At 54.8% G+C, this 115343-nt stretch carries 106 protein-coding genes, 3 pseudogenes and 1 riboswitch (2 of these 110 running past the window's edge); of the genes and pseudogenes, 46 read left to right on the forward strand and 63 right to left on the reverse strand.

The window, feature by feature from the left end; translation table 11 throughout:
- The 8 genes from PGR79_RS03290 to PGR79_RS03325 all read right to left on the reverse strand — a co-directional run.
- Positions 1 to 838, reverse strand: the beginning of a protein-coding gene (locus tag PGR79_RS03290; protein WP_113373608.1) for a type VI secretion system Vgr family protein. 1541 nt of this gene lie to the left of the window's left edge; only the first 838 of its 2379 coding nucleotides appear in the window; it begins with the start codon at positions 836 to 838; the stop codon falls past the left edge of the window.
- Between the two features lie 200 nt (positions 839 to 1038).
- The gene (locus PGR79_RS03295) at positions 1039 to 2718 is read right to left on the reverse strand and encodes an OmpA family protein (RefSeq protein WP_113373607.1); all 1680 of its coding nucleotides are present in this window, start codon (positions 2716 to 2718) and stop codon (positions 1039 to 1041) included.
- Positions 2715 to 3380, reverse strand: a complete 666-nt coding sequence (tssL, locus tag PGR79_RS03300) for a type VI secretion system protein TssL, short form (protein ID WP_113373606.1) — start codon at positions 3378 to 3380, stop codon at positions 2715 to 2717. The genes PGR79_RS03295 and tssL overlap by 4 nt, the downstream gene beginning before the upstream one ends.
- On the reverse strand, positions 3377 to 4720 hold the full coding sequence (gene tssK / locus PGR79_RS03305; protein WP_087860646.1) for a type VI secretion system baseplate subunit TssK: 1344 nt from the start codon (positions 4718 to 4720) through the stop codon (positions 3377 to 3379). Before tssK ends, tssL begins: the two co-directional genes overlap by 4 nt.
- Before the next feature lie 772 nt (positions 4721 to 5492).
- Positions 5493 to 6488: a FecCD family ABC transporter permease gene (locus PGR79_RS03310; protein WP_087860671.1), complete on the reverse strand. Its 996-nt coding sequence runs from the start codon at positions 6486 to 6488 to the stop codon at positions 5493 to 5495.
- 8 nt (positions 6489 to 6496) lie between these two features.
- Complete coding sequence (locus PGR79_RS03315) at positions 6497 to 7453, reverse strand: ABC transporter substrate-binding protein (RefSeq protein WP_113373605.1); 957 nt, start codon at positions 7451 to 7453, stop codon at positions 6497 to 6499.
- 15 nt (positions 7454 to 7468) lie between these two features.
- Entirely contained in the window at positions 7469 to 8251 is a 783-nt protein-coding gene (locus PGR79_RS03320; protein ID WP_213794557.1) for an ABC transporter ATP-binding protein, read from the reverse strand.
- 305 nt (positions 8252 to 8556) lie between these two features.
- Positions 8557 to 9126 (reverse strand): tyrosine-protein phosphatase, encoded by a 570-nt coding sequence (locus PGR79_RS03325; RefSeq protein WP_113373604.1) that lies wholly within the window; start codon positions 9124 to 9126, stop codon positions 8557 to 8559.
- Between the two features lie 178 nt (positions 9127 to 9304).
- Between PGR79_RS03325 and PGR79_RS03330 the strand changes: the two genes are divergently transcribed.
- Positions 9305 to 9991, forward strand: a complete 687-nt coding sequence (locus PGR79_RS03330) for an RluA family pseudouridine synthase (RefSeq protein ID WP_113373603.1) — start codon at positions 9305 to 9307, stop codon at positions 9989 to 9991.
- A 4-nt stretch (positions 9992 to 9995) separates the two neighbouring features.
- On the opposite strand, the gene tdcG is transcribed toward PGR79_RS03330, so the two are convergent.
- The 7 genes from tdcG to PGR79_RS03365 form a co-directional block, all read right to left on the reverse strand.
- Positions 9996 to 11360 (reverse strand): L-serine ammonia-lyase, encoded by a 1365-nt coding sequence (tdcG, locus tag PGR79_RS03335; protein ID WP_113373602.1) that lies wholly within the window; start codon positions 11358 to 11360, stop codon positions 9996 to 9998.
- 87 nt (positions 11361 to 11447) lie between these two features.
- The gene (pflB, locus tag PGR79_RS03340) at positions 11448 to 13742 is read right to left on the reverse strand and encodes a formate C-acetyltransferase (protein ID WP_113373601.1); all 2295 of its coding nucleotides are present in this window, start codon (positions 13740 to 13742) and stop codon (positions 11448 to 11450) included.
- A gap of 32 nt (positions 13743 to 13774) precedes the next feature.
- On the reverse strand, positions 13775 to 14983 hold the full coding sequence (tdcD, locus tag PGR79_RS03345) for a propionate kinase (protein ID WP_113373600.1): 1209 nt from the start codon (positions 14981 to 14983) through the stop codon (positions 13775 to 13777).
- Between the two features lie 28 nt (positions 14984 to 15011).
- On the reverse strand, positions 15012 to 16343 hold the full coding sequence (gene tdcC, locus PGR79_RS03350; protein WP_045390456.1) for a threonine/serine transporter TdcC: 1332 nt from the start codon (positions 16341 to 16343) through the stop codon (positions 15012 to 15014).
- A 21-nt stretch (positions 16344 to 16364) separates the two neighbouring features.
- Complete coding sequence (gene tdcB / locus PGR79_RS03355) at positions 16365 to 17354, reverse strand: bifunctional threonine ammonia-lyase/L-serine ammonia-lyase TdcB (protein WP_015366079.1); 990 nt, start codon at positions 17352 to 17354, stop codon at positions 16365 to 16367.
- Between the two features lie 94 nt (positions 17355 to 17448).
- Positions 17449 to 18387 (reverse strand): transcriptional regulator TdcA, encoded by a 939-nt coding sequence (tdcA, locus tag PGR79_RS03360; protein ID WP_113373598.1) that lies wholly within the window; start codon positions 18385 to 18387, stop codon positions 17449 to 17451.
- Positions 18388 to 18979: 592 nt separating this feature from the next.
- Entirely contained in the window at positions 18980 to 20116 is a 1137-nt protein-coding gene (locus tag PGR79_RS03365; RefSeq protein WP_113373597.1) for an MFS transporter, read from the reverse strand.
- Positions 20117 to 20207: 91 nt separating this feature from the next.
- On the opposite strand from PGR79_RS03365, the gene PGR79_RS03370 reads away from it, so the two are divergent.
- The 3 genes from PGR79_RS03370 (at position 20208) to PGR79_RS03380 (ending at position 25177) form a co-directional block, all read left to right on the forward strand.
- Positions 20208 to 20978, forward strand: coding sequence for an AraC family transcriptional regulator (locus PGR79_RS03370; protein WP_113373596.1), 771 nt, complete (start codon positions 20208 to 20210; stop codon positions 20976 to 20978).
- Positions 20979 to 21100: 122 nt separating this feature from the next.
- Positions 21101 to 22834: an alpha,alpha-trehalase gene (locus PGR79_RS03375; protein ID WP_113373595.1), complete on the forward strand. Its 1734-nt coding sequence runs from the start codon at positions 21101 to 21103 to the stop codon at positions 22832 to 22834.
- Positions 22835 to 23056: 222 nt separating this feature from the next.
- A complete protein-coding gene (locus tag PGR79_RS03380; protein WP_162750164.1) occupies positions 23057 to 25177 on the forward strand; it encodes a TonB-dependent siderophore receptor in 2121 nt (706 codons plus the stop codon).
- Positions 25178 to 25223: 46 nt separating this feature from the next.
- Here PGR79_RS03380 and emtA read toward each other — a convergent pair whose 3' ends face one another.
- A complete protein-coding gene (gene emtA, locus PGR79_RS03385; protein ID WP_015366071.1) occupies positions 25224 to 25835 on the reverse strand; it encodes a membrane-bound lytic murein transglycosylase EmtA in 612 nt (203 codons plus the stop codon).
- 95 nt (positions 25836 to 25930) lie between these two features.
- On the opposite strand from emtA, the gene ldcA reads away from it, so the two are divergent.
- Together ldcA and PGR79_RS03395 are read left to right on the forward strand one after the other, a co-directional pair.
- Positions 25931 to 26845 (forward strand): muramoyltetrapeptide carboxypeptidase, encoded by a 915-nt coding sequence (ldcA, locus tag PGR79_RS03390; protein WP_087860631.1) that lies wholly within the window; start codon positions 25931 to 25933, stop codon positions 26843 to 26845.
- Between the two features lie 90 nt (positions 26846 to 26935).
- Positions 26936 to 28669: a potassium/proton antiporter gene (locus tag PGR79_RS03395; RefSeq protein WP_015366069.1), complete on the forward strand. Its 1734-nt coding sequence runs from the start codon at positions 26936 to 26938 to the stop codon at positions 28667 to 28669.
- Positions 28670 to 28685: 16 nt separating this feature from the next.
- Here PGR79_RS03395 and dadX read toward each other — a convergent pair whose 3' ends face one another.
- Together dadX and PGR79_RS03405 are read right to left on the reverse strand one after the other, a co-directional pair.
- Positions 28686 to 29756 (reverse strand): catabolic alanine racemase DadX, encoded by a 1071-nt coding sequence (gene dadX / locus PGR79_RS03400; protein ID WP_113373593.1) that lies wholly within the window; start codon positions 29754 to 29756, stop codon positions 28686 to 28688.
- Positions 29757 to 29765: 9 nt separating this feature from the next.
- A complete protein-coding gene (locus PGR79_RS03405; RefSeq protein ID WP_430921072.1) occupies positions 29766 to 31064 on the reverse strand; it encodes a D-amino acid dehydrogenase in 1299 nt (432 codons plus the stop codon).
- Between the two features lie 321 nt (positions 31065 to 31385).
- Between PGR79_RS03405 and PGR79_RS03410 the strand changes: the two genes are divergently transcribed.
- Positions 31386 to 32918: a SpoVR family protein gene (locus PGR79_RS03410; protein WP_113373591.1), complete on the forward strand. Its 1533-nt coding sequence runs from the start codon at positions 31386 to 31388 to the stop codon at positions 32916 to 32918.
- A gap of 52 nt (positions 32919 to 32970) precedes the next feature.
- On the opposite strand, the gene fadR is transcribed toward PGR79_RS03410, so the two are convergent.
- Positions 32971 to 33690 carry a fatty acid metabolism transcriptional regulator FadR gene (gene fadR, locus PGR79_RS03415; RefSeq protein ID WP_045390428.1) on the reverse strand — a complete coding sequence of 240 codons (720 nt, stop codon included), beginning with the start codon at positions 33688 to 33690 and terminating at the stop codon, positions 32971 to 32973.
- Between the two features lie 235 nt (positions 33691 to 33925).
- Between fadR and nhaB the strand changes: the two genes are divergently transcribed.
- The 3 genes from nhaB to PGR79_RS03430 all read left to right on the forward strand — a co-directional run bounded on the left by nhaB (position 33926) and on the right by PGR79_RS03430 (position 36603).
- A complete protein-coding gene (nhaB, locus tag PGR79_RS03420) occupies positions 33926 to 35476 on the forward strand; it encodes a sodium/proton antiporter NhaB (RefSeq protein WP_113373590.1) in 1551 nt (516 codons plus the stop codon).
- Between the two features lie 131 nt (positions 35477 to 35607).
- Positions 35608 to 36138: a disulfide bond formation protein DsbB gene (gene dsbB, locus PGR79_RS03425; RefSeq protein WP_015705844.1), complete on the forward strand. Its 531-nt coding sequence runs from the start codon at positions 35608 to 35610 to the stop codon at positions 36136 to 36138.
- 120 nt (positions 36139 to 36258) lie between these two features.
- The gene (locus PGR79_RS03430) at positions 36259 to 36603 is read left to right on the forward strand and encodes a DUF1971 domain-containing protein (protein WP_087860627.1); all 345 of its coding nucleotides are present in this window, start codon (positions 36259 to 36261) and stop codon (positions 36601 to 36603) included.
- Positions 36604 to 37123: 520 nt separating this feature from the next.
- Here the strand turns inward: PGR79_RS03430 and PGR79_RS03435 are convergent.
- The 3 genes from PGR79_RS03435 to PGR79_RS03445 form a co-directional block, all read right to left on the reverse strand.
- Positions 37124 to 37570 (reverse strand): YcgN family cysteine cluster protein, encoded by a 447-nt coding sequence (locus PGR79_RS03435; RefSeq protein WP_015366058.1) that lies wholly within the window; start codon positions 37568 to 37570, stop codon positions 37124 to 37126.
- A gap of 93 nt (positions 37571 to 37663) precedes the next feature.
- Positions 37664 to 38323 (reverse strand): fumarylacetoacetate hydrolase family protein, encoded by a 660-nt coding sequence (locus tag PGR79_RS03440; RefSeq protein WP_087860576.1) that lies wholly within the window; start codon positions 38321 to 38323, stop codon positions 37664 to 37666.
- A 17-nt stretch (positions 38324 to 38340) separates the two neighbouring features.
- A complete protein-coding gene (locus PGR79_RS03445; protein WP_026612271.1) occupies positions 38341 to 38622 on the reverse strand; it encodes a YcgL domain-containing protein in 282 nt (93 codons plus the stop codon).
- Positions 38623 to 38748: 126 nt separating this feature from the next.
- Between PGR79_RS03445 and minC the strand changes: the two genes are divergently transcribed.
- From minC to minE, 3 genes are read left to right on the forward strand one after another with little or no spacing between them, the layout of a single operon-like run.
- Positions 38749 to 39450, forward strand: a complete 702-nt coding sequence (minC, locus tag PGR79_RS03450; protein ID WP_087860575.1) for a septum site-determining protein MinC — start codon at positions 38749 to 38751, stop codon at positions 39448 to 39450.
- A 23-nt stretch (positions 39451 to 39473) separates the two neighbouring features.
- The gene (gene minD, locus PGR79_RS03455) at positions 39474 to 40286 is read left to right on the forward strand and encodes a septum site-determining protein MinD (RefSeq protein ID WP_015366054.1); all 813 of its coding nucleotides are present in this window, start codon (positions 39474 to 39476) and stop codon (positions 40284 to 40286) included.
- 3 nt (positions 40287 to 40289) lie between these two features.
- The gene (gene minE / locus PGR79_RS03460; RefSeq protein WP_015366053.1) at positions 40290 to 40559 is read left to right on the forward strand and encodes a cell division topological specificity factor MinE; all 270 of its coding nucleotides are present in this window, start codon (positions 40290 to 40292) and stop codon (positions 40557 to 40559) included.
- 95 nt (positions 40560 to 40654) lie between these two features.
- Here the strand turns inward: minE and rnd are convergent, their stop codons facing one another.
- The 5 genes from rnd to PGR79_RS03485 form a co-directional block, all read right to left on the reverse strand.
- Entirely contained in the window at positions 40655 to 41770 is a 1116-nt protein-coding gene (rnd, locus tag PGR79_RS03465; protein ID WP_162750170.1) for a ribonuclease D, read from the reverse strand.
- A 242-nt stretch (positions 41771 to 42012) separates the two neighbouring features.
- Positions 42013 to 43698, reverse strand: a complete 1686-nt coding sequence (fadD, locus tag PGR79_RS03470; protein ID WP_087860573.1) for a long-chain-fatty-acid--CoA ligase FadD — start codon at positions 43696 to 43698, stop codon at positions 42013 to 42015.
- 208 nt (positions 43699 to 43906) lie between these two features.
- The gene (locus PGR79_RS03475; protein ID WP_113373588.1) at positions 43907 to 44488 is read right to left on the reverse strand and encodes a Slp family lipoprotein; all 582 of its coding nucleotides are present in this window, start codon (positions 44486 to 44488) and stop codon (positions 43907 to 43909) included.
- A gap of 38 nt (positions 44489 to 44526) precedes the next feature.
- Positions 44527 to 45222, reverse strand: coding sequence for a tRNA (adenosine(37)-N6)-threonylcarbamoyltransferase complex dimerization subunit type 1 TsaB (gene tsaB / locus PGR79_RS03480; RefSeq protein ID WP_113373587.1), 696 nt, complete (start codon positions 45220 to 45222; stop codon positions 44527 to 44529).
- A 145-nt stretch (positions 45223 to 45367) separates the two neighbouring features.
- Positions 45368 to 47278 (reverse strand): ATP-dependent DNA helicase, encoded by a 1911-nt coding sequence (locus tag PGR79_RS03485; RefSeq protein WP_087860571.1) that lies wholly within the window; start codon positions 47276 to 47278, stop codon positions 45368 to 45370.
- A gap of 131 nt (positions 47279 to 47409) precedes the next feature.
- Here PGR79_RS03485 and PGR79_RS03490 point away from each other — a divergent pair, with 131 nt between their 5' ends.
- Positions 47410 to 47754, forward strand: coding sequence for a RidA family protein (locus PGR79_RS03490; protein WP_113373586.1), 345 nt, complete (start codon positions 47410 to 47412; stop codon positions 47752 to 47754).
- Here the strand turns inward: PGR79_RS03490 and PGR79_RS03495 are convergent, their stop codons facing one another.
- A complete protein-coding gene (locus PGR79_RS03495; RefSeq protein ID WP_113373585.1) occupies positions 47755 to 47940 on the reverse strand; it encodes a YoaH family protein in 186 nt (61 codons plus the stop codon).
- A gap of 85 nt (positions 47941 to 48025) precedes the next feature.
- Here PGR79_RS03495 and pabB point away from each other — a divergent pair, with 85 nt between their 5' ends.
- The 4 genes from pabB (at position 48026) to PGR79_RS03515 (ending at position 53217) form a co-directional block, all read left to right on the forward strand.
- Complete coding sequence (gene pabB / locus PGR79_RS03500; protein ID WP_113373584.1) at positions 48026 to 49381, forward strand: aminodeoxychorismate synthase component 1; 1356 nt, start codon at positions 48026 to 48028, stop codon at positions 49379 to 49381.
- A 3-nt stretch (positions 49382 to 49384) separates the two neighbouring features.
- On the forward strand, positions 49385 to 49963 hold the full coding sequence (locus PGR79_RS03505; RefSeq protein ID WP_087860569.1) for a CoA pyrophosphatase: 579 nt from the start codon (positions 49385 to 49387) through the stop codon (positions 49961 to 49963).
- 163 nt (positions 49964 to 50126) lie between these two features.
- Positions 50127 to 51491 (forward strand): L-serine ammonia-lyase, encoded by a 1365-nt coding sequence (sdaA, locus tag PGR79_RS03510; RefSeq protein ID WP_015705929.1) that lies wholly within the window; start codon positions 50127 to 50129, stop codon positions 51489 to 51491.
- 130 nt (positions 51492 to 51621) lie between these two features.
- Positions 51622 to 53217 carry an EAL domain-containing protein gene (locus PGR79_RS03515; RefSeq protein WP_113373583.1) on the forward strand — a complete coding sequence of 532 codons (1596 nt, stop codon included), beginning with the start codon at positions 51622 to 51624 and terminating at the stop codon, positions 53215 to 53217.
- Positions 53218 to 53233: 16 nt separating this feature from the next.
- Here the strand turns inward: PGR79_RS03515 and yoaE are convergent, their stop codons facing one another.
- On the reverse strand, positions 53234 to 54793 hold the full coding sequence (gene yoaE / locus PGR79_RS03520; RefSeq protein ID WP_113373582.1) for a CNNM family cation transport protein YoaE: 1560 nt from the start codon (positions 54791 to 54793) through the stop codon (positions 53234 to 53236).
- A 445-nt stretch (positions 54794 to 55238) separates the two neighbouring features.
- Here yoaE and manX point away from each other — a divergent pair, with 445 nt between their 5' ends.
- The 5 genes from manX to mntP all read left to right on the forward strand — a co-directional run bounded on the left by manX (position 55239) and on the right by mntP (position 59455).
- Positions 55239 to 56204, forward strand: a complete 966-nt coding sequence (gene manX, locus PGR79_RS03525) for a PTS mannose transporter subunit IIAB (protein WP_087860567.1) — start codon at positions 55239 to 55241, stop codon at positions 56202 to 56204.
- 55 nt (positions 56205 to 56259) lie between these two features.
- Positions 56260 to 57060, forward strand: a complete 801-nt coding sequence (locus tag PGR79_RS03530) for a PTS mannose/fructose/sorbose transporter subunit IIC (protein WP_015366039.1) — start codon at positions 56260 to 56262, stop codon at positions 57058 to 57060.
- Between the two features lie 12 nt (positions 57061 to 57072).
- Positions 57073 to 57924, forward strand: coding sequence for a PTS mannose transporter subunit IID (locus PGR79_RS03535; RefSeq protein WP_015366038.1), 852 nt, complete (start codon positions 57073 to 57075; stop codon positions 57922 to 57924).
- Positions 57925 to 58019: 95 nt separating this feature from the next.
- Positions 58020 to 58478: a DUF986 family protein gene (locus tag PGR79_RS03540; protein WP_015366037.1), complete on the forward strand. Its 459-nt coding sequence runs from the start codon at positions 58020 to 58022 to the stop codon at positions 58476 to 58478.
- A 199-nt stretch (positions 58479 to 58677) separates the two neighbouring features.
- Positions 58678 to 58827, forward strand: a riboswitch (yybP-ykoY riboswitch).
- Between the two features lie 61 nt (positions 58828 to 58888).
- Positions 58889 to 59455, forward strand: coding sequence for a manganese efflux pump MntP (gene mntP / locus PGR79_RS03545; protein ID WP_015366036.1), 567 nt, complete (start codon positions 58889 to 58891; stop codon positions 59453 to 59455).
- Between the two features lie 3 nt (positions 59456 to 59458).
- Here the strand turns inward: mntP and rlmA are convergent, their stop codons facing one another.
- The 6 genes and pseudogenes from rlmA to mgrB form a co-directional block, all read right to left on the reverse strand.
- Complete coding sequence (rlmA, locus tag PGR79_RS03550; RefSeq protein ID WP_113373581.1) at positions 59459 to 60253, reverse strand: 23S rRNA (guanine(745)-N(1))-methyltransferase; 795 nt, start codon at positions 60251 to 60253, stop codon at positions 59459 to 59461.
- Between the two features lie 61 nt (positions 60254 to 60314).
- Positions 60315 to 62060 (reverse strand): peptidoglycan glycosyltransferase FtsI, encoded by a 1746-nt coding sequence (ftsI, locus tag PGR79_RS03555; protein ID WP_047066878.1) that lies wholly within the window; start codon positions 62058 to 62060, stop codon positions 60315 to 60317.
- 190 nt (positions 62061 to 62250) lie between these two features.
- Entirely contained in the window at positions 62251 to 62460 is a 210-nt protein-coding gene (gene cspE / locus PGR79_RS03560) for a transcription antiterminator/RNA stability regulator CspE (protein ID WP_001062678.1), read from the reverse strand.
- 12 nt (positions 62461 to 62472) lie between these two features.
- A pseudogene (locus PGR79_RS03565) lies at positions 62473 to 62617 on the reverse strand (DUF2627 domain-containing protein).
- A 640-nt stretch (positions 62618 to 63257) separates the two neighbouring features.
- Positions 63258 to 63548 (reverse strand): YebO family protein, encoded by a 291-nt coding sequence (locus PGR79_RS03570; protein WP_087860564.1) that lies wholly within the window; start codon positions 63546 to 63548, stop codon positions 63258 to 63260.
- Positions 63549 to 63622: 74 nt separating this feature from the next.
- Positions 63623 to 63766, reverse strand: coding sequence for a PhoP/PhoQ regulator MgrB (mgrB, locus tag PGR79_RS03575; RefSeq protein WP_015366032.1), 144 nt, complete (start codon positions 63764 to 63766; stop codon positions 63623 to 63625).
- Positions 63767 to 63925: 159 nt separating this feature from the next.
- On the opposite strand from mgrB, the gene PGR79_RS03580 reads away from it, so the two are divergent.
- Positions 63926 to 64165 (forward strand): YobH family protein, encoded by a 240-nt coding sequence (locus PGR79_RS03580; protein WP_015705933.1) that lies wholly within the window; start codon positions 63926 to 63928, stop codon positions 64163 to 64165.
- Positions 64166 to 64208: 43 nt separating this feature from the next.
- On the opposite strand, the gene kdgR is transcribed toward PGR79_RS03580, so the two are convergent.
- Positions 64209 to 65000: a DNA-binding transcriptional regulator KdgR gene (gene kdgR, locus PGR79_RS03585; RefSeq protein WP_113373580.1), complete on the reverse strand. Its 792-nt coding sequence runs from the start codon at positions 64998 to 65000 to the stop codon at positions 64209 to 64211.
- A 177-nt stretch (positions 65001 to 65177) separates the two neighbouring features.
- Here kdgR and PGR79_RS03590 point away from each other — a divergent pair, with 177 nt between their 5' ends.
- Entirely contained in the window at positions 65178 to 66548 is a 1371-nt protein-coding gene (locus tag PGR79_RS03590; protein WP_087860561.1) for an MFS transporter, read from the forward strand.
- Positions 66549 to 66618: 70 nt separating this feature from the next.
- On the opposite strand, the gene htpX is transcribed toward PGR79_RS03590, so the two are convergent.
- The 4 genes and pseudogenes from htpX to PGR79_RS03610 form a co-directional block, all read right to left on the reverse strand.
- Complete coding sequence (gene htpX / locus PGR79_RS03595) at positions 66619 to 67503, reverse strand: protease HtpX (protein ID WP_087860560.1); 885 nt, start codon at positions 67501 to 67503, stop codon at positions 66619 to 66621.
- Between the two features lie 234 nt (positions 67504 to 67737).
- On the reverse strand, positions 67738 to 69786 hold the full coding sequence (gene prc, locus PGR79_RS03600; protein WP_087860559.1) for a carboxy terminal-processing peptidase: 2049 nt from the start codon (positions 69784 to 69786) through the stop codon (positions 67738 to 67740).
- 19 nt (positions 69787 to 69805) lie between these two features.
- On the reverse strand, positions 69806 to 70489 hold the full coding sequence (gene proQ / locus PGR79_RS03605; protein WP_015366026.1) for an RNA chaperone ProQ: 684 nt from the start codon (positions 70487 to 70489) through the stop codon (positions 69806 to 69808).
- 81 nt (positions 70490 to 70570) lie between these two features.
- A pseudogene (locus tag PGR79_RS03610) lies at positions 70571 to 71084 on the reverse strand (GAF domain-containing protein).
- A 133-nt stretch (positions 71085 to 71217) separates the two neighbouring features.
- Between PGR79_RS03610 and yebS the strand changes: the two are divergent.
- The 5 genes from yebS to PGR79_RS03635 all read left to right on the forward strand — a co-directional run bounded on the left by yebS (position 71218) and on the right by PGR79_RS03635 (position 77269).
- Entirely contained in the window at positions 71218 to 72501 is a 1284-nt protein-coding gene (yebS, locus tag PGR79_RS03615) for a membrane integrity lipid transport subunit YebS (RefSeq protein WP_015705937.1), read from the forward strand.
- Positions 72470 to 75103, forward strand: a complete 2634-nt coding sequence (locus PGR79_RS03620) for a PqiB family protein (protein ID WP_113373579.1) — start codon at positions 72470 to 72472, stop codon at positions 75101 to 75103. Before yebS ends, PGR79_RS03620 begins: the two co-directional genes overlap by 32 nt.
- Positions 75104 to 75190: 87 nt before the next feature.
- On the forward strand, positions 75191 to 76624 hold the full coding sequence (gene rsmF / locus PGR79_RS03625) for a 16S rRNA (cytosine(1407)-C(5))-methyltransferase RsmF (protein ID WP_113373704.1): 1434 nt from the start codon (positions 75191 to 75193) through the stop codon (positions 76622 to 76624).
- Between the two features lie 112 nt (positions 76625 to 76736).
- The gene (locus PGR79_RS03630; protein WP_015705939.1) at positions 76737 to 76976 is read left to right on the forward strand and encodes a YebV family protein; all 240 of its coding nucleotides are present in this window, start codon (positions 76737 to 76739) and stop codon (positions 76974 to 76976) included.
- Between the two features lie 101 nt (positions 76977 to 77077).
- On the forward strand, positions 77078 to 77269 hold the full coding sequence (locus tag PGR79_RS03635; protein ID WP_045376105.1) for a YebW family protein: 192 nt from the start codon (positions 77078 to 77080) through the stop codon (positions 77267 to 77269).
- On the opposite strand, the gene pphA is transcribed toward PGR79_RS03635, so the two are convergent.
- The gene (gene pphA / locus PGR79_RS03640) at positions 77266 to 77919 is read right to left on the reverse strand and encodes a protein-serine/threonine phosphatase (RefSeq protein ID WP_113373578.1); all 654 of its coding nucleotides are present in this window, start codon (positions 77917 to 77919) and stop codon (positions 77266 to 77268) included. The two genes, PGR79_RS03635 and pphA, sit on opposite strands and share 4 nt — an antisense overlap.
- A 146-nt stretch (positions 77920 to 78065) precedes the next feature.
- Here pphA and PGR79_RS03645 point away from each other — a divergent pair, with 146 nt between their 5' ends.
- The 3 genes from PGR79_RS03645 to PGR79_RS03655 all read left to right on the forward strand — a co-directional run bounded on the left by PGR79_RS03645 (position 78066) and on the right by PGR79_RS03655 (position 81173).
- Positions 78066 to 79034 carry a VirK/YbjX family protein gene (locus PGR79_RS03645; protein ID WP_162750163.1) on the forward strand — a complete coding sequence of 323 codons (969 nt, stop codon included), beginning with the start codon at positions 78066 to 78068 and terminating at the stop codon, positions 79032 to 79034.
- 117 nt (positions 79035 to 79151) lie between these two features.
- The gene (locus tag PGR79_RS03650) at positions 79152 to 79295 is read left to right on the forward strand and encodes an Ecr family regulatory small membrane protein (RefSeq protein ID WP_113373576.1); all 144 of its coding nucleotides are present in this window, start codon (positions 79152 to 79154) and stop codon (positions 79293 to 79295) included.
- A gap of 783 nt (positions 79296 to 80078) precedes the next feature.
- Complete coding sequence (locus PGR79_RS03655; RefSeq protein WP_113373575.1) at positions 80079 to 81173, forward strand: acyltransferase family protein; 1095 nt, start codon at positions 80079 to 80081, stop codon at positions 81171 to 81173.
- 467 nt (positions 81174 to 81640) lie between these two features.
- Here PGR79_RS03655 and PGR79_RS03660 read toward each other — a convergent pair whose 3' ends face one another.
- The 3 genes from PGR79_RS03660 to yobA are packed head-to-tail and all read right to left on the reverse strand — an operon-like array spanning position 81641 to position 83243.
- Entirely contained in the window at positions 81641 to 81982 is a 342-nt protein-coding gene (locus PGR79_RS03660; protein WP_087860549.1) for a YebY family protein, read from the reverse strand.
- Between the two features lie 13 nt (positions 81983 to 81995).
- On the reverse strand, positions 81996 to 82865 hold the full coding sequence (copD, locus tag PGR79_RS03665) for a copper homeostasis membrane protein CopD (RefSeq protein WP_113373574.1): 870 nt from the start codon (positions 82863 to 82865) through the stop codon (positions 81996 to 81998).
- Positions 82866 to 82868: 3 nt separating this feature from the next.
- Positions 82869 to 83243 (reverse strand): CopC domain-containing protein YobA, encoded by a 375-nt coding sequence (gene yobA / locus PGR79_RS03670; RefSeq protein WP_087860547.1) that lies wholly within the window; start codon positions 83241 to 83243, stop codon positions 82869 to 82871.
- A gap of 134 nt (positions 83244 to 83377) precedes the next feature.
- Between yobA and PGR79_RS03675 the strand changes: the two genes are divergently transcribed.
- Complete coding sequence (locus PGR79_RS03675; protein ID WP_015366007.1) at positions 83378 to 83608, forward strand: DNA polymerase III subunit theta; 231 nt, start codon at positions 83378 to 83380, stop codon at positions 83606 to 83608.
- 79 nt (positions 83609 to 83687) lie between these two features.
- A complete protein-coding gene (gene exoX / locus PGR79_RS03680) occupies positions 83688 to 84347 on the forward strand; it encodes an exodeoxyribonuclease X (RefSeq protein ID WP_430921079.1) in 660 nt (219 codons plus the stop codon).
- Positions 84348 to 84349: 2 nt separating this feature from the next.
- Here exoX and ptrB read toward each other — a convergent pair whose 3' ends face one another.
- The 3 genes from ptrB to PGR79_RS03695 all read right to left on the reverse strand — a co-directional run bounded on the left by ptrB (position 84350) and on the right by PGR79_RS03695 (position 87663).
- On the reverse strand, positions 84350 to 86410 hold the full coding sequence (gene ptrB, locus PGR79_RS03685; RefSeq protein WP_113373573.1) for an oligopeptidase B: 2061 nt from the start codon (positions 86408 to 86410) through the stop codon (positions 84350 to 84352).
- Positions 86411 to 86532: 122 nt separating this feature from the next.
- Positions 86533 to 87204, reverse strand: a complete 672-nt coding sequence (locus PGR79_RS03690; protein ID WP_113373572.1) for a tellurite resistance TerB family protein — start codon at positions 87202 to 87204, stop codon at positions 86533 to 86535.
- Between the two features lie 105 nt (positions 87205 to 87309).
- Positions 87310 to 87663 carry a YebG family protein gene (locus PGR79_RS03695; protein WP_113373571.1) on the reverse strand — a complete coding sequence of 118 codons (354 nt, stop codon included), beginning with the start codon at positions 87661 to 87663 and terminating at the stop codon, positions 87310 to 87312.
- Between the two features lie 136 nt (positions 87664 to 87799).
- On the opposite strand from PGR79_RS03695, the gene purT reads away from it, so the two are divergent.
- Positions 87800 to 88978 carry a formate-dependent phosphoribosylglycinamide formyltransferase gene (purT, locus tag PGR79_RS03700; protein ID WP_113373570.1) on the forward strand — a complete coding sequence of 393 codons (1179 nt, stop codon included), beginning with the start codon at positions 87800 to 87802 and terminating at the stop codon, positions 88976 to 88978.
- Between the two features lie 52 nt (positions 88979 to 89030).
- On the opposite strand, the gene PGR79_RS03705 is transcribed toward purT, so the two are convergent.
- The 3 genes from PGR79_RS03705 to zwf form a co-directional block, all read right to left on the reverse strand.
- Positions 89031 to 89672, reverse strand: coding sequence for a bifunctional 4-hydroxy-2-oxoglutarate aldolase/2-dehydro-3-deoxy-phosphogluconate aldolase (locus PGR79_RS03705; protein ID WP_015366001.1), 642 nt, complete (start codon positions 89670 to 89672; stop codon positions 89031 to 89033).
- Positions 89673 to 89710: 38 nt separating this feature from the next.
- On the reverse strand, positions 89711 to 91522 hold the full coding sequence (gene edd, locus PGR79_RS03710; protein ID WP_087860541.1) for a phosphogluconate dehydratase: 1812 nt from the start codon (positions 91520 to 91522) through the stop codon (positions 89711 to 89713).
- Positions 91523 to 91744: 222 nt separating this feature from the next.
- On the reverse strand, positions 91745 to 93220 hold the full coding sequence (gene zwf, locus PGR79_RS03715) for a glucose-6-phosphate dehydrogenase (RefSeq protein WP_045390321.1): 1476 nt from the start codon (positions 93218 to 93220) through the stop codon (positions 91745 to 91747).
- Positions 93221 to 93539: 319 nt separating this feature from the next.
- Here zwf and PGR79_RS03720 point away from each other — a divergent pair.
- Positions 93540 to 94444 (forward strand): annotated as a pseudogene (locus PGR79_RS03720) (MurR/RpiR family transcriptional regulator).
- Positions 94445 to 94569: 125 nt separating this feature from the next.
- Complete coding sequence (pyk, locus tag PGR79_RS03725) at positions 94570 to 96012, forward strand: pyruvate kinase (RefSeq protein ID WP_015365996.1); 1443 nt, start codon at positions 94570 to 94572, stop codon at positions 96010 to 96012.
- A 249-nt stretch (positions 96013 to 96261) separates the two neighbouring features.
- Here the strand turns inward: pyk and lpxM are convergent, their stop codons facing one another.
- The 3 genes from lpxM to znuA form a co-directional block, all read right to left on the reverse strand.
- A complete protein-coding gene (gene lpxM / locus PGR79_RS03730; protein WP_045390317.1) occupies positions 96262 to 97233 on the reverse strand; it encodes a lauroyl-Kdo(2)-lipid IV(A) myristoyltransferase in 972 nt (323 codons plus the stop codon).
- A 126-nt stretch (positions 97234 to 97359) separates the two neighbouring features.
- A complete protein-coding gene (mepM, locus tag PGR79_RS03735; RefSeq protein ID WP_045376156.1) occupies positions 97360 to 98679 on the reverse strand; it encodes a murein DD-endopeptidase MepM in 1320 nt (439 codons plus the stop codon).
- Between the two features lie 15 nt (positions 98680 to 98694).
- Positions 98695 to 99639 carry a zinc ABC transporter substrate-binding protein ZnuA gene (gene znuA, locus PGR79_RS03740; RefSeq protein WP_087860665.1) on the reverse strand — a complete coding sequence of 315 codons (945 nt, stop codon included), beginning with the start codon at positions 99637 to 99639 and terminating at the stop codon, positions 98695 to 98697.
- A gap of 78 nt (positions 99640 to 99717) precedes the next feature.
- Between znuA and znuC the strand changes: the two genes are divergently transcribed.
- Positions 99718 to 100470 carry a zinc ABC transporter ATP-binding protein ZnuC gene (gene znuC, locus PGR79_RS03745; protein ID WP_015705955.1) on the forward strand — a complete coding sequence of 251 codons (753 nt, stop codon included), beginning with the start codon at positions 99718 to 99720 and terminating at the stop codon, positions 100468 to 100470.
- On the forward strand, positions 100470 to 101255 hold the full coding sequence (znuB, locus tag PGR79_RS03750; protein WP_045390315.1) for a zinc ABC transporter permease subunit ZnuB: 786 nt from the start codon (positions 100470 to 100472) through the stop codon (positions 101253 to 101255). Before znuC ends, znuB begins: the two co-directional genes overlap by 1 nt.
- Positions 101256 to 101294: 39 nt before the next feature.
- Here znuB and ruvB read toward each other — a convergent pair whose 3' ends face one another.
- The 6 genes from ruvB to aspS form a co-directional block, all read right to left on the reverse strand.
- Positions 101295 to 102305 carry a Holliday junction branch migration DNA helicase RuvB gene (ruvB, locus tag PGR79_RS03755; protein WP_015365990.1) on the reverse strand — a complete coding sequence of 337 codons (1011 nt, stop codon included), beginning with the start codon at positions 102303 to 102305 and terminating at the stop codon, positions 101295 to 101297.
- An 8-nt stretch (positions 102306 to 102313) separates the two neighbouring features.
- Positions 102314 to 102925 (reverse strand): Holliday junction branch migration protein RuvA, encoded by a 612-nt coding sequence (gene ruvA / locus PGR79_RS03760; protein ID WP_015365989.1) that lies wholly within the window; start codon positions 102923 to 102925, stop codon positions 102314 to 102316.
- A gap of 81 nt (positions 102926 to 103006) precedes the next feature.
- Positions 103007 to 103528, reverse strand: coding sequence for a crossover junction endodeoxyribonuclease RuvC (ruvC, locus tag PGR79_RS03765; RefSeq protein WP_015365988.1), 522 nt, complete (start codon positions 103526 to 103528; stop codon positions 103007 to 103009).
- Between the two features lie 45 nt (positions 103529 to 103573).
- Positions 103574 to 104314: a YebC/PmpR family DNA-binding transcriptional regulator gene (locus tag PGR79_RS03770; protein ID WP_015365987.1), complete on the reverse strand. Its 741-nt coding sequence runs from the start codon at positions 104312 to 104314 to the stop codon at positions 103574 to 103576.
- Positions 104315 to 104363: 49 nt separating this feature from the next.
- Positions 104364 to 104807, reverse strand: a complete 444-nt coding sequence (gene nudB / locus PGR79_RS03775) for a dihydroneopterin triphosphate diphosphatase (RefSeq protein WP_015365986.1) — start codon at positions 104805 to 104807, stop codon at positions 104364 to 104366.
- A gap of 1 nt (position 104808) precedes the next feature.
- A complete protein-coding gene (gene aspS, locus PGR79_RS03780; protein WP_020078458.1) occupies positions 104809 to 106596 on the reverse strand; it encodes an aspartate--tRNA ligase in 1788 nt (595 codons plus the stop codon).
- A 266-nt stretch (positions 106597 to 106862) separates the two neighbouring features.
- On the opposite strand from aspS, the gene PGR79_RS03785 reads away from it, so the two are divergent.
- The 5 genes from PGR79_RS03785 to cmoB are packed head-to-tail and all read left to right on the forward strand — an operon-like array spanning position 106863 to position 110489.
- Positions 106863 to 107429 (forward strand): hydrolase, encoded by a 567-nt coding sequence (locus PGR79_RS03785; protein ID WP_430921082.1) that lies wholly within the window; start codon positions 106863 to 106865, stop codon positions 107427 to 107429.
- Complete coding sequence (locus PGR79_RS03790) at positions 107426 to 108244, forward strand: DUF72 domain-containing protein (RefSeq protein WP_113373567.1); 819 nt, start codon at positions 107426 to 107428, stop codon at positions 108242 to 108244. Before PGR79_RS03785 ends, PGR79_RS03790 begins: the two co-directional genes overlap by 4 nt.
- A gap of 53 nt (positions 108245 to 108297) precedes the next feature.
- Entirely contained in the window at positions 108298 to 108693 is a 396-nt protein-coding gene (locus tag PGR79_RS03795) for an MAPEG family protein (protein WP_015365982.1), read from the forward strand.
- A gap of 39 nt (positions 108694 to 108732) precedes the next feature.
- Positions 108733 to 109476, forward strand: a complete 744-nt coding sequence (gene cmoA / locus PGR79_RS03800; protein WP_015365981.1) for a carboxy-S-adenosyl-L-methionine synthase CmoA — start codon at positions 108733 to 108735, stop codon at positions 109474 to 109476.
- Positions 109473 to 110489, forward strand: coding sequence for a tRNA 5-methoxyuridine(34)/uridine 5-oxyacetic acid(34) synthase CmoB (gene cmoB, locus PGR79_RS03805; protein WP_087860535.1), 1017 nt, complete (start codon positions 109473 to 109475; stop codon positions 110487 to 110489). Before cmoA ends, cmoB begins: the two co-directional genes overlap by 4 nt.
- A gap of 128 nt (positions 110490 to 110617) precedes the next feature.
- On the opposite strand, the gene cutC is transcribed toward cmoB, so the two are convergent.
- Together cutC and PGR79_RS03815 are read right to left on the reverse strand one after the other, a co-directional pair.
- On the reverse strand, positions 110618 to 111358 hold the full coding sequence (cutC, locus tag PGR79_RS03810) for a copper homeostasis protein CutC (RefSeq protein ID WP_087860534.1): 741 nt from the start codon (positions 111356 to 111358) through the stop codon (positions 110618 to 110620).
- 79 nt (positions 111359 to 111437) lie between these two features.
- On the reverse strand, positions 111438 to 112007 hold the full coding sequence (locus tag PGR79_RS03815) for a VOC family protein (RefSeq protein ID WP_213316868.1): 570 nt from the start codon (positions 112005 to 112007) through the stop codon (positions 111438 to 111440).
- A gap of 229 nt (positions 112008 to 112236) precedes the next feature.
- Between PGR79_RS03815 and argS the strand changes: the two genes are divergently transcribed.
- Positions 112237 to 113970: an arginine--tRNA ligase gene (argS, locus tag PGR79_RS03820; RefSeq protein ID WP_430921085.1), complete on the forward strand. Its 1734-nt coding sequence runs from the start codon at positions 112237 to 112239 to the stop codon at positions 113968 to 113970.
- A gap of 79 nt (positions 113971 to 114049) precedes the next feature.
- Here the strand turns inward: argS and PGR79_RS03825 are convergent, their stop codons facing one another.
- Complete coding sequence (locus tag PGR79_RS03825; protein WP_430921087.1) at positions 114050 to 115189, reverse strand: glycoside hydrolase family 88/105 protein; 1140 nt, start codon at positions 115187 to 115189, stop codon at positions 114050 to 114052.
- Positions 115190 to 115193: 4 nt separating this feature from the next.
- A protein-coding gene (locus PGR79_RS03830) for an MFS transporter (protein WP_430921089.1) crosses the window boundary here: on the reverse strand, positions 115194 to 115343 show its 3' portion. It continues 1434 nt past the right edge of the window; the window shows 150 of its 1584 coding nt (coding positions 1435–1584); its start codon lies off the right edge, out of view — the gene reads right to left on this strand; it ends in the stop codon at positions 115194 to 115196.

A 115343-nucleotide genomic window follows, 5' to 3' on the forward strand; every position in this document is an offset into this window, starting at 1 on the left:
TGTCCGCCCAGTGATAGGCTTCACCGTAGGTGGTACTATCGCCGCGGCTGACATTGACGTTGAGATTCATATCCTCCGGCGCGTTACGATAGTTGTAGTCACGGGTGAAGACCGAACGCTCAACCACGCGGTGTCGGCTTTGTAAATCCCACACCGATTCGCTCCCGCCGTCATGCTGCCCGGAGGGGGCGACCGAGGGCAATACCAGCCCCGCCTCGTAGTGTTGCTGGTCGTCGTAGAACTCCGCTACATCAATATTGAGCCGGGTATCGGCGATAAAACGAAACCAGATCCCCACCTCGCCCAACAGGCGGGAGATAAAAGTCAGATCGTCCTCACCGTATTGCATCACCTGTTCACGCCGCGGATATTCATGCGCCAGTTGAAAGACAAAATCTTCACCGAGCATCTGGTGACGGGTTCTGAGGATGTGCTCCACAATCTGCGGCGCCGACATGTCCTGATAAATCCGATTCTGATGGCTCTTCGACAGTAGCGCCATACGCGGCTGTAACGTCAAGGCGTAGCGCGTTTCCTCTTTTGAAGTGGAAAGCCGTTCAAAAGCGGTGATCACTCCCTGCACAACGCGCACCGGTTGCTGGATCTTAATGCCAAATCCCTGGTCAACCGGCGCCTGCAAGGTCAGCGAGGCATTTTTCAGCAACATCTGCTGCGGGGTGATGGCACGATCGCTGCTGGTAAATTCAATGGTATAGCGGAAAGGCTCGCTTAAGTTTTCCTCGCCTTCGAAGCACAGAACGTCCAGCAAGGAGTGACAACCATGCACCTGTAAAAGATGATGACTGTGGTTGAAAAACAAAGGCTTTATGTCATTCATGGTTTATTTTCCTGTATCAAACGCCATTCTCTTTATCTACCTTCCATCGCTTTCAGCCACGCTACCGCCCGTCGCTGTTTCCTGTTGATAAGGAGCCCAAAAGCGCACAAGGTTGGGCAGATTGTGTTGACCCCGGTACCCGGCAACAAAAACGACGGACAGGAAAACCTGTCCGCGCAGAGCATCATGAGATGGTCGGTTTAGAAAGCGCCATCCGCCGGGGATGAAGCGGAGGTTGTCGCAACCCGGCAGGCATCAGCCTGCGGCACCAGGCTAATTTCAACCCGGCGGTTGAGCGCCCGGCCTTGTTGCGTCTCGTTGCCGGAGACAGGACGGCTTTCGCCATAGCCCTGTACCGCAAAACAACTTTCCGGCACGTCACCGGTGTCGCGCATCCAGTTGCGCACCGATTCGGCACGCTTCAGAGAGAGTGTCTGGTTGGATTTATCATCACCCACGCTGTCGGTATGCCCGGCGATGACGATAAGCCAACCTGGCCTGGCCTTTATCCCCACCAGCGAGTTCACCAGCAGCTTTGTGGAGCCCGGTTTCAGCGTCCACTTGCCGGTATCGAAAAGAGACATGCTGTCGAGGCGGATAATTTTCGGCACGATTTTTTCTACCGCTTTCGGCGGAGGCGGGGGGACGTAGGAGCGAATCGCTTCCAGTAACGGCTGGCGCAGACGCTCGCCGCGATAGAGCCCAAGACTGAGCGCCAGCGGCGCGCCGTCACGCGCGAAGGCGTCCAATTGCGCCGCATCCTGGCGTAAAATCTGTACGGCGCGGGCTTTTGCTGCATGGTCGTCCATCGCCGTCCGTTCATAACGCTGAACATCAAAACCAACCCGCTGGAGGAGTTGATGGTTATTCCATGCGCTGCAGCACAGCGCAATCAGGGCCGCGAGGGAGAACAGACAGAATGCCCGCCACAGGGCACGGCTTTTCGGCGTAATGCCGCCGCCCTGCGGCAGTATCGGCAAAATAAAATCAGGCAGTTTCCGCGCATCGGCAGCAATTTTCGGCAACCAGCCCGGTAGTGAGTTGAGGGAAGTATGCTCAGACAGCCAACGCTGCCATAGATTATCCGCCACGGCAGGCGCCCCGGCTGGCGTGAAATGATACAGTACGACCGCCGGAGCGATCGGGGGAACATCGTCGGTGGCCGCCGTCAGTACGCTCAACGCTATCTGCTGCGTAAAGCGGGCAAACGCATTCATCCTCACCAGCGCCGCCAGGCGATGAGCGCCATCAGCCTGCATCAGCCAGCTTGCGCTGCTGAACGGCACGCCGTCAGGCAGCCACATCTGCATCGTCTCTTCGGCACGCGCTGTCTGCCATAACGGTTCCAGCGATGCGCCGAACAGAGTGCTGTTCAGCAGTAACGGTATCGCCCGACGGGTATCACGCCGCACCTGAGCAAGCTGCCAGCGCAGCTCGCGAAACCGGGCCGTCAGCGCCGCGTCATCATCATGTTGTTGCGGCTGCACGCAGTACATCACTGCCAGCTGGGCGATGAGCGCCGGCCGCTCACGCTGCAAATAACGCGCCGTCTGCTGCAACGCGGCGGTGGTGACTCTCAGCCAGCAACCCTGCGCCGTACGGTAAACCGCCCCTTCTCCCGGCCAGTCCGCCGTGTCGCCGCAGACCAGCACAACCGGCTGTCGATACGGCGCCGACGGTAGCTCAACCAGCCAGTCGGCATCCGCAGGTCGCTCACGTTGTTGGCGCCCGACGTAGACCAGCCCGGCCGCTACGCCCGCCGCCGTCAACCCAACAGCCAGCACCCGGCCACCGGTGGATAACGGCAGAAACAGCAGGATCATCAACACCGCCAGCAGCCCGCCCCACAGCCATAGCAGGCGCGGATAGCCCGCGCTCATTGTCCGCCTCCCAGTCGCAACGCCGCCACCAGGGCATCCAGCCAGTAGTTCAACCCCAACCACAACGCGGCCACCAGCACCAGCGACACGCCAATACTCACCGGCCAACGGCGCAGCCAGTCTGCCAGACCGCGGCGGCCGGATAGATTCGCCAGAATCGGCTGCTGAGGATCGCCCGCAAACGGCGGTACACGCTCGCCAAGCGCGCTGACAAGCGCTGCGCGCGCCGGATCATTGAGGCTATAGCGCCCCTTAAAGCCCAGCGCCAGTACCCGATGAAAACAGGTCAGTACAGCTATATCCGGCGCCGGTTCGCGCAACGTCTGGCGTATACGCTCATAGAGCGCATCTCCGGCTTCCATGCCGCCAAAATATTTGACCTCAAGCGGCCGGTCGTACCAGGCGATACAGGCGTCATCTTCCTCTTTGCGGCCTTTCGCGGTTTCATCCAGCAGCGCGCACCACGCATAGAGGATGTGCTGGCGGTTCGTCTCGCTGACATCAGCGGCGACCAGCTGCGCCATCACCTGTTCAATGTTATCTACACAACGCTGCCAAAGAAGTTTCCCCTCCCCCTCGGCCAGTTTGGCGCCAAGACGCAGTTCCGTCACCGTTAGCCAGCTATCCGCCAGCAGAGCATCAATATTGATATCCTGGGTCATGAGCGCAGCACCGCATACAGTTCGAGTTCAGGATCGCCCAGCAGGCCGGGCACGTAAAAGACGCAACTCCCTTCCGCCAGCATCGCCTGCGCCGCCGGATGAGTCATATCAAGGGTGAAATACTGATTCTCAAGGCGCAGCGGAATAGCGGCGGGAACATGGCTCATGGCTTTCAGCGGAATGCCCGGCTGCGAACCGTTGACCACCCGGTCAACCTCATCGGGGCTGCCGGTTTTACACTGTTGCGGAAATTGCTCCAGCAGTTGCGACGCAGGCAGCGCGGAACGCACCGAGAGATAAAAATCGGCTTCTTCGCGCAACCTTGGATCGTGCAGGCGGGCATGCCAGCGCTTACGCCGGTCATCGTGCGTCATTTCAATCGCCACAACCCGGGATGGCAGGCTGGCTTCGAGCAGTACGCCGAGTAATTTGAATAGCGGTGGAAAGACTTCGGTCAGCGCCTGATGGCGATAGGGCGGGATATCCGCCGTGGTGTGGTCAAGGGAGAAAGTCAGCAAGCTGCCCGCCAGGCTGGCCAGCGCTTCATACAGCCGTTCCGGATGTACCTGAGGATGACGCAGAAAATGGCTCAACACCGGCTCCGCGCTGTTGAGCGCGTTCAGCAACCAGAACAGTGATACATCCGCCACCGCAAAATCCGCCATCCTGGCGTTGCTCTCCCGGCGCATGGCCATCAGACGTTGCAGGCGCGTGCGCAGTTGATTCGTCAATTGTTCCGTCTGTTCGTGCAGCCAGCGGCTGGCTAACACTTTCAGTAGCGGTGGGATAAAGTCCTCATCCAGCGACCAGCACTCCTGACTGTCGCGACGTAGCCTGGCGAGGTCGACGGTTTGATAATCGCCGTTATCGTCATCCGCAGCACGCAGCGTCAGTTGCGCAAGCATCACCGCAATTTGTCGACTGTCTTCGCCATATCTGTTGCGCACTTCTCGCCAGGCCTGGCGCCAACGTACCGGACGCTCTGCACGTTGCTCCACCTGCAGGCAATTGCCGCCGTTGCCATGCTCATGGGGCAGCGCCAGCACCACCGTTAATTCATGGCAGTCCGCTTGCGGCAAGACCATGGCTTCAGGCAGCGCATCAGCATTATCACTGTCAATTAGCGTTCCATCAGGAAAGCGCACGTACAGGTGGCTGGCTTTCAGTGTCCCTTGCTTTAGCAGAGCGGCGTCAAATTCGACGCGGATGACGCCCCAGGGATTCATCACTCCCAGACGGGCGATACATTCGCTTTGCCAGGCCGCCTGGTTCACCTGCTGTTGAAAATGTTGTGGGGAGATCATCTGACCCCTGCCCCACAGTGGTCGTAATGTCTTCATCGCACCTCCTGTGCGTTACTCTCGCTTCTCTAATAAGGTGTTCTTAAACTCCAAATTTAATTTCACCTTGCTAACTCACTGGCGAACGGCACTCAGAAACAGAAAAACTTGAATTATTGTTATTGGTATTTATTTTTTCTTGAACGAATATTGGGTGGGCTTTAATATTACCGGAACGACTAACGGCCAGGGATTTAAGCGTCAGTTTGACGGCCCTCTGTTCAATTTCGATATGCAGTGACAACAGTGAAGGAATACGGGTATTGAGTCGCTCACCTGGGCAAGCGCTGTTCATTACACCCCTTATATATCTGAACCACATCAGAATGAATCACTGGTTACCGTTAACCACCCGAATTAATGAACTATATTTAGATTGATATCAAGAATATTCATCACGGGAATAACGAATAAAATAACCAACAATTGCAATATCTCAATATATCGCGTGGCCTCATGCGTTTTGAGCAGGGAATTAAACCAGGAACTTACCAACTAACGGGTCATGCGCCAATGATGTCTGTTTCATTGATATAAATCATTACTTACCGCCATGCCGCAACAATCGTGGCCTGAAAAAAATTTCTGTCCAATTATATTTTTGGCGAATCATTTAAAAAAACCCACCTCGTCCAAAAGCGCTCTATCCAGAAAAGTTCCCCCTTCAACGGCGGAGAGTGCCTTTATAATCGGCGAGTCACATTCATTTAAATAATAGAACCCATTATTTGCGCGCAATAATGGGTCAACCGCTATTTTCCCGTGGCTCGGCTTATCGTGTTGCCCGCATTAGCAGGCTAACAATAAACGCGCCGCCAAGCCCGGCAGTAATAATACCAATCGGTAATTCTTGATTCGCTATCAGACTTCGACTAAGTATATCGCCGCCAATGAGCAATATCGCGCCCAGCAGACCGCACATTGGTACGGCCAGCCGGTGCCTGACGCCAACGACCCGACGCGCCAGATAAGGAACCATCAGGCCGACAAAACCAATGACCCCGGTTAAAGAGACCAGTAAAGCGGTAGCCAACGCGCAGCAGAGAAAGGTTTCGCTTCTCAAACGCTGCACATCGACGCCCAGCGAGCAGGCCGTCTGCTCCCCCGCCAGCAGTGCATCCAACGCCCGCCAGCGACGCAGGGTAAATCCGCTCAACAACCCCAGGCTCAATAATGGAATGAACAAGTTGTCCCATCGCGCCAGTCCCAGACCGCCCAATGACCAGAATAGCAACGAACCGGCCGCTCGCTGGTCGCCGGAAAAGACCAGATAGCTGGTCAGCGCGCTGAAAAGAAACGACACCGCCAGGCCGCAGATAATTAACTGTTCCGCTCGCCTTAGCTGATTGACGCGAAACAATATCATCACCGCCAGCGCGGATAATATCCCGCCGACGAAGGCCGAGACCGGCAGCGTAAACGCCCCCAGTACATCGCCGAAGCGGGTAATCACCAGCACCGCGCCGGCGGAAGCGCCTGAAGAGAGACCAAACAAAAATGGATCGGCCAGTTCGTTACGTGTCGTGGTCTGTAACAGCAAGCCGGCGATCGCCAGTCCTGCGCCGGTCAACGCCGCCAGAAGGCTCCGTGGTAGACGTAAGTCAATGACGATAGTTTTCAAAATTTCGGGAACGGGAGCGGATGATATCCCTAACGCTGATATCACTTGTTGCCATGAGAGTTCCACACTCCCCAACCGCAGGCTCGAAATCATCAAGCCGCATAAAACCACGGATGCCAGCGCCGTCCACAGAAGAAAACGTTGCATTGACGGCCTCATTTCACGTCCGTGGCATATAAGAGGTGCGCCAGCTTCTCAACCGCCGCAATATTCGCCGGACCCGGAGTCAATTCAGCATACTGTAGCTTAAGATAACGCTGCTGCCGGACGGCGGGCGTCAATTTCATCAGTGGATGAGATTCCAGCACGTGCTGCAGCGCCTCGGTTCCCGTGCCGGTTTGGTAATCGAGCAGAATAATCACCTGTGGTTCGCTGGCCGCCACCGCCTCCCACGTCGTCGTGGTCCAGTTCGCGTCCAGAGTATCCATCACGTTGCGTCCCCCGGCCGCCTCGATAATGGCCGTCGGCATCCCGTACTTGCCGCTGGTAAAAGGTTTATCTTCGCCGGAGTCATAGACGAAGACCCGCTGCGGCTGCATATCCGCTGCCCTGGCTGGCAGATTCGCCAGGCGACGCTTCCACCCTTCCACCAGCGCTTCGGCCTGTTGTTGCTTGCCAAAAATCTTACCCAACTTGAGTTCATCGTTGTAAAGCAAACTCATGTCGGCTTTCTTTGCCTGCCCGCCGGCCTGTACGCAACTTTCACTCAATACCAGCGTGTTAATTCCATATGGCGCCAGCGTCTGCGGCGTCACATCGCCGCCAATTTTCATGCCGTAGTTCCAGCCGGCGAAGAAAAAGTCCGGCCGGACCGCCAGCAGCGTTTCCAGCGACGGGTATTTAGGCGCCAGCTCGGGGATGGTCCCCATCGCCGCTTTGAACTGTGGCGTAAGTTTGTACCAGCCGGTGATGCCGGTTAGCCCCACAATCCGATCCTGGAGATCGAGCGCAAAGGCCATTTCCGCCATATTAAGATCGTTAATTACCGCACGCTGTGGGGGTTGATTAAAGGTGATGGGTTTACCGCAGCTGTCCACGGTAACGGGAAAGGGATTCGCTAACGCTAACGGGCTACTTAACAGCAGCCATAAGATAGTTAAAAGTCTGTTCATATTTACTCGAGATCATTAAGCGCGATGAGGAACTTCAAAAATGCGTAGCGCTTTACCGCTAACGGGATGCGCCACGCGAAAACTGGTCATGCCAAAAACCGGATAGCTTACGGTGGGGTGCAGCGCAGCCTCGGGTACGTCGCAAATCATCTGCTTGCCGTGGTGGATAACCAGCATTCGGTCGGCAAAGGCTTCAGCCGCGGCAAGATCGTGTAACACCGCAATCACCGCAACCTCTGTGCGCTTTACCAGGGTAAGCAACTCGCTCCTCGCCAGCGGATCGAGGTGATTGGTCGGCTCATCCAGCAATAGTAATGCGGGTGATTGTGCCAGCGCGCGGGCGAGCGCGGCGCGCTGGCGCTGACCGCCGGAGAGGTTGCCCAGCGGGCGATGGCGTAAAGGCTGCAGCCCCGTATCGCTAATCACGCTATCCACGATGCGCCGTCCCTGTGCCGAGGAGGGTGATTCACGATACGGTAAACGCCCCAATTGAACATACTCTTCCACCGTCAGGCGCAAATCAGGGGTATCGTTTTGTGACAGGAAAGCAATATTCCGCGCACGCGCTTGTGGCGACAGTTGCCGTAGTGGACACCCCTGCCAGTACAGCGTTCCTTTATCCGGGCGAGCGTCGCCAATGATCGTCCGCAGCAGGCTTGATTTACCACTGCCGTTGGGGCCAATGACCGCCAGCTTTTCGCCGGTATGGAGCGTGAACTGGATATCATCAAGTATCGTTGTACCACGCCGGGCGTTAAGACTTATCCCGTCAACGTGCAGGATCGCAGGTTCGTTCATATGATTCATAAGATATGTTATAACATAACAATTGTTGTACCACGTTCGCCTACCAACTGCAATTCCGCGCCTGTGGATTTTTTACTAACGATTCGAGGAATATACCCACACTAAAATAATGACAACTTAAATTTTCGATCAGGCTTTTTTCGCTGTATCGCCTGTTGGCAGCCCTTATTTACTCATTAAACATAACAATAACTATTCCTCACCATAATCACAGGGATAACTGCCGCACTATGGTTTGGCTATATGGCGATAACAATCTTTATGACGATAATTTGTGCGTTAAAAATGACGGCTCGCTAAAATTTTCCTGCGGATAAACTCAGCACCCGTGCTCGCAATTGTTCTACATCGGTCGACTCAATATAGCGGGCAATGTCGGGATAATACTGTTGGTGATAGCCATATTCCGGGCGGTGCAGTTCCGCCAGCACTTCTGACTTTGTCGCATGGCTAAACAGCAGTTGGTAGAGCGCGACAATCATCCCGGTACGATCGCTGCCGTGCCAGCAGTGCACCAGCGCCGGTTTTACCGCACGATGTAAAAGGCTCAGCGCAATCACCACATCATCGTCGTTAATCGCAGCCGCGTTCATCGGCACCCTATACAAAATAAGCCCCGTGCCCTGCGCTTCGTGAGCATCGCTGTGCCACTGACGCAAATTTAACACTGAGCGTATTCCTATACGCTCCAGGCTCTGCATCTGCAGCCGATTAGGTTGCGCCGAACGATACAACTCAGGCGTGACGCGATAAAAATTATCCGGCATATTTTCGCTTGCCGCAGCGGATAATCCTGCGGTCAGGCTAATTAATAATAGTAACCATTTAACGCAAGAATAAATACTATCCTTAATTAGCAATATCATGAATAATCCTTTTCATTTACCGCGAAATATTTACGCTGCAAGTTGAATATCTAATAATACCCGTGAGCGCAATCCGAATTGTTAGCCGATCCAATCTCCTTTGATAGCCATCAAATTCATTCGCCTGTGGCCGGTAATTTCGCTATCATCCGCCCTCACCCTTAAGCAGCGCCTGCCCATGCCTACCGTAATAGATACCTTTATCGCCCCACCTTGTTCCGCGCAGATTAAGATCCTCTACGAGGACGAACACTTGTTGTTGATCGACAAACCCAGCGGTCTGCTCAGCCTGTCGGGGAAGAACCCGCAGAACCTGGATTCAGTCCATCATCGCCTGGTGCAGAATTTTCCGGGGTGCACGCTGGTGCATCGGCTCGATTTCGGGACTTCCGGGCTGATGGTGGTGGCGCGTAACAAAACGATCAACGCCGCGCTGTGTCAGCAGTTCAGCCAGCGGGCGGTAAGCAAGGTTTATCACGCCCTGCTGTGTGGGTATCCAGAGGAAGATGAAGGGGTGATAGACGCGCCGATTGCCAAAGATCCGGCGCTGTTTCCACGGATGGTGATTAGCGCGCGTAACGGTAAACCGGCGCGCTCCCGCTATCAGGTGCTATCACGGGAATGGTTGCCAACAGCCAGTGGTTCGCTGGCGGTAACTCGCGTACGATTGCAACCGGAAACCGGACGCACCCATCAGCTACGCATCCACTGCCAGCATCTCGGCTATCCGATTCTCGGCTGCGATCTCTACGGAGGGCTGGCGGCACATCAGGCCTCACGCCTGATGCTCCACGCCAGCGAACTGCATTTTCACCATCCGGTCAGCGGTGAAGCGATAGCGGCGCGCCAGCCCACTCCTTTCTGATTCGTCAGTCGCAAATTACTTTTATCGCCAGCCCGCCGCGCGAAGTTTCACGATATTTATCGTTCATGTCTTTGCCGGTTTCATACATCGTCTCAATGACGTTGTCGAGACAGACCCGCGGCTCGCTGGTTCGGCGGAGCGCCATCCGCGCGGCGTTAACCGCCTTCACCGCATTGATAGCATTGCGTTCGATGCAGGGGATTTGCACCTGCCCGGCCACCGGGTCGCAGGTCAGACCGAGGTTATGTTCCATCGCAATCTCCGCGGCGTTGCATACCTGCGCCGGGCTGCCGCCAAGGAGTTCCGTCAGCCCCGCCGCCGCCATAGAGCAGGCCACGCCAATTTCGCCCTGACAGCCAACTTCTGCGCCAGATATAGAGGCATTCATCTTATACAGTGAACCGATAGCCGCCGCAGCCAGCAGATAGCGAGCAATCGAGTTGGCATTGACCGGACGGCGAAACTTGTCGTAATAGGCCAGAACCGCGGGGATAATCCCGCATGCGCCATTGGTAGGCGCAGTGACGACCCGCCCACCGGCGGCATTCTCTTCGCTCACCGCCAGCGCGAACATATTGATCCAGTCGATGACGTTCATCGGATCGCGGGAGAGGCTGTCGCTGGCCACCAGCTGTCGGCGCAGCGCCGCCGCCCGGCGCGGCACGTTGAGTGGCCCCGGCAGCACGCCCTCGGTATTCATTCCCCGCTCAATACCGTTACGCATCACCGCGTAAATGGCGGCGAAACCAGCATCGATTTGCCCCTTATCGCGCAGCGCCAGTTCGTTTTGCATCATCAGGCCAGAGATGGAAAGGCCATTGTGCTCGCACAGCTGAAGCAGTTGATGGGCGGAGCGGAAATCAAAGGGGACCGGCGTTGCGACATCGTGAGTCTGGCCAAAACGCGCTTCCTCAACGATAAACCCGCCGCCAATTGAGTAATAGGTTTTGCTGAGTAGCGGCTGCTGATGATCCCAGGCGCTGATACGCATACCGTTCTCATGGCGGGCCAGCGCGCTATCATGAAATACGATGCTCTCCGGCAGCGGGAAATCGACCTGCCGACTCCCCTTCGCCACCGGCAGACGGCCGCTCGCGGTCACCTGCTGAATAAAAGCCGGGATGGCGTCAATATCGACATCCTGCGGACTATTGCCCGCCAGCCCCATGATGATGGCGACATCGGTCGCATGCCCTTTGCCGGTCAGCGATAGCGAACCGTACAGATCGACGACAATGCGCGAAGTCTGCGTCAGGTCGCCGCTGCTCGCCAGCTCAGTGATAAAACTTTTTCCTGCATTCATCGGCCCCACCGTATGGGAACTCGAAGGGCCAATACCAATTTTGAAAATATCGAAAGCGCTAATCATATCTACACCTCGGTTTACCGTGTAGTGAAGACCAGGTTTCACACCGATGATAAAAAATGGGGCGACCATGATCGTCGCCCCGTTGCGTTACAGCGCCTGGGTGAAGGTTCGCGAAATGACATCCTGCTGCTGTTCATGGGTCAGCGCATTAAAGCGCACCGCATAGCCAGAGACGCGGATGGTCAGGTTCGGATAATTTTCCGGATGAGCAATGGCATCCAGCAACATTTCGCGGTTCATCACGTTGACGTTCAGATGCTGGCCGCCCTCGATCCGCTCTTCGTGGTGGAAGTAACCGTCAAGCAGACCAACGAGGTTGGTTTGCCGGACGCTCGCCTCTTTGCCTAACGCCGCCGGGACGATCGAGAAGGTATAAGAGATTCCATCCTTCGCGTAGGTGAACGGCAACTTCGCCACGGAAGTCAACGAAGCGACCGCCCCTTTGCGATCGCGGCCATGCATCGGGTTTGCTCCCGGCGCAAACGGCGTACCGGCGCGGCGGCCATCCGGGGTATTACCGGTTTTCTGGCCGTACACCACGTTTGAGGTAATCGTCAGGATCGACTGCGTGGGCACCGCGTTACGGTACGTCGGCAACACCTTAATTTTCTTCATAAAGCGTTCAACGAGATCGCAGGCAATACTATCGACGCGCTGATCGTTATTGCCGTACTGCGGATAATCGCCTTCAATCTCAAAATCGATCGCCAGGCCGCTGTCGTCGCGGATGGGTTTCACCTTCGCGTGCTTAATTGCCGAAAGCGAATCCGCCGCCACCGACAACCCGGCAATCCCGCAGGCCATGGTGCGGTATACGTCGCGGTCGTGCAGCGCCATCAGCGAGGCTTCATAACTGTATTTATCATGCATGTAATGAATGATGTTCAGCGCGCTGATGTACTGCACCGCCAGCCAATCCATGAAATGATCGAGGCTGGCCATCACTTTGTCGTAATCCAGCACGTCGTCCATCAGCGGCGCGGTTTTCGGCCCGACCTGGATTTTGAGTTTCTCATCCACCCCGCCGTTGATTGCGTACAGCAGCGTTTTGGCGAGGTTGGCGCGAGCGCCGAAGAACTGCATCTGTTTGCCGATAACCATCGGGCTGACGCAGCAGGCAATGGCGTAATCATCACTGTTGAAATCGGCGCGCATCAGGTCATCGTTTTCATACTGCAACGAGGAGGTGGCGATCGAGACCTGGGCGGCGTATTTCTTAAAGGCAATCGGCAGCGCTTCCGACCACAATACGGTAAGGTTGGGTTCCGGCGCCGGGCCCATGGTGTGCAGCGTATGCAGATAGCGGAAGGAGTTTTTAGTCACCAGCGTGCGGCCATCCAGCCCCATCCCGCCAATCACCTCGGTTGCCCAGATGGGATCGCCGGAGAACAGCGTATCGAATTCCGGCGTACGCAGGAAACGCACCATGCGGATCTTCATAATGAAGTGGTCGATCAGCTCCTGCGCCTGTTGTTCATTGAGGATCCCGGCGTGGAAGTCGCGTTCGATATAGATATCGAGGAAAGAGGCGGTACGCCCCAGCGACATCGCGCCGCCGTTTTGCGATTTCACCGCCGCCAGATAGGCGAAGTATAACCACTGTACAGCTTCCTGGGCGTTGCGCGCCGGGCGGGAGATATCGCAGCCGTATTTCGCCGCCATCTCCTGCATTTGCAGCAGCGCGCGGCGGTGCTCCGCCAGCTCTTCACGCAGACGAATAGTGGCTTCCAGATCCTGCCCGCGCTCGAGCGTTGCCTGCAGATCGGCAAACTGCAGCTCACGTTCACGCACCAGATAGCGGATGCCGTATAGCGCCACCCGGCGGTAGTCGCCAATGATACGCCCGCGGCCATAGCCGTCCGGCAGCCCGGTCAACACGCCGGATTTACGGCAGCGCAGCATATCCGGCGAATAGGCGTCAAATACCCCCTGATTGTGGGTTTTACGCAGCTCGCTAAACAGATATTCAAACTGACTATCCATTTCCCGGCCATAGGCATCAAACGAGCTTTTAATCATGTTAATGCCGCCAAACGGATGCAGCGCGCGCTTGAGCGGTTTATCCGTTTGCAGACCGACAATTTTCTCCAACGCTTGCTCAATATAGCCGGCATCATGGGCGGTAATGGTGGTGGCGATATTGGTATCAAAATCAACCGGCGCGTGGGTAGCGTTCTCTACGCGAATGCCGGCCATCACTTTTTCCCACAGCGCGGTCGTCGCCGGCGTCGCCTCCGCAAGGAACGATTCATCCCCGGTATATGGCGTATAGTTGTGCTGAATAAAATCACGGACATTAATTTCTTCTTTCCAGTCCGTACCGTTAAATCCGTGCCATGCTTCGGCGTACAGCATATCGCTGGTATCGATATTTACCTTCATGAAAATAATCTCTCTACAGGACCACAACGTAATTAAGCAAATTCCAGGGATGTGTTAATTTTGCCTAAATGAATAGCATCGAGCGCAATCATCTTCTCTTCATTGGTGGGGATGACTGCAGATATCACGCGTGCCTCGCGGGAAGAAATAACGCGTTCACCGGCGGAGTTGGGTTGTTTATTTAGCGCATCATTCAGGCTGACGCCGAATACCGCTAAATGCTCAATCACCAGTTGGCGGATTAATACCGAATTTTCGCCGATACCGCCGGTAAAAATAATCGCGTCAAGGCGGCGTAGCGAGGCGGCATGGCCGGCAATGTGGCGGGCAATACGATGCACGAAGGTTTTAATCGCCAACCGCGCGCGTTCATGCCCCTCATGCCAGGCTTTTTCCAGCACCCGCAGGTCGGATGACAATCCGGATATCCCCAGCAGGCCGGACTCCTTATTCACCACGCGCTCCAGATCGCTGAGCGTCTGGTTAGTTTCGCCGGCAATCCACGCCATCGCGCCAAAATCGACATCCCCGCTGCGGGTGCCCATCATCAGGCCTTCCAGCGGCGTCATGCCCATCGAGGTGTCGACGCTGCGGCCGTTGCGTACCGCGCAAATCGACGCGCCGTTGCCAAGATGGGCAATGACCAGCCCGCTATCCTGCTCGGGTAAATCAAGCAGCGCTAGCGCGCGCTGAGACACATAACGGTGCGAAGTGCCGTGGAAGCCGTAGCGACGCACGCCCAATCGCTGGTAATAGTCCCACGGCAGGCCGTAGAGAAATGCCTCTGGCGCCAGCGTCTGATGAAAACTGGTATCAAAGACCGCCACCTGCTGTACGCCCGGGAATAACTGCTGCGCTGATTCAATACCGCTGAGATTGGCGTAATTATGCAGCGGTGCCAGCGGCGACACCTGGCGAATATTGTCGATAACTTCATCGGTAATGATCGCCGATTCGGTAAATATGCTGCCGCCGTGCGCGATACGGTGGCCAATTAACGCCACGCTATCCATTAAATCGCGTTTTTCTAATTCAAATGCGATCGCCTTCAATGCACCTTCATAACTGCGGTGAGCCAGCTTAGCCGGCTCTCCCCCATTTATTGACAGGAACGCATTTTCAGAATTAATGCCATCTGCAATACCAGCCATTAATACTTCACAGCTGGCGGCATCCAGTACTGAAAATTTAATTGAAGACGAGCCGCAGTTAATGACCAGTACTACCGGATATTCATTCATGTCATCACTCCGCTCGTCCTGAGCTTAATTAAAACAGTTTGTAAACGATGTTCAGAATGGTCAGCAGACCGATTACCGTGACGAAAACGTTGTCCAGGCGGCCGCGATATTTCGCCAACGATGGCGCTTTACGGATGGCGTACATCGGCAGCAGGCACAGCAGCGAGGCAATAATCGGCGCGCCCATCGCTTCAATCAGGTCGAGAATGTTCGGGTTGGCGTAAGCGACGATCCACGTTGAGCCCATGATAAAAATCATGCTGATGGTGTTGAGCTTGCCGCTGGAAACGCGGGTTTTATCGCCTTTGTAGCCAAACTTCAGCACCAGACCGTTCAGGCCTTCCAGGGTGCCGAGATAGTGGCCGAAGAAGGATTTGAAAATCGCCACCAGCGCGATGATTGACGCGCCATATTCAAGCACCGTAGCAAAGGTGGATTTGGTGCCGGACAGCGAGGCGAAGTGGTTCGCCAGGTAAGAGAGAACCGGGATATTCTGCGCTTTGGCATCCGCCATATTCTGCGGCGACAGGGTAAACAGGCAGCTGAAGGCGAAGAACATTACCACGGCCACCATCAGCATGCTGGCGCGAGAGATAATCTGTGAACATTTGCGCTCGGTGAACTCGCGACCAAAGTCTTTTTCATACTCTTCGCGCTTGGAGACCACGAATGAAGAGACAATTGGCGAGAAGTTAAACGAGAACACCATAATCGAAATACCCAGCCAGACGGTCACCAAAATACCATCGTGACCGGTCAGCGAGATCTCGCTTAAATTCACCTGATCGATAACCGCAGAGTTCCAGTAAGGGATCAGCGACAGCGAAATCAGCACCAGGCTGGCGATAAACGGCCATACCAGATAGCTCATTACCTTCACCATCAGATCTTTACCGAACCAGATGACAAACGCCATCAGCAGCAGCAGGAACAGCGCGACAAAACCGCGGTTCAGCGCCGGCAGCTGCAGCTGGTTTTCCCAGAAGGTCATAAAGGTATTGGTGATCGTCACGCCGTAAATCCACAGTAGCGGGCAAATCGCGAAGAAATAAAGGAAAGTAATCACCACCCCGCCGGTTTTACCAAAGTGCTCCTCTACCGTTTCAGTGATATTGCCGGAAGGATTTGAGCCGGAAAGGCACAGCCGGGCCAGCGCCCGATGGCAATAGAAGGCGATCGGGTAGGCCAGCACTAACATCAGTAAGATGGGGATCAGGCCGCCGAAACCGGCGCGGATCGGGAAGAATAATACCCCGGCGCCAATGGCGGTGCCGAATAAGCCCAGGGTCCAGGTGGTGTCCGATTTGCGCCAGGACGACTCTTTTGTCTGGCTGGATACAATGCTATCTGTAGTACTCATATCCTTTCCTCATCAAAAAGATTAAGCGTCAACTAAACCAGTAATTTGCGATACGCGAGACAGGTCGATATTGCCGCCGGAAATAATGCTGACGGTTTTTCGGTTTTGAATATAGCTGTCCAGTTTACCGCTTAATAATGCGGCACAGGCTAACGCCCCGGCCCCTTCGGTAATGACTTTATTGCGTTGAATAAGTGCGACCATACTGTTGCGAATTTCGTCTTCGCTGACCAGCACAATATCGTCCACTAATTCACGCACGATTTGATAGGTAATATTCCCTGGACGAGAAACGTCGCAACCGTCAGCCAGGGTGGCATTAGTGCGATGATTGGTAATTTCTCCGGCGTAATACGAGGCGGCCATGCCGTGAACATTTTCCGACTGCACGCCAATAATACGAATAGTCGGGTTAATCGATTTAATCGCCACCGCGATGCCGGCAATTAAACCGCCGCCGCCAATCGGCACAATAACGTTATCGACATCATATAAATCCTCCATGATCTCCAGACCAATAGTCCCCTGGCCGGCTATCACTTTCGGGTCATCGTAGGGAGGAATAAATATACGCCCTTCCATTTCGACAATTTCGCTGACTTTGGCGATGGTGTCGTTAAAATTATCGCCATGTAGCACCACTTCCGCCGAATAGTCGCAGGTGGCGGCCACTTTTGATTTTGGCGCGCCCTTCGGCATTACCACTTTGCCGTCAATGCCGAGCATAGCGCAGGAGAGTGAAACGCCCTGCGCATGGTTACCGGCGGAACACGCCACCACGCCTTTGCGCTTTTCAGCATCGGTCAGCGAGCTGAGTTTATTAAAAGCGCCGCGAATTTTAAAAGAACCGGTGCGCTGCATATTTTCAAACTTAAGGAAGATTTCGCCTTTGCATCGTTCGCTGAAATAATTCGAACGCGGCATCCCGGTTTTATATATTTTACCTGCCAATCTTTTCTTCGCTTCGAGGATATCTTCAATAGCAACCGGAAGATCGTATGTAATATGCATGAGAACCTCTTAACCTGGAATTAAAAAATAGCGTTAATGGGCAGCGATTGATAAATAAATCGCAGCTTGAGTTTCGATTAATATAAATAGACAATCAATCCACAGTGATTAATTGTCGTCGTCGGCAACCGCTATGGGCTGAATATTCTTTCGCTAATTCGACTAACGCCGAGGCCGCGCTTTTTATGCGATAGTTCTTCGACCATACCGCAGCATAATGCGCTACGGGTAACGCGTCCTCGACAGGAATAGTAATAAATTGATTAGAGCCAAATGGTGCGGTCATATCACAAGGAATAACCGTCAGGAAATCAGCATTGAGAACAAGATTATAAATAGTAACGACAGAGTCGGTTTTAACGATGTTTTCATTGTTGATGCCGCTGCGTTGAAGCGTGGCGAGGAGTTCACTGTAGTAACCCATATTGGTTTGCGGCAATACCCACTGTTCGTGTTGTAACGATGCCAGCGTGGCACTGCCGCTACGCGTTCGCGATTTGCTGGCCACCAGCACGAACTCTGATTCAAATAGCGGTTCGACATGTAGATCGTGCAGCTTCATTTCATCGCTCAGCGTGCCGATGGCGAAATCGAGGCGGCCATCGCGGATCGCCGGCAGGAACGAAGAAAGCTGCGCTTCGTACATCGAGACCTGTGCTTTTGGAAATAACTTTTTGAATTTATGGATCATGTCCGACATAAAAGTGAAGCCGATCAGCGACGGGAAACCGAAAGAGACGTCAACGACGGTGCTGCAGGTCATACTATGCATTTCGTTAACCATATTTTTCATTTCGCGGGTAATCGATTCCGACCAGCTCAACAACACCTGTCCGGCTTCAGTCAACGTAACACCGGTATTTTTACGGACAATGAGCTCAGTGCCGAAATAGTCTTCAATATCATTAATTGTTTTACTGACTGCAGGTTGAGTTAATCCTAATTCTTTCGCTGCTGAACCAATCGAACCACTTCTGATCACCTCCTGGAATACAACCAGGTGCTGAGTTTTAGGGAGCGGAATAGTATTCATATTGGTTATCCACGTTAATGACTTTGTTGACGGCGGGAAGTGTATCAAATGATGATCCGCTGGTTGTGTGAGACTACTCACAAAGCCCTTTCACCTATAATCAACCTTATCCATAAAACAAAATAAAACAATTAAAATCAATAACATAAAAGCAAAAACATGAAATTAAGCATGATTTTAGTCAAAGAAATATGAGGGGATAAAAAATATTTATGGGGATAAAAAAGGTTAATTTTTAAGCTAAAAATGAGCAGGAAAAGGGTAATTTTCAAGCAATAAAATGAGGTATTTCACATTATTTTCTGATTAAACCTCAGGTGTAAACAATCAAATAAAATGAGAAAACTGTATTTATTTCGATTCATTACGGGATGAGGTCACAATTTTTCACGTTATTTGTATGTAAAGATATATTTAATTAATTAAGTTGAAAACAAAAACAAACAATGAATTATCATTTACAACATTATTTTAACCTCATTTTTTAGCTATTTTATAGCAGGTAATTCCTTGATTAAAATCAATATCGATTTTTCATCCACTCACAAAGCTACTAAATAGTGATTTGTGCTAATCATCACAAATCCAGAAACTAATCATCAATGTATCGCAGATAACACCAACCGGTTAACGCGCAAATCACCGCACAGATTGCCAACGCGACGCCGAGCGATTGCCCCCACCCCACGAATGCCAGCCCCAAGCCGATAACCAAATAATAGGTCAGGCCGAACAGCGCTCCGGCGCTACCACGACAATCAGTGTAATCGCTAAGCGCCGTTCCCAGTACTACGGGGATCGCCATGGCATAGGCTGTCGCCACTGCGATCATCGGCAGCAAAAAGAACCATGAATCCGCTAACAGGCATACGCCTGCGCTGGCGAGCAATAACAGCAGACCGGCACAGATAAAAATAGGCCGCTGCCCTGCTCCACGTCGCAGCAACAAACGATTGCCCTGCGCGCCAACCAACGCCCCTGCCGCCAGCGCCATACCGCTGTAGCCAAAAGCCCGCGCATCCAGCCCCAGGCGGGCAAAAAGGAAAGGCCCCTGGCTGTAGTAGCTGAACAAACCGATATTCAATGCCGCCACCAGCGCCACCGCTAAACGAATTTTTGTATCCGCCATCATGCGCAGTAATAGCGGCCAGAGCGCCTGATTTGCCGTTCGCGACGGCCGGGTTTCCGGCATTACCACCGCGCACAGCAGCAATAGCGTCGCCGCCAGCAACGCCAGGGCGCTAAACACGCCATACATCCCCCACCACCCCGCCAACACGCCGCCAGAATAGACGCCAATTGCCGGACTGATAGCCAGCGCCATGCCCACGAAGGAAAAAATCGCCGCCAACTGCCGACCTTCAAACGCATCGCGCAACACCGTTTGCCCAACCACCGACCCGATAGCCGCGCCGAAAGCCGCTACGATGCGAGCCGCCAGCAGCACGCTAAAATTTGGCGCCGCCAGCGCCAGCATACAGCCTGCGGTATACACCGCCAGACCGAGCAATAACGCCGGCCGCCGTCCACGCCGGTCGCTGAACCAGCCCCAGAACAGCACGCCGATGGCAAAGCCGATGAAATAGACCGCCAGCGTCTGCGCCGCATCGGCGGCGCTAACGGAAAAATGTGCGCTGATATCAGTCAGCGCCGGGCTATAGATGGTTTCCGCGATTTGCGGAAACATGAGTAGTGCGGTAACCAGCGCCATCGCCGAACGACTTAACATATCCACCTCCCTTATCAGAGGCGCCATTGTAGGGAGCGGCATAATCGGCGATTATAAACATAATGACTTTTAACATCGAGAATCAGACATCATGGCATGGCTCAGCGCGGATGCATCCTTTGACCCTGATACGCTCAATACGCCGCTGGTTGGCGTGCAAGCGACCCTTAACGGCGATCATGACGATGGTCTGCATCATCATCAAATGGGGCAGATGCTATTTACCCGTCAGGGTTGTATCCGGCTGACGTTAAACGATGGCGCGCTATTGTGTATGTTGCCGCCAACCCGCGCGGCGTGGATCCCCGCAGGCGTCACCCACCGCGCCGAAATGCAGCACATCGTTGATTACCGTTCGGTGTGGTTCGCCACTACCTCATACCCGCAGCTGCCCCGTCAGCCTGCGATTCTCAACGTTACGCCGCTGCTGCGCGAGTTGCTCGAACGCATTAGCGCCAGCCCGTGGGATACCGACTGGCGACAGAGCCCGGCCCGGCATCTGGCGGCGCTCTGCGTGGCGGAAATCGGCGCGGCAAAACAGGAACCGATGATGCTAACGCTGCCGCAGGATAAACGCCTGCGTCATCTCAACGGCAATGCGCAACCACCGCTACTTCAGCAACTGGCTGCGCAATGCGGCGCCGGAGAAAAGACCATCAGCCGCCTGTTTCAGCGCGAAACCGGCATGTCATATCAACAATGGCGCCAACAGTGGCGGCTAATGAAAGCTGTAGAATTGCTGTCTTGCGGCCAGCGCATCACGGATGTCGCCCAGGCGCTGGAGTTTGCCAGCGATAGCGCCTTTATCTACTTCTTCCGTACCCAGACCGGCAAAACGCCGGGACAATACTTCACCAGGTAAATACTCTGTTTTCGGCCAAAATGTTAACTCCAACACGCGAAGCGGCCGATATTCGGCTAAGGTTTTCTGATGGCCGTTCGCAGTGGCGCGAAGTCAGCAAAACGCAAAATGGAGAATTATCGATGACGAGATCGGTTCTACGTCGCCCGGAAACCCTGACATACCTCATTCAACTGGCGCTGGGAGGCGCAATGTTAAGCCTGGCGACATTTGCCGTTCAGGCTGATGAAAACCCCGCCCCGGTGCCGCAATCGCCTGATGAACTTTTAGGCCCGCTATTTAACGACGTGCAAAGCGCGAAACTCTTCGCTGACCAAAAAACCTTCGCCGATGCGGTACCGAACAGCGATCCGCTAATGATCCTTGCCGACTATCGGATGCAAAAAAGCCAGGCCAGCTTCGATCTGCGCCATTTCGTCGAGATCAACTTCACCCTGCCGCGTGATAACGATCAATACGTGCCGCCGAAAGGGCAAACATTGCGTCAACACATCGATGGGCTATGGCCGGTATTAACCCGCAGCACCGTCGAGGTAGAAAAATGGGATTCGCTGCTGCCGCTGCCGAAACCTTATGTGGTGCCCGGTGGACGCTTCCGCGAAGTCTATTACTGGGACAGCTATTTCACCATGCTGGGTCTCGCCGAAAGCGGGCACTGGGATAAAGTGGAAGACATGGTGGCCAACTTCGCCGCCGAAATAGACCGTTGGGGCCATATTCCAAACGGCAACCGCAGCTACTACCTGAGTCGTTCGCAGCCGCCGTTCTTCTCCTTTATGGTTGAGCTGCTGGCCAGCCACGATGGCGATCGGGCGCTAAAGACCTGGCTGCCGCAGATGGAAAAAGAGTATCGCTACTGGATGGAAGGCGCCGAGGCGCTGACGCCCGGCAACGCCAATAAACGCGTGGTGCGTCTGGAAGATGGCGCGCTGCTTAACCGCTACTGGGATGATAACGATACGCCTCGCCCGGAATCCTGGCTGGACGATGTTACCACCGCCAAAAACAATCCTAACCGCCCGGCCACCGAAATCTATCGCGACCTACGTTCCGCCGCGGCCTCTGGATGGGACTTCAGTTCTCGCTGGATGGATAATCCGCAGCAATTGGGGACTATCCGCACCACCAGCATCATTCCGGTCGATCTCAATGCGCTGATGTTCCACATGGAGAAAACCATCGCCCGCGCCAGTAAGGCCGCAGGCGACAGCGCCAAAGCCGGGCAGTACGATGCGTTAGCGAACGCCCGCCAGAAAGCGCTGGAAAAATATCTGTGGAACGATAAAGAAGGCTGGTATGCCGATTACGATCTGAAGAGCCATAAAGTCCGGAATCAGCTGACCGCCGCGGCGCTGTTCCCGCTGTACGTCAAAGCGGCCTCCAGCGAACGCGCCGCGAAAGTCGCCGCGGCGGCGGAAAGCCGCCTGCTGAAGCCTGGCGGACTCACCACCACCACGGTCAATAGCGGCCAGCAATGGGACGCGCCAAACGGCTGGGCCCCGCTGCAGTGGGTAGCGGTGGAGGGTCTGCAGAACTACGGTCAGAAAAAAGTGGCCATGGAGGTCACCTGGCGCTTCCTCAGCAACGTACAGCACACCTATGACAGCAAGCAGAAGCTGGTAGAGAAATATGACGTGAGTTCAACGGGTACCGGCGGCGGCGGCGGAGAGTATCCCCTGCAGGACGGCTTTGGCTGGACCAATGGCGTGACGTTGAAAATGCTCGACCTGGTTTGCCCGCAGGAAAAACCATGTGATGCCCTGCCGGCGACCCGTCCGACGCCGGCAGAAAGCGCTGCCGGTAAGCAGCCAGCCGCGAACGATGCCGTGGCGGCTCTGGAGAAAAAAGCCCAATAATCCCCTGCGCGCGGCGATATCTTCGCCGCGCTATTACCATCGACATCACCCCATCATCCGCTCGACAGCCAGCAAAATGTCTTCTTGCTCTGAGGAGGACTATTTTGCTTGATCATGCAAAAGCAAACGATAATAATTCGCATTATTTTTAACGAAAAAGCATTTCGTTTATTTCCGCGGCGGCGCACAGGAGTGCCAGACCGCGCTATTCAGGATTATGGCATGATCTCCTCTGTTGACTTCAAACGCTCCGCGCTGGTGTGCGCCCTCGCGGCCGCCTTCCCTCTCGCCGCACAGGCGGAAGATACTCTAATCGTTACCGCAAAGCCTGACGACTCCGCCAGCGCGCAGACACAAGGCTATAGCGCCAAAACGTCAACCGGCGCCACGAAAACCGATCAGCCGTTGATAACTACCGCCCAGTCGGTATCGGTGATCACCCGCCAGCAGATCGCCGATCAGGGCGCCAATACCGTAAGCCAGGCGCTCCAGTATACGCCGGGGGTTTATTCCAGTTTTGGCGGCGGCGCGACGCGCTTTGATACCATCTCGCTGCGCGGCTACCACGGCGGCGACGTCGATAACCTGTTCCTTGACGGCATGCGCCTGATGAGCGACGGCGGCAGCCATAACGTACTGCAGATCGACCCATGGTTTATTGAACGCGTCGACGTCATCCGTGGCCCCTCTTCCGCCCTTTACGGCCAGAGTGTGCCGGGCGGGGTGGTCAATTTGACCTCCAAACGGCCGCAGTTCAGCCAGCAGGGTCACTTCCGCCTGACCGGTGGTACGCAAAATACTAAGGGCGCGGCTTTTGACTATACCAACGCTATCAATGACCAGTGGGCCTGGCGGCTCATCGGCATGACCCGCAGCAGCGATACGCAGTATGACCATACCCGCGAAGAGCGCTACGCGATTTCGCCTTCCTTGCTGTGGCAACCGGATAGCGATACTTCGCTGCTGTTGCGCGCCTACCTGCAAAAAGATCCCTCCGGAGGCTACCACGGCTCTCTGCCGCTGGATGGCACCCGTTACGCGCACAACGGCCGTAAACTTTCACCCAGCACTAATGAAGGCGATCCGGGTGATGGCTACCAGCGCCGCGAACAGATCTACAGCTACGAGTTCAATCACCAGTTTAGCGATGTCTGGTCGGCCTACTCCGCGGGCAGCTATACCCATACGAATGTCTCGCTGGATCAGGTTTATCAGGTTGGCTGGGTAGGTGACAGCGACATGCTTTCCCGCGGCTACAGCGGTTCCCGCGGGTCGCTGGACGCCTGGTCAACCGATAACCGCCTGCGCGCCGATTTCGCCACCGGTGAACTGGCGCATACGCTGATCCTCGGCGCTGAGTATCATCGCTTCCGCAACGATTTGTGGACCGGCGCCGGCGGCGCGGCGCCGCTCAATCCGTTCACCGGCTATACGCCGCAAACCGGGCATACCATCACCTACAGCGATAATAATAATCGCCGTTATTACCAGACCGGGCTTTATCTGCAGGATGAAATGGTGTGGAACCGCTGGCATCTTGATGTTTCCGGGCGCTACGACCGCATCGTTTCACAGCAGGTAAGCGACACCTCAGGCACGTCAAACCGCCGCTCCGACGATCACATCAGCGGCCGCGCCTCGCTGCTGTACGCGCTCGATAACGGTCTTTCGCCCTACTTAAGCTACAGCCAGGCGATTACCCCGGCGATGCTGCCGGGCGCCGACGGCACGTTATTAAAACCCACCACCGCCGAACAGGTGGAAGCCGGCCTGAAATTCCAGCCGCCGGGCAGCAGCGATTTGTATAGCATCGCGATTTACGACTTGATGCAAAAGGATGTCGCCACCCGCGATCCGAACATCGCCACCGCCACCTATATTCCCGCCGGAAAAGTGCATTCGCAGGGCGTAGAGCTGGAAGCGCATAATCAAATTACACCGCAATTGAGGACTATTGCCTCTTATACCTGGAATCGCCTGCGCTTCCAGGACACGAAAGACGGCACCGATAGTAATACGCCGCAGCTGTCGCCAGATCAGATGGCCTCGTTCTGGGCGCGCTATCAATTGCCGGCGGGCATTACCCTTGGCGCGGGCGTGCGCTATATCGGTAAGCAGTGGGCCGATGACGCCAATACCGAACGTTTACCTTCGGTCACCCTGATAGATGCGATGGCGCGCGCCGACCTCGGAGCGTGGTCGACAGCGATGAAAGGCGCCTACATTCAGGTTAACGCGAATAATATCGGCGATCGTGAATATCTTTCCGGCTGCTACGGCACCGGCAACTGTTACTGGGGGGCTGAACGCAGCGTCACGGCTACCGTGGGTTACGATTTCTGACAACGTTGCCTCCGGGAACATCCCGGAGGCAACGCAAGGTGAGGAATTACATCGCGTCCAGCGCTTTCTGCAGTTTCCAGATATAGCGCGGCGCCTGTGGGGCTGGATGCTTTTTCGCCACGTGTTCAAAGAACTCATCGGCATCGAGATCGTTAATCTCGTCAATGGCGTCCTGGCGATTCGACGAGAAGGTGCGCAGCAGCGCGCCCGCGCCGTTGGCATAAGAGACCACGACCGCATAGCGCATCACCTGCGGGTCCTTAATCCCCGCCAGCGGGCCGTTTTCCAGAATGCTCAGGTAAGCGGCGCCCATCGAGATATTGCGTTCCGGATTCTTCAGCTCGCTTACCGAAGGCTGGCCACGCCAGCCCATCCGTTGATAGACATCGCGCCCGGAGGTCGACGGCTTCAACTGCATCAGCCCTACCGCGCCGGATTTACTGACCACCGAGGGATTACCGCCGGACTCAATCGCGATGATCGCCGTTATCAGCTGCGGGTCTACTCCCCACGCGGCGCCGGCTTTTTCGCTAATCGGCATCCACTGCATCGACCGCTTCACCGGGACTTCCGGGTTCCACGGCGGATTGGTGTAATCGTGCTTTGAGCTACAACCGGCCAACAATACAAATAAAAAAACAAACCATCTCAATTTCACACATCTATCCTTATTGGCTGAAGTTTGCCGCACGGAGATGACAATAAACGTTCCAGGCGGCATGATAACCCTTTCATTCTTTGCAAGGAATTGCCATGTCTCAGTTTTATCTGGTCGCCCCTTCCGGTTACTGTATCAATCAACAGGCTGCGGCCCTTGGCGTGGCCCGTCTGCAGGAGGCCGGTCATCAGGTACTGAACCAACAGGCGATCTCCCGTCGACAGCAGCGTTTCGCCGGCAGCGACAGCGAACGCCTGGCCGATATTAACCAACTTGCGGCCCTTAAGGGAAAAAACCGCATCGTGCTGGCGGTGCGCGGCGGCTATGGCGCCACCCGGTTACTATCGCATATCGACTGGCAGGCCTTGTCCGCGCGCCAGCGTCAGGATCCGCTGCTTATCTGCGGCCACAGTGATTTCACCGCCATCCAGATGGGACTGTTGGCTAAAGCCAACGCTATCAGCTTCAGCGGGCCGATGTTAGCGGGCAATTTCGGCGCAGAAACCCTGAATGCGTTTACTGAACATCACTTCTGGCAGGCGCTGCGCGAACCGGAGTTTACCCTCGAATGGCAAAGCGATGGCCCGGCCTGCCGCGCCGAAGGCACCCTGTGGGGCGGCAATCTGGCGATGGTCACGTCGCTCATCGGCACGCCGTGGCTACCGCAGATTGATGGCGGTATTCTGGTGCTTGAGGATATCAACGAACACCCGTTCCGCGTGGAGCGTATGCTGCTACAGTTGCTCAACAGCGGGATCCTTGCCCGCCAACGGGCCATTGTGCTCGGCAGCTTTACCGGCGCGCAGCCCAACGACTACGACGACGGTTACGATCTACCCACCGTCTACGCGTGGCTACGTCAGCAACTCGCCATCCCGCTGCTGACTGGACTCGAATTCGGTCATGAACAGCGCACCGTGACTTTACCTCTCGGCGCACAGGCACGGCTGGTCAACAACGCCTCTGTCGCAACGTTAACGATAAGCGGCCATCCGGTGCTGGCGGAATAAAAATTCCTCTCCGCGAGTATCCTGAAAACGCGCGGATTGTTAAAATGGTGTAATTTTCACCCCTTCACGCTGACAAGGAGTACGTGAACATTGGACGCCGCTGCGGTCATTAGTCTGTTTATCCTGGGTTCTGTTTTAGTAACCTGCAGTATTTTATTGAGTTCTTTCTCCTCGCGCCTCGGCATCCCGATTCTGGTTATCTTCCTCGCCATCGGTATGCTGGCAGGCGTTGACGGTATCGGCGGCATTCCTTTCGATAACTATCCTTTCGCCTATATGGTGAGTAACCTCGCGCTGGCGGTGATCCTGCTGGACGGCGGGATGCGCACCCAGGCCAGTTCGTTTCGCGTCGCGCTCTGGCCCGCGCTGTCGCTGGCGACGGTCGGCGTGCTGATAACCTCCGCCCTCACCGGAATGATGGCGGCATGGCTGTTCAAGCTCGATTTAATCGAAGGGCTGCTGATTGGCGCCATCGTCGGCTCCACCGATGCGGCGGCGGTGTTCTCGCTGCTCGGCGGTAAAGGGCTTAACGAGCGCGTTGGCTCGACCCTCGAAATTGAATCCGGCAGTAACGACCCGATGGCGGTATTCCTCACCATTACCCTGATTGAGATGATCCAACAGCACGAAGCAGGACTGAGCTGGATGTTTGTGGTGCATATCATTCAACAGTTTGGCCTGGGCATCGCTATTGGTCTCGGCGGCGGTTATCTGCTGCTGCAGATGATTAACCGTATTGTTCTGCCCACCGGGCTCTATCCCCTGCTGGCGCTAAGCGGCGGGATCATGATTTTCGCCGTCACCACCTCCCTGAATGGGAGCGGTATCCTCGCGGTCTATCTCTGCGGTTTCCTGCTCGGTAATAAACCTATTCGCAACCGCCACGGCATTCTGCAAAACTTTGACGGCCTGGCGTGGCTGGCGCAAATCGCCATGTTCCTCGTCCTCGGCCTGCTGGTGACGCCGTCCGACCTGTGGCCGATCGCGATTCCGGCGCTACTGCTGTCTATGTGGATGATCTTCATCGCGCGTCCGCTGTCGGTATTCGCCGGCCTGCTGCCGTTCCGCGGTTTTAATCTGCGCGAGCGAGTGTTTATCAGCTGGGTCGGATTGCGCGGCGCGGTGCCGATTATCCTCGCCGTTTTCCCGATGATGGCCGGGCTTGAGAACGCGCGGCTGTTCTTTAACGTCGCCTTTTTCGTGGTGTTGATTTCACTGCTATTACAGGGAACCTCACTGTCCTGGGCGGCGAAAAAAGCGAAGGTCGTGGTACCGCCGGTCGGCTGGCCTATCTCTCGCGTCGGTTTGGATATCCATCCGGAAAATCCGTGGGAGCAATTTGTGTACCAGCTGGGTGATGATAAATGGTGCGTTGGCGCAGCGTTGCGCGACCTCCACATGCCGCCGGAGACGCGCATCGCGGCACTCTTCCGCGACAACGTACTGCTGCATCCTACCGGCAGCACGCGGCTGATGGATGGTGATATTCTTTGTGTTATCGGCCGCGAGCGCGACCTGCCGGCGCTGGGTAAAATGTTCAGCCAGTCGCCGCCGGTCTCGCTCGATCAGCGGTTCTTTGGCGACTTCATCCTCGATGCGGAAGCTAAATTCGCCGATGTGGCGCAGATTTATGGCCTCGACGGCGGTGAAGAGTTTCGCGAGCATCAGCAGTCGCTGGGAGATGTGATTCAGCAGCTGTTGGGCGCCGCGCCGGTCGTTGGCGATCAGGTGGAGTTTGCCGGTATGGTGTGGACGGTCGCGGAAAAAGAGGACGATCACGTACTGAAGGTGGGTGTGCGGGTCGCGGAAGATGAGGCGGAGTGATCCGCCTCACACAAAGTTACACCGTCACTACCGGCACGCGTGGCGCCAGGGCGCACATTAATTCATAACCGACGGTGCCGCTGGCCGCAGCGACATCGTCAATCTTAATCTCCTGTCCCCATAACTCGACCGGCGCGCCAATACCCGCATGCGGGCAAGGCGTCAAATCTACCGCCAACATATCCATCGAAACACGCCCGACGGTGGTGGTGCGTACGCCGTCGACCAGCACCGGCGTGCCGCTCGGGGCGACGCGCGGATAGCCGTCGGCATAACCGCAGGCGACAATGCCGATGCGCTGCTCGCCGGATGCCTGATACAGCCCACCATAGCCCACCCGTTCGCCGCTTTTCAGCGTCTGTACGGCAATCACTTCACTGCTGAGGGTCATCGCCGCTTTCAGGCCGCTATTGGCAATATCCCGCCACTGACCCGACGGCGATGCGCCATACAGCACAATTCCCGGACGCACCCAATCAAAGTGCGCTTCCGGATGCCACAGCGTTGCCGCTGAGTTCGACAACGAACGCGGGCAGTCCAGCCCCTCCGCCGCCTGCTCGATACGGCGCATGGGCTCCGCGATGCCCTCCGGGTTTTCCGCATCAGCGAAATGCGACATCAGCGTCATTTCACCGACGTTGGCGAGCGATCGCAGCTGTTGCCAGACGGTATGCACTCGCTCGGGCATAAATCCCAGCCTATTCATACCGCTATTCACTTTAAGATAGATATCCAGCGGCGCATGCAGTTTAGCCTGCTGCAGGGCTTTAATTTGCCAGTTGCTGTGTACGCTGGTGGTCAGACGATACTTATCAAGCAGCGCCAGTTCATCGGCGTGAAAGAACCCTTCCAGCAGTAGAATCGGTCCTTTCCAGCCCTTTTCCCGCAGCAAGATTGCCTCTTCGAGATTGAGCAATGCGTATCCATCTGCGGCGTTTAGCGCCTGCCACATCCGCGCCAGGCCGTGGCCATAGGCATTCGCCTTCACCACCGCCCAAACGCGTGCCCCAGGGGCGGCGCGGCGAACAATCTGTAAATTCTGACGTAAAGCCGACAGATCAATGCTGGCTTTTACCGGACGAGACATGGAGGCTCCTTAGTTATGCACGCCGTGCAGATGCTGAGCGCGAGCCGACGTAAAGCCCGGGCTGTAACGCGCCACGGCCAGATCATCATAAGGGATCGCCGGCGTACGCCCGGAGATCAGGTCGCTCAGAAGCTGCCCGGACCCGCAGGCCATGGTCCAGCCCAACGTACCGTGCCCGGTGTTCAGCCACAGGTTTTTGTACGGCGTACGGCCAACCACCGGCGTACCATCCGGCGTCATCGGCCGCAGGCCGGTCCAGAAGGTGGCCTGCTCAACGTAGCCGCCGCGCGGGAACAGATCGCGAACCACCATCTCCAGCGTCTCGCGGCGCGGCTTCAGCAGCTCTTTATTAAAGCCGACAATTTCCGCCATCCCGCCAACGCGAATACGCTTATCGAAACGGGTAATCGCGATTTTGTAAGTCTCATCAAGGATAGTCGATACCGGCGCGCCGCTCTCTTCGGCAATCGGAATAGTCAACGAGTAGCCTTTCAGCGGATAGACCGGGATATCCACCAGCCCTTTGAGCATCGCGGTGGAGTAAGAACCAAACGCCATCACGTAGGCGTCGCCCTTAATAATTTCCTCGCCGCATTTCACACCGGCGATTTGATCGCCTTCGTAAAGCAGCGCATCGACGGAGGTATTAAAGCGGAAAATCACCCCTGCCGCCTCGGCCATCGCCGCCAGGCGGGTGGTGAAGAGTTGGCAATCGCCGGTTTCATCGTTTGGCAGGCGCAGGCCGCCGGTCAGTTTATGACTGACTTCCGCCAGCGCCGGTTCAACTTCCAGCAGGCGGTTGGCTTCCAGCAGTTGATACGGCACGCCGGCCTCTTCCAGCACGGCGATATCGCGAGTGGCGTTCTCATACTGTTTTTCGGTGCGGAAAAGCTGCAGGGTGCCCCCCTGGCGGCCTTCATACTGGATACCGGTGGTTTCACGCAGCGCTTTCAGGCAATCGCGGCTATATTCCGCCAGGCGCACCATACGCCCTTTGTTTTCCATATAGTGGCGGGTATCGCAGTTACGCAGCATCTGCCACATCCACTTGAGCTGGAACTGCGTGCCGTCAAGGCCAATCGCCAATGGCGCATGGCGCTGGAACATCCATTTAATCGCCTTCAGCGGCACGCCCGGCGCCGCCCACGGCGCCGCGTAGCCGGGAGAGATCTGCCCGGCGTTGGCGGCGCTGGTTTCTTCAGCGGGCCCTGGCTGACGGTCGATAACCGTCACCTCATGTCCCGCCTGGCTTAAATACCAGGCGCTCGCTACCCCAACCACCCCACTTCCCAGTATGACGACTCGCATAGCCACTCCGTAATAGTTAAAGAACAATCATCTAATTACAAATTGATAACCCAGATGAAAATATTATTCAACATACGCTTTATTTATGGTGACTTATCTCACACCAAACCGCACCAGCACTGACACCAGAGATTTACGATCTCGTGCTGCGCTTTATTTTTCCTCAGCATAAAATGCTAAGTAAATGTTAAATCCAGGCCTTTAGGATTGCGAAATCGCGAAGAAAAGAAATTACCCGCAGACGCAGTTTGTTATGGCGTGTTCTATGCTTGATAAGAGGTTCTCCACAAAGAGAGAACCACCAACAACGAGGGCGCGCTAATGGCTACGATTGATTCCATGAACAGGGACACCACCCGGTTAAGCGATGGACCCGACTGGACTTTTGAACTGCTGGAAACCTATCTCGCCGAGATCGATCGGGTGGCGAAGCTGTATCGTCTCGATACCTATCCGCATCAAATCGAGGTGATCACCTCCGAACAGATGATGGACGCCTATTCCAGCGTCGGGATGCCGATCAACTATCCGCACTGGTCGTTCGGCAAAAAATTTATCGAAACCGAGCAGGCGTATAAACACGGCCAGCAAGGTCTGGCCTATGAGATAGTCATTAACTCCAACCCTTGTATCGCTTATTTAATGGAGGAGAACACGATTACCATGCAGGCGCTGGTGATGGCGCACGCCTGTTATGGGCATAACTCCTTCTTTAAAAACAACTATCTGTTCCGCAGTTGGACCGATGCCAGCTCAATCATCGACTACCTTATATTCGCGCGTAAATACATTACCGAATGTGAAGAGCGCTACGGCGTCGATGAAGTCGAAAAATTGCTCGACTCCTGCCATGCGCTGATGAACTACGGCGTCGACCGCTACAAACGTCCGCAGAAAATTTCGCTGCAGGAGGAGAAGGCACGGCAGAAAAGCCGCGAAGAGTATCTGCAAAGCCAGGTGAACATGCTGTGGCGCACCCTGCCAAAACGGGAAGAGGAAAAAGCCATCGAGGCAAGCCGCCGCTATCCTTCCGAACCGCAGGAGAACCTGCTGTACTTTATGGAGAAGAACGCGCCGCTGCTTGAGTCGTGGCAGCGCGAGATCCTGCGTATCGTTCGTAAAGTCAGCCAGTATTTTTATCCGCAAAAGCAGACTCAGGTTATGAACGAGGGCTGGGCGACGTTCTGGCACTACACCATCCTCAATCATCTGTATGATGAAGGAAAAGTAACTGAGCGCTTTATGCTGGAGTTCCTGCACAGCCACACCAACGTGGTGTTCCAGCCGCCCTACAACAGCCCATGGTACAGCGGGATCAACCCCTACGCGCTGGGTTTCGCCATGTTCCAGGATATTAAGCGTATCTGCCAGTCGCCTACGGAAGAGGATCGCTACTGGTTCCCGGATATCGCCGGCTCCGATTGGCTGGAGACGCTGCATTTCGCCATGCGCGATTTTAAAGATGAGAGCTTTATCAGCCAGTTCTTGTCGCCGAAGGTGATGCGCGATTTCCGCTTATTCACGGTACTCGATGACGACCACAACAATTACCTGGAAATTTCCGCCATTCATAATGAGGAAGGTTATCGGGAAATTCGTTCTAAGCTGTCGGCGCAGTACAACCTCAGCAACCTCGAGCCGAATATTCAGGTCTGGAACGTTGACCTGCGCGGCGATCGTTCGCTGACGCTGCGCTATGTGCCGCATAACCGCGTGCCGCTGGATAAGAGCCGCCGCGAAGTGCTCAAACACGTTCACCGCCTGTGGGGCTTTGACGTGATCCTTGAACAGCAGAATGCCGATGGCAGCGTTGAGCTTTTGGATCGCACGCCGCCGCGGCAGAACGCGCTGTAAGGCTGAAAAAATGCCCGGATTATCCGGGCATTTTTTATATTATGGGCCGTGCTTAGCGCATATTGATGGCTAAATCGCCGGGCAGCGTTTTTTGCATCCGATGCCAGATCTCGCCGCTGTTGTGACCATAGGCACGGACGATTTCGTACACTTTATCGTGCTGACTCTCTTCACACACTTTCGCCAACTGGTGATAGAAGCCCAGCGCCAGGCTCCGCGCTTCCGGGTTAGCAAAATAGTGACGGCCGATGCGGGTATATAGCCCCTTCATGCCGTTGAGGATCAGACCGTAGATCGGGTTGCCGGAGGCAAACGCCAGACCACGGAAGATGTTGTAGTCCAGTTCGGCGAAAGCATCGGCATGATCTTCAACTTCACGCGCGGTAGCCAGTACCTCCAGCGCTTTGTCCGGGTGCTGGCGGAAGGCGGTACGAATAAAAATCGTTGAGATATTGGTACGCACCGACAGCAAGTTATCAATCAGCTGCGGCACGCTATCATGGTCGAGGCGCGCCAGCGTCTCAAGGATATTCAGTCCGGAGGTTTCCCAGAAGTTGTTCACTTTCGTCGGTTTACCGTGCTGGATAGTCAACCAGCCATCACGGGCCAGACGTTGCAACACTTCGCGCAGAGTGGTTCGGGTCACACCAATCAGTTCAGAAAGTTCACGTTCAGCAGGGAGAATGGATCCAGGCGGGAAACGGTTATTCCAGATACTTTCAATGATGTACTCTTCCGCGAAACCCGCAGGGCTTTGCGCCTTAATGACCATAGTAAGATTTCCATTACACAGCGTTGCAATTTGCACTCATCATACCAGAGCAGCCATACGCCAGATAGCATCTGAAAGTAATTAAAAGGGGATCGCCGTTTCATTTTCAGCTTTTGCTTAACGCCTTCCATTACCTGTAATGCGCCGCGAAGAAAGTTGCTTCCCTTTTTGCTCAACTGGTAATCTTGCAATAGTTACGCATAAAATCATATTGTTTGACGGAAGGACCTCTGTCGTGGAAATGTCTTATGGCCGCGCCCTGTGGCGCAATTTTCTTGGCCAGTCGCCAGACTGGTACAAGCTTCTCCTGATTATCTTCCTGGTGGTTAACCCGCTGGCGTTTTATCTTCAACCGTTTGTTGCCGGTTGGCTGTTAGTGGTGGAGTTTATCTTTACCCTGGCGATGGCGCTCAAATGCTACCCTCTTCTACCAGGCGGCCTGCTGGCGATAGAAGCGGTGGTGATCGGTATGACCAGCCCCGAACATATTCGCGAAGAAATAGCCAATAATCTCGAAGTCCTGCTGCTGCTGATGTTTATGGTGGCCGGGATCTATTTCATGAAGCAGCTATTGCTGTTTATTTTTACTCGGCTGCTCCTCGGGATCCGCAGCAAGATGCTGCTGTCGCTGGCCTTCTGCGTTGCCGCCGCGTTTCTCTCCGCCTTCCTCGACGCGCTCACCGTCGTGGCGGTGGTCATTAGCGTAGCGGTCGGCTTTTACGGTATTTATCATCGCGTCGCCTCCGCGCGCCCTGATGATAACGACATGCTTGATGACAGCCATATCGATCAGCACTACCGCGACGTGCTCGAACAGTTCCGCAGCTTTTTACGCAGCCTGATGATGCACGCCGGCGTCGGTACCGCGCTCGGCGGCGTGATGACCATGGTCGGCGAGCCGCAGAACCTGATTATCGCCAAAGCCGCCGGCTGGCACTTCGGCGAATTCTTCATCCGTATGTCGCCGGTAACCCTGCCGGTAATCGTATGCGGCCTGATAACCTGCCTGCTGCTGGAAAAATTCCGCCTGTTTGGCTACGGCGAGCCGCTGCCAGTCCCGGTACGCAAAGTCCTGCAGGATTTCGACGACCGTAGCCGCCAAAGCCGCAGCCGCCAGGATCGGATGCGCCTTATCGCTCAAGGGATCATCGGCGTGTGGCTGATTACCGCCCTCGCCCTGCATCTGGCGGAAGTTGGCCTGATTGGCCTCTCTGTCATTGTGCTGGCAACCACCTTCTCCGGTGTGACCGACGAACACGCCATCGGTAAAGCCTTTACCGAAGCGCTGCCATTTACCGCTCTGCTGACGGTCTTTTTTGCCATTGTGGCGGTGATTATCGATCAGCATCTGTTTGCCCCAGTGATTGAGTTCGTCCTGCAGGCATCGCCGCATGCCCAGCTATCGCTGTTCTATCTGTTTAACGGCCTGCTGTCGTCAATCTCCGATAACGTCTTTGTCGGTACGGTGTATATCAACGAAGCAAAAGCGGCGCTGGAACATGGCGTTATCAGCCTGCAGCAGTTTGAAATGCTGGCGGTCGCCATTAACACTGGTACCAACCTGCCTTCCGTCGCCACCCCCAACGGCCAGGCCGCGTTTCTGTTCCTGTTGACCTCGGCGCTGGCGCCGCTGATCCGCCTCTCTTATGGCAGAATGGTGTGGATGGCGCTGCCTTATACCATCGTGCTAACGCTGGTCGGCCTGCTGTGCGTCGAAACCCTGTTAATGCCGGCCACCCAGTGGATGCTCAGCCACGGCTGGTTGACCACGCCGATACTGCCGTAATTGCCCGGCCCGTTACCCGGGTTCGCCCGGGTAACGAATATTCATTTACGTAATATTTTCCGACTAGCGGATGGCGTCGCGGTAGTTTTCGTTTACACTGCCATGATTTAGCATGTTCCAGGGAAATGATTATGTTGCAATACTTAAACCAGTGCTCAAGGGGACGCGGCGCCTGGCTCTTGATGGCGTTAACCGCTTTTATACTTGAATTAGTGGCGCTGTGGTTCCAGCACGTGATGCTGCTGCAGCCCTGCGTGTTGTGTATTTATGAACGCTGCGCCCTGTTTGGCATCATGGGCGCCGGTCTGGTGGGCGCTATCGCGCCGAAAACCCCGCTGCGCTACGTCGCGCTGCTGATCTGGCTGTACAGCGCCCTGCGCGGTCTGCAGCTAGCATGGGAGCACACCATGATTCAGCTGCATCCTTCCCCGTTCCAGACCTGCGATTTCGCTGCGCGTTTCCCGACGTGGCTGCCGCTGGATAAATGGTTGCCGCAGGTATTCGTCGCCACCGGCGACTGTTCCGTGCGCCAGTGGGAATTCCTGACGCTGGAAATGCCGCAGTGGCTGGTAGGCATCTTTGCCGCTTATCTGGTTATCGGACTGCTGGTACTGATCGCTCAGCCATTTAAAGCTAAAAAACGCGATCTTTTCGGCCGTTAAGTGACCCGGCCAAATGGTAAACGCTCCTCCGGGGGCGTTTTTTTATGCCTGTAAGTTGACGACGCCTCTTTAAAGTTGCATATTAAATGCATCTTATTTGCATCCACTAAGGAGCTCACCATGTCTCATCTGCGAATCCCAGCTAACTGGAAAGTTAAACGCTCCACTCCGTTCTTCACTAAAGAAAATGTTCCGGCGGCTCTGCTCACCCATCACAATACTGCCGCTAACGTTTTCGGCCAGCTGTGCGTTATGGAAGGAACGGTAACCTACTACGGTTTTCATGACGAGCAGGCTACCGAGCCGGAGGTGAAAGTCGTCATTAACGCCGGGCAGTTCGCCACCAGCCCGCCGCAATATTGGCATCGTATCGAGCTCAGCGATGATGCCCAGTTCAACATTAACTTCTGGGTTGAAGATGAAGCCCACGGCGAAGACGGCCTGTTCCACGCAAAGAAAAGCTAATCCTCTGATGCGCAAGCGGTTGATCATCGACATCTGGATGTTTAAAGTCGTTACCCGAAAGGCTCGTCTTTCTTGAGTCTGAAATGGGATAAGTCACCATGAGCATAGTCTGGTATATGACGCTAATCTGCATTGTCGTGGCGTATTTAATGATGAGTTTCCTGCCCATCTGATCGCCGCAAGCAGCCATCGCGCCGGGGAGACCTGGCAGCTCGTCAACGCCCCCTCAGCCCGGCCATCGCGCCGGGTCTATTTTTATCTACATCTGCTTTACAAATATTCCTAAAGTTCCCCGCCCCCGCGCCGATGATGAAATGCCAAACGCACCTGGTGATGATGACTTAAATGTGGGGTTTCCGATGAGTAGAAACGGCTGGCGTTCTCTTAGTGTTGTTATTTTTCCATGCGCTTTATTGTGGGCAGGAATTATCTGGCTGGCATTGAGAATGATGGGATATTAATGCGAATAAAGAACCGGGCCGCGCAGGCAGGGAATGCCCGGTTCAGTGTTTTGACGAGTTTACTGCGCCCAGTCTGGTTTGTTTAAAATATGGTCCTGCCAGTCGACGACGGTAGACTCTTTAACCGCAATATGGCGCACGGAAATACGTTCGCCGTGCATCGCCACCTTAGAACCGGTCAGCAGCGGATGCCAGTGCGGCAGCGCTTTACCTTCCGCCAGCAGGCGATAGGCGCAGGTGTGAGGCAGCCATTCGAAGGTCGGCAGATTATCACGCGTGAGTTTGATGCAGTCCGGTTCGTACTCGAAGCGACGCTCGTAGTTACGGCACTGGCAGGTTTTAATGTTGAGCTGACGGCAGGCGACGTTGGTGAAGTAAATCTCGTCGGTATCTTCATCCATTAGCTTATGCAGGCAGCACTGTCCGCAGCCGTCGCACAGTGATTCCCACTCCGCGTCGGTCATTTCATCCAGTGTTTTTTGTTGCCAGAAAGGTTGTTCGCTCATTGGGATGTCCGTCATTACAATTCAGGGTGCACCTTATAACCAGTCTGGCACGCCGATGCAAGTTTTGCCGCCCCAAAAGGCGGCAAGCGGACGTTACAGCACGCGGGTGGATAACGTCAAACCATTGAAGCCGACTTCCAGCTCATCGCCGCTGGCGAGCGGCCCGACCCCGTCCGGAGTCCCGGTCAGAATGATATCGCCCGCTTTCAGCGTAAAGAAGCGCGACATATAGGCAATCAGCGGTACGATCTTATGAATCATATCGGCGGTCGTCCCCTGCTGGCGAACTTCACCATTAATCTTCAGGCTTAGCGGCGTATTTTGCGGATCGCCGCTGAACTCGGCGGCAGGGATAAAACCAGAGATCGGACAAGCGTTATCGAACCCCTTGGCTTTCTCCCACGGTTGTCCGGCCTTTTTCATCTTGCCCTGAATATCACGCAGGGTGAGATCCAACGCCACGCCATAACCGGCAATCGCCTTACGCACGTGATCTTCGCTGGCCTGGCGCAGCGTACTGCCGATCAGCACCGCCAGTTCAACCTCATGGTGCACCGATCCCAATCCTTCAGGCAGTACCAACGGCTGGCGGATATCACATAGCGCCGTTTCAGGTTTAATAAACAGCACCGGTTCCTCCGGCATCGCGCTGCCCATTTCCTTAATATGTTTTGCGTAATTACTGCCAACGCAAACCACTTTGCTCACTGGATAATCCAGTAACTCACCCTGCCAGTTATGATGTTGGTACATTATTTTCCCTCAATGGGTTAATCGGATTTATTCCCCTGTTCCGCGAGGTGTTTCTTAAGTAAATTCTCAGGAGGGGGAGGAAGTTGAAGGTAATAGCCCTGATCGACGAGCGCTTGTTTTACTTTCTCGAGGTCAGCGTTAGCCAGCGTCTTGCGCCCGTCGAGCGGCAACAGCATGGTCATCTGCGGGGTGCCGAAGCTTGCCATTAGTTCCGGCGGGACGCGCGAGAAATCGTCCTTTTTTTCGACATATAAATAGGTTTGTTCACGTTTAGTACTTCGATAGATCACACAAAACATAGATTTACTCGGAATTAGACCCGTGGTCACTTGCCTCAATATATGAGTGACTATAACATGCCTTTTAGTCTTCGGAATATCACCGCACTTCGGCGGATGATAAACAGCAAATTGAGTAAGGCCAGGATGTCAAATACGCCAATCGAACTTAAGGGCAGTAGCTTCACCTTATCTGTCGTTCATTTGCACGATGCAAATCCCGAGGTTATTCGTCAGGCGTTAGAAGACAAAATCGCCCAGGCTCCCGCTTTTTTACGTCATGCGCCGGTGGTGGTCAACATCAGCAGTATTGAAGAGAGCGTCGACTGGCGCCCGATGCATGAAGCTATCGTCGCCACCGGTTTACGCATCATGGGCGTGAGCGGGTGTAAAATTTCCCGCCTGAAAACGGAAATCGACCGCGCCGGGATCCCGCTACTGACGGAAGGAAAAGAGAAAATCGTTCGTCAGGCGCCGCCGCCGGAACCCGTCGCACCGCCACCAGTTGCTACGCCGATCACAAAAACGCGTTTGATTGATCTGCCGGTACGTTCCGGTCAGCGCATTTATGCGCCACACTGTGATCTAATTGTTACAAACCATGTGAGTGCCGGCGCGGAACTTATCGCTGATGGTAACATCCATGTGTATGGCATGATGCGGGGACGTGCGCTGGCTGGCGCAAGCGGCGACAGAGATGCCCAAATATTTTGTACTAACCTCGCGGCGGAACTGGTGTCCATCGCAGGGGAATATTGGCTGAGCGATAACATCCCAGCTGAATTTTATGGCAAAGCGGCGCGCCTGCGTTTAGGCGACGGCGCTTTGACAATTCAACCGTTCAATTAATCCCTTTTTAACAAGGAATTTCTATGGCACGCATTATTGTTGTGACTTCGGGTAAAGGGGGCGTTGGTAAGACCACCTCCAGCGCGGCCATCGCTACTGGTTTGGCCCAGAAGGGAAAGAAAACTGTCGTTATCGACTTCGATATCGGCCTGCGTAACCTCGACCTGATTATGGGATGCGAGCGTCGGGTGGTTTATGACTTCGTCAACGTTATCCAGGGCGATGCCACTCTCAATCAGGCGCTAATCAAAGATAAGCGTACTGAAAATCTCTATATCCTTCCGGCTTCTCAGACCCGTGATAAAGACGCGCTGACCCGCGAAGGCGTAGATAAAGTTCTTGAAGAACTGAAAAAGATGGATTTCGATTTTATTGTCTGCGACTCCCCTGCGGGCATCGAAACCGGCGCGCTGATGGCGCTGTACTTCGCTGACGAAGCCATCATCACCACTAACCCGGAAGTCTCCTCCGTGCGTGACTCCGACCGTATCCTTGGCATTCTGGCCTCCAAATCCCGCCGCGCGGAAAATGGCGACGAGCCGATCAAAGAGCACCTGCTGCTGACGCGCTACAACCCAGGCCGCGTGAACAAAGGCGACATGCTGAGCATGGAAGACGTGCTGGAAATTCTGCGCATCAATCTGGTGGGCGTGATCCCGGAAGATCAGTCCGTGCTGCGCGCATCGAACCAGGGCGAGCCGGTCATTCTGGATACCGTTTCAGATGCGGGTAAAGCCTATGCGGATACTGTGGATCGTCTGCTCGGAGAAGAACGTCCTTTCCGCTTCATAGAAGAAGAGAAGAAAGGTTTCCTCAAACGCCTGTTCGGAGGATAAATTATGGCATTACTCGACTTTTTTCTCTCGCGAAAAAAGAACACGGCTAACATTGCGAAAGAACGCCTGCAAATCATCGTCGCGGAGCGCCGCCGCGGCGACGCGGAGCCACATTACCTGCCGCAGCTGCGCAAAGATATCCTGGAGGTCATCTGTAAATACGTACAGATAGATCCTGAGATGGTCAGCGTACAGCTGGAACAGCGCGATGGTGATATTTCGATTCTCGAGCTGAACGTGACCCTGCCAGAAGCTGAAGAGTCGAAACCCTGACCCTGTTGTCTTATTAACGGCATCTCGCCGTAGGATTAAAAAAACCGGCCACGCCACGCGCGGCCGGTTTTTTATGGCCTGAATAGCGCCCGGCGCTAGCGAGGATAGTCGTTGAGCAGCGCTTTCAGACGATCGGCCATCAATTCACCACGCCAGCCGGAAACCAGCTCTGGCTCGCCGTTTTTCGTTTTCAGCTGCCAGTGCCAGTTCAGCAGTTGGTTGATCTGGCGGCGCGACGCCAGCAGTTCGGCGCTCACCCCCTTCTCGGCGCTCACTTCCTGTACCAGCGCTTTAATATCTTTAAAGGCTTTGCGGTACCCCGGCATATCGATCAGGTTTTGCAGCGGCTCAGGCAGCGCCGATTCCGGCAAGGCCTGCGCTTTCTCAACCAGGCTAATCAGCGTCTTACCATGGAAGCGAATTTCGCTCCCGGATAAACCGAGGCTATCAAGTTCGCCGAGGCTGGTCGGCATATAGCGCGCCACGCTCCATAGATGCTCTTCGCGTACCACAAAGTTCACCGCCAGGTTACGCTCGCGCGCTTTGCGCAGACGCCACTCCGCCAGCAACTGCAGGCAGCCCAGCTGACGCGTACGCAGTTGCCAGGCGTTACCGATTTCCCGCCACGCATCCGCCGGGTCAAGGACTTCCTGACGGCGCTGCTGCATCAGGTGGCACTCGTTTAACGCGGCCGGCAGCCAGCCCGCGTGGTCGGTTTCCGCCATTAATTTGCTGGCTATCGGCAACAGATACCAGACATCGGCGGCCGCATATTCGCACTGACGCTCGGTCAACGGACGGGCCAGCCAATCGGTGCGTGATTCGCTTTTGTCCAGCGCAACGCCGGAATACTCTTCAACCATTGAAGCGAAACCCCACGACATCGGGCGCCCGCAGAAGGCGGCCAGAATCTGGGTGTCGATAAGCGGCTGCGGCATCAGGTTGAACGCGTTGAGGAAGACTTCTAAATCTTCGCTGCCCGCATGCAGGTATTTGGTGACATCCTGGTTGAGCAGCAGCTCGCGCATCGGCGCCCAGTCGTTGATGGTCAACGGATCGATCAGAGAAACCTGTTTGCCGTCGAACAGCTGCAGCAAACCAAGCTGCGGGTAGTAGGTGCGGGTGCGAACAAACTCAGTATCCAGCGCAACCGCGGGTGCCGTGCTTGCCGCTTCACAGATAGCGCGCAGGCCATCGTCGGTGGTGATCATCTGATAGTTCAAATCATACTCTCTTAACTTGCGCCCATAAAAAACGCCGGCTTAGCCGGCGCGAGATTAATGACAAACCTCATGCAATCGTTGGGCTTGCAGATTGCACCAGACAAATAACAAGGAAAATCAATTTATTGATTTTCGGCTGATAACCACAAAGAAGGAAAAACCACGCTTTTTCCTTCTTTGTCTGTAATCTTGACGCCGGCTTCGCCGGCGCCTGGCGACTCACTCGTTACTTAGCCTTTATTGTCTACTTTAGCACGGGCTTCGTCACGCAGTTCTCGTCGTAAAATTTTTCCGACGTTGGATTTCGGTAGCTCGTCACGGAACTCCACCAGCTTCGGTACTTTGTAGCCGGTCAAATGGCGACGGCAGAAAGTAATCAGCGCTTCTTCGGTTAACGCGGCATCTTTCTTCACCACGAAAATTTTTACCGCTTCGCCGCTGCTGCCGGACGGTACGCCGACGGCGGCCACTTCCTGTACGCCGGCGTGCTGCATCACAACATCTTCGATTTCATTCGGATAGACGTTAAAACCGGAAACCAGAATCATGTCTTTTTTGCGATCGACGATGCGCAGGAAGCCTTCATCATCCATCACCGCGATATCGCCGGTATGGAGCCAGCCATCTTTAATGATTTCATCGGTGGCATCCGGACGCTGCCAGTAGCCCAGCATCACCTGCGGCCCTTTGATGCAAAGCTCGCCCGGCTCACCCGGCGCGACTTCATTATCGTCATCATCGACCAGCTTAGCTTCGGTCGAGGGCACCGGCAGGCCGATGCTTCCGCTGTGGTAGTCGATATCATGCGGGTTGACGCTCACCAGCGGCGAGCACTCCGTCAGGCCGTAGCCCTCCAGCAGATACTGACCCGTCAGTTTCACCCAGCGCTCCGCTACCACCTGCTGCACCGGCATGCCGCCGCCGGCGGAAAGATGCAGTGAAGAGAAATCAAGCTGCTGGAATTCTTTATTGTTCAAGAGCGCGTTAAACAAGGTATTCACCCCGGTCATCGCGGTGAAGGGATATTTTGCCAGCTCTTTTACCAGGCCCGGAATGTCGCGCGGATTGGTAATCAGCAGGTTCTGCCCGCCGAGTTCGATAAACAGCAGGCAGTTCATGGTCAAGGCGAAGATGTGGTACAGCGGCAGCGCGGTCACTACCAGCTCTTTACCACGGTGCAGTAGCGGACCGTAGGTCGCATTCACCTGTTCAAGGTTAGCCAGCATATTGCGATGGGTCAGCATCGCCCCTTTCGCCACGCCGGTGGTACCGCCGGTGTACTGCAGGAAGGCAAGATCGTCCGCGACGATTTCCGGCTTCACGTACTGCATACGGTAGCCATGCTGCAGGGCGCTGCGAAATGAGATGGCGTCCGGTAGATGATATTTCGGCACCAGCCGCTTAATGTACTTCACCACAAAGTTGACTAACGTCCCTTTGGCGGTAGAGAGCTGGTCGCCCATTCGCGTCAGGATGACGTGTTTTACCTGGGTTTTATCGACTACTTTCTCCAGGGTATGTGCGAAGTTGGAAACGATCACAATCGCCGCCGCGCCGCTGTCATTGAGCTGGTGCTCCAGTTCGCGCGGGGTATACAGCGGGTTAACGTTGACGGCAATCATTCCGGCACGCAGGATCCCAAACAGCGCCACCGGATATTGCAGCAGGTTAGGCATCATCAGCGCGACGCGATCGCCCTTCTGTAGCCCTAATCCTTGCTGGAGATAAGCGGCGAAAGCGCGGCTGCGCTCTTCCAGCTTACGGTAGGTCATCACCTCGCCCATGTTGATAAATGCCGGCTGATCGGCATAACGGGTAGTAGCGTGCTCAAACAATTCAACCAGGGATTGATAGCGGTCAGGATTTATCTCCGCCGGAACATCGGCGGGATAACGGTTTAGCCAAACCTTTTTCACTGCTTCACCTCTGAAATAGTTATTCGTCGTCATCACAGCCCCTGATCAACAAACATTTTGTTAACATTATATTAACTCAGCGTACCAGTTTATTAATTAGGCGTTTTTCAGGTTGCGAAGCGCGTCACTATTTATTTTTCTTATGAGACTAAAAAACACGAAACAGCGGGCTAGCCGCTGTTTCTATTCCATTATAAAAACAACAAAATCATTCCGTTACGACGTTTCTGACCTCTGCCGGGCCCGGGTTATACCAACCCCAGCCGCCGTATCCGTAGCCCCATGGGCGCGGGCCGAGCATCCACGGGTCAATGGGCTGCGGCGGCATCACCACCTGCTGCACCACGTTCCAGCGTTTATAGCCGGTGGCATTCATCAACATGAATTTATACGGCGTTGCGCCAACTTTACCGTCGACAACGCCGCTAATCGGCCCAACCACGGTTACCAGCTGGCCGCGGAAATCGACCGGGTCAAGGAAACCGCTCACGTCGGCGAGGATACGGCCGCGTGAAGGTTCGCCCAGTTCCGGCCGCGCGCCGCTATCCAGCGGTACGGTGGCAATTTCTAAGCGGGTTTTCCCCTGCTGATTCTGCACGTTGACAACCTTACCGCCAAAACGCGCTTCCTGGCCGATATACAGCTGCGGCGCGTTCATCACCCGCACTAAATCCTGTTGCGGCGTAGAGCTGGTGCCTTTAATAACATCCGGCACCGACACGCAACCGCTTAGCGCAACGGCAACCGCCGCGGCTAACAGCCAACGGACGCCCTGTTTTTGACCCGCCATGATGCGACTCCTTCTCTCAGTCTTCTCTCTACTGAGATTCACTCGCGGCCAGGAAGTTTCTTCCACGCCACTTCGTTTCGCAAATAAACTGGTTCCGCATGCTCAACGGCCACGGTTTTTCCTGCCGCCAACAGATGAATGGCCAGCGGCAGCATATCTTCAGCCACCGGCAGTTCAATCTCGCCGCTGCTTAAAATCAGCCCGCTCTCTTTCGCCAGATCCGGCCACGCCTGCCAGCCGGTGCCGACGGTAGCCCATTCGCCAGAAAGCAGCGCCAGGCGTTCGGCAACCGCAGCCGGTTTGAGAACCGCTTCAGTTTCTTCACCGTGCCAGACGCCATTTTCGTCGCGCTGATACTCAGCCCAGTACACTTCTCCCATACGCGCATCGATGGCCGCCAGCACGCGAGTAGCGCCAGTTTTGCGCCACGCGCCCTGCGCCATCGTCGCCAGCGTAGAAACGCCGATCATCGGCAGCTCAGCGCCCAGCGCCAGTCCTTGCGCAATGCCGATACCAATACGTACGCCGGTAAAGCTGCCCGGACCGCGGCCAAAGGCCAGCGCGTCAAGTTCATTCAGCGTAGTGCCGCTTTCAGTGAGGACCTCCTGCACCAGAGGCAGGATACGTTGGGTGTGTTCGCGGGGACAAATTTCAAAATGGGCGCTCAGGGCGCCATCATTCCACAGCGCCGCGGAGCACGCCTCCGTGGCGGTATCGATAGCCAAAATTCGCATGGGTGGTCACGCTCTCGTTACATAATCCAGGTTTTAGGGCGGTAAATTCATCGGCTGACGGACTCACCGCCGCCGCACCGCCCGAAATCCATTGGGGATAGCTGATTAACAAAATGGCGCGCAGCTTACCACATTTTGCGACGGATTACCTTGCCGGCGGCACGGCGAGAAAGCGTACCGCCCGGCGGATATCACGGGTCCGCGGCGCGGGTGGCAGGCTGGCCAGGAACACGGCGCCATAGGGGCGCATCACCAGCCGGTTGTCACAGATAACCAGAACGCCGCGATCGTCAATATCGCGGATCAGGCGCCCCACGCCTTGTTTGAGGGTAATGACGGCATCCGGCAACTGAACTTCATCGAACGGGTCGCCGCCGCGCAGGCGGCAATCTTCCATTCGCGCTTTGAGCAGCGGATCGTCCGGCGAGGTAAACGGCAGCTTATCGATAATCACCAGCGACAGCGCGTCACCGCGCACGTCAACTCCTTCCCAGAAGCTACTGGTCGCCACTAATAGCGCATTGCCGGCGCTAACAAACTGCTGCAGCAGTTGGCCTTTGCTGGTCTCTCCCTGCAGCAGTACCGGCAGCGTCATGGTGGCGCGGAACTGCTCAGCCAGATCGCGCATCATGGCATGCGAGGTGCAGAGCATGAAGCAGCGTCCATCGTTGGCCTCAATCAAGGGTTTCAACATTGCCGCCAGATGACGGGCAGCGCCAGGCTGATTCGGTAGCGGTAGGTTACGCGGTACGCAGAGCAGCGCCTGATGCTGATAATCAAATGGGCTGGGCAACAGCAGCGTCTGCGCGTCATCAATGCCGAGACGAGCGGTAAAGTGGTGGAGATCGTCATTCACCGACAGCGTCGCCGAGGTAAAGATCCAGCTCCCCGATTTTTGCGCCATTACCTCTTTAAACTTCTCTGCCACCGTTAACGGCGTCAAGGCGAGGGTAAAATGACGCGACGTGCATTCATACCAGTAGCTATAGCCAGGCTGATTGATCTCCTTGAGCCGCTTCAGGCGGCCACGGTAGAGCGTCGCGCGCTCAAAGGCGGCGTCGAGCAGCGCCGAACGGCCAAGGGAGAGTTTGGCGACGTCGTAACACAGTTCAAGCGCGTCATCGAGCAGCAGCAGCGCGCGCTGAATGTGGCTGTCCGCCAGCAGTTCGCGCAGGTTGCCGCGATAGCCCGGATCGCCCAACTGCAGCCGAAAATCCTGCGCGCTTTGCGCCAGACGATCGGCGCATTTTTGCAGCTGTTGGGTATCTTTCAGTTCGGTACGGTAGGCAATGGTAATGTCTTTGGCCAAATCCAGCAGCTGGCGGCTGGAGAGCGACTGGCCAAAATACTGGCTGGCGATATCCGGCAACTGATGGGCTTCATCGAAGATCATCACTTCCGCTTCGGGGATCAGTTCGGCAAAGCCGCTCTCTTTTACCACCATATCGGCAAGAAACAGGTGATGGTTGACCACCACCACGTCAGCATCCATCGCCTTCTTACGCGCTTTAACCACAAAACAATCTTTGTATAACGGGCAGTCGCTGCCGAGACAGTTATCGTTGGTGCTGGTGACCAGCGGCCAGGCCTGAGAATCTTCGGCGACGCTGGCGCAGGTGCTGATATCGCCATCCTGCGTCTGATTAGACCAGGAGCGCAGAAGAATAACGTCACTTAACGTTTGTACCGGCAGATCGCCGCCCGCCAGCGCCTGCTGCTCAAGGCGTTCAAGGCACAGGTAGTTTGAGCGCCCTTTTAACAACGCCAGTTTGCCAGTGAATTTAAGCGCTTTAGCAACGGTCGGTAGATCGCGGCTGTAGAGCTGATCCTGCAGCGCTTTCGAACCCGTGGAGATGATCACCTTTTTCTTCGCACGCAGCGCGGGCGCCAGATACGCGTAGGTTTTACCGGTGCCGGTCCCTGCTTCCACCACCAGCGGCCGGGAGGCTTCAATGGCCTCACTCACCGCTACCGCCATCTGGCGCTGCGGCTCGCGCGGCTTAAATCCCGGTATCGCCATGGCCAGCTGGCCGTCTGCTGCAAAATCGTCGATCACGTTGCCCCCTGGTTATTTGGACAGTGATTATGTCAGGGAGGACGGCGTTTCGCCAGCCCGGGTAGTGACGCGGACGGAACATTATGGCAGTCTTGCCGCAGCCAAATGGATAGAACAACGAGGAAAGATAAATGACAATTACGCGTATTGATGCCGAAGCCCGCTGGTCTGATGTGGTCATTCACAACCAAACCATTTACTACACCGGGGTGCCGGAAAACCTCGACGCCGACGCGTTTGAACAGACCGCCAACACCCTGGCGCAAATTGACGCGGTGCTGGAAAAACAGGGCAGCAATAAGTCACGTATTCTTGATGCCACCATTTTCCTGGCCAATAAAGATGATTTTGCGGCGATGAATAGAGCCTGGGACGCCTGGGTGGTTGCCGGTCACGCGCCGGTGCGCTGTACCGTACAGGCGACCCTGATGAAGCCGCAGTATAAAGTTGAGATTAAAATCATCGCCGCGGCGTAGTTACTCGTCTTCTTCGTCATCTTCGAAGCGCGCTACTATCCGTTCGCCGGTATGCGTGGCGCGCAGTTCATCGGCCACCAGGGCGATTGCCTGGCCGCTGCTCATCCCCTTCGCCATCAATTCCTGAATACGTTCGACCGCTTTTTGCTGTTGCTCATGGCTCAGCGAAGGTAAACCTGCAAACATCACTCACTCCTGCTACATTGTGGGGCGTAATTATTTCACGCCGTCCGCCATTTCGCCAGTGGGCGGCACATTAGGATCGAGGTTAATGTTGTCCCCCGCTATTATTACCCTGCCCTGGCGTGCGGATGCCGCCGAACGCTATTTCGCGCCGTTAAGCGCGATGCCGTGGGCGATGCTGCTGCACTCCGGCTTTGCCGATCATCCGTATAGCCGTTTCGATATTATCGTCGCCGAACCGCGCGCGACGCTGGTTACCCGCGGCGAGCAAACCTGGGTCAACGACGGTGAAGGCGAATTTGTCTCGCAGGACGATCCGCTGCAGCTGCTGCAACAGCAGTTGGATCGCTGTCAGTTAACGGCGCAGGCCGATGAAAACCTGCCGTTTCTCGGCGGCGCGTTGGGGTTATTCGGCTACGATCTTGGCCGCCGCTTTGAACGTCTTCCCGCGCAAGCGCAGGCTGATATAGCCCTGCCGGAGATGGCGGTCGGCATTTATGACTGGGCGCTGATCGTCGATCATCAACGCCAGCAGGTATCGCTACTGAGCTACGACGATCCGCAACAGCGCCTGCAGTGGCTGGAATCGCAAACGCGCCAGCCGGCTGAATCTTTCTCCCTGACCTCCAGTTGGCAATCAAATATGAGCCGCCAGCAGTACGGCGAAAAATTCCGCCAGGTGCAGGCGTATCTGCGCAGCGGCGACTGTTATCAGGTCAACCTGGCGCAGCGTTTCCAGGCCCGCTATCGCGGCGACGAATGGCAGGCATTTTGTAAGCTTAATGCCGTTAACCGCGCGCCGTTCAGCGCCTTCATTCGCCTGGCGGAAGGGGCGATTTTAAGCCTGTCTCCGGAGCGATTTATTCAATTGTATCAGGGCGACATCCAGACGCGCCCCATTAAAGGCACGCTGCCGCGACTCGATTCTCCGCAAGAAGATGCGCGCCAGGCGGTAACGCTTGCCCACTCACCGAAAGATCGCGCAGAAAACCTGATGATTGTCGACCTGATGCGCAATGATATCGGCCGCGTCGCCGTGCCGGGCAGCGTGCGCGTACCGGAACTGTTTGTGGTTGAACCTTTCCCGGCGGTGCATCACCTGGTGAGCACCATCACCGCACGATTGCCTGCTACGCTTGATGCCAGCGATCTGCTGCGCGCGGCCTTCCCTGGCGGCTCCATTACCGGCGCGCCAAAAGTTCGCGCTATGGAGATTATCGATGAACTTGAACCGCAGCGACGCAACGCATGGTGCGGCAGCATTGGTTATCTCAGCCTGTGCGGCAATATGGATACCAGTATTACTATCCGTACGATCACCGCCTGGCGGGGTCAGCTGTACTGTTCCGCGGGCGGCGGTATCGTGGCGGACAGCGAAGAGGCAGCGGAATATCAGGAAACTTTTGATAAAGTTAACCGTATTCTGCATCAACTGGAGAGCTAGAACATGGCGGCTAACGCCCTCGACCTGGACGACTTTCTTTCCCGTTTTCAGCTGCTGCGCCCGCAGCCCTCGCCGCAGTCGCTGAACCAGCGCCAGGCGGCGGTACTGGTGCCGATTGTCCGTCGCCCGCAGCCGGGACTGTTGCTGACCCAGCGTTCGCCGCTGCTGCGCAAGCACGCGGGCCAGGTCGCCTTCCCCGGCGGCGCAGTTGATAACACCGACGCAACGTTAATCGCCGCCGCGCTGCGCGAGGCGCAGGAAGAAGTGGCGATCCCGCCGGAAGCCGTTGAAGTGATCGGCGTGCTGCCGCCGGTCGACAGCGTCACCGGCTTTCAGGTGACGCCGGTTGTCGGCATAATCCCCCCGAACCTGCACTATCATGCCAGTCAGGACGAGGTGTCCGCGGTGTTTGAAATGCCGCTTGAAGAAGCGCTGCGCCTGGGTCGCTACCACCCGTTGGACATCCATCGGCGCGGTAATTCACATCGCGTCTGGCTATCGTGGTACCAACATTATTTTGTCTGGGGAATGACCGCCGGCATTATTCGCGAGCTGGCGCTGCAAATCGGCACCCGTCCTTAGCTATAATAAGTAATGAGAAGCCGCTCGCACTATTAGTAAAACCAAGGTTATCCATTAGTTTAATTCATGTGAATAGTTAAGCTGACAACCCGGTTCCCTCTTACACTATGCGCAGTTATTACATCGTTACCGCAACCGCGGTAACCCTGTCAGGAGTGTTATCGTGATTAGTATATTCGACATGTTCAAGGTGGGGATTGGTCCCTCATCTTCCCATACTGTAGGGCCGATGAAGGCCGGTAAACAGTTCGTCGATGACCTGGTCGAAAAGGGATTGCTTAATGAAGTGACGCGCGTCGCCGTTGACGTCTATGGGTCGCTTTCATTAACCGGCAAAGGCCACCATACGGACATCGCCATTATCATGGGACTGGCGGGCAATCTGCCTGCGACGGTCGATATTGACGCGATCCCGGCATTTATCCGCGACGTAGAAACCCGCGGCCGTCTGCTGCTGGCAAACGGGCAACACGAAGTCGACTTCCCGGCGGATGACGGCATGCGTTTTCGTAGCGACAACCTGCCGCTGCACGAAAACGGCATGACTATCCATGCGTGGGCCGGCGAGAAAGAAATTTACAGCAAGACTTACTATTCAATCGGCGGCGGTTTTATCGTCGACGAAGAGCATTTCGGCAAAGAAGACGCGAGCGAACTGCAGGTTCCGTATCCGTTTAAATCGGCGCAGGAAATGCTGGGCTACTGCAAAGAAACCGGTCTGTCGCTCTCCGGCATGGTGATGCAAAACGAACTGGCGCTGCACAGCAAGCAAGAGATCGAAGCCTATTTCGAAAACGTCTGGCAAACCATGCGCGCCTGTATCGATCGCGGCATGAACACCGAAGGCGTGCTGCCGGGGCCGCTGCGCGTGCCGCGACGCGCTTCGGCGCTGCGTCGTCTGCTGGTCGCCAGCGATAAACTGTCTAACGACCCGATGAATGTTGTCGACTGGGTGAACATGTTCGCGCTGGCGGTCAATGAAGAGAACGCCGCAGGCGGCCGCGTCGTTACCGCGCCGACCAACGGCGCCTGTGGTATCGTTCCGGCAGTGCTCGCCTACTACGATCACTTTATCGAATCCGTCAGCCCGGATATCTATATTCGCTACTTTATGGCCTCCGGCGCGATTGGCGCGCTGTACAAGATGAACGCGTCCATTTCCGGCGCCGAAGTCGGCTGTCAGGGCGAAGTCGGCGTGGCCTGTTCAATGGCGGCGGCGGGGCTGGCTGAACTGCTCGGCGCCAGCCCGGAGCAGGTTTGCGTGGCGGCGGAGATCGGCATGGAACATAACCTCGGCCTGACCTGCGACCCGGTCGCCGGCCAGGTTCAGGTGCCGTGCATCGAGCGAAACGCTATCGCCTCCGTGAAGGCGATTAACGCCGCGCGTATGGCGATGCGCCGCACCAGCGAACCGCGCGTCTCTCTCGATAAAGTTATCGAGACCATGTACGAAACGGGTAAAGACATGAACGCCAAATATCGCGAAACCTCTCGCGGCGGCCTGGCGATCAAAGTCCAGTGTGACTAAAACACGTCTGTGAAATGCGCCCTTTCCGGGCGCATTTTTCTTTTTCTCCCACCAACTTATCTTACCCACTACACTTGCTTTAAGCCGGCTGTTACTCTTATTCCTCTATTTAGCCGACAGGGCGCCTCGCATGCAAAATGCACAGAAGGTCATTTCGACGTACCGCCGCAAGCGCATTCTGGTGTGCCTGGCCGTTGCATTTCTGACGCTTGCCGTCACCCTGACAATCCGATTTATTTCACAGCGTAGCCAAAATCAACAGCGCATCCAGACGGTGACCCGCAATATGGTGATCGCGATGGACAATATCCTGCAGCCGCTGGCGGCAAAACACGCTACCCTGCTGAGTATGGTCGGCAAACCCTGTCAGGATGTGCATCTTGAGCTGCGTAAAACCGCGGCCACTCTGCAGACCGTACGCTCAATCATCCTTGTTCAGTCCGGGATGGCCTACTGCTCCAGCATTTTTGGCCCGCGCCATGTGGCCATTCATCAGCTACAGCCCACGCTGCCGACGGTAAAGCCGCTGCTGGCCTTTTCAACCGATAACTCGCTGCTCAAAGGCACGCCGGTACTGATCCAGTGGTATCCCTCCTCCGTGAGCGGCGCCGACGGCGCGTTGTTAATTATCAATATCGAGCTACTTGGCGAATTGATTCTCAAAGAAAAATCATCGCTCATAAGCGACATCAGCCTCACGGTCGGCAACAAGAGTTTTCTCAGCGATGTCGGCGTCGTCGAAAGTCATCAGTTGCCGGGTCTGCCGATAATTTACCGGCAAAGTTCCAGCCAGTTCCCCTTTACCATCAACATCAGCGGCCCGGGAGCCTCCGCGGTGGCCTTAGAAGAGCTGCCCGCTGAATTACCGCTGGCGCTGATGTTCAGCCTGTTGATGACCGGTATCGCCTGGCTGACGACCGCAGGACGAATGACTTTCTCGCGCGAAATTACCCTGGGTATCGCCGCCCACGAGTTCGAGGTATGGTGCCAGCCGCTGCAGGATTTACGTACTCAGGAATGTTGCGGCGTGGAAATTTTGCTGCGCTGGAACAATCCGCGCCGCGGAAATATCTCGCCGGATGTTTTTATCCCGATTGCTGAAGGCTACAACCTGATAGTCCCCCTCACCCGCTACGTCATCGCTGAAACCGCCCGTCGGCTGCATTATTTCCCGCAGGATGCCAATTTTCATATTGGTATTAACGTGGCGGCGCGTCATTTCAGCAACGGCGAGCTGCTGCGCGATCTGCACACCTATTGGTTCAGCGCTAATCCGGTACAGCAGTTGGTGGTCGAGCTGACTGAACGCGATGTCCTGCGTGAGGGCGATCATCACATGGCGGAGCACCTGCATTTTAAAGGCGTCCAGCTGGCCATTGATGACTTCGGCACCGGCAACAGTTCTTTGTCCTGGCTGGAAAAACTCCGCCCGGATGTACTGAAAATTGATAAATCTTATACCGGCGCCATTGGTATTGACGGCGTCAACGCGACGGTAACCGATATGATTATCGCCCTGGCGCACCGGCTCAAAATCGTCACCATTGCCGAAGGGGTGGAAACTCAGGAGCAGAAGATTTACATGCGCAGCCACGGCGTGGATTTACTACAGGGATATTATTATGCCCGCCCGTTACCGGTAGAGGATTTTCCGCGCTGGCTGGCGGAAGAGAAGCACCGTCTGGCGGCGACTGGGAGTAAAAAACAACCCGCCGGCCAGGTTTAGCCCGGCGGGTTCGGCATTACTCTTCTTCGTCGTTATCGTGGACGGTTTTAATAACCCGTACCAGATCGACGCGGTAATCATTCGCTTCAACGATGGTGAACTGCAGCGGCGGCAGTTCGACAACATCGCCTACCCGCGGGATATGACCGTTCGCGGAGATAACCAACCCGGCAACGGTCGCGATATCATCGTCTTCGTTGACCAGGTCGTCCAGCCCCAGCGCCTGCTGTAGCGCATGGAGGTCGGTTGAACCTTTGATGAGCCAACCCTCGCCATCCAGCACAATTTCCGGCGTTTCATCGGCATCCGGGAACTCACCGGCGATCGCTTCCAGGACGTCCAGCGGCGTCACCAGCCCCTGCACCACGCCAAATTCATTGGTGACGATGACAAAGCTACCGCGCGCCCGGCGCAGCACGCCCAGCAGGTTGATCGGGTCCAGCGTTTCCGGCACCACAATCGCCGGAGAAGCGGAAGCCATTGCGGCAACGTTCTCGCCCGCTTCCAGCGCCACCAGCATCTCTTTGGCGCGTACGATACCGATGATTTCATCAAGCTCGCCGCGGCAAACCGGGAACATGCTGTGCGGAGACGAAAGCAGCTGGCGACGAATTTCTTCTTCGCTCTGCTCAGCATCCACCCAGCTAATTTCGCCTCGCGGGGTCATGATGCTGCGCAATGAGCGCTGCGCCAGGGTCAGCACGCCGTTAATCATATAGCGTTCTTCTTCAGCAAACGCGCCTTCCGGCACCGGCACTGCCGCCGGGCTATCGCTATCGTGCGCGACAGCCGCCTGTTTGCGACCGCCCATCAGGCGCAGAATCGCATCAGCGGTACGCGCGCGCAGCGGCAACGTCGACTGGTGGCGGATAAAGTTACGCCGCGCCATCTGGTTAAAGAATTCAATGGTAATCGAGAAGCCGATTGCCGCGTACAGGTAGCCCTTCGGAATATGGAAGCCAAAGCCTTCAGCCACCAGACTCAGACCGATCATCAGCAGGAAGCTCAGACACAGCACGACAACCGTCGGATGTTGGTTCACGAAGCGGGTTAACGGCTTCGAGGCCAGCAGCATCAGGATCATCGCAATAACGACCGCAGCCATCATCACCGGCAAATGGTTCACCATGCCGACGGCGGTAATCACCGCATCAAGCGAGAAGACGGCATCCAGCACCACAATTTGTAGCACTACCACCCAGAAGCTGGCATAGCCTTTGCCGTGACCGGCATCATGCTGGCGGTTTTCCAGTCGTTCATGAAGTTCCGTCGTCGCCTTGAATAGCAGGAAGATACCGCCGACCAGCATGATCAGATCGCGCCCGGAGAACGAAAAATCGCCTATGCTTATCAAAGGCTTGGTCAACGTGACCATCCACGAGATAACCGAGAGCAGTCCCAGGCGCATAATCAGCGCCAGCGACAGGCCGATGATACGAGCCTTATCACGCTGTTTTGGCGGCAGTTTATCGGCAAGGATGGCGATAAAGACCAGGTTATCGATACCCAGAACAATTTCGAGGACTACCAGCGTCAGCAGGCCAGCCCAGATGGTGGGATCCATTAAGAATTCCATGAGAGGCTCCCGTTAACGACAGCGGTAGTCATCGCGATGTCATGCACCGGCGAAACAATAGTTGCTGGTAAAAAAGCGTGTGTGGTTGAGGCGGCAGACGAGTGCCTGAGGGTGAAAAGACGTCGATGACGGTCCATACGGCGGGCTATGCCCTATACTCCTGAGTAATTAAACGGAAGCTAAACATAGCAAAATATAGCGCAGAATTGGCAAAAATTTACCTGTCTTTGCAATAGTTAAGGCTATTTTTTGCGCTGCGAAATTATTGATTATTGAAGCGTAATTTACGGAGCTCCATCACATTAATTATTTTTTCACTATCTAAAATAATTCGCGGTAGTAATTAATTTAGATCTTACACCCTTACTGAATCGATTTTTCCACAAGAGTGATTCAGGATGTATCAGACCAGATGATGCATTCACCATAATAACGGAGGTAGCAAGTGACGATTGCTATTGTAATAGGCACACATGGTTGGGCTGCAGAACAACTGCTGAAAACCGCAGAAATGCTGTTGGGCGAGCAGGAAAACGTTGGCTGGATCGATTTCGTTCCCGGCGAAAATGCCGAAACGCTAATCGAAAAGTACAATGCACAGCTGGCAAAACTGGATACCACAAAAGGCGTGCTGTTCCTCGTCGATACGTGGGGCGGTAGTCCATTCAACGCGGCAAGCCGCATTGTTGTTGATAAAGAAAACTATGAAGTGATCGCTGGCGTCAACGTCCCGATGCTGGTTGAAACCTTCATGGCCCGCGATGACGATCCGTCGTTTGATGAGCTGGTGGCGCTGGCGGTGGAAACCGGTAGCGAAGGCGTGAAAGCGCTGAAAGCCAAACCGGTTGAAAAAGCGGCGCCGGTACAGGCCGCAGCGCCGAAAGCGGCGGCACCCGCTAAACCGATGGGGCCAAATGATTACATGGTGATTGGCCTGGCGCGTATCGATGACCGTCTTATCCACGGCCAGGTTGCGACCCGCTGGACCAAAGAGACCAACGTCACCCGCATTATCGTGGTCAGTGATGAAGTTGCCGCCGATACGGTGCGTAAAACGCTGCTGACCCAGGTGGCTCCCCCGGGCGTGACCGCTCACGTTGTTGATGTCGCGAAAATGATTCGCGTCTACAACAACCCGAAATACGCCGGCGAGCGCGTCATGCTGCTGTTCACTAACCCAACGGACGTTGAACGTATTGTTGAAGGCGGCGTGAAAATTACCAGCGTCAACATTGGCGGTATGGCTTTCCGTCAGGGTAAAACGCAGGTGAATAACGCGATTTCGGTCGATGAAACCGATATCGAAGCATTCAAAAAACTGAATGCCCGCGGTATTGAACTGGAAGCGCGCAAAGTTTCCACCGACCAGAAACTGAAAATGATGGATTTGATCGCCAAGGTGGATAAATAACCCGGCGCTCGTGAGCCAATTTTCACTTTAAGACTTTATCAACAGGAGAAGTACAATGGAGATTACCCTTCTTCAGATTGTGCTGGTGTTCATCGTCGCGTGTATTGCGGGTATGGAGTCGGTACTTGATGAATTTCAGTTCCACCGTCCTCTGGTCGCCTGTACGTTAATCGGCGCCGTTCTCGGTGACATGAAAACCGGTATCATCATCGGCGGTACGCTGGAAATGATCGCCCTCGGCTGGATGAACATCGGTGCGGCGGTTGCGCCTGATGCCGCGCTGGCATCCATTATTTCTACCGTACTGGTTATCGCTGGCCACCAAAGCATTGGCGCCGGTATCGCGCTGGCTATCCCGCTGGCGGCGGCAGGCCAGGTTCTGACCATTATCGTTCGTACCATTACCGTTGCCTTCCAGCACGCGGCGGATAAAGCCGCTGAAAACGGTAACCTGACGGCCATCTCCTGGCTGCACGTTTCCTCGCTGTTCCTGCAGGCGATGCGTATCGCCATCCCGGCGGTTATCGTAGCCATCTCTGTCGGCACCAGCGAAGTTCAGGGTCTGCTGAACGCCATTCCGGAAGTGGTGACTGGCGGTCTGAATATCGCAGGCGGCATGATCGTCGTCGTCGGTTACGCGATGGTCATCAACATGATGCGCGCGGGCTACCTGATGCCGTTCTTCTATCTCGGTTTCGTCACCGCGGCCTTCACCAATTTCAACCTGGTTGCGCTGGGTGTGATTGGTGCCGTCATGGCCATTCTCTACATTCAGCTGAGCCCGAAATATAACCGCGTAGCGGGTGCCCCGGCTCAGGCGGCTGGTAACAACGATCTCGATAACGAACTGGACTAACAGGTGAGCGAAATGGTTGATATGACTAAAAATACCACCGAGAAAAAACTCACTCAGAGTGATATTCGTGGCGTGTTCATTCGTTCTAACCTGTTCCAGGGTTCATGGAACTTCGAACGTATGCAGGCGCTGGGCTTCTGCTTCTCTATGGTTCCGGCAATCCGTCGCCTGTACCCGGAGAACAACGATGCGCGTAAGCAGGCTATTAAGCGTCACCTTGAGTTCTTCAACACCCATCCATACGTCGCGGCGCCGGTACTCGGCGTAACGCTGGCGATGGAAGAACAGCGTGCTAACGGCGCGGAAATCGACGATGGCGCAATCAACGGTATCAAAGTCGGTTTGATGGGGCCGCTGGCAGGCGTTGGCGACCCGATCTTCTGGGGTACCGTGCGTCCGGTATTCGCCGCGCTCGGCGCCGGTATCGCGATGAGCGGTAGCCTGCTTGGTCCGCTACTGTTCTTCATCCTGTTCAATGCCGTGCGTCTGCTGACCCGCTACTACGGCGTAGCATACGGCTATCGGAAAGGCGTGGACATCGTTAAGGATATGGGCGGCGGCTTCCTGCAGAAACTGACCGAGGGGGCATCAATCCTCGGCCTGTTTGTCATGGGGGCCCTGGTTAACAAATGGACGCATGTCAATATTCCCCTGGTGGTTTCCACGATCACCGGTCAGGATGGCCAGACTCGTGTGACCACCGTGCAGACCATCCTTGACCAGCTGATGCCGGGACTGGTGCCGCTGCTGCTGACCTTCGCTTGTATGTGGCTGCTGCGTAAGAAAGTCAATCCGCTGTGGATCATCGTTGGCTTCTTCGTCATCGGTATCGCCGGCTATGCGGTCGGCCTGCTGGGTCAATAATCGTCACGTAGTAGGCCGGGGGCAGCTTTGTCCCCGGCTTTTTTTTAGCGTAAAAACGTGTACCTGTACGCAGGTCCACGCTGCCTGGAGGATCAATGGCAATCACGGAGCTGGTGCTCATTCTGTTTATCGTCGCCCTGGTGGCTTTCGCTATCTACGACCAATTCATCATGCCGCGCCGCAATGGCCCCACCCTGCTGTCAATCCCCCTGCTGCGTCGTGGACGCGTCGACGGGATGATTTTCGTCGGCCTGACGGCGATTCTCATCTACAACAATATTGCCAGCCACGGCGAAATAATCACCACCTGGTTATTATCTGCGCTGGCATTAATGGGGTTATATCTGTTCTGGATCCGTACGCCGCGAATTCTGTTCAAAAAGAGCGGTTTTTTCTTTGCCAACGTGTGGATTGAATATCCGCGCATTAAAGCAATGAATTTGTCGGAAGACGGCGTACTGGTGATGCAATTAGAGCAGCGGCGCCTGCTTATCCGCGTACGAAATATCGACGATCTGGAAAAAATATACAAACTACTCGTTACCAGTCAATGAGTTATAGATATAGCCTGCGCTATATTTCCGCCATTCATCGCTGTCGGAATATATAGCCATGGCTATATTTACTCCCCTCACCCCGTTATATTATTTAACCAATCCTTCACTTAATATTTTAAATGAAAATCGTTATCATTTATTGTTGCTAATATTATTTTTCTGTGATTGTTTTATCTTCTAAAAATATGTTAAGGTTGCGCCCGTCGTTGGGGAGTAGCCGATTTTCCGCAGGTGGAAAATGTACGTGTCAACATACTCGTTGCAAAACGTGGCACGTACGGGTTGAGCGGTCGTTCAATCAGGCGAGACCATAGATACATCACTGCTGTACGTTATGCTCAAGCTCCGCGTATATTTACTGGGGGCAGCGATGTGTCATATGGATATTCCCCGGTCAGGACACGCTCATGAATATTTCTGCCACTATCCTTCTTGCCTTTGGTATGTCGATGGACGCGTTTGCAGCTTCTATCGGTAAAGGCGCCACCCTGCATAAACCTAAGTTCTCCGAAGCGCTACGCACCGGTCTTATATTCGGCGCGATCGAAACCCTGACGCCGCTGGTCGGCTGGGGCCTGGGCATGTTGGCCAGCCAGTTTGTGCTGGAATGGAACCACTGGATCGCGTTCGTGCTGCTGGTGTTTCTCGGCGGGCGTATGGTCATTGAAGGTTTTCGCGGCGGCGATGACGATGAATGTGAAGCGCCGCGTCGCCACGGCTTCTGGCTGCTGGTGACCACCGCATTCGCTACCAGTCTTGACGCGATGGCCGTTGGCGTGGGGCTTGCTTTCCTGCAGGTCAATATTATCGCCACCGCGCTGGCTATCGGCTGCGCCACCTTTACCATGTCAACGCTGGGAATTATGGTTGGCCGCTTTATCGGCCCGCTGCTCGGCAAACGGGCCGAAATTCTTGGCGGTATCGTGCTAATCGGTATCGGCGCGCAGATTCTGTGGGGCCATTTCGCGCCGTAGCCCTTACCCCTCTCGCTGCCAGCAGTGAATCATGAAATCGGTCTGGCAGCCAAAGATTTCCTGCTGGCGTAACGACTCCCTGACTTCCGGTTTCGCTCGCCATGCAAACGGCGTCATCTGTAGTAATGCTTCCGCCTGCGCGCCGCTCAACTGCATCGGATAAGCTAACTGCTGCTCATGACGCAGCGTAAAGCCCGGCATCGCTTCCCGGTTCTGTTCATGCAGACGAACTTCATCGTAGATTAGCCCTTTCAGTTCCATCAGATGGCGCGGCCCAGGGGTGGCGGTAATCACCCAACCGCCTGCCTTTACTACACGCGCCAGTTCATCGGCGTTACAGGGCGCATAAATACGCACCACCGTATCCAGAGACCGATCGGCAAAAGGCAACCGTTGGCTGGAAGCCACGCAGAATTCGACCTGTGGGTAACGTTTAGCGGCGGCGCGGATCGCCGATTTTGAGACATCGAGGCCGAAACTGCGTGCGGCAATGGCGGCGAAAGCATGCGTGTAGTATCCCTCTCCGCAGCCGATATCCAGCAGCTCGCCCGGGGCGAAAGTCCGCAGATAGCCGCAAATCGCCTCGCGCAGCGGTTGATAATATCCGCCATCAAGGAAAGCGCGGCGCGCCTGCATCATCTCAGCGCTATCGCCCGGGTCACGTGAACGTTTGAACTGCACCGGCAGTAAATTGACATACCCTTCCTTTGCCAGATCGAACTGGTGCCCCTGCGGGCAAATATAGCTATTTGCGCTGCGGCTAAGCGGCGCGTGGCATAGTGGGCAGGTATAAGACATGATAACTCCGGTGGCACTGAAAGGGCGAAAGTGTAGCGCTATTCGCCCTCGCAGACCACTGTTACAACGCGGGAGCCAGATCCTCGCGGTTATGCATGACGATAAGATTCTCAGAGCCTTGCGGCATACCGTCTGGCATCACGTTTTCCAGACGTAACACATCGCCCATGATCTGGCTGAACACCGGCGCGGATACCGCACCACCGTAGTATTTACCGTTGCTGGGGTCGTTTATCACCACCACCAGCGCAAACTTCGGCTGACTGGCCGGCGCCACGCCGGCGGTGTAGGCGACATATTTATCGATATATTTTCCGTCAGGGCCAATTTTCTTCGCCGTGCCTGTTTTCACCGCTATCCGATAATCACGTACCGCCGCTTTTGTCCCGCCGCCCCCCGGCAGCGCCACGCTCTCCATCATATGTTCAACTTCATGCACGATCTCTTGCGGCATGACGCGCGTACCGATGACAGGCGGGTCGATACGGGTTATCGACAGCGGGCGCTCAATACCGTAACCGCCGATCGTCGCATAGACATGCGCCAGCTGCAGCGGGGTTACCATCAGTCCATAGCCAAAGGCGAAGGTGGCGCGATCCAGCTCGCCCCAATAACGGCGATGCGGCATTAACCCGGAGCTTTCGCCGGTCAAGCCAAGCCCGGTCGGGTCGCCAAAGCCAAAGGCCTTATAAGTGTCGATCAAGTGTTGCACCGGCATTGCCAGTGAGAGGTGCGAAACTCCTGTATCGCTCGATTTTTGCAGGATACCGGTGAGCGTCAGCTCGGGATAATAACCCACGTCGCGGATGCGATGACCATCAAGCGTAAAGGGATGGGTATCGACGACGCTATCCGGCTGCACGATACCCTGCTGTAACGCGGTCATAATCACCAGCGGTTTAACCGTTGAACCCGGCTCAAAGGTATCGCTGATAGCGCGATTTCGAAAATCATCGAGCTGGGCGCTGTCGCGGTTATTAGGGTTAAAATCCGGGTAGCTGGCCATCGACAGGATTTCGCCGGTATCAATCTTGATCAACACCGCCGCGCCTGATTCCGCCTTATTCCAACGCACGGCATTATCCAGCGCATCCTCCGTGACCGTTTGCAGCCGCTCGTCGATACTAAGTTGCAGGTTATGTGCCGGAACGGCGGCCTGCTCGGTAATATTTTCTATCACATGACCGTGGCGGTCTTTGCGCACCAGCCGACGCCCGGGCGTGCCCATGAGCTGTTTGTTAAAACTTTTCTCAACTCCCTCAATCCCCTGATTATCTACGTTGGTAAAGCCCAGCAGGTTGGCGGCGACGTGTCCGGCCGGATAAAAACGGCGGGACTCATCGCGCAAATAAACGCCCGGGAGGTGCAATTTATCGATCCAGTCGGCCTGTTCCGGATTAACCTGGCGCGCCAGATAGAGGAATCGGGCATGGGGATGCGACTGAACCCGATGAGAGAGCTCAATAAGATCGAGATGCAATGCTTCCGCCATAGCCTGCCAGCGCGGGCCATAGCCGACGCCGCCCTTCTCCAGCATGGTCTGCGGATCTATCCAGATTGCGCTTACCGGCACGCTCACCGCCAGCGGGCGTCCTTCACGATCGCTGATAGTTCCGCGCATTACGGCAATGGGTTCTTCGCGCAGCGAACGCATATCCTCTTGTTTAACCAGATTATCCGGAGAGACGATTTGCAGCCAACCTACCCTCGCCAGCAGAAATCCAAGACATCCCAAAATCGCCACACACAGCAACCCAAAACGGATAGGGAGAAAATTTGTGGCGGACTTACTTTTATTCTTTTGCACCGTAGCTCCAGCATTATTTTGCAACCACCTGATTTAACAGAAAATTGGCAAAACAGACTGCTAAACAGTGCTAATAAGGGTGATGTTTTGCAACAAAGCGCGTCGGAGGGGAAATATTGGAAATACTTTGCAACAGATGCTAAAAAGCCCCGCAGTAGCGAGGCTTTCTTACAAGATGAGTGGTCTTGAATCAGATAGCAGTTACGTTAACTGCAGCCGGACCTTTCTGGCCGTCCTGAATTTCGAACTCAACGTTCTGGCCTTCAGCCAGAGTTTTGAAGCCGTTACCCTGGATTGCAGAGAAGTGTACGAACACGTCTTTGCTGCCATCAGCCGGAGTAATGAAGCCAAAACCTTTAGACTCGTTGAACCACTTAACTTGACCTTTAATCTTTGCCATTTGCAAAATTCCTTAAACTGTTTTCTTCACCCGCAGGTGCTTACATAGATAAAACTGACACATAACTGCATGAGGCACTAATATAAGGTTCGGCAGAGAAGCGGTATTCAACGACAACGTGTTTACTCAGGACTTCTTTACTGAAAATGCCACACATAAACAGAACTGTACCTCGTTTAACCCGAAACGTGTTATCACACACAACGTAAATAATGGCAAGCCATTTTTAAACGTGTCACGATCGTTCGCACAAATTATCAGGAAATCATTTGATCGCCTGCACATTTATGCGTCTTTGCCGCGCCTGGCTTATCTTTGCATTGTCACAAAACAAACAATAACGTATGCCTGATAAATGCAACTTTTTTACCATAGCTCAACAACTTCTGTTCGTCCAGGTACGTACGTATACGAACTGCCATATTTAAGGGGGCGTTGCGGCGTAATGTGCATAATGATGCGCAAATGAGTCTGAAGAACAAGAGGAAATCGCCTTAACTGTCTCTGTCATAGTGTTAATTAAAGCGCTAACTCATGACGACACAAATATTCGCTAAAATAGACGTTAATAATGAAAAATTAATGACAAAGTATTGCCATCAGGCAATAGAAACGTTTCGTTATTACTTTTTTTGATTAGCTCAAAAGATTATTCAATATGTGAAATAGAGCGTAGGTGTTTAATCTATTAAACGGAAACGGTTTGGCGTGGAATAAGAGATTACATAAGAATAAGTTATAGCAAAATTTTATGACACTCACAGGCGCGCACAGGATGTGCACACCTGTTCATCAACTTAACGTTCAGCAACGAGACGAATGAAATCGTCGTCGTTTTTCTCCTTCTCAGCCGCTGAAGGTTCAACAACCTCTTCTTTCTCCGGCTCATTGGCTTCACAGAGACGGCGCAGCAGCGCGTTCTGCCGCTTTTGTTGATCAAGCAGCGACTGCAGCAGTTCAATTTGCTCATTGCTACGTGAACTGGCACGATTCACAAAGAACCACAGCAGCAGCCCTACAAGCAGCAGTACAACGGAAAGCGCCAGAGACGCCAGACTTACAATCCCAGGATTCAGTAACTCACTCATTTCACCACCTCAAAGAGAAGGCGTTCATTCTACCACCCGCGCGGCAGAAGAAAATCCGTCGGCACAAAAATGTCTTACCAGGGGATGAACTTGTTAATAGCGCAAATACCGCTGAAAAATTGTACATCCTGATCGCACATTACGTTAAGCATCTGAGTCCACAGCAGTAAACAACCCGCTATGACAACGATCAGCAAAACCCAGCGTAATTTTTTCACTCCACTCTCCGTACCATAATCAGATGTGGCCAGGATAACATGGCCTTCTTAAACCGCGGCTAACTGTAATACGAAAGGCGAGTTTAGGAATCATAGACTTGTATCAAATAATGTTCATGCCAGAATAAACGTCAGGATCATACAAATAACGAGGCAACAATGCGATTGATCATTCGCTCTATTGTCATACTAGCGATCGTCTGGATTGGCGTATTATTAAGCGGTTATGGCGTGTTAATTGGCAGCAATCAGAATGCTGGCGGACTGGGACTACAGTGCAAATACCTGACGGCGCAAGGCATCACCACCGCACAATATGTTCACTCTGATAGCGGTATTATCGGTATTACCAACTGCCCGATTCTGCGTAAAAGCGTCAAGGTTATCGATCAGGGTTAAAACAACTGGAGCTACAGCATCGCGCTGTAGCTCTCTCTGACTATCAGAACGGATAATTGTTAAAACCCATCTGCTCGGAAATCTTACGCGCGGCGGCATGCAGCATCGCCACATACTCGTGCAAACGTTCTTCAGAGAAGCGTAGCGTCGGGAAGGAAATACTCAAGCCGGCAATTACCACGCCGAAGCGGTCGAAGACCGGCACCGCAATACAACGTAATCCTTCTTCCTGCTCCTCATTGTCTTCGCCATAGCCCTGTTCGCGCACCTGGTCCAGCACTTTCAATAGCTCGCTGGTATCAGTAATGGTGCGCTCGGTGCTACGTTTGTACTCCACTCCTTCCATGATTTGCTCGACTTCCGCCCGGTCGCGCCACGCCAGCAGCACTTTGCCAATGGCGGTGCTATACAGCGGATTACGTCGACCGATACGCGAATACATCCGCAGGTTATACATGGAATCAATTTTGTGGATATAAACGATGCTGTCTTCATCCAGCGCGCCGAGGTGAATCGTCTCTTTGGTCAGGCGAGAAATTTCACGCATCTGGATATCCGCGCTGCGGATCAGGTCAACGTTCTGCAACGCCCGCGCGCCAAGCTCAAATAACTTCAACGTTAAAGAATATTTCTCAGACTCGCCTTCCTGTGCAACATAGCCCAGTGACTTCATCGTCTGTAAAAAACGATACACCGTGCTTTTAGACATCATCACACGCTGTGACAATTCGGTGATACCAATCTCACGCTCTTCGCCCAAAGCCTGCAGGATGCCAAAAACTTTTAATACTGAAGAGACAGAATCTGGCTGTTTATCCATATCAGCAGCTGCCATTGTTCACCTCATCGTAACTGTTTTATAAAATTCAGAACTGTTTTTTATTATAAATTCACATTATGACCGTCGCAATCGTTGTTCTGCGAGTTGGTTACAAATCTGCGACTTATGGTTGAATAATCAATGCTAAAATCATTAATCAGAAAATAGTTTCCTCTAAGACTTAAACTTCACATGGATAAAAAAATTTTGGATGGCCTGCCGGTACCGCAGCGCTACGGCGCCATTCTGACGATTGTGTTAGGCCTGACAATGGCCGTACTCGACGGCGCTATCGCCAACGTCGCCCTACCGACGATTGCCACCGACCTCAATGCCTCGCCGGCATCGTCAATCTGGATAGTCAACGCTTACCAAATCGCTATTGTCATCGCCCTGCTACCGCTATCGTTTCTTGGCGATATGGTTGGCTATCGGCGCATCTATAAAATCGGTCTGGTGGTATTCACTATCACCTCGCTGATTTGCGCACTCTCCCGAAGCCTTGAAATGTTGACGCTGGCGCGAGTGGCTCAAGGTTTAGGCGGCGCGGCGCTGATGAGCGTCAACACGGCGCTGATTCGCCTTATCTATCCGAAGAGACAACTAGGTCGCGGAATGGGCATCAACTCTTTCGTCGTTGCCGTCTCCTCCGCCGCGGGGCCAACCATTGCCGCCGCTATTCTTTCGCTTGCTTCCTGGCAATGGCTGTTTTTAATCAACGTACCGCTGGGGATTATTTCTATCTTCCTCGCCATGCGTTTTTTGCCACCCAACAGCACTGCCAGCAAAATTACCCGTTTCGATCTGCCGAGCGCGATAATGAACGCCCTCACCTTCGGGCTGCTCATCACGGCGCTCGGCGGCTTTGCCCAGGGGCAATCCGGTTATCTGGTGCTCGCGGAAGTCATCGCCATGCTGATTATCGGCTTCTTCTTTGTGCGCCGGCAGTTACGCATGCCGGTACCACTGTTACCGGTTGATTTACTGCGAATTCCGATCTTTTCGCTCTCTATCTGTACCTCGATCTGTTCTTTTTGCGCTCAGATGCTGGCGATGGTCTCCCTGCCTTTTTTCCTGCAAACCGTTATCGGACGCAGTGAAGTAGAGACGGGGCTGCTGTTAACGCCGTGGCCATTGGCGACCATGGTGATGGCCCCTCTGGCGGGTTACTTGATAGAGAAAGTTCATGCCGGGCTACTGGGGGCAATGGGGCTGCTGATCATGGCCTGTGGCCTGTTTGGTCTTGCGCTATTACCCTCTTCCCCTTCCGATCTCGATATTATCTGGCGGATGGCGCTGTGCGGCGCAGGCTTCGGGCTGTTCCAGTCACCAAACAACCATACCATTGTCTCCTCCGCGCCAGGCCATCGCAGCGGCGGCGCCAGCGGCATGTTGGGGACCGCACGGTTACTGGGACAAAGTAGCGGCGCCGCGCTGGTCGCCCTGCTGTTTAACCTGGCAGGCGATAGCGGCACCCACACCGCGCTTCTGCTGGCCGGCTCCCTGGCGGTCATTGCCGCCGCCATCAGCGGGCTACGCGTAACTCAACCGCGCGCCGCCTGATAGCGCGCGGCCAAAAAAAATCCGCAGCCCGAAAGCTGCGGATTTTTATTTTCAGCGTTTGTACGCCAGATTATTTCAGATATTCTCCGCTACGCAGCGCTTCAATGCGTTTGTCCAACGGCGGATGGGTCATGAACAGTTCGCTCATCGACTTCGCTTTACCGTTGATACAGAACGCCATCATGCTGCTGGCTTCCTGCGGTTCATAGCTGGTTTTCAAGCGCTGCAAGGCAGCAATCATTTTCTCACGACCGACCAATTTGGCGGAACCAGCATCGGCGTGGAATTCACGGTAGCGCGAGAACCACATGGTAATGATGCTAGCGAGAATACCGAACACCAGTTCCAGTACGGTTGCGACCGCAAAGTAGATAAGCGGGTTACCATTGCTGCTTTCGCCTTCATCTTCACGATTACCGCCGAGGAAACCAGCCGCAATCTGCGCGATAACGCGGGAGATAAAGATAACGAAGGTGTTCACTACCCCCTGAATCAGCGTCATGGTGACCATGTCGCCATTGGCAATATGGCTGATTTCGTGCGCGATAACGGCTTCCGCTTCGTCACGGCTCATATTCTGCAGCAAGCCGGTGCTCACGGCGACCAGAGAAGCGTCGCGGCGCGCGCCGGTGGCGAAGGCGTTAATGTCCGGGGCGTGATAAATCGCCACCTGCGGCATGCCGATGCCCGCCTGCTGCGCCTGCTGCGCGACGGTACTCATCAGCCAACGTTCAGTTTCGTTACGCGGCTGTTCGATAACTTCCCCACCAACCGACTTCAGCGCCATCCATTTCGACATCAGCAGCGAAACGATCGAGCCGCCGAAACCAAACAGCAGCGCCATGATCAGCAGGCCGGTCATGCTGCTCGACTGAATCCCCGTCAGGCTAAGCACCAGGCCAAACACCACCATGACTGCCAGGTTAGTCAGCAGGAAAAGCGCGATTCGCATCATAATATTCTTTTTACCTCGATTTAACAAAACGCACTATGCGATACCCATATCGTATGGGTCAGATGCTAATTTTCAACTATCATGCCCTGCTAAGTCACGAGAAAGACACAACTTTACATTTTGTAGCATATCGCTGACACCCTATGAGAGTGTTGACATTTTTGTTGAATAAAGTCGAAGGGCAGATGAAGAGAGAAAAAGAAACGGGCACAATCACTTGTGCCCGTTGAGGAGTTATTTGCTTACCGGCGGCTCTACCGGAGGCTGAGCTTTTTCCTGTTGCGCCAGGTCAATCGCAATATGCACGGTCTCATCAAGATATGGATCCGGTTCCTGATAATCCTTCGGCAGATCGTCAATCTTTTTGAGCAGCGGCTTGCCTTCGCGTTTCAGGCGATCGTTCACCCGCGCCAGACGAATTGCATCATCTTCTTCATTCTCTTTCTCACGCTGTGCGTAGTTCAGAGAAACGATATTGCGCTTGTCTTTCATGGCGTTAAAGCGTGCAATATCCTTAATGATGTACTGGAATTCCGGATCTTTCGCGATACGGTCTTCATGGCGCTTAAGCAGTTCTGGTTCGAACGGTTTCATATCGCCCGACTTCACGTAGGTCGCCGGATCGATACTATCCCACGGCAGCGCGTTATCTTCATACTGCTCGCCGGTATCGCGATCTTCTTTACCGGTTGGCATCATGATGTCCGGAGTAACACCTTTACGCTGAGTGCTGCCGCCGTTAATGCGGTAGAACTTCTGGATGGTGTACTGCACGGAACCTAACGCCGGCCATTCCGGGCGCAGCATTTGATCGTAGATACGGTTTAGCGAACGATACTGCTGAACGGTACCTTTACCAAAGGTCTGCTCGCCGACGATCAGCGCACGGCCATAGTCCTGCATCGCGGCGGCAAAAATTTCCGATGCCGAGGCGCTGAAGCGATCGACTAAGACCACCAGCGGGCCTTTATAGTAAACCACACCGTCGGTATCGCTATCTTCGCGGACCTTACCGTTGTTATCACGCACCTGCACTACCGGGCCGGATGGGATAAACAGACCGGAGAGCGAAACCGCCTCCGTCAGCGCCCCACCGCCGTTACTGCGCAGATCGATGACGATACTGCTGACATTCTGTTTTTCCAGCTTCTGCAGTTGCACTTTGACATCATCAGTCAGACCAACGTAGAACCCCGGGATATCCAGCACGCCGACTTTTTCTTTACCGACGGTTTTAACCGACATCTTAACCGCGCGGTCCTCAAGACGAATACGCTCGCGGGTCAGAGTAACAATACGGGTTTTTGCCCCTTTGCCAGCCGGCAGAACTTCCAGGCGAACTTTGCTGCCCTTCGGTCCTTTGATCAGCGCGACAACATCATCCAGCCGCCAGCCGATAACATCAACCATGCTCTTACCCGGCTGACCGACGCCGACGATACGGTCGCCAACGCTAATCGCTTTGCTCTTCGCCGCCGGACCGCCGGCAACCAGTGAATTGATCACCGTGTAGTCGTCGTCCATCTGCAGCACCGCGCCAATACCTTCCAGAGACAGGCTCATTTCAGTATTGAACTGTTCGGTGTTACGCGGGGAGAGATAGTTGGTATGCGGGTCGATTTCGCGCGCGAAAGCGGTCATCGCCAGCGAGAAGACGTCTTCGCTGTTGGTTTGGGCCAGGCGACGAATCGCAAACTTGTAACGCCTGGTCAGGGTTTCACGAATTTCTTTATCGTCTTTACCCGCCAGCTTCAGGCTCAGTTCATCGAACTTCACCTTGGCGTCCCACAGCGCGTTAAGCTCGGCTTCATCCTTCGGCCACGGCGCTTTGCTGCGATCGAGGTTGAAGTTGTCGTTGCCGGTAAAATTCATCGGACGATCCAGTACCTTTAAAGCGTACTGGTAACGCTCAAAGCGACGCTTCTGCGCGAGGTTATACAGGTCGTAGAAAACGTCCAGTTTACCGCTGCGCAGTTCGTCGCCGATTTTATTTTTTTGCGCCGCATACTGAGAAACATCGCTGGCCAGCAGCACGTTATGGCTGTAATCCAGCAGATTCAGATAGCGGTCAAAAATCTTTGCCGAAAAGGCGTTGTCGAGATCAAACTGCCGATAATGGGAACGGGTAAAGCGCGAGGTAACGCGCTCACTTACCGTCGCGTGCTGCGGCTCTTCTTTCAGCACGGGAATTTGATCGACTCGGGTGATATCGTCCACGGCGAAGGCATGGCCTGCTATTGCTAGCAGGCCCGCAAGCGCGGTGAGCTTAAAAAGTTTGTTCATGCCTGGCCCGGCCTCCGTTTCAGAACACCAGGTGTTCTGCGCGTACAATCATTGACATACCAGAAGTCAGCTGTACACGAACGCCATCTTTGGTGATTTCCACAACGGTGGCGTCCATTGCGTTGTTGCCTGCTTTCACCTTCAGAGCCTGACCGACGCTTAATACAGAGACGTCAGACACCGGGGTAAGGCGTTGCTCTTCACGCGGTGCTTTGGCAGCTGCAGGACGCGGCTTACGCTGTTCACTACCTTCTTTACGGCGAGCCTGCGGCTGAGGACGCGGTTTACGCTCGCGGCGTGCCCCTTCTTCCTGCTGGCCTGCCGCGGCAGCGGCTTCGCGCTTCTTAGCCTGCTGGCTGGCGCGCTGCGCCTGAACGCGAGCTTTGGCTTCTTCGAGCTGCTGACGGGCGTGAGCAACGTGTTGCTCTTCCAGTTCGCCGCACGGGTTGCCGTCGAGATCGACGCGAATCGCTCCCGCTTTCACGCCATACAGATAACGCCAGCTCGAAGTATAAAGACGTAAGGCAGCGCGCAGTTGGGTTTTGCTGAGATTCATCTCTCCGCCAACTCGCTCTACAAGATCCTGAAAAATACCGATTTTCAGGGGGCGCGCTTCGCCTTCAGCGCTGAAACACTGAGGAAAACGTTCGGCCAGAAACGCGATTACTTCTTTACTGCTATTCAACTTAGGTTGATTTTCCATGAAATTTCCTGATTACAACGGACGTAGCCAACAAGCCGCAGGCATGAACAGGCGTCATTATAATGACGTCATCGCTAAATGCTACGTTATCCGTTGATTATCCTGCGACGTGGGCAAAGATTTTTTGATAATCGGTCGCCGCAATCAGCGTTTCAAGGCGCGAGACCAGCTCTGCAAGCCCCTGTTCGTCTTCTGCGGTGAAGCGGGAATACGCCGTGCTATCGATATCCAGTACGCCAATAATCTGATTGTTTACCTGCAACGGAAAGACGATTTCCGAATTGCTGGCGGCGTCACAGGCAATATGGCCGTCAAACGCATGGACATCTTCCACGCGCTGGACGCGGTTCTGCGCCACGGCGGAACCACAAACGCCGCGACCGACCGGAATACGTACACAGGCCAGCTTACCCTGGAACGGCCCCAGCACCAGCGTGTCGCCTTCCAGGAGATAAAACCCGGCCCAGTTGACCTCTTCCAGCCGTTCAAACAACAACGCGCTGGTATTTGAGATCATTGCCAAAAAACTGGTTTCGCCTGCCATAAGCGCCTGAAAATCGCGGTTCAGATCCGCGTAGAATTCTGTTTTGTTCATTTTTTAATCACTTAGTTGTCTTACTATCTCATCTGCAGATGCCTACTAAAATAAGCATTAAATGCCTTCGGGCTCAAGATGAATTCATTCCTGGGTTAATATAGTGGGATACATTCATTCCCGAACGTAATAAATGCTGATAAAAACACCCTCAATCACGCCGACGAAGAAGATTACCGTTCATTCGGTCAGTTCGCCAACGCCGCATGCGCACTATCAGCGCTGTACGCAGTGCGACATGCTGTTCCGCATACCGGTTGTGAAAAGAAATCAATGCGCCTGGTGTCCGCGGTGCAACGCGAAGGTCCGTGACGGCCGCGATTGGTCCCTCTCCCGGCTCGCCAGTATGGCGTTTACGATGATGTTGCTGATGCCGTTCGCCTGGAGCGAGCCGCTGCTGCGTTTGCATCTGCTCGGCGTGCGTATTGACGCCAACGTTTTGCAGGGGATCTGGCAGATGACCAACCAGGGCGATCCCATTACCGCCGCGATGGTGCTCTTCTGCGCGGTGGTTGCGCCCGTCCTGCTGGTAGTTTCCATCGCCTACCTTTGGCTTGGCAACGTGCTGGGGATGAACCTGCGGCCGGTGCTGCTGATGCTCGGCAAACTGAAAGAGTGGGTGATGCTGGACATTTATCTGGTCGGTATCGGCGTCGCCTCCATAAAAGTCCAGGACTATGCCTTCCTGCAGCCCGGCATCGGCTTGATCGCCTTTATCGCACTGACCCTACTCAGCATCCTGACGCTCATCCACATGAACGTGGAAGAGTTGTGGGAGCGTTTTTATCCCGAACGCCCGGCCATGCGCTACGACACCAATCTTCAGGTTTGCACCGGCTGTCACTATACCGGTTATCGCGACTCCCGCGGCCGCTGCCGCCGGTGCCATACTTCGCTGCATCATCGCCGGCCGCAAAGCCTGCAGCGTAGCTGGGCGGCCCTGATTGCGTCGCTGGTTTTCCTGCTGCCGGCCAACCTGCTACCGATTTCGATAATCTACGTCAATGGCGCGCGCCAGGAAGATACGATTCTTTCGGGGATCATTTCACTCGCCAACAGCAACATCGCAATCGCCGGCGTAGTGTTCATCGCCAGTATTTTGGTACCATTCACCAAAGTTATAGTGTTATTTACCCTGCTGGTCAGCATACAATTCAAGTGCGAACAGGGGCTACGTACGCGTATCCTGCTGCTGCGGCTGATTACCTGGATCGGCCGCTGGTCGATGTTGGATCTGTTTGTTATCTCATTAACCATGTCGTTGATAAACCGCGATCAGCTCCTGGCTTTTACCATGGGGCCGGCGGCGGTGTATTTCGGCGGCGCGGTAATTTTAACTATCCTTGCAGTTGAATGGCTGGACAGCCGCTTACTTTGGGACGCTCATGAGTCAGGAAACGCCCGCTTCGCCGACTGAAGCCAAAATAAAAACCAAACGCCGTATCTCGCCATTCTGGCTGTTGCCGGTCATCGCGCTGATGATTGCCGGATGGCTCATCTGGACCAGCTTTGAAGGTCGGGGAACGACGATTACCATCGATTTCCAGTCCGCAAACGGGATTGTTCCGGGACGTACCCCTATCCGCTATCAAGGGGTAGAGGTTGGTACGGTACAGGATATCTCTTTGAGTAAGGACCTCAGCAAGATCGAAGTTTCCGCCAGCGTGAAGAGCGATATGAAAGACGCGCTGCGCAAAGACACCCAGTTCTGGCTGGTGACGCCAAAGGCTTCATTGGCCGGCGTTTCCGGGCTGGATGCGCTGGTCGGCGGTAACTATATCGGCATGATGCCAGGTAAAGGCGAACCGGAAGATCACTTCGTCGCCCTGGATACTCAGCCAAAATATCGCATCAACAACGGCGAACTGATGATTCATCTGCAGGCGCCAGATCTCGGTTCGCTGAACAGCGGCTCGCTGGTCTATTTCCGTAAAATTCCGGTTGGCCGGGTGTATGACTACACGCTCAACGCCAACAATCAGGGGGTGACGATTGATGTATTAATCGAGCGTCGCTTCACCAATCTTGTTAAAAAAGGCAGTCGGTTCTGGAACGTCTCCGGGATTAAAGCCGACGTCAGCCTGAGCGGTGCCAAAGTCCAGTTGGAAAACCTCTCCGCGTTAGTTAACGGCGCCATTGCCTTTGACTCGCCTGACGACTCCAAAGCGGCGGCGCAAAACGACGAGTACAACCTGTATGAGGATCTGGCGCACAGCCAGCGCGGGGTGCTGGTGACGCTGGAGCTACCCGACGGCGATGGGTTGAAGGCGGGCTCTACGCCGCTAATGTACCAGGGGCTGGAAGTAGGTCAGTTAACCAAACTCAATCTCAATCCCGGCGGTAAAGTTAGCGGTGAGATGACCGTCGACCCGAGCGTGGTCACCCTGCTTCGGGATAAGACGCTGATTCAAATGAAGAAGCCGAAAATCTCGCTGGATAACCCAAGCGTTAGCGCTCTACTCACCGGCAACACCTTCGAGCTGGTCCCTGGTGACGGCGAACCGCGAAATCACTTTATGGTTATGGCAGCCGATAAAGCGCTACTGGAAGAGCCCAACGTCGCCACCGTGACGCTATCGGCGCCGGAAAGCTATGGCATTTCTGCCGGCCAGCCGCTGATGCTACACGGCGTTAAGGTCGGCCAGGTGCTGGAACGCAAGCTCACCGCAGAGGGTGTCACTTTCCAGGTCGCCATTTCGCCGGAGTATCGCAATCTGGTACGCGGCGATAGCAAATTTGTCGTCAACAGCCGCCTTGATGTGAAAGTTGGGCTGGATGGCGTGCAGGTACTTGGCGCCAGCGCCAGCGAATGGGTTGATGGCGGGATCCGCATCATCCCCGGTGAAAAAGGGGAAATGCACAACAGCTATCCGCTGTATGCCAACCTGGAAAAAGCGCAGGAAAATAGCCTCAGTGAAATCCCGACCACCACGCTGAGTCTTTCCGCGGAAACGCTGCCCGATGTGCAGGCAGGCTCGGTAGTGTTGTATCGCAAATTCGCCGTCGGCGAGATCATCTCGGTGAAACCGCGCAGCAACGCTTTCGATATCGATCTGCATATCAAACCGGAATATCGCCATTTGTTAACCAATAACAGCGTTTTCTGGGCGGAAGGCGGCGCGAAGGTAAAACTCGACGGTAATGGGCTAACCGTGCAGGCGTCGCCGCTGGCTCGCGCGCTGAAAGGCGCCATCAGCTTTGATAACCTCAACGGCAGCAGCGCCAACGCGCGCTTGAACAATAAGCGTATCCTGTACGCCTCCGAAACCGCCGCCCGCGCGGTGGGCGGCCAGATTACGCTGCACGCTTTCGATGCGGGTAAAATGGCGGCGGGTATGCCGATTCGCTATCTCGGTATCGACATCGGCCAGATCCAGTCGCTGGAGTTGATTACGGCAAAAAATGAAGTTCAGGCGAAAGCGGTGCTTTATCCGGAATATGTCGGCACCTTTGCCCGTGCCGGTACCCGCTTCTCGGTGATTACGCCGCAGATCTCTGCCGCCGGCGTTGAACATCTGGACACGATCTTCCAGTCGTATATCAATGTTGAACCTGGCCGTGGTTCGCCGCGCCGCGACTTCGAGATTCAGGACACCACCATCACCGATTCGCGCTACATCGACGGCCTGAGCATTATCGTCGAAGTGCCGGAAGCCGGTTCGCTCGATATTGGTACGCCGGTGCTGTTCCGCGGCCTGGAAGTGGGTACCGTGACCGGGCTGACGCTGGGCTCGATGTCCGACCGCGTTATGGTTAAGCTGCGTATCAGTAAGCGTTATCAGTACTTAGTGCGCAATAACTCGGTGTTCTGGCTGGCTTCCGGCTATAGCCTCGACTTCGGTCTGATTGGCGGAGTGGTGAAAACAGGTACCTTCAACCAGTTTATCCGCGGCGGTATCGCCTTTGCCACCCCGCCGGGAACGCCGCTGGCGCCGAAAGCGCAGGATGGCAAACACTTCTTGCTGCTGGAAAGCGAGCCAAAAGAGTGGCGCGATTGGGGAACGGCGCTGCCTAATTAATTCTCTCCAATGCCTGAACGCCCCGGTGTCCCGCTCCGGGGCGTTTATGGTAAACTGCGCCCCCTTTTTGCTTGTGGTGCGCTGCTCGTGGCTCAAAACGCTGTCTTTCTCCCGGAACTCTTCCTCGCTCAAATGCGTGCGGCAATGCCAACGCATCTTTCGTTCGATGACTTCATCGCCGCCTGCCAGCGCCCGCTGCGCCGCAGTATTCGCGTCAATACGTTGAAGATTACGGTCGCTGATTTTCTGCAACTGGTCGCCCCTTACGGCTGGCAGTTAACGCCGGTCCCGTGGTGCGCAGAGGGTTTCTGGATCGAGCGTGATGATGACGATGTACTCCCGCTGGGCAGCACCGCCGAGCATCTGAGCGGGCTATTTTATATTCAGGAAGCGAGCTCGATGCTGCCGGTGGCGGCGCTGTTCGCCGATGGTGAAATGCCCGAGCGAGTGATGGACGTCGCCGCTGCGCCGGGTTCCAAGACCACGCAGATAGCCGCCCGGATGAGCAACCACGGAGCGATCCTGGCGAACGAATTTTCTGCCAGCCGGGTGAAAGTGCTGCACGCCAATATCAGCCGCTGCGGCATTAATAACGTTGCCCTCACCCACTTCGACGGGCGCGTCTTCGGCGCCGCTCTGCCTGAGTGCTTCGACGCGATTTTGCTCGATGCCCCCTGCTCGGGCGAAGGAGTAGTGCGTAAAGATCCCGACGCGCTAAAAAACTGGTCTCCAGAAAGTAATCAGGAGATTGCCGGCACGCAAAGAGAACTCATTGACAGCGCATTTCACGCTCTGCGTCCTGGCGGTACCCTCGTCTACTCCACCTGTACGCTGAACCGTGAAGAAAACGAGGAAGTGGTTAACTGGCTGCTGCAAACCTATCCGCAGGCGGTTGAAGTCATGACGCTGGATTCACTCTTCCCGCAGGCTCGCGAAGCGCTCACCGACGAAGGTTTCCTGCACGTATTCCCGCAGATTTTTGATTGTGAGGGTTTTTTCGTTGCCCGCCTGCGTAAAACCACCTCTATCGATCCCCTACCTGCGCCAGGTTATAAAGTGGGCAAGTTCCCTTTCGCACCGATGAAAGGACGTGAGGCAGCGGCTGTCACCGCAGCCGCCAACGCCGTTGGCCTGCAATGGGCAGAGCATCTTCGTTTATGGCAACGCGATAAAGAAATCTGGCTGTTCCCGCAAGAACTGGAAGCGTTAATCGGCAGGGTTCGTTTTTCGCGCATCGGAATTCGCCTCGCTGAAACGCATAACAAAGGCTACCGCTGGCAGCATGAAGCAGCGATCGCGCTTGCTGCGCCAGAGGAGCCGTTTGAGCTCACCTTAGCGGAAGCGGAAGAGTGGTATCGTGGGCGCGATGTCTATCCCGAGACGCCGCCGCGGCAGGATGAAGTGATTGTCACTTTCCAGGGCGCGCCATTAGGACTCGCCAAGCGCGTGGGATCGCGGTTGAAAAACAGTTACCCTCGCGAACTGGTGCGCGACGGCAAACTTTTCGCCGGAAAGTCGTGACCGCGCGCCAAAAAGCGCACTTTTTGACTGGCGATATACTCCCCGTTGTCTACGCTGAAAAATGACGGCCTAACTGGTCGTACCACAACTCAGCAGACAAACGGGGTGAATGATGAGTAAAACTAATGTACGAATCGGCGCGTTTGAAATCGACGACGCCGAGCTGCATGGCGAGTCACAGGGTGAGCGAACGTTAAGCATTCCTTGCAAATCCGATCCTGACTTATGCATGCAATTAGACGCCTGGGATGCCGAAACCAGCGTTCCCGCCATTCTTAATGGCGAACATTCTGTGCTTTACCGTAAACACTACGACCGCCAATCCGATGCCTGGGTCATGCGTCTTGCCTGACTCAAATGAACCCGTCGCCTGAGACGGGTTATTTATATCCCTCCCCCGCTGCGCTAACTTCCCCTACACTTACCTTATGTTCATTCGCTAATGAGGGCGGGATGTTTGCCTTAGTATTATTCATTTGCTATCTGGACGGCGGGTGCGAAGACATCGTAGTGGACGTCTATGATAGCGAACGACAATGCCTCGTCGCTATGGACGACCAACGAATTCGCCAGGGAGGCTGTTTCCCGGTAGAAGATTTTATCGACGGCTTCTGGCGTCCGGCGACGGAATATAGCGACTTTTAAACAGCCGACTGCAGCCGCACCAGCGTTAGCTCTCCGCCAAACACCGCGCCGGTATCAATGTAGTGTTGGTTATCGCTATCGTAACGGCGTTTAAGCGGCGTATGGCCAAACCAAAAGTGATCCGCCCCGGCTATCTCTCCGTGCCGTCCCGCCAGATGATCGGTTAAACGCTGGCGGCCCCAGAGCACCTGATGCTCGTCCACGGGCAACTGCCAACGATAAACGCTGGCGGGATAGTCGGCATGGGCAATCACGTGGGTGGTATCCTGGCAGCGGAGTTCAATGATTAACGGCACATCCCGGCAGCGGTTAAACAGCAAATCAGCTAACCGTTTCTGTTCCTGTGAGGCGGTTGGATACCAGCCGCCGCCGTTCATCGTCCACAGCGCCATTTCCCCGCTCGCCAGCGCATCCAGCGCCATTTGCTCATGGTTGCCGCGCACCGCTCTGAACCACCGGCAATGCAGCAAGCCCAGACATTTCACGCTTTGCGGCCCACGGTCAATCAGATCGCCAACAGAGATCAGAAGATCCTGCCAGGGATCAAATTTACGCTGCCGCAGCTGGGACATTAATAAATCAAAACAACCATGTAGATCGCCCACCAGCCAGATATTACGCCAGGCGCTACCTTCTACGCGCTGATACATATTTCCACCCCCTCAGTTAATTATACAAAATATGACTGAAGGCGTGGTTAGAAATACATACGTCAATCAACGTTAAACAAGGCGTAAATATAGTCTGGCGAAGCATTAAGCTTGTCCCGCGAGATCCGTAAAATAAAAATAAAATAATGACGAGGTATGACATCGTGACGGACAATAGCCTGCATTCATCATGCACACTTCAGCAACGCTCAAATTTGATTGCCGATCTCGTAATGGGGCGTATCACGCCTGCGCCAATCTGGCAAAAACGCAATTATCGGCTCAAATTCTTGCTGCGTACGGCACTGTTCTATCAGCCGACCCGCGAGATGCTGGACACCCTTTCTGCGCGTGGTGATTTCCGCCAACTGCTGGCGGCGCAGGCTACGCTGCCAGGTAAAGTACATCGCCAGTATTTAGTGCGCGACCTTAACGCCCGTCAGCGTTCCCAGGCTATCATTAGCCACTATCAGTACGTCGACTCGCTGGGCGAGAACCGATTGGCAACGGCCATGATATCGCCGTCAGAACGACCGTTACTGACCCTGTCCGCTAAAGATGATGCGGCCTTCACGCTCTTTGCCTCGTCAGCCGGCAAAGCCGAACGAGAAGGTGAAACGACTCTTTGGCTTCGCGATAGCCAGCAGCAACTGTTGGCCAGCGCCACGTTTAGCGTAGTCCGCCATCAAGGGCAGTGGCAACTGGTCATCGGCGGCCTGCAGGGGCCGCGTCGGCATGTTTCCCATGACGTCATTAAACACGCAACCCGCGCCTGCTACGGTCTGTTTCCCAAACGCCTGCTGTTGGAGTTCATCTGGCTGCTGGCCGCCCGAAGCAATATTCAGGCTATTTACGGCGTCAGCGATAATGGTCATGTGTTTCGCGCGCTGCGCTATCGTTTAAGTAAAGGCCGGCACTTCCACGCCAGCTACGATGAGTTCTGGCAATCAATTGAAGGCGTGCGTGACGATAGTTATCGCTGGCGCCTACCGCTGAAGCTGGAAAGAAAATCGCTGGAGAGTATCGCCAGTAAAAAGCGCGCCGAATATCGCCGCCGTTTCCAGTTCATGGATGAGATGGCCGTACAGGTGGCTAATCTGCTAAGTGTAAAATAAATATTCACGTCTTATTACGAAAAAGATTCGCCGTTTTTAATAACGGCGTTTTCATTTGTACATTCTTTGGTTAATATCGTGGCCTGTTGATAATTGGTTTAAGTTGGCCATTGACCCATGAGTAAAACTGAGATTTTCCTGCTGCTGGTTATCCTGCTTATTTTAGTTAGCGCGCTGTGGTTTATTTTCAGTGACGAGATATGGGTATTGGTCAGCTATCTGGAAACCTTACTCTATCCTACGTTAATCGCCCCGGAATAAATGCCAACATGCTGACCGTCCATGGATTTATTTCTATCTTTATCAATTAGCGGCAAAACCTCTTCGCCCCTCTAAGAACCGCATTAATTGCATAACATTACATCATTGCCTCATTTAATTTATCATACAAATAGGTATACTACTGACTTCCGATGTAGACCCATCTTTCACCTGCACTATGGGTCTGGTTGTGTGCAGGTGTCTTCTTTCTGTTGTGTTTTTACACACCCACTGCCTTTTAACAGCAACACGCTAGCAATACCGTGAATTGCAACCGGTAGAATGGCTACGTTCTCAACGGTCCCCATGCGATAGAGCTACGATGTAACACACTTTTAGCAACCTTTTACCCCATGCTCCACCAGGGTAGAGGAGCTGATATGATCTGGCCGCCATATCGGGATAACTGACATCTGATGATCGGTAACTGCAAGTTAACCTGACGTTTAGGTTGGCATATAAATATGAGCGTTATAGCTAATTTAATCTCTAAATCCGTCAATAAATCATTCACACCTCAAATACCAACAAACAACCCATACAGGAACAATATATAAAAAGCTAAAACACCGCATCGATTTATATTAAATATTTTCTGAAAAAGTAACAAAAAAAATGAACATCTAAAACAAAAAATCCATAACCAATTGATAATAATGAAAAATAAAAACAGAGTGCAATAATTGCTAATACTTGTAGATCACCACCCCCTCTTATTTATGCTGAGAGCCCGCATTGTAAGTGGTAACATCTGCGGAAATCCCCCCTCAGGTTGTTGATTAAATGAACAGCAAGCAAGAAATATTATCAATACATTATCTTCGCGGCATAGCAGCATTATTAGTCGTACTACTTCACATTTCCTGGTATATGGGGGATGAATGGGGGCATTTATTCGATGCCGGAAGGATTGGTGTGGATATATTTTTTATAATTAGTGGGTTTATTATTGCCTATGCTACAAGACATGGTAATGAAAATACGGTTTTATTCCTGGGGAAAAGACTTGTTCGAATTTACCCTTGTCTTTTTATTGTTTGGGTATTCTATTGCGTTACCGTTTTTCGCGACGCTAACCTATCGACCATGATTAAATCATTACTTCTGTTTCATAAAAATTACTCCGCCCCCGCTCCTGCGTATGACTTTAACCTGATGGGGACTCCATGGACGTTAACCTATGAAATTTATTTTTATATTGTATTTTCAGTAGCTATGAAAGTATCGCATAAATACAGATCCGTGCTATGCTCCCTGTTCTTAATAGCATTAACAGTCATATCTCAGATCACATATAATGGAGCATTTGAGTTCAACCGATATGTGTCTGCAAATATATTAGTACAACATTGGTATCAGGTTCCACTCAAAATTATTAGTACCACAATCACATGGGAATTCATTGCTGGGATGGCTCTTTTCGAACTAAGAGGATGGCTTGTAAAATATAGAAGCAAACTCGTTGAACAAGCCTTAATTATATTATCAACAATATATTTGACGATGTTATATGTCAATGGCGGTCATGGCTTAATATTCAAGGCTGGTATTTTTTACGGGGCATTTTTAATATTCTTCACAGCATTATACTTTGAAGCCGGAAATGCAATGTTCAAAAATAAGTTCCTGCATTTCCTGGGCAATATTTCATATTCGATGTATCTGATTCATTATGCAATTAACCAGTACATCAGAATTCATACCAACTGGATTTGGAGTGATATCCCAGGGGTTATAAAAGTCGCGGCTATACTCAGCCTGACTTTCGTCTTCTCTTATTTATCATATCGACTCATAGAATTACCCGCGATGAAAGTGTTTAAATACTATATAAAAAGACATTCTGTTAAAGCGCATGAGACAAAGTTGGCCGTATAAAAAGGGGGCTGTCCCTCTCTTTGATCTTCACACATCAAAGTTGCGCCATTTCACTAAAGCCGCATTTTGGGTATCGGAGTTGCCGTAACGGCAGGACGGCAATTTTTATGTAAAAATAATGTTAAGCTGGTTTTGGTTGTGATATAAGGTAGAAAGTTCAGCATTCGGCCGTTTGAGCACTCTCAGCGGGATGTGTGTAACTCGCTGAATAACAGATAAAAAGAGACCGAACACGATTCCTGTATTCGGTCCAGGGAAATGGCTCTTGGGAGAGAGCCGTGCGCTAAAAGTTGGCATTAATGCAGGCTAAGTCGCCTTGCCTTATAAGAATAGATGACTGTGACAGGTTTTCCAGTCCGCGACAAAAGTGGTTGAAAAATTGCTGACAAATAACAAAAAACCGCCGCGTTCTCTTATCAAACGCCGGCGGTTTTTTTACCTTTAAAACAAAGTGATATAGGTCATTATCAACAAAGCTTTTGCGCTCGTTCGATAAATGGCGCCAGGCTCATTTTTTGCCCCGGATGCTGCGGATCGTCAGCCTGAATGATGGAAATCGGCTGTGCGGTAGTCTTACCGGCCTTCACTTCCTGCTCGGCGACATCATTCAGCGGATACTGCACCAGGGTGCTCGGGTTGATGGCGTACAGCGCATTACCCGGGCGGCAGGTTAACATGACTTCTTCACGGGTGAACGCCCAGTTGTCCTTACCCACTTCAAAACGGCTCACGGTAATCACCTGTGGCGCCGCCAACGCGGCGCCTGAGCTTGCCAGTAACAACATTGTCAGAACGATTTTTTTCATCATTTAGCCAGTTAATTCAATTAGGTTGCCAGGTCGCGAACAGGCTGACGGCAAGTATCGCCAGCGCGGCAAGCGCCATTTCCAGCTGTGTAGTGCGTAAAATAGTTCGTTCCGCCCACGAGCCGTTACCTGACATTCGCGGTACCAGAACATACCTGTTCACCAGCGCAATTGCTACCATCCCGGCGACCAGCGCACATTTGAACAACAACATCACTCCCCACGGTGAATCGCCAATCAGCCGCCCCTGTATCAACAGCGTATTGCCAATCCCGCTGGCAATCGCGCCAGCCACGGCCAAATGCCCGTAACGTGAAAAGCGCATCATGGCGGTTATGGCTACCTGACGCCAGCGCCCGCGCGCCAGCCGCAGGCAGTAGACAAATGGCAGCAGCCCACCGGCCCAGGCAGCGACGCAAAACAGATGTAGCGCGTGATTAGTACGCTGTAATGCGCCAGTCCAACCATCGTTCATCGCCGCATGCCCCACGCCTGCCATTAACAACAACTGCGCGCAAAATAGCAGCAACAACAGACGCGCCGGGCGACGCGGTTTGATCCACGCGACAGTCAGCGCAATCCACGCCAGTACCATCTGCCACAGCCAGACGCCGCCAAACTGCGTCCCGATAACAGCGCGCCAGATTGCGGGTTGCCAGACATCGTTCCAGCCATCGCCCATCAACCCACCCTGCGCCATCAGCATCAAGGTGGCTGAAATAGCGCTAATCATTAGCAGATAGCGCAGCAGAGGATAAAAACGCTGCATCAACAGGCGACGCAGCGAGACTGGCGCCCACCATGCGCCGTACAGCGCGCAACCGAAGGCCGTCATCAATGAGATGAAGTGGACAAACCGCAGGCCGACATATATTCCCGACAGCATGGTTTATTTCACGCTGAAGTGGTATTGCCCTTTGGTCTTATGGCCGTCAACGGAGACCACATGCCACTCTACGGTGTACTCGCCCGCCGCCAGCGGTTCATTCAGCGGCAGCGTTAATTGCGCTTTATTACCGTCGCTACGGGCCAATTTGCCGGTAGCCACTGGTTTATTCTGCGGACCGCTGAGGGTCACGCCGCTGAAAGTGGTTTCCACCCCTTCACTGAAGGTTAAGGTGAGCGCCTGCGGCGACGTTGAGACCGTCGAATCGGCCGCCGGGATTTGTTGCTGGAGATGGGCATGGGCAAAAGCGCTGGCGGTGGTCAACATAGCGCTGAGAAATACGGCGGCGTATAGCGCGCGTCCGGCAATGTTTCGCATTAACGTCATTCCTTTTTGTTATGTATGTTGGACAGAGAATAACCCTGTATAATAGCAGAGTCGAGCTAAGCATCCGGGACTTGCCTTTCAGCGTCACGCTTAGTAACTTTTGCGCCGTAATGAAGGAGGTACTGATGGCAAATAATCTGGCAAAAATTTCGCAAGATGAAATGGACAAGGTCAACGTTGACCTCGCAGCGGCCGGCGTCGCTTTTAAAGAACGCTACAATATGCCCGTCGTTGCCGATCTCGTCGAACGAGAGCAACCCGCTCACCTGCGCGACTGGTTTCGTGAACGACTGATCGCGCACCGTCTGGCATCCGTGTCACTTTCCCGCCTGCCGTATGAACCGAAAGCGAAATGATTGCTCATTCCTTGAGATTCTGCCCATTGGCAACCGCCGCGCATTCTATTACGCTGGGGTTTTTGGCGAGGAGTAAGCCATGCTGCGCGTAATCGATACCGAAACCTGCGGTTTGCAGGGCGGCATTGTTGAAATTGCCTCCGTCGATATCATCGACGGCCAGATAACCAATCCCATGAGTCATCTGGTGCGCCCTGACCGCCCAATCAGCCCGCAGGCAATGGCAATCCATCGCATTACTGAAGAGATGGTGGCCGATAAGCCCTGGATTGAAGAAATCGTGCCGCACTACCAGGGCAGCCCATGGTATGTCGCCCATAACGCCAGTTTCGATCGCCGGGTATTACCGGAAATGAACGGCGAGTGGATTTGTACTATGAAGCTGGCGCGCCGCCTGTGGCCGGGGATTAAGTACAGCAATATGGGGTTGTATAAGTCGCGCAAGCTGAGCGTAGCTACCCCGCCGGGTTTGCATCACCACCGCGCGCTGTACGACTGCTATATCACCGCCGCCTTACTGCTGGATATTATGCAGGTCTCCGGCTGGTCGCCGGATGAAATGGCCAACATTACCGGCCGCCCGGCGCTGCTGACTACCTTTACCTTCGGCAAATATCGCGGCAAAGAGGTGTCGGAAGTGGCGGAAAACGATCCAGGCTATTTACGTTGGCTGTTCAATAACCTGGACCGGATGAGCCCGGAACTGCGTCTGACCCTTAAACACTATCTCGGCGAGTAACGCTACACTTCCACCTTGCCGGGCAAAGTCCCCTGCGCGAGGGCGATTAAAAAGGCGTATTCCAATGCCACGCCCTCGTAGCTTTTAAACCGTCCCGACTTGCCGCCATGCCCGGAATCCATATCGGTACATAGCAGCAGCAGATTGTCGTCGGTTTTCAGCTCGCGTAGCTTCGCCACCCACTTCGCGGGCTCCCAATATTGCACCTGCGAATCATGCAGCCCGGTGGTCACTAGCATATGCGGATAAGCCTGGGCAGATACGCCATCATAGGGGCTATAGCTCTTCATATAGTGATAATAGGTTTCGTCCTGCGGGTTTCCCCACTCCTCAAACTCACCGGTAGTGAGCGGAATAGATTCGTCGAGCATGGTGGTCAGTACGTCAACAAACGGCACCTGCGCCACTACGCCATGGAACAACTCCGGTCGTTGGTTAATCGCCACGCCCATCAGCATGCCGCCGGCGCTGCCGCCCATGCCATAACATAATTTAGGGTCGCCATATCCCTGCGCCAGCAGCGCATCGCAGACGTCCAGATAATCGTTAAAGGTATTCTTTTTGTTGAGGAATTTGCCGTCTTCATACCACTGCTGGCCAAGTTCGCCGCCGCCGCGAATATGAGCTATTGCAAAGACAAAACCGCGATCCAGCAGGCTCAGACGGCTGGCGCTAAAATCGGCGTCCATGCTGGCGCCGTAAGAGCCATAGCCGTACACCAGTAGCGGGTTGGCCCCTTTACGAAAGTGTTCGCGGTGATAGACCAGCGATACCGGCACCTCCACGCCGTCACGCGCTGTCACCCACAGATGTTCGCTGCGATAACAGGCAGCGTCAAAGCCCTGCACTTCCTGTTGTTTGATAACCCGCCGCTCGCCGGTATCCATATCCAGCTCAAACAGCGTATCCGGAGTAGTCATTGATGAATAACCATAGCGTAGCCGCGAGGTCTCCGGTTCCGGATTATAGGCAAGCCAGGTGACGTAGGCGGGATCGTCAAAGGCGATACCTACCACTTCTCGCGTTTTACGGTTGATTTGCCGCAGGCTGGTCAAGCCACGCTGACGCTCCTCAACCACCAGCCAGTCGGTGAATAGAGTAAAGCCTTCGAGCATCACGTCAGGACGCGCTGGGATCAGCGTCTGCCACTGGTCTTCATCGCGGAGCACGGTGCGGTAAAGACCGAAGTTTTTGCCCTCGCGATTAGAACGCAGATAAAACGCGTGCTGATAATGGTCGAGGCTATATTCATGATCCTTACGTCGTGGCAAAAAACACACCGGTGCCGCATCGGGAAGCTCCGGGTTAAGTAATAACACTTCGCTGGTGGTGGCGCTGGCAAGATAAATCACCACAAACTGCTGGGAGGTAGTCTTATGCACGCTGACGTAAAACGTGTCGTCTTTCTCTTCGTAGACCAGGACATCGTTATCTGCGGTGGTGCCAATGGCATGCCGCCAGACCTGATAAGGCAGCAGCGTCGTCGGATGTTTGCGCACATACCACAGGAAGCGCGAGTCGTTGCTCCAGGCGAATCCTGGCGTGACGTTTTCCAGGATTTCAGCCGACCATTCGCCGCTGTTCAGATCCTTAAAACGTAAGCCGTACTGACGCCGTGAAAGATAATCTTCCGCCACCGCCATCAGCTGGTTGTTCGGCGCGACGCCTAATCCGCCGAGAGTGTAGAATTCGCTTTTCGCAGCCCGCTGGTTGGCGTCGAGCAAAATCTCCCATTCATCCCACTCTTCTTTGAGCACTGACTGACGTTGGTAAATCGCGTATTCACAGCCGGGTTCATAGACCTGACGATAGCGGTAGCCATTTTTGCTATAAAGTGCGGAGACCTCCCGCTGCGGAATGCGATCGATGATTTCTTTCAGCACCCGCTCCTGCAGGCTGCTTTGCGAGTCCATCACCTTTTTACCGTAGTCATTTTCCTGATGGAGATAATCCAGCACTTCCGGGCGCGCGCGTTCGTCATCGCGCAGCCAGTAGTAATTATCGATGCGAGTGTCGCCATGTAGCGTCATGGCGTGGGGGATCCGTTTGGCTTTCGGTAGCATGCGTTATTCTTCTGCGTCTTATTATGGAATCACAAAATCACTCAGGGCATCGTGCGCCCTGAACGATGTCGTGTCTATAAGGGTGGCAAAAGTGGCCAGCGATGCAAGCGGAACGCTCTCTTTTAAGAATCAAGCGCCTGCTTTTGCGCCTGAACATCGCGTTCTATCTCTTCGCGGACATCTTCAGGCAGTTTGAGCGCGTCACCGAGCGCATCCAGGTAGCTGCGCTCCATAAAATGGTCGATATCAATTACCGCACAGCTGAGGTAGTAAATTTCCAGCGCTTCTTGCCCATCGCGCACGCTTTGCGCCAGCCGCTGCGGGTCGAGCGGCTGGGTTAAAACCCTGTCGATCAACACCCGGCCCTGCACGTCGATGTTCGCCGCTCGCAACTGCTCTTCTATATGCTGACGTTCACGCTCGTCAATATGACCGTCGCTTTTGGCGGCAAAGACTAGCGCGGTAATCAGCCGCTCGCTGCGCGCATCAAGCACAACCGGTTCCTGGGCAGGCGCTGTTGATGTCTGTGTCACGATATCCGCCTGCTGGCCGCGCATTTTTTGCTGATACTTATTCCACAGCACGCTGCCTGCCACCGCGCCGCCGCCAACCAGCAGCGCGCCGGTGCCATATTTCGCCAGCAGCTTGCGCGATGACTTGCTGGCGACCAATAAGCCCGCAAGACCGCCCAATGCGCCGGGCAGCAGGTTTTTAGCGGATGACGACTTTTCAGCGGAGACGGGGTTACCCTGCTGGCCCAGCAGGGACTGAAGTTGATTAAGCCAGTTAGCCATAACATTCCTCATAGCGCGAGATGCGATGCCATCAGCCTAAACGACGAGACGTCAGGAAATGTTATGGCTGGCTAAAGATGCGAAAATTTCCGTTGCGCCCGGTTATCAGGCAGCTTTCACTTTCCGCGGCTTTTTTGCGGCGCCTTCTTCGGCGGAAGAGGACTCAGCCTCGGCAATTGCCGACTCCGGCATTTCTGCCGCCGCATCAGCATGATCTTCTGCTTCCGGCAATTTCCCTGACTTCAGAATGTGGTGTAAGGCGTCTTTGCGCTCGGCCAGCCACATCGACATATTGTCACGCTGAGCTTCATCTAATTCCAGCGGGCACGCGACCAGCCAGTCATTGAGCACCTCTGCCAAATCGAGCATTTTGTCGTAAGCATCGGCCTCTTTTTTGCTGGCAAAAGACATTTTTTCCTCACCTTCACGGATCACGACGTATTTGATTTCAACCGCCATTGTGCAGCCTCTTTATACTGTATTTATATACAGTATATCAAATTTCGCCGCTGTTCTCAACTTACGCGTGTAAAGACAGACGCAAACGTTTTCGTTTATAATGCGCGGCATGTTCTGTTTACGCTGAGAGTAGGTTATGACTTTATTAGGTACCGCGCTGCGCCCCGCGGCCACGAAGGTAATGTTGTTAGGTTCCGGCGAGCTCGGAAAAGAAGTCGCCATTGAATGCCAGCGGTTGGGTATTGAAACCATAGCCGTCGACCGCTATCCCGATGCGCCGGCGATGCAGGTGGCCCATCGTTCTCACGTCATCAACATGCTGCACGGCGACGCGCTGCGTGAACTGATCGCCTTAGAAAAACCGGATTATATCGTGCCGGAGATCGAAGCCATTGCCACCGACACGCTTGTTGAGCTGGAGCAGGCCGGGCAAAAAGTAGTGCCGACGGCGAGAGCCGCAAAACTCACCATGAATCGCGAAGGCATTCGCCGCCTCGCGGCCGAAGAGCTGCAAATTCCCACCTCTGCCTATCGTTTTGCCGACAGTGAAGAAGGCTTCCGCGCTGCCGTCGCCGAAATTGGTCTGCCTTGTATCGTTAAGCCGGTGATGAGCTCCTCGGGTAAAGGCCAAAGCTTTATCCGCTCGGCTGAGCAGCTCAGCGCCGCCTGGCAATACGCTCAACAGGGCGGGCGCGCAGGCGCCGGACGCGTCATCGTCGAAGGAGTGGTAAATTTTGATTTTGAAATTACGCTGCTCACCGTCAGCGCCGTCGACGGCGTCCACTTTTGCGCCCCGGTAGGCCATCGTCAGGAAGATGGCGACTACCGTGAATCCTGGCAGCCCCAACAGATGAGCGATCTCGCGCTGCAACGCGCGCAGGAGATCGCCCGCAAAGTGGTGCTGGCGCTGGGTGGATATGGGCTCTTCGGCGTTGAATTGTTCGTTTGCGGCGATGAGGTGATCTTCAGCGAAGTCTCCCCTCGCCCACACGATACCGGTATGGTCACTCTGATCTCGCAGGATCTATCGGAATTCGCCCTGCACGTTCGCGCCTTCCTTAGCCTGCCGATCGGCGCCATCCGCCAGTATGGCCCGGCGGCATCGGCGGTGATTTTACCGCAGCTAACCAGTGAGAACGTGACCTTTAGCAATCTGCAGGCCGCCGTCGGCGCGGGTCTGCAGTTGCGTCTGTTCGGTAAACCGGAAATCGCCGGCGCGCGTCGCCTGGGCGTTACGCTGGCGGTTGCTGATAACGTCGATGAAGCCATCAGCCGCGCCAAAACCGCCGCCGCCGCGGTTGTCGTGAAGGGATAAAAAAAGCCCGGTCGCTCACGCCGCCGGGCTTCTGTCATTTAAGGCGCAGAAATTATTTCGCGCCTTCTACCGCTTCGCGGGCCAGTTTGGTGATGCGATCGTAGTCGCCGTTTTCCAGCGCGTCGGCTGGAACCAGCCAGGAGCCGCCGATGCACAGCACGCTGTTAAGCGCCAGATAGTCGCGGTAATTCGCCGGAGAGATGCCGCCGGTCGGGCAAAAACGAATGTGGCCGAATGGACCCGCAATCGCCTGCAGCGCTTTCACGCCGCCGTTCGCTTCCGCCGGGAAGAATTTGAACTCTTTCAGGCCATACTGCATGCCCAGCATCAGCTCGGATACGGTGCTAATACCCGGGATCAGCGGGATAGTGCCTTCGCCGGTCGCCGCTTTCAGCAGGGATTCGGTCAGGCCCGGGCTAATAGCGAACTGCGCGCCTGCTTCAGTAACGGCTTTCAGTTGCTCAACGTTGGTCACGGTGCCGGCGCCGACAATCGCCTCCGGCACTTCTTTGGCGATAGCGCGGATAGCTTCCAGCGCGCACTCGGTGCGCAGCGTGACTTCCAGAACGCGTACACCGCCTGCAACCAGCGCTTTCGCCATCGGCACCGCGTGTTCCAGCTTTTTCACCACGATAACCGGTACGACCGGGCCGTTAGTCAGGATTGCTTCTGCAGTTGTTTTCCAGTTTTTCATCAGAGTTTTCTCTCGCCAGATCTACAAATCGAATCGTCTTAAAAAGTGATGCAGGTTGCGCCCTGCTCGGCTCCGGAGAGCTTCTCGCGCAGCGCGCCGAACATCTCGCGGCCGGTACCGACCCGCGAGCTGCTCAGGTCAGGAATATGCGGCTGGCGGGCGGCCAGTTCGGCTTCATCGACCAGCAGGGTCAACTCGCCGGTCTGCCCGTTAACGCGAATGATGTCGCCATCGCGCACTTTCGCCAGCAGCCCGCCATCGTAGGCTTCAGGAGTTACATGGATGGCTGACGGTACCTTGCCTGATGCGCCGGAAAGTCGGCCATCGGTGACCAGCGCAATTTTGAAACGGCGGTCCAATAATACACCAAGTGGCGGCATAAGTTTATGTAATTCTGGCATGCCGTTCGCTTTCGGCCCCTGATGGCGTACGACGACTACGCAATCTTTATCCAGCAGCCCCGCTTCAAACGCGGGTAGCACGTCGTGCTGGCTCTCAAAGACGACCGCTGGCGCTTCGATAATCTGGTTCTCAACCGGCACTGCGGAGGTTTTCATTACCGCACGACCGAGGTTACCGCTCAGCACTTTGGTACCGCCATGGCGGGAGAACGGTTTCTCGAAGGTAGCGATGACCTGATCGTCAAGCGGCGCGGTCGCCCCTTCACGCCAGTCCAGTTCGCCGTTATTCAGCCATGGTTCCATGGTGTAACGCGACAGCCCGAAGCCGGCAACCGTGTTGACATCTTCGTGCAGCAATCCGCCTTTCAGCAGCTCGCGAACCAGTACCGGCACGCCGCCTGCCGCCTGGAAGTGGTTAATGTCCGCCGGACCGTTTGGATACAGACGCGCCAACAGCGGCACCACATCGGAAAGATCGGAGAAATCATCCCAGTTAATGATAATGCCCGCCGCGCGCGCCATTGCCACCAGATGCATCGTGTGGTTGGTGGAACCGCCGGTCGCCAGCAGCGCAACGATACCGTTGACCACCACTTTTTCGTCAATCATTTTGCCCAGCGGCATCCACTCATTGCCGTTACCGGTCATGCGCGTCACCTGACGCGCGGCGGCGCTGGTCAGCGCTTCGCGCAGCGGAGCGTCCGGATGAACAAACGAGGAACCAGGCAACTGCATGCCCATAAACTCAACCACCATCTGGTTGGTGTTGGCGGTACCGTAGAAGGTACAGGTGCCCGGCGCATGATAAGAGGCGGCTTCAGATTCAAGCAGCGCCATACGGTCAACCTTACCTTCGGCGTACAGCTGACGAATGCGCACTTTTTCTTTATTCGGCAGGCCGCTGGCCATCGGGCCAGACGGAATAAATACCGACGGCAGATGGCCGAAGGAGAGCGCCGCCATGGTCAGTCCGGGAACAATTTTATCGCATACGCCAAGATACAACGCGCCGTCGAACATATTGTGCGACAGACCGATGGCGGCAGACATGGCAATCACTTCGCGGCTCAACAGCGACAGCTCCATACCATCCTGGCCCTGCGTCACGCCGTCACACATTGCCGGCACGCCGCCGGCCACTTGCCCTACCGCATTGGCGGAGTGCAAGGCTTTGCGAATGATATCCGGATAATGTTCATAAGGCTGGTGGGCGGACAACATATCGTTATAGGAGGTGATAATGGCGATGTTGTTGCGCAACATGCTCTTCAGCGACGCTTTATCTTCTGACTGACAGGCGGCAAAACCGTGCGCCAGGTTGCCGCAGGCCAACTGTGAACGATGGACGGTATCGCTTTTGGCTTGATTAATCCGTGCGAGGTAGGCTGAGCGGGTTTCGCGCGACCGTTCGATAATGCGATTTGTTACCCGTAACATTGTCGAATTCATAGAGGCTCCTCAAAATTTATCTGTCCGGCCACCGCGCGATGACGTCGAAGAATGGTGTAAATGGCACCACCACTGGGGCTCAGGGGCAAAATGTCTACGGGCAGTGTAATAAAAAAAGCCCCGGGGGTGAATCCTCCCGGGGCTTAAAAGATTAAAAATTATGCGCCAGACTGCGCCAGATCATGTTACCGGTAAAATAACTCTCCCGGATTAACGATACACTTACTCGAATTCGTTCCAGGAACGGCCATCGCGGGTGATCATCGCCACCGACGCCACCGGGCCCCAGGTACCTGCCTGATAAGGCTTCGGCGCGTCGCCGTCGGCCGCCCATGCGCCGGTTATGGAGTCTACCCACTTCCACGCTTCTTCTACTTCATCGCGACGCACGAACAGAGCCTGGATACCGCGCATGGTTTCCAACAGCAGGCGTTCGTAGGCATCCGCCAGGTGAGTTTGATTGAAGGTTTCGGAGTAGCTCAGATCCAGCTTGGTGATCTGCAGATTATGCTTGTGATCGAGGCCTGGAACTTTGTTAAGCACCTGAATATCCACACCTTCATCTGGCTGCAGACGAATGGTCAATTTGTTCTGCGGCAGCTCCTGCCAGGTCTCTTTGAACAGGTTCAGTTCCGGAGTTTTGAAGTAAACTACCACTTCGGAGCATTTCGTCGGCAGGCGTTTACCGGTACGCAGGTAGAACGGAACCCCAGCCCAGCGCCAGTTATCGATATCCACGCGGATGGCCACAAAGGTCTCCGTATTACTGGATTTGTTAGCGCCCTCTTCTTCCAGATAGCCCGGTACTTTTTTGCCTTGCGCGAACCCGGCGGTGTACTGACCGCGGACGGTTTTCTCACGCACGTTCGAGCGATCGATACGGCGCAGCGATTTCAGCACTTTCACTTTTTCATCGCGGATGCTGTCGGCAGTCAGATCGGACGGCGGCGACATGGCGATCATGCACAGGATCTGCAGCAGATGGTTCTGGATCATGTCGCGCATCTGCCCGGCTTGATCGAAATAACCCCAGCGGCCTTCAATACCCACTTCCTCCGCCACGGTGATTTCAACGTGGTCAATGGTGCGGCAGTCCCAGTTATTGACGAACAGGGAGTTAGCAAAGCGCAGCGCCAACAGATTCAGTACCGTCTCTTTGCCCAGGTAATGGTCGATACGGTAAACCTGGCACTCTTCGAAATACTCACCCACCTGGTCATTAATTTCACGCGAGGTTTCCAGCGAGGTTCCGAGCGGTTTTTCCATCACCACCCGCGCGGGTTTGGCATTCAGCTTCGCTTCGCCCAGACCTTTGCAGATAGCGCCGAATGTGCTGGGCGGCATCGCGAAGTAGTTAATGGTGACGCGGTTTTCCTGATCCAGCATTTCGCCCAGACGCGTAAAGCCGCTGGTATCGTTGACATCAAGGTTACAGAAGTCCAGACGACCGCTCAGGGTATCCCATAGACCTTCGTCGATTTTCTCTTTCATGAAGGTTTCTAACGCTTCACGTACGACTTTAGTGTAAGCGTCTTTATCCCAATCGGCGCGACCTACGCCGATGATGCGGGTTTCAGGGTTAATCTGGCCAGCCTTTTCAAGCTGATACAGGGAAGGCAACAGTTTACGGCGCGCGAGGTCACCTTTCGCGCCGAAAATGACCAGATCGCATGCCTGGGCCGTTTGCGTTACCGCCATGTCATTCTCCTCAGTTGATAGTCTGGTGCTTATGCCAGGCTAAATTTGTAATTTTCTTACGCTGCACTGTACTGTGTTTACGAATTTCCTGAAACCCTTGGCGGTGCTTTCCCGACGTTACCGCACATAGAGGAAAAGCGTTCGCCGACAAATTGGGCATCAGGCTAAGAATGTTCGTTGTTTCGTCTGGTTTTCAGTTAGTAAAATACGACTCTGATCATGTAATGAAAAAAAACGACATTTTTTCTCGTCATTCCTCACCGCTTCTGATTGCGGAGGGGTATATTCTTGCTAAAACGCCTGATGATTTCACCCATTAATGAAATCGTTTCCATTGATGAGCGCCTGTAAACAATGAACATGCTGGAAAAAATCCAGTCCCGACTGGAAAACCTTAGCAAATCTGAACGCAAAGTGGCGGAAGTCATTCTTGCCACCCCGGCGCAGGCCATTCACTCAAGCATTGCGGCCCTGGCGCTGGAAGCCGGCGTCAGCGAGCCGACCGTAAACCGATTTTGTCGCAGCCTGGAAACCCGGGGCTTCCCCGATTTTAAACTGCATCTGGCACAAAGTCTGGCACACGGTACCCTCTATGTTAACCGTAATGTCGATGAAGACGACAGCGTCGAATCCTATACGGCGAAAATTTTCGAATCGGCAATGGCCAGCCTCGATCAGGTGCATCACGCGCTGGATATGTCGGCGGTCAACCGGGCAGTGGATCTGCTTACCCAGGCGAAGAAAATTTCCTTCTTCGGCCTGGGGTCTTCAGCCGCCGTCGCGCATGACGCGATGAATAAATTTTTCCGTTTTAACGTCCCGGTCATCTACTCCGACGATATTGTCCTGCAGCGCATGAGCTGTATGAATTGTAACGATGATGACGTGGTGGTCATCATTTCACACACCGGGCGCACCAAAAGCCTGGTTGAGCTGGCGCAGCTGGCGCGTGAAAACGATGCTATGGTCATTGCCATTACTTCAGCCGGCACCCCGCTGGCGCGGGAGTCGACGCTGGCCATTACGCTGGACGTCCCGGAAGACACCGATATTTATATGCCAATGGTGTCGCGTCTGGCCCAGCTCACGGTAATTGATGTGCTGGCGACCGGCTTCACCCTGCGCCGCGGAGCAAAATTCAGAGATAACTTGAAGAGGGTCAAGGAAGCGCTGAAGGAATCGCGCTTTGATAAAGAACTACTCATGAGTAGTGATAAACAATAATAGTCATTATAAGTCAGAGACCAATTATGTCTCGGCAGCGTAGCAGTTCCGCCCGTTAGCGGATTTGGCGCTACCGAATCCATGTTCACGCAACACCAAAGTTGTTTTAGTCAACGGAGTATTACATGTCCAGAAGGCTTCGCAGAACCAAAATCGTAACGACCTTAGGTCCGGCAACTGACCGCGATAACAACCTCGAAAAGGTTATCGCCGCGGGCGCTAACGTCGTACGCATGAACTTCTCTCACGGTACCCCGGAAGATCACCAGCTCCGCGCAGACAAAGTCCGTGAAATTGCAGCAAAACTGGGCCGTCACGTAGCGATTCTCGGCGACCTGCAGGGGCCGAAAATCCGTGTCTCTACCTTCAAAGAAGGCAAAATTTTCCTTAACATTGGCGACAAATTCCTGCTCGACGCCAACCTGGGTAAAGGTGAAGGCGATAAAGAAAAAGTCGGCATCGACTATAAAGGCCTGCCGGCGGACGTCGTGCCAGGCGATATCCTGCTGCTCGACGATGGTCGCGTGCAGCTGAAGGTCCTGGAAGTACAGGGGATGAAAGTTTTCACCGAAGTTACCGTTGGTGGCCCGCTATCTAACAATAAAGGTATCAACAAACTCGGCGGCGGGCTGTCTGCAGAAGCATTAACCGATAAAGACAAAGCCGACATCGTTACCGCCGCAAAAATTGGCGTTGATTACCTGGCGGTCTCCTTCCCGCGTTGCGGCGAAGACCTGAACTACGCTCGCCGTCTGGCCCGTGACGCTGGCTGCGATGCGAAAATCGTCGCCAAAGTCGAACGTGCGGAAGCGGTCTGCGATCAGGATGCCATGGACGACGTTATTCTCGCCTCCGACGTGGTGATGGTGGCTCGCGGCGATCTCGGTGTGGAAATCGGCGATCCGGAACTGGTGGGTATCCAGAAGGCGCTGATTCGCCGCGCTCGCCAGCTTAACCGCTCGGTCATCACCGCCACGCAGATGATGGAATCGATGATCACCAATCCAATGCCGACCCGTGCGGAAGTCATGGACGTGGCGAACGCCGTGCTGGACGGTACCGATGCCGTAATGCTGTCCGCAGAAACCGCTGCCGGCCAGTATCCGTCAGAAACCGTCGCCGCGATGGCGCGCGTGTGCCTGGGCGCAGAGAAGATCCCAAGTCTCAACGTTTCCAAACACCGTCTTGACGTCCAGTTCGACAATGTCGAAGAAGCGATTGCCATGTCGGCGATGTATGCGGCCAACCACCTGAAAGGCATTACCGCGATTATCACCATGACCGAGTCCGGCCGCACCGCGCTGATGACTTCGCGTATCAGTTCCGGCCTGCCGATTTTCGCCCTCTCCCGTCACGAGCGCACCCTGAACCTGACGGCGCTCTATCGTGGCGTGACGCCGGTGCATTTCGATAGCCATAACGACGGCGTTGCCGCCGCGCACGATGCGGTTAACCTGCTGCGTGATAAAGGCTATCTGGTCTCCGGCGACCTGGTGGTCGTCACCCAGGGCGACGTGATGAGCACCATTGGCAGCACCAACACCACCCGTATTCTGACCGTCGAGTAATCGCCTTCAGTGATGGGAAAGCCTCCTTATGGAGGCTTTTTTATGCTTGTTATCCTGGTAAATACAGGAATCACAACATGCCGGCGATGGTAGCATACGGAAATGTTTTGTAGGCCCGCGCAAGCGCAGCGCCGCCGGGCAATATCCGCGGATAAGGAGCCGCTTTTGCGCCGGATGGCGGCTGCGCCTTATCCGGCCTACGGTCTGGTAAATGCAGGCGCCATAGCCCCGCTCAGCGCAGCATACAGCTTACTTCTTCGGAAACAGTTCTTTGCGCTTATAAGGCTCAGTTTCGCCCGGCTTACGCGTCTTCAGCAGTTTCAGGATCCAGGTATACTGTTCGGTGTGCGGCCTGACGAAAATCTCAACCTCTTCGTTCATACGACGCGCAATCGTCGTGTCATCGGCTTCCAGCAGATCGTCCATCGGCGGGCGTACCAGTACCGTCAGACGATGCGTTTTACCGTCATACACCGGGAACAGCGGCACTACGCGCGCACGGCAGACTTTCATCAGACGGCCAATCGCCGGGAGCGTCGCTTTGTAAGTCGCAAAGAAATCGACAAATTCGCTATGCTCGGCGCCGTGATCCTGGTCGGGCAGATAATAGCCCCAGTAGCCCTGGCGCACCGATTGAATAAACGGCTTGATACCATCGTTACGCGCGTGCATGCGCCCGCCAAAACGACGGCGTACGGTGTTCCAGACGTAATCAAAGACCGGATTTCCCTGGTTATGGAACATCGCCGCCATTTTTTGCCCGCCTGAAGCCATCAGCATCGCCGGAATATCCACGCCCCAGGCGTGCGGCACTAAAAAGATGACCTTTTCATTATTACGGTGCATCTCGTCAATGATCTCTTTCCCCTGCCAGTCAACGCGGGACATCACGCGCTGCGGGTCGCGCATGCCGAGTTCGGCCATCATCACCATTGCCTGCGGAGCCGACATATACATCGCATCAATGATAGCTTCACGCTCTTGTTCGCTTTTTTCCGGGAAGCAGTACAGCAGGTTAATCTGCGCCCGACGGCGGGAGCTTTTTGCCAGACGGCCTACAAAACGCCCCAGTTTGCCGAGAATGGGGTCGCGGAAAGAGGGAGGCGTCAGCGCGATTCCGGCGAAGGCGAAAACGCCCAGCCACGCGCCCCAGTAGCGCGGCAGTAAAAAAGATTTCTCAAATTTGGGGATAAATTCAATGTTATTTTTTTTCGTTTCCATGCCCGGTCCGCAGAAGGTCTGCTCAATCAATAAAGATAATGGCTTAGTTTAGCGATACGTCACTCATCGCACAAAAGAAAAAGCCGGCGCATAGCGGGCGCCGGCTTTCAGTGAAGATAATTCAGACTAATCAAAGCGCAGCTGCGGGATAACCTCTTTGGCCTGCGCCAGGTAATCGGTACGGTCGGAACCGGTTAAACCTTCGGTACGCGGCAGTTTTGCCGTCAGCGGGTTAACCGCCTGCTGGTTGATCCAGACTTCATAGTGCAGGTGCGGGCCAGTAGAACGCCCGGTATTGCCCGACAGCGCGATACGGTCGCCGCGTTTCACTTTCTGCCCCGGTTTCACCAGCAGCTTACGCAGGTGCATATAACGGGTGGTATAGGTGCGGCCATGACGCACGGCAACATAGTAGCCTGCCGCGCCGCTGCGTTTCGCCACCACCACTTCACCATCGCCGACGGAAAGCACCGGCGTGCCCTGCGGCATAGCGAAGTCAACGCCGCGATGCGGCGCAACGCGGCCGGTCACCGGATTCAGGCGACGCGGGTTGAAGTTGGACGACACGCGGAACTGACGCGAGGTCGGGAAGCGCAGGAAGCCCTTCGCCAGACCCGTACCGTTGCGATCGTAGAATTTGCCATCTTCGGCACGGATCGCGTAATAGTCTTTGCCATCGGAACGTAAACGCACGCCTAACAGCTGGCTCTGCTCGCGCTTGCCATCCAGCATTTCACGCGACATCAGAACCGAGAATTCATCGCCTTTTTTCAGCTTACGGAAGTCCATCTGCCACTGCATCGCTTTGATGACCGCGCTGATTTCCGTACTGGTGAGGCCAGCATCACGAGCGCTGGAAACGAAGCTGGCGCCAACGGTGCCTTTCAGGACGTTGTTGACCCAATCCCCTTTCTGCAGCTCGCTGCTCATTTTAAAACCATTGGCGACGCGGTTATAAGTACGCGTCTCACGGCGCGACATCTCCCACGTCAAGCTTTGTAGATCGCCATCAGCGGTTAGCGTCCAGGAGAGCTGTTGACCAATTTTAAGATTACGCAGCTCTTTATCAGCAGAGGAGAGTTGAGCGATATCGCCCATATCAATACCGTACTGATTAAGAATACTGCTCAGCGTATCGCCGGTAGAAACCACATATTCATGGCCGCCGGAGTCGCTATCGGATTTATCGTCGAGCTCGTCCTGCGGGATAGCTTCCTCTTCCTGCGGCGCCTGATCGATGGGTTCGGAAGCTTCCGGCAACAAAGAGCGGATTTCGCTTTTTTCCAGCTCAATCGTTCTGACTATCGGGGCTGATTCCGGGTGGTAGATGTAGGGCCGCCAGACGGCGACCGCTAATGTTAGAACGCTCAACGACCCCAGCATAACGCGATGAGGTCGCGGCAAGTTGTTGAATGCCTGAGTGACAGCGCGGGCTATCTGTTGCACGTATTCACTTCCTCGTTAATCTCCTTTCAGGCAGCTTGAATACTGATGCCCCAACTGGCTCAGGAACTGTGGGTAACTGTCTTTACCCAGTTTAATTCCGATTCCAAGTGGATCCAGGGTTCCCATGCGCACGGAGGTCCCCCTGGCAACAGCTTCGATAACCGCTGGCCTGAATTGTGGCTCAGCAAAAACGCAAGTCGCTTTTTGCTCAACCAACTGTGTTCTTATTTCGTGTAAACGCTGCGCACCAGGCTGGATTTCAGGGTTGACGGTAAAATGCCCCAATGAGGTCAAACCGTAATGTTTTTCGTAGTAGCCATAGGCGTCATGAAAAACGAAATATCCCTTACCTTTCACCGGCGCCAGCTCGTTACTCACCTGTTTGTCGGTTGCGGCTAATTTTGCCTCAAATTCCTTCAGGTTGGCGTCAAGTTTGGCTCGACTCTGCGGCATAAGTTCCAATAATTTATCGTGGATTGCAACCGCTGAGAGCCGCGCTATCTCTGGGGAGAGCCACAGATGCATATTGTAAATGCCGTGATGGTGATCGCCGTCACTTTTTTCGCCATTAGCATGTTCGTGACCATGTTCGTCATCGTCATCATCCGTCCCTTTGATGAGCAACGGTTTCACCCCATCCAACTGCGCGATAGTGACCTTTTTCTGCTCCGCAATGCTTTGCGTTGACTTGTCCATGAATGCTTCCATTTCTGGACCAATCCACACCACTAAGTCTGCGTTCTGTAAGCGTTTTACATCAGATGGGCGCAGGGAATAATCATGCTCGGAAGCACCGTCAGGTAGCAAAACCTGGGTATCCGTTACGCCATCGGCGATAGCGGAAGCGATAAAGCCAAGGGGTTTCATGGAAGCGACGACGGCAGCATGAGCCACCGGGGCATGAGCGAACAAAAAAGCGGCGCTAAGTCCAGCGCAAAGAAGCGTATTTTTATGTAACATAATGCGACTAATCATCGTAATGAGCGAAAGTGATGTGATATTATAACATTCAATCGCTAGTGCAACCCCTAATTTGACATGACGAATCTTGTAACGCTGGAAAAAGTCGCGGTCGTCTACGGCCAGCGGCGCGTGTTGTCTGACATTTCGCTAACGCTAAAACCAGGCAAAATTTTAACACTTCTTGGCCCAAACGGCGCCGGGAAATCGACGCTGGTGCGCGTGGTGCTCGGCCTGGTGACGCCGACAGAAGGTGCTATCCAGCGCGAGAAAAATCTGCGTATCGGCTATGTGCCGCAAAAACTGCATCTTGATGCGACCATGCCGCTGACGGTCAGCCGCTTTATGCGCCTACGTCCCGGTACCCGCAAACAGGATATTATGCCGGCGCTGCAGCGCGTGCAGGCCGGGCATCTAATCGATGCGCCAATGCAAAAGCTCTCCGGCGGCGAAACCCAGCGCGTGTTGCTGGCGCGAGCCCTGCTGAATCAACCGCAACTGCTGGTGCTGGATGAACCTACCCAGGGCGTCGACGTCAATGGGCAGGTGGCGCTGTATGATTTAATAAACCAACTGCGTCAGGAGCTGAACTGCGCGGTCTTAATGGTTTCCCACGATCTGCACCTCGTCATGGCCAAAACCGATGAAGTGCTGTGCCTGAACCAGCATATTTGCTGCTCCGGAACCCCGGAAGTGGTCTCGATGCATCCGGAATTTATCTCCATGTTCGGCCCGCGCGGCGCGGAACAGCTTGGCATTTATCGTCACCAACATAATCACCGCCACGACCTGCAGGGGCGGATTGTACTGCGTCGGGGAAATGGTCGCTAATGATTGAATTACTGTTACCCGGCTGGTTAGCCGGCATGATGCTCGCCTGCGCGGCAGGCCCCCTGGGTTCGTTCGTGGTCTGGCGGAGAATGTCCTACTTTGGCGATACGCTGGCGCATGCTTCGCTGCTTGGAGTGGCGTTTGGTCTGCTGCTCAACGTGAATCCGTTTTATGCGGTTATCGTGGTCACGCTGCTGCTGGCGGGCGGCCTGGTGTGGCTGGAAAAACGCCCTCACCTGGCGGTCGATACCCTGCTGGGTATTATGGCCCACAGCGCGCTGTCGCTCGGTCTGGTGGTGGTGAGCCTGATGTCGAACGTTCGCGTCGACCTGATGGCCTATCTGTTTGGCGATCTGTTAGCCGTAACCCCACAGGATTTAATCTCCATTGCATTAGGCGTAGTGGTGGTGGTCGCGATATTGCTCTGGCAATGGCGTAACCTGCTGGCGATGACTATCAGCCCTGATTTAGCGTTTGTTGACGGCGTGAAGTTGCAGCGGGTTAAACTGTTGCTGATGCTGGTGACGGCATTGACTATCGGCGTGGCAATGAAATTCGTCGGCGCGCTGATCATCACTTCGCTGTTGATAATCCCGGCCGCTACCGCCCGCCGCTTTGCCCGCACGCCGGAACAGATGGCCGCAGTAGCCGTTGGCGTGGGTATGCTGGCGGTAACCGGGGGATTAACCTTCTCGGCGTTCTACGATACCCCTGCAGGCCCTTCGGTTGTGCTGTGCGCAGCGGCGCTGTTTGTTCTGAGTATGACGAAGAAAGCGGCGAGTTGATTGAGAGGCTACCCGGTAGCGGAAAGCTACCGGGTTTCATCAGGGCATTTCCGGCGGGGTAATACCGAAGTGATTCCAGGCGCGCACCGTCGCCATTCGGCCACGCGGCGTGCGCTGCAGGAACCCCTGCTGAATTAAGTACGGCTCCAGCACGTCTTCAATGGTTTCGCGCTCCTCGCCGATAGCCGCCGCGAGATTATCGAGGCCGACCGGCCCACCGAAGAATTTGTCGATTACCGCCAATAGCAGCTTGCGATCCATATAATCAAACCCTTCGGCATCCACGTTGAGCATATCCAGCGCCTGAGCGGCGATCTCAGCGGAGATAGTGCCATCGTGACGGACTTCGGCGAAGTCGCGCACCCGGCGCAGCAGGCGGTTGGCGATACGCGGCGTACCGCGCGCGCGACGGGCGACTTCCAGCGCCCCTTCTTCGCTCATCTCCAGCCCCATATGACGGGCGCTGCGGCCAACAATGTGCTGCAGGTCCGGCACCTGATAAAACTCGAGGCGCTGTACGATACCAAAGCGGTCGCGCAGCGGCGAAGTCAATGAACCAGCGCGGGTGGTCGCGCCAATCAGGGTAAACGGCGGCAGATCGATTTTAATCGAGCGTGCGGCCGGGCCTTCGCCAATCATGATATCCAGCTGGTAATCTTCCATCGCCGGATACAGTACCTCTTCCACTACTGGCGAAAGGCGGTGGATCTCATCAATAAACAGGACATCATGCGGCTCAAGGTTGGTCAGCATTGCCGCCAGGTCTCCGGCCTTTTCCAACACCGGGCCGGAGGTGGTGCGCAGATTCACGCCCATTTCGTTGGCGACGATATTGGCAAGCGTGGTTTTCCCCAAACCCGGCGGGCCAAAAATCAGCAGGTGATCGAGCGCATCGCCGCGCAGTTTCGCCGCCTGGATAAAGATCTCCATCTGCGAACGCACCTGCGGCTGGCCGACGTACTCTGCGAGCAATTTGGGGCGGATAGCGCGGTCAGCGGCCTCTTCGAAACCAATGCTGTCGCCTGATACCAGCCGATCTGCTTCAATCATCCCTTACCTCACAACGCCGCGCGCAGCGCTTCGCGGATTAGCGTTTCACTATTAGCGTCCGGACGGGCGATTTTGCTCACCATCCGGCTGGCCTCTTGTGGTTTATAGCCCAGCGCCACCAGCGCGGCAACCGCTTCTTGCTCCGCGTCGTCGGCAGTTGGGCCGGCAGGCGTCGTCAGCACCAGATCGGCGGCCGGAGTAAACAGGTCGCCATGCAGGCCTTTAAAGCGGTCTTTCATTTCGACAATTAAACGCTCAGCGGTTTTCTTGCCAATACCCGGCAGTTTCACCAGCGAGGCGACTTCTTCACGCTCAACGGCATTCACGAACTGCTGCGCCGACATGCCGGAAAGGATAGCCAGCGCCAGCTTCGGCCCGACGCCGTTGGTTTTGATAAGCTCTTTAAACAGGGTGCGTTCCTGCTTGTTGTTAAAGCCGTAGAGCAGCTGCGCGTCTTCGCGTACCACAAAATGGGTGAAGACGATGGCTTCCTGCCCGGCTTCCGGTAGCTCGTAGAAGCAGGTCATCGGCATATGGACTTCATAACCTACGCCCCCGGTTTCCAGTAATACCAGCGGGGGTTGCTTTTCGAGAATGATGCCTCTGAGTCTGCCTATCACGTAGCGCTCCTGAATAAAGGGCCGAAAGTTTAATGCGTTATCATAAAAAAAGGCTGGATGAATATCCAGCCTGATTTGTGATTATCGTAACCGCCCTCGCGCCAGATTGAGCCGGGTCTCGCTAATCTGAGCCAGGTTCTGACTGAGGTGGCAATGGGTGATGGCGATGGCCAATGCATCCGCCGCATCCGCCTGCGGATTTGCCGGAAGTTTCAGCAAAGTACGCACCATATGCTGTACCTGGCTCTTTTCCGCGCTACCGATGCCGACGACGGTTTGCTTAACCTGGCGGGCAGCGTACTCAAAGACCGGCAGGTCCTGGTTCGTCGCCGCGACAATCGCCACCCCGCGTGCCTGCCCAAGTTTCAACGCCGAATCGGCATTTTTCGCCATAAAGACCTGCTCGATAGCGAAATAGTCAGGCTGGAACTGGGTAATAATTTCGGTGACGCCGGCGTAAATCAGCTTCAGCCGCGACGGCAGATCGTCTACTTTGGTGCGGATGCATCCGCTGCCAAGATAGCTCAACTGCCGCCCGACCTGGCGAATCACGCCATAACCGGTCACGCGTGACCCCGGGTCAATGCCGAGAATAATGGCCATCACGCGCCTCCAGTATTAACTCACCCGCGATACCGGCTACCGGCATCACAGCGTTGCGGCAACCTCATCGGAGATTTCGCCGTTATGATACACTTCCTGCACGTCGTCGCAGTCTTCCAGCATATCAATAAGACGCAGCAGCTTCGGCGCGGTTTCCGCATCCATATCCGCTTTAGTCGACGGGATCATTGAGACTTCAGCAGCGTCAGCTTTCAGGCCTGCAGCTTCCAGCGCATCACGTACCGCGCCCATCTCTTCCCAGGCGGTGTAAACGTCAATGGCGCCGTCGTCATAGGTAACTACGTCTTCAGCACCCGCTTCCAGCGCAGCTTCCATGATGGTGTCTTCGTCGCCTTTCTCGAAGGAGATCACGCCTTTTTTGCTGAACAGATAGGCCACGGAGCCGTCGGTTCCGAGGTTACCACCAGTTTTGGTAAAGGCGTGGCGCACTTCGGCGACGGTACGGTTACGGTTGTCACTCAGACATTCAACCATTACCGCAGTGCCGCCCGGGCCGTAACCTTCATAAATGATGGTTTCCATGTTCGCGTCTTCATCACCGCCGACGCCGCGCGCGATAGCGCGGTTCAGGGTGTCGCGAGTCATGTTGTTGGACAGCGCTTTATCTACCGCCGCGCGCAGACGCGGGTTGGATGCCGGATCGCCGCCGCCCAGACGCGCAGCGGTGACCAGCTCGCGGATGATTTTAGTAAAGATCTTACCGCGCTTGGCATCTTGCGCCGCTTTGCGGTGTTTGGTGTTGGCCCATTTACTATGACCTGCCATAAAAAACTCTCCAAAAAAGCCGTCTTTCCGCGACAAACGCCGCGGGAAGTTACCCGGCGTTAATTACAAATTCTTCAATCGCCTGCCGGTTGCTCCACGATTTAGTTAGCGCGGCGGCATCCGACGCGCTAACCCAGCGGTAATCCAGATGTTCAGTGAAAACAATCTGGCGCTCATGGGGCAGCGCAAGACGGAACCAGAATTCCGTATTGCGCTCGACGCCCGGCGCATAGCGATGACGTAAGTGAGAAAATATCTCGAACTCCACCGTACGCTGACAGTCAATTAAGGCCAGTTGCTCGCGAGCAACGTCAATGGCGACCTCTTCCTTTACTTCGCGCGCGGCGGCCTGCAACGCGGTTTCCCCCTCTTCCAGGCTGCCGGTAACCGACTGCCAGAAAGCGGGATCGTCGCGTCGCTGCAACATCAGCACCCGCTTCGTATCTTCGGCGTAAATCACCACCAGAACGGAGACGGGCAGCTTGAATGACATCTTAGTTGTTCTCCGGAGACTCTTTTGCCTCTTTCGCCACAACCTGAATCCCCAGTTCGCCTAACGCGGCAGGATTCGCGAAGCTCGGCGCTTCGGTCATCAGGCACGCGGCAGCCGTGGTTTTCGGGAAGGCGATAACGTCACGGATGTTATCGGTACCGGTCAGCAGCATGGTCAGGCGATCGAGGCCAAACGCCAGGCCGGCGTGCGGCGGCGTACCGTATTTCAGCGCATCCAGCAGGAAGCCGAATTTTTCACGCTGTTCTTGTTCGTTAATGCCCAGAATACCAAACACGGTTTGCTGCATTTCACCGCTGTGGATACGCACCGAACCACCACCGACTTCGTAGCCATTGATGACCATGTCGTAGGCGTTAGCCACAGCGTCTTCCGGCGCGGCTTTCAGCTCAGCGGCGGTCATATCTTTCGGCGAGGTGAACGGGTGGTGCATCGCAGTCAGGCCGCCTTCGCCGTCGTCTTCGAACATCGGGAAGTCGATAACCCACAGCGGCGCCCATTTGGTCTCGTCGGTGAGATTCAGGTCTTTGCCCAGCTTCAGACGCAGCGCGCCGAGGGCATCGGCAACCACTTTCTTGTTGTCAGCGCCGAAGAAGATCATGTCGCCGTCCTGCGCACCGGTGCGCTCAAGGATAGCTTCAACGATTTCGGCGTTGAGGAATTTCGCCACCGGGCTATTGATGCCTTCAAGGCCCTTCGCACGCTCGGTCACTTTAATATAGGCCAACCCTTTCGCACCGTAGATCTGCACGAATTTGCCGTATTCATCAATCTGTTTACGGGTCAGCGCCGCGCCGCCCGGCACGCGTAAGGCAGCAACGCGGCCTTTGGCGTCGTTAGCCGGGCCGGAGAAGACGGCGAATTCTACCGCTTTCACCAGATCGGCTACGTCTACCAGCTCCATCGGGTTACGCAGGTCCGGCTTATCGGAACCGTAACGACGCTCTGCTTCAGCAAAGGTCATCACCGGGAATTGACCGAGGTCTACGCCCTTCACGTCCTGCCACAGCTTGCGTACCAGATCTTCCATCACTTCACGCACCTGCGGCGCGGTCATGAACGAGGTTTCAACATCAATCTGGGTAAATTCAGGCTGACGGTCGGCACGCAGGTCTTCGTCGCGGAAGCATTTGACTATCTGATAGTAACGATCGAAACCGGACATCATCAGGAGCTGTTTGAACAGCTGCGGAGACTGCGGTAGCGCGTAGAATTTACCTTTGTGTACGCGCGACGGCACCAGATAGTCACGCGCGCCTTCCGGTGTGGCTTTAGTCAGCATCGGGGTTTCGATATCGAGGAACCCGTGATCGTCCATGAAGCGGCGCACGAAGCTGGTGATTTTTGCGCGGGTTTTCAGGCGCTGAGCCATTTCCGGACGGCGCAGGTCCAGATAGCGGTATTTCAGGCGCGCTTCTTCGGTGTTGACGTGGTTGGAGTCCAGCGGCAGCGCTTCCGCGCGGTTGATGATGGTCAGGTCAGACGCCAGCACTTCGATTTCGCCGGTGGCCATCTCGCGGTTAACGTTGCGCTCTTCACGCGCGCGCACGGTGCCGGTGATTTGGATGCAGAACTCATTACGCAGTTCGGAAGCCAGTTTTAATGCATCCGCACGATCCGGATCGAAAAACACCTGCACGATGCCTTCACGGTCGCGCATATCGATGAAGATAAGGCTACCGAGATCACGACGACGGTTGACCCAACCACACAGGGTCACTTGCTGCCCCACGTGGGACTGACGTAGCTGTCCGCAATATTCTGTACGCATGAGATATCCCTTAACTTAGCCGCAGGCGGATGTTGCCTGCCTTGCAGGCGACGAGGTCGCAGCTTTGCTGAATGTCACTACTGAATGAAAAAAGGCGGCTATTATACTGGAAATTCTGTCTGACGATAAGCCCGACGCAGTTTGTACGCTGCTTTGCTGCGCGCTTATTGCTTGTGCTCACATAAATTAACAAAATTTGTTACCCTTGAGCCGAATTAGCAACGGTATTGTAGCGGCCTGACAACAGAACAAGATACGGGGATACCATGTTAGAACTCAATGCGAAAAAAACCGCGCTGGTCGTTATTGACCTGCAAGAAGGCATTTTACCCTTTGCCGGCGGCCCGCACCGCGCCGACGAGGTGGTGGCGCGCGCGGCAAAGCTGGCTGAAAAATGTCGTCAACAGGGTTCGCCCGTCATCATGGTTCGAGTGGGCTGGTCCGCCGATTTCGCCGAAGCGTTAAAACAGCCGGTAGATGCCCAGGCTGGCGCCGTAAAATTACCTGAAAACTGGTGGGTCTATCCGCCAGCGCTCGGCAAACAGGATAGCGATATCGAAGTCACGAAACGCCAGTGGGGCGCGTTCTACGGCACCGATCTTGAACTGCAGCTTCGCCGCCGCGGTATCGACACCATTATTCTTTGCGGTATCTCCACCAATATCGGCGTGGAATCCACCGCCCGCAATGGCTGGGAACTCGGTTTTAATCTGGTCATTGCCGAGGATGCGTGCAGCGCCGCTTCCGCCGAGCAGCACCAGGGCAGTATGACGCATATCTTCCCGCGCATCGCCCGCGTGCGCAGCACCGAGGACATTCTCGCCGCCTTATGATTTATATCGGGCTTCCGCAATGGTCGCACCCTAAATGGGTGCGCCTTGGCATCACCAGCCTTGAAGAGTATGCCCGCCATTTTAACTGCGTGGAGGGTAATACCACCCTATATGCCTTACCAAAGGCCGAGATTGTCGATCGCTGGTATCAACAAACTCACGATGCTTTTCGCTTCTGTTTTAAATTCCCGGCCACGATTTCACATCAGGCGGCGCTGCGCGACTGCGACGACTTAAGCCACGAATTTTTTACTCGTCTGGCGCCGCTGGAATCGCGCATCGGCCAGTACTGGCTGCAGTTGCCCGCCACCTTCGGGCCACGAGACCTCCCTGCCCTGTGGCAGTTTCTCGATACGCTACCGAAAAACTTCACTTACGGCGTTGAAGTTCGCCATCCCGAGTTTTTCGCCAAAGGCGATGCCGAACAGCAGCTTAATCGCGGGCTACACCAGCGCAACGCCAATCGAGTTATCCTCGATAGCCGCCCGGTACATAGCGCCGTCGCGCGTAACCCGGCGATGATCGACGCGCAGAAAAAGAAACCCAAAGTGCCGGTTCACGCGGTCATGACCGCGGAGCAGCCGATGGTGCGTTTTATCGGCAGCGATGATATGGCGCAGAATCGCGAATTATTTCGCGTCTGGCTACAGACGCTGCCAAAGTGGCATCAGTCGGCCACGCCGTGGCTGTTTCTGCATACCCCGGATATCGCCCAGGCGCCTGAACTGGTAGATACCTTATGGGAAGATCTACGCGCGGTGCTGCCGGGCGTCGGCGCCGCGCCGTCAATTCCGCAGCAATCCTCGCTTTTCTGATATCCTGCTATGATAGTCGGAGCCACCTGACATAATTAAAGGGAGTTTTGGGTATGGTCAGCGCGCTGTATGCGGTTTTGGGTGCGTTATTGTTAATCAAGTTTTCCTTCGACGTGGTACGTCTGCGCATGCAGTATCGCGTCGGCTATGGAGACGGTGGTTTTAGCGAACTACAGGTCGCCATTCGCGTTCATGGCAATGCGGTGGAATACGTCCCCATTGGGCTCATTCTGCTGTTGTTCATGGAAATGAACGGCGCGCTAACCTGGATGGTGCACGTTTGCGGTATTTTGCTGATTGCCGGACGCCTGATGCACTCGTACGGTTTCCATCATCGCCTGTTCCGCTGGCGGCGTTCCGGAATGAGCGCCACCTGGTGCTCGCTGTTGCTGATGGTGCTGGCTAACCTGTGGTATATGCCCTGGGAGTTGGTTTTCTCCCTGCGTTAGCGCACAATACGCCGTTTTCGTTTTTTCGGGTTTAACGTTATGTCTCACCGCGATACGCTTTTTTCCGCGCCGATTGCCAGTCTCGGCGACTGGACCTTTGATGAACGGGTAGCCGAAGTCTTCCCGGATATGATCCAGCGCTCCGTTCCTGGTTACTCCAATATTATTTCAATGATCGGCATGCTGGCTGAGCGTTTTGTTCAGCCAAATACACAGGTTTACGATCTCGGCTGCTCGCTTGGCGCCGCGACGCTTTCCGTGCGTCGCAATATCGCGCATCCGGGATGCAAAATTATCGCCATCGATAACTCCCCGGCTATGGTGGAACGCTGCCGTCGTCATATTGATGCCTATAAAGCGCCAACGCCGGTTGAGGTTATTGAGGGCGATATTCGCCATATCGCCATTGAAAATGCTTCGATGGTCGTCTTGAACTTCACTATTCAGTTCCTCGAACCAAGCGAACGTCAGGCGATCCTTGATAAAGTCTATCAGGGGCTAAATCCTGGCGGCGCGCTGGTGCTTTCCGAAAAATTTAGCTTCGAAGACGCCAACGTCGGCGAACTGCTGTTCAACATGCACCATGACTTCAAGCGCGCCAATGGCTATAGCGAACTGGAAATCAGCCAGAAACGCAGCATGCTGGAAAACGTGATGCTGACGGATTCGGTGGAAACCCACAAAGCGCGTCTGCGCCAGGCCGGGTTTGAACATGCCGAACTGTGGTTCCAATGTTTTAACTTTGGTTCGTTGGTGGCGGTTAAATCCGAGGAACGGGCATGATCGACTTCAGTAATTTTTATCAGTTGATCGCGAAAGGGCCGCTCTCCCACTGGCTGGAAACCTTGCCCGCTCAGGTCGCGGCCTGGCAACGCGAAGCGCTACACGGCAAGTTTCGTGAATGGGAACGCGCCGTTGAGTTTCTGCCCGAGCTGACGCCCTGGCGTCTCGATCTATTGCATAGCGTCACGGCGGAAAGCGAAACGCCACTCAGCGAAGGCCACCAGCTGCGAATTGAAAATCTACTGCGAAACCTGATGCCGTGGCGTAAAGGCCCTTATTCGCTGTATGGCATTAATATCGATACCGAATGGCGTTCCGACCTGAAATGGGAACGCGTGCTGCCTCATCTTTCCGATCTTACCGGTCGTACTATCCTTGATGTCGGCTGCGGCAGTGGTTATCACATGTGGCGAATGATCGGCGCCGGCGCGCATCTGGCGGTCGGTATCGACCCAACGCAGCTGTTCTTATGCCAGTTTGAAGCAGTGCGTAAACTCATCGGCAACGATCAGCGCGCGCACCTGCTGCCGCTCGGTATCGAACAACTGCCGGCGCTGGAAGCCTTTGATACCGTCTTTTCGATGGGCGTGCTGTATCACCGCCGTTCCCCGCTGGATCATCTGTGGCAGCTCAAAGATCAGCTAGCCCCCGGCGGCGAGCTGGTACTGGAGACGCTGGTCGTTGAAGGCGATGAAAATACGGTGCTGGTGCCCGGTGACCGCTACGCGCAAATGCGTAACGTTTATTTCATTCCTTCCGCAGCCGCGCTGAAACAGTGGCTGGAGAAGTGCGGATTCATCGATGTGCGCATTGTTGATACCTGCGTCACCACCAGCGAAGAGCAGCGCCGCACCGAATGGATGACGACGGAATCACTCGCCGACTTCCTCGATCCACATGACAGCAGCAAAACGCTGGAAGGTTATCCCGCGCCGCTGCGCGCGGTGATCGTCGCCACTAAACCAGAGACGCAGCAGTCACTGGCGAAAAAAGCAGCCGCGGGCAGAGCGTAATTGACCTCGAGCGACTACTGACGCTCGCGAGACAAAAAAAGGCCCCTGTTGAAATTGCAGGGGCCTGGTACGGGCAATCATCATATTGGGCGACATGATGTGCAGCAAAAAACGGTCAGCTCCGCGGGTTAACCCCGCGCGGCAGAAATAATCTGTTTCATTTCCGCCACCGCCTCGCCGTTAACGGCATAGCGGCAATATTCGTCGGCATCTGCGTCGGTGGACATCGATAACCCCGGATTACGAAAGCGCATCGGCGATGGCAACCACTGCCCCGCGGAACTATGCACCTCTTTGAGGCCTGCCTGCAGAAATTGTTGCAGATTGGCAGCCCGCACTCCCGCTCCGGCCATAATGATTGGAGTATCACCCAGGGCAATTAGTTCCATAATTTTTGCAAGACCTTGTTCCGCCGTTGGCCGTTGACCGGAAGTGAGGATCCGAGCAACGCCCAGTTCAGCAAGCGAATGCCAGGCCTGACGCGGGTCGGCGCACATATCAAAGGCCCGATGGAAGGTCACCGCCAGCGGCCCCGCCGCCGCCATAATTTTTTGCATGCGGGCGATATCCACCTGGCCGTCAGCATCGAGCACGCCAATCACCAGACCCGCAAAACCCAGATCTCTGACCGTCGCCACATCATCCAGCATGGCGGCAAATTCGCCCTCGGTGTAACAAAAATCGCCGCCGCGCGGGCGAATAATCGGATGAACCGGAATCGAGATACTCGCTCGCGCCGAACGCAGTACGCCCAGCGACGGCGTTAATCCGCCCTCCTGCGGCGCGGCGCACAGTTCAATGCGATCGGCGCCGCAACGCTGCGCCTCCAGCGCGCACTCCATGCTATAGCAGCAGACTTCCAGCAACATCGTTCCCTTCTCCATTTTCATTACGGGCAACACAGCATGTCACGATTTATCCTCACAGACGCCGCGCCGCTTCACACTGTTAAGTATCGGATCGCTCGCTGGCGACGATTTGCTCGATCGACCAGGGATGGAATTTAATGGTCACTTTGCCATCCGTGACCGCCAGCGTCGGGTTCGGCAAACGTTCACGCTCCCCTTTCGGCGCACTGGTTTTCACAAAAATCCCCGGCTGGCTGAGTCCATCATCAGAAAGTAGCGCCAGGGCGCGGGCATTCAGCGTCTCCGGCTCGCCCGGCAGAACGATTTCGATATGCTCCCAGCCTTCGTGCGGGTAACGTTTTTCACCCGGCCAGGGCAACTCGACAACCGTAAAGCGCCAGTGGGCGACACAAATGGGTTCGGCAAGCTTAAATAAGCAAATGGGGCGGCCATTAATGATATTTTCCGATAGCAACGTGCCGCAACGCTCCAGCCCCTGCCGCCAGCGCTCCGCCGTCGTATTTTGATGACAACGCAGCGAAATATGATCGGCGTCCAGCGGTGTCATATCCAGCCCCAGACGAACCGCCAGCGCCAGTATGGCATCGCTAAAACGCGGTAAATCCGCCGAAATATCATTCAGTTCATCAATTTGCTGCCAGTTCGCCATCTTGCGCCTCGGTGATCGCTAAAAAGGCTAATTTATCCTGTTTCGCCGCCCCGACCAACCGCCAATCCGCGCGCCGGGATGACGAATGGTTATTCATTAAGCGTGCTGATTTTCAACTTGCGCGCGGTGCTGACGACGGGGCGCAAATGCAGTATACTCCCGCCTTAATTTGTCCATGTTCCGGCGCCGCCCCACAGGGGTTCTCGCGCCTTAAAAGTAAGGTATTCCGGTGAATATTCAGGCTCTTCTCTCAGAAAAAGTCAGCCAGGCCCTGATCGCGGCAGGCGCGCCTGCCGATTGCGAACCTCAGGTCCGCCAGTCAGCAAAAGTTCAGTTCGGCGACTATCAGGCCAATGGCGTGATGGCAGTGGCCAAAAAACTGGGCATGGCGCCGCGACAACTTGCAGAGCAGGTACTGTCTCATCTCGATCTGAACGGCATTGCCAATAAAGTCGAAATCGCCGGGCCGGGCTTTATCAATATTTTCCTCGATCCAGCTTTCCTGGCGGAAAACGTCAATGTCGCGCTGCAGTCCGAGCGCCTGGGCGTGGCGAAACCACAGCCGCAGACTATCGTTGTTGACTACTCCGCGCCGAACGTGGCGAAAGAGATGCACGTCGGCCATCTGCGTTCAACCATCATCGGCGATGCCTCGGTACGTACTCTGGAGTTCCTCGGCCATCGCGTTATCCGCGCCAACCACGTCGGTGACTGGGGTACCCAGTTCGGTATGCTCATCGCTTATCTGGAAAAGCAGCAGCAGGAAAACGCCGGCGAAATGGCGCTGGCCGACCTCGAAGGTTTCTACCGCGAAGCGAAAAAGCACTATGACGAAGACGAAGCCTTCGCCGAGCGCGCGCGTAGCTACGTGGTTAAGCTGCAGGGCGGCGACGAGTACTTCCTGCAGATGTGGCGCAAACTGGTCGACATCACCATGTTGCAAAACCAGATCACCTACGATCGCCTGAATGTCACTCTGACCCGCGATGATGTGATGGGTGAGAGCCTGTACAACCCGATGCTGCCGGGGATCGTTGCCGATCTGAAAGCAAAAGGCATGGCCGTCGAGAGCGAAGGCGCGACCGTGGTCTTCCTTGATGAATACAAAAACAAAGAAGGCGAACCGATGGGCGTCATCATCCAGAAAAAGGATGGCGGCTACCTCTACACGACTACCGATATCGCCTGCGCAAAATACCGTTATGAAACGCTGCACGCCGACCGCGTGCTCTACTACATCGACTCTCGTCAGCATCAGCATCTGATGCAGGCATGGACTATTGTCCGTAAAGCCGGCTATGTACCGGAGTCCGTACCGCTGGAACACCACATGTTCGGCATGATGCTCGGTAAAGACGGTAAACCGTTTAAAACCCGCGCCGGCGGTACCGTTAAACTGGCCGATCTGCTGGACGAAGCGCTGGAGCGCGCACGCCGCCTGGTGGCCGAGAAGAACCCGGATATGCCGGCCGATGAGCTGGAAAAACTGGCCAATGCGGTGGGTATCGGCGCGGTGAAATATGCCGATCTGTCGAAAAACCGCACTACCGATTACATTTTTGACTGGGACAACATGCTGGCGTTCGAAGGTAATACCGCGCCTTACATGCAGTATGCCTATACCCGTGTGCTGTCGGTGTTCCGTAAAGCCGGTATCGACGAAAGCGCGCTGGCTGCCGCGCCGGTAGTTATTAGTGAAGATCGTGAAGCGCAGTTGGCTGCCCGCCTGCTGCAGTTCGAAGAAACGCTGGCCGTCGTCGCCCGTGAAGGTACTCCGCACGTAATGTGCGCCTACCTGTACGATCTGGCCGGTCTGTTCTCTGGTTTCTACGAACACTGCCCGATCCTCAGCGCCGAAAGCGAAGAGGCCCGTAATAGCCGCCTGAAACTGGCGCTGCTGACGGCGAAGACGCTGAAGCTGGGTCTTGATACTCTGGGTATTGAGACCGTAGAGCGGATGTAAAAACAAACCCGGTGAAAGCCGGGTTTGTTTTATTCGTCGCCCCGGTCCGCACAGCGCGGCCGGGGAATCAATGCCGCTATCAGAAATATTTGCGCAGATACTCCGTCAGACAAAGAATCGCCATCGCCTGGCCGTACGGCATCGAGGTGAGCGGAATTTGCCGGTAAAAATCGAGATCGGAGCCCATTCCGGTACCAAACGAGGTTTGCAGCAGTTCCCCCTCTGGTGAAATATGTCGCACAATCCCGCGTATCGCCTTTTCGGCAACCTCGGTGTACTCCGCCCCGACATAACGCTTGCGTATCGCTTTCAGGATGCCGTAAGCGAAGCCCGCCGTCGCCGACGCTTCAAGATAGGAATGCGGATCGTCGAGCAGGGTATGCCAAAGCCCGCTCTCATCCTGACATTTCGCTAACGCGGCAATTTGCGCATTCAGCACCTGTAGCAGATAGCGGCGTACCGCACTGCCCTCTGGCAAATCCACCAGCTCAAGGAAGTCCGGGATCACGATGGTGAGCCAGCTGTTACCTCGCGCCCAGCGCGCACGCGCAAAGTTGTGCCGACCGTCGTAATTCCAGCCGTGGAACCACAGGCCAGTCTCTTTATCCATCAGGTTCTGTACGTGCAGCAAAAACTGATAGGTTGCTTCTTCAATATACTGCGGACGATTTAGTAATTTACCGATTTTGGCTAGCGGCAGCACCGTCATCATCAGCGTGTCATCCCACATCTGCTGATGGTTCTCTTCCGCCAGGGTAATGTGCTGCATGCCTCCCTGCTCGGTGCGCGGCATCTCATGCATCGCCCACTCGGCCCAGCTATCGAGCCACGGTAGATACTCCTGGCGCCCGGTCTCTTCATAGCGGTAAGCCAGCGTCAGAAATGGCGCCATGGTATTAACGTTTTTGGTGGTTGCCCCTTCGGCGAAGCGATCGGCGAACCAGCCGTCAATGATATCGCGCATCGCGATATCGCCGGTTTGTTGATAATACTGGTAGATGCCGTACAGCCCAACGCCGTGGGTCCATTCCCAACCGGCCCAGCCTTTGGTATCGATGACCCGCCCGTCGTCCAGCCGAAGTAAAAACTGCCCGCTTTCATCCTTAATATTCACCAGGTTTTGCGTCACATTACGGATCGATGCCTGAAGCTCACTGCGAGCGATAAAGCGCTCAGGCTGACGCAATAATGGGCTATGTTTGACCGGCCAAACTTTCATGTTCTTAACCTCTGGTATATGTCGAATTCAAAGTGCCGCCCTGATTCAGCGCCGGGGCGGCAGGTTTATTGCGATTCAGGTAGCCAATGTTGTTATTACCCCACAGGCAGTCGTAAGGCATTCCCGCCAGCATCTCAACTACCGCGCGGTTTTC

Origin of the sequence: Klebsiella sp. 141161, assembly GCF_050600815.1 — a bacterium.
Taxonomy (GTDB): domain Bacteria; phylum Pseudomonadota; class Gammaproteobacteria; order Enterobacterales; family Enterobacteriaceae; genus Klebsiella; species Klebsiella aerogenes.

What these genes read in the sequence shown, in the direction of transcription:
- PGR79_RS03295 (WP_113373607.1), bottom strand. Translation starts at nt 2,718, where the DNA reads ATGAGCGCGGGCTATCCGCGCCTGCTATGGCTGTGGGGCGGGCTGCTG.
- tssL (WP_113373606.1), bottom strand. Translation starts at nt 3,380, where the DNA reads ATGACCCAGGATATCAATATTGATGCTCTGCTGGCGGATAGCTGGCTA.
- tssK (WP_087860646.1), bottom strand. Translation starts at nt 4,720, where the DNA reads ATGAAGACATTACGACCACTGTGGGGCAGGGGTCAGATGATCTCCCCA.
- PGR79_RS03310 (WP_087860671.1), bottom strand. Translation starts at nt 6,488, where the DNA reads ATGCAACGTTTTCTTCTGTGGACGGCGCTGGCATCCGTGGTTTTATGC.
- PGR79_RS03315 (WP_113373605.1), bottom strand. Translation starts at nt 7,453, where the DNA reads ATGAACAGACTTTTAACTATCTTATGGCTGCTGTTAAGTAGCCCGTTA.
- PGR79_RS03320 (WP_213794557.1), bottom strand. Translation starts at nt 8,251, where the DNA reads ATGAACGAACCTGCGATCCTGCACGTTGACGGGATAAGTCTTAACGCC.
- PGR79_RS03325 (WP_113373604.1), bottom strand. Translation starts at nt 9,126, where the DNA reads ATGATATTGCTAATTAAGGATAGTATTTATTCTTGCGTTAAATGGTTA.
- PGR79_RS03330 (WP_113373603.1), top strand. Translation starts at nt 9,305, where the DNA reads ATGCCTACCGTAATAGATACCTTTATCGCCCCACCTTGTTCCGCGCAG.
- tdcG (WP_113373602.1), bottom strand. Translation starts at nt 11,360, where the DNA reads ATGATTAGCGCTTTCGATATTTTCAAAATTGGTATTGGCCCTTCGAGT.
- pflB (WP_113373601.1), bottom strand. Translation starts at nt 13,742, where the DNA reads ATGAAGGTAAATATCGATACCAGCGATATGCTGTACGCCGAAGCATGG.
- tdcD (WP_113373600.1), bottom strand. Translation starts at nt 14,983, where the DNA reads ATGAATGAATATCCGGTAGTACTGGTCATTAACTGCGGCTCGTCTTCA.
- tdcC (WP_045390456.1), bottom strand. Translation starts at nt 16,343, where the DNA reads ATGAGTACTACAGATAGCATTGTATCCAGCCAGACAAAAGAGTCGTCC.
- tdcB (WP_015366079.1), bottom strand. Translation starts at nt 17,354, where the DNA reads ATGCATATTACATACGATCTTCCGGTTGCTATTGAAGATATCCTCGAA.
- tdcA (WP_113373598.1), bottom strand. Translation starts at nt 18,387, where the DNA reads ATGAATACTATTCCGCTCCCTAAAACTCAGCACCTGGTTGTATTCCAG.
- PGR79_RS03365 (WP_113373597.1), bottom strand. Translation starts at nt 20,116, where the DNA reads ATGTTAAGTCGTTCGGCGATGGCGCTGGTTACCGCACTACTCATGTTT.
- PGR79_RS03370 (WP_113373596.1), top strand. Translation starts at nt 20,208, where the DNA reads ATGGCATGGCTCAGCGCGGATGCATCCTTTGACCCTGATACGCTCAAT.
- PGR79_RS03375 (WP_113373595.1), top strand. Translation starts at nt 21,101, where the DNA reads ATGACGAGATCGGTTCTACGTCGCCCGGAAACCCTGACATACCTCATT.
- PGR79_RS03380 (WP_162750164.1), top strand. Translation starts at nt 23,057, where the DNA reads ATGATCTCCTCTGTTGACTTCAAACGCTCCGCGCTGGTGTGCGCCCTC.
- ldcA (WP_087860631.1), top strand. Translation starts at nt 25,931, where the DNA reads ATGTCTCAGTTTTATCTGGTCGCCCCTTCCGGTTACTGTATCAATCAA.
- dadX (WP_113373593.1), bottom strand. Translation starts at nt 29,756, where the DNA reads ATGTCTCGTCCGGTAAAAGCCAGCATTGATCTGTCGGCTTTACGTCAG.
- PGR79_RS03405 (WP_430921072.1), bottom strand. Translation starts at nt 31,064, where the DNA reads ATGCGAGTCGTCATACTGGGAAGTGGGGTGGTTGGGGTAGCGAGCGCC.
- PGR79_RS03410 (WP_113373591.1), top strand. Translation starts at nt 31,386, where the DNA reads ATGGCTACGATTGATTCCATGAACAGGGACACCACCCGGTTAAGCGAT.
- fadR (WP_045390428.1), bottom strand. Translation starts at nt 33,690, where the DNA reads ATGGTCATTAAGGCGCAAAGCCCTGCGGGTTTCGCGGAAGAGTACATC.
- dsbB (WP_015705844.1), top strand. Translation starts at nt 35,608, where the DNA reads ATGTTGCAATACTTAAACCAGTGCTCAAGGGGACGCGGCGCCTGGCTC.
- PGR79_RS03430 (WP_087860627.1), top strand. Translation starts at nt 36,259, where the DNA reads ATGTCTCATCTGCGAATCCCAGCTAACTGGAAAGTTAAACGCTCCACT.
- PGR79_RS03435 (WP_015366058.1), bottom strand. Translation starts at nt 37,570, where the DNA reads ATGAGCGAACAACCTTTCTGGCAACAAAAAACACTGGATGAAATGACC.
- PGR79_RS03440 (WP_087860576.1), bottom strand. Translation starts at nt 38,323, where the DNA reads ATGTACCAACATCATAACTGGCAGGGTGAGTTACTGGATTATCCAGTG.
- PGR79_RS03445 (WP_026612271.1), bottom strand. Translation starts at nt 38,622, where the DNA reads ATGTTTTGTGTGATCTATCGAAGTACTAAACGTGAACAAACCTATTTA.
- minC (WP_087860575.1), top strand. Translation starts at nt 38,749, where the DNA reads ATGTCAAATACGCCAATCGAACTTAAGGGCAGTAGCTTCACCTTATCT.
- minD (WP_015366054.1), top strand. Translation starts at nt 39,474, where the DNA reads ATGGCACGCATTATTGTTGTGACTTCGGGTAAAGGGGGCGTTGGTAAG.
- minE (WP_015366053.1), top strand. Translation starts at nt 40,290, where the DNA reads ATGGCATTACTCGACTTTTTTCTCTCGCGAAAAAAGAACACGGCTAAC.
- rnd (WP_162750170.1), bottom strand. Translation starts at nt 41,770, where the DNA reads ATGATCACCACCGACGATGGCCTGCGCGCTATCTGTGAAGCGGCAAGC.
- PGR79_RS03475 (WP_113373588.1), bottom strand. Translation starts at nt 44,488, where the DNA reads ATGGCGGGTCAAAAACAGGGCGTCCGTTGGCTGTTAGCCGCGGCGGTT.
- tsaB (WP_113373587.1), bottom strand. Translation starts at nt 45,222, where the DNA reads ATGCGAATTTTGGCTATCGATACCGCCACGGAGGCGTGCTCCGCGGCG.
- PGR79_RS03490 (WP_113373586.1), top strand. Translation starts at nt 47,410, where the DNA reads ATGACAATTACGCGTATTGATGCCGAAGCCCGCTGGTCTGATGTGGTC.
- PGR79_RS03495 (WP_113373585.1), bottom strand. Translation starts at nt 47,940, where the DNA reads ATGTTTGCAGGTTTACCTTCGCTGAGCCATGAGCAACAGCAAAAAGCG.
- pabB (WP_113373584.1), top strand. Translation starts at nt 48,026, where the DNA reads ATGTTGTCCCCCGCTATTATTACCCTGCCCTGGCGTGCGGATGCCGCC.
- PGR79_RS03505 (WP_087860569.1), top strand. Translation starts at nt 49,385, where the DNA reads ATGGCGGCTAACGCCCTCGACCTGGACGACTTTCTTTCCCGTTTTCAG.
- PGR79_RS03515 (WP_113373583.1), top strand. Translation starts at nt 51,622, where the DNA reads ATGCAAAATGCACAGAAGGTCATTTCGACGTACCGCCGCAAGCGCATT.
- yoaE (WP_113373582.1), bottom strand. Translation starts at nt 54,793, where the DNA reads ATGGAATTCTTAATGGATCCCACCATCTGGGCTGGCCTGCTGACGCTG.
- PGR79_RS03530 (WP_015366039.1), top strand. Translation starts at nt 56,260, where the DNA reads ATGGAGATTACCCTTCTTCAGATTGTGCTGGTGTTCATCGTCGCGTGT.
- PGR79_RS03535 (WP_015366038.1), top strand. Translation starts at nt 57,073, where the DNA reads ATGGTTGATATGACTAAAAATACCACCGAGAAAAAACTCACTCAGAGT.
- PGR79_RS03540 (WP_015366037.1), top strand. Translation starts at nt 58,020, where the DNA reads ATGGCAATCACGGAGCTGGTGCTCATTCTGTTTATCGTCGCCCTGGTG.
- mntP (WP_015366036.1), top strand. Translation starts at nt 58,889, where the DNA reads ATGAATATTTCTGCCACTATCCTTCTTGCCTTTGGTATGTCGATGGAC.
- rlmA (WP_113373581.1), bottom strand. Translation starts at nt 60,253, where the DNA reads ATGTCTTATACCTGCCCACTATGCCACGCGCCGCTTAGCCGCAGCGCA.
- cspE (WP_001062678.1), bottom strand. Translation starts at nt 62,460, where the DNA reads ATGGCAAAGATTAAAGGTCAAGTTAAGTGGTTCAACGAGTCTAAAGGT.
- PGR79_RS03570 (WP_087860564.1), bottom strand. Translation starts at nt 63,548, where the DNA reads ATGAGTGAGTTACTGAATCCTGGGATTGTAAGTCTGGCGTCTCTGGCG.
- PGR79_RS03580 (WP_015705933.1), top strand. Translation starts at nt 63,926, where the DNA reads ATGCGATTGATCATTCGCTCTATTGTCATACTAGCGATCGTCTGGATT.
- kdgR (WP_113373580.1), bottom strand. Translation starts at nt 65,000, where the DNA reads ATGGCAGCTGCTGATATGGATAAACAGCCAGATTCTGTCTCTTCAGTA.
- PGR79_RS03590 (WP_087860561.1), top strand. Translation starts at nt 65,178, where the DNA reads ATGGATAAAAAAATTTTGGATGGCCTGCCGGTACCGCAGCGCTACGGC.
- htpX (WP_087860560.1), bottom strand. Translation starts at nt 67,503, where the DNA reads ATGATGCGAATCGCGCTTTTCCTGCTGACTAACCTGGCAGTCATGGTG.
- prc (WP_087860559.1), bottom strand. Translation starts at nt 69,786, where the DNA reads ATGAACAAACTTTTTAAGCTCACCGCGCTTGCGGGCCTGCTAGCAATA.
- proQ (WP_015366026.1), bottom strand. Translation starts at nt 70,489, where the DNA reads ATGGAAAATCAACCTAAGTTGAATAGCAGTAAAGAAGTAATCGCGTTT.
- yebS (WP_015705937.1), top strand. Translation starts at nt 71,218, where the DNA reads ATGCTGATAAAAACACCCTCAATCACGCCGACGAAGAAGATTACCGTT.
- PGR79_RS03620 (WP_113373579.1), top strand. Translation starts at nt 72,470, where the DNA reads ATGAGTCAGGAAACGCCCGCTTCGCCGACTGAAGCCAAAATAAAAACC.
- PGR79_RS03630 (WP_015705939.1), top strand. Translation starts at nt 76,737, where the DNA reads ATGAGTAAAACTAATGTACGAATCGGCGCGTTTGAAATCGACGACGCC.
- PGR79_RS03635 (WP_045376105.1), top strand. Translation starts at nt 77,078, where the DNA reads ATGTTTGCCTTAGTATTATTCATTTGCTATCTGGACGGCGGGTGCGAA.
- pphA (WP_113373578.1), bottom strand. Translation starts at nt 77,919, where the DNA reads ATGTATCAGCGCGTAGAAGGTAGCGCCTGGCGTAATATCTGGCTGGTG.
- PGR79_RS03645 (WP_162750163.1), top strand. Translation starts at nt 78,066, where the DNA reads ATGACGAGGTATGACATCGTGACGGACAATAGCCTGCATTCATCATGC.
- PGR79_RS03650 (WP_113373576.1), top strand. Translation starts at nt 79,152, where the DNA reads ATGAGTAAAACTGAGATTTTCCTGCTGCTGGTTATCCTGCTTATTTTA.
- PGR79_RS03655 (WP_113373575.1), top strand. Translation starts at nt 80,079, where the DNA reads ATGAACAGCAAGCAAGAAATATTATCAATACATTATCTTCGCGGCATA.
- PGR79_RS03660 (WP_087860549.1), bottom strand. Translation starts at nt 81,982, where the DNA reads ATGATGAAAAAAATCGTTCTGACAATGTTGTTACTGGCAAGCTCAGGC.
- copD (WP_113373574.1), bottom strand. Translation starts at nt 82,865, where the DNA reads ATGCTGTCGGGAATATATGTCGGCCTGCGGTTTGTCCACTTCATCTCA.
- yobA (WP_087860547.1), bottom strand. Translation starts at nt 83,243, where the DNA reads ATGCGAAACATTGCCGGACGCGCGCTATACGCCGCCGTATTTCTCAGC.
- PGR79_RS03675 (WP_015366007.1), top strand. Translation starts at nt 83,378, where the DNA reads ATGGCAAATAATCTGGCAAAAATTTCGCAAGATGAAATGGACAAGGTC.
- exoX (WP_430921079.1), top strand. Translation starts at nt 83,688, where the DNA reads ATGCTGCGCGTAATCGATACCGAAACCTGCGGTTTGCAGGGCGGCATT.
- ptrB (WP_113373573.1), bottom strand. Translation starts at nt 86,410, where the DNA reads ATGCTACCGAAAGCCAAACGGATCCCCCACGCCATGACGCTACATGGC.
- PGR79_RS03690 (WP_113373572.1), bottom strand. Translation starts at nt 87,204, where the DNA reads ATGGCTAACTGGCTTAATCAACTTCAGTCCCTGCTGGGCCAGCAGGGT.
- PGR79_RS03695 (WP_113373571.1), bottom strand. Translation starts at nt 87,663, where the DNA reads ATGGCGGTTGAAATCAAATACGTCGTGATCCGTGAAGGTGAGGAAAAA.
- purT (WP_113373570.1), top strand. Translation starts at nt 87,800, where the DNA reads ATGACTTTATTAGGTACCGCGCTGCGCCCCGCGGCCACGAAGGTAATG.
- PGR79_RS03705 (WP_015366001.1), bottom strand. Translation starts at nt 89,672, where the DNA reads ATGAAAAACTGGAAAACAACTGCAGAAGCAATCCTGACTAACGGCCCG.
- edd (WP_087860541.1), bottom strand. Translation starts at nt 91,522, where the DNA reads ATGAATTCGACAATGTTACGGGTAACAAATCGCATTATCGAACGGTCG.
- zwf (WP_045390321.1), bottom strand. Translation starts at nt 93,220, where the DNA reads ATGGCGGTAACGCAAACGGCCCAGGCATGCGATCTGGTCATTTTCGGC.
- pyk (WP_015365996.1), top strand. Translation starts at nt 94,570, where the DNA reads ATGTCCAGAAGGCTTCGCAGAACCAAAATCGTAACGACCTTAGGTCCG.
- lpxM (WP_045390317.1), bottom strand. Translation starts at nt 97,233, where the DNA reads ATGGAAACGAAAAAAAATAACATTGAATTTATCCCCAAATTTGAGAAA.
- znuA (WP_087860665.1), bottom strand. Translation starts at nt 99,639, where the DNA reads ATGTTACATAAAAATACGCTTCTTTGCGCTGGACTTAGCGCCGCTTTT.
- znuC (WP_015705955.1), top strand. Translation starts at nt 99,718, where the DNA reads ATGACGAATCTTGTAACGCTGGAAAAAGTCGCGGTCGTCTACGGCCAG.
- znuB (WP_045390315.1), top strand. Translation starts at nt 100,470, where the DNA reads ATGATTGAATTACTGTTACCCGGCTGGTTAGCCGGCATGATGCTCGCC.
- ruvB (WP_015365990.1), bottom strand. Translation starts at nt 102,305, where the DNA reads ATGATTGAAGCAGATCGGCTGGTATCAGGCGACAGCATTGGTTTCGAA.
- ruvC (WP_015365988.1), bottom strand. Translation starts at nt 103,528, where the DNA reads ATGGCCATTATTCTCGGCATTGACCCGGGGTCACGCGTGACCGGTTAT.
- PGR79_RS03770 (WP_015365987.1), bottom strand. Translation starts at nt 104,314, where the DNA reads ATGGCAGGTCATAGTAAATGGGCCAACACCAAACACCGCAAAGCGGCG.
- nudB (WP_015365986.1), bottom strand. Translation starts at nt 104,807, where the DNA reads ATGTCATTCAAGCTGCCCGTCTCCGTTCTGGTGGTGATTTACGCCGAA.
- aspS (WP_020078458.1), bottom strand. Translation starts at nt 106,596, where the DNA reads ATGCGTACAGAATATTGCGGACAGCTACGTCAGTCCCACGTGGGGCAG.
- PGR79_RS03785 (WP_430921082.1), top strand. Translation starts at nt 106,863, where the DNA reads ATGTTAGAACTCAATGCGAAAAAAACCGCGCTGGTCGTTATTGACCTG.
- PGR79_RS03790 (WP_113373567.1), top strand. Translation starts at nt 107,426, where the DNA reads ATGATTTATATCGGGCTTCCGCAATGGTCGCACCCTAAATGGGTGCGC.
- PGR79_RS03795 (WP_015365982.1), top strand. Translation starts at nt 108,298, where the DNA reads ATGGTCAGCGCGCTGTATGCGGTTTTGGGTGCGTTATTGTTAATCAAG.
- cmoA (WP_015365981.1), top strand. Translation starts at nt 108,733, where the DNA reads ATGTCTCACCGCGATACGCTTTTTTCCGCGCCGATTGCCAGTCTCGGC.
- cmoB (WP_087860535.1), top strand. Translation starts at nt 109,473, where the DNA reads ATGATCGACTTCAGTAATTTTTATCAGTTGATCGCGAAAGGGCCGCTC.
- cutC (WP_087860534.1), bottom strand. Translation starts at nt 111,358, where the DNA reads ATGTTGCTGGAAGTCTGCTGCTATAGCATGGAGTGCGCGCTGGAGGCG.
- PGR79_RS03815 (WP_213316868.1), bottom strand. Translation starts at nt 112,007, where the DNA reads ATGGCGAACTGGCAGCAAATTGATGAACTGAATGATATTTCGGCGGAT.
- PGR79_RS03825 (WP_430921087.1), bottom strand. Translation starts at nt 115,189, where the DNA reads ATGAAAGTTTGGCCGGTCAAACATAGCCCATTATTGCGTCAGCCTGAG.